General features: G+C 59.3%; 107 protein-coding genes and 9 pseudogenes (1 of these 116 cut by a window edge). 55 read left to right on the top strand and 61 right to left on the bottom strand.

Annotated elements, in window-relative coordinates; all coding sequences use genetic code 11:
- Positions 1 to 423: the final stretch of a COG1361 S-layer family protein gene (locus DWB23_RS12605; RefSeq protein ID WP_238717418.1), read on the top strand. 735 nt of this gene lie to the left of the window's left edge; 423 of the gene's 1,158 nt are visible here — the last part of the coding sequence; its start codon lies beyond the left edge, outside the window; it ends in the stop codon at positions 421 to 423.
- Positions 424 to 529: 106 nt separating this feature from the next.
- On the opposite strand, the gene DWB23_RS12600 is transcribed toward DWB23_RS12605, so the two are convergent.
- Complete coding sequence (locus DWB23_RS12600) at positions 530 to 1,468, bottom strand: ABC transporter ATP-binding protein (RefSeq protein ID WP_121743195.1); 939 nt, start codon at positions 1,466 to 1,468, stop codon at positions 530 to 532.
- A 117-nt stretch (positions 1,469 to 1,585) separates the two neighbouring features.
- Between DWB23_RS12600 and DWB23_RS12595 the strand changes: the two genes are divergently transcribed.
- Positions 1,586 to 2,230, top strand: coding sequence for an SOUL family heme-binding protein (locus DWB23_RS12595; protein WP_121743194.1), 645 nt, complete (start codon positions 1,586 to 1,588; stop codon positions 2,228 to 2,230).
- 27 nt (positions 2,231 to 2,257) lie between these two features.
- Here the strand turns inward: DWB23_RS12595 and DWB23_RS23025 are convergent, their stop codons facing one another.
- Positions 2,258 to 2,491 (bottom strand): CBS domain-containing protein, encoded by a 234-nt coding sequence (locus DWB23_RS23025; protein WP_162989809.1) that lies wholly within the window; start codon positions 2,489 to 2,491, stop codon positions 2,258 to 2,260.
- Positions 2,492 to 2,588: 97 nt separating this feature from the next.
- Here DWB23_RS23025 and DWB23_RS23455 point away from each other — a divergent pair, with 97 nt between their 5' ends.
- Positions 2,589 to 2,951, top strand: coding sequence for a hypothetical protein (locus tag DWB23_RS23455; RefSeq protein WP_238717417.1), 363 nt, complete (start codon positions 2,589 to 2,591; stop codon positions 2,949 to 2,951).
- 141 nt (positions 2,952 to 3,092) lie between these two features.
- On the opposite strand, the gene DWB23_RS12585 is transcribed toward DWB23_RS23455, so the two are convergent.
- Together DWB23_RS12585 and DWB23_RS12580 are read right to left on the bottom strand one after the other, a co-directional pair.
- Positions 3,093 to 3,980 carry a universal stress protein gene (locus DWB23_RS12585; protein WP_121743193.1) on the bottom strand — a complete coding sequence of 296 codons (888 nt, stop codon included), beginning with the start codon at positions 3,978 to 3,980 and terminating at the stop codon, positions 3,093 to 3,095.
- A 96-nt stretch (positions 3,981 to 4,076) separates the two neighbouring features.
- Entirely contained in the window at positions 4,077 to 4,670 is a 594-nt protein-coding gene (locus DWB23_RS12580; RefSeq protein WP_121743192.1) for a GNAT family N-acetyltransferase, read from the bottom strand.
- A 910-nt stretch (positions 4,671 to 5,580) separates the two neighbouring features.
- On the opposite strand from DWB23_RS12580, the gene DWB23_RS12575 reads away from it, so the two are divergent.
- The 4 genes and pseudogenes from DWB23_RS12575 to DWB23_RS23450 all read left to right on the top strand — a co-directional run bounded on the left by DWB23_RS12575 (position 5,581) and on the right by DWB23_RS23450 (position 9,127).
- Positions 5,581 to 6,006, top strand: coding sequence for a universal stress protein (locus DWB23_RS12575; RefSeq protein WP_121743191.1), 426 nt, complete (start codon positions 5,581 to 5,583; stop codon positions 6,004 to 6,006).
- Between the two features lie 91 nt (positions 6,007 to 6,097).
- Positions 6,098 to 6,546: pseudogene (locus DWB23_RS12570) on the top strand (universal stress protein).
- A gap of 222 nt (positions 6,547 to 6,768) precedes the next feature.
- On the top strand, positions 6,769 to 7,362 hold the full coding sequence (locus DWB23_RS12565) for a flavodoxin domain-containing protein (protein ID WP_121743190.1): 594 nt from the start codon (positions 6,769 to 6,771) through the stop codon (positions 7,360 to 7,362).
- A gap of 397 nt (positions 7,363 to 7,759) precedes the next feature.
- The gene (locus tag DWB23_RS23450; protein WP_238717416.1) at positions 7,760 to 9,127 is read left to right on the top strand and encodes a hypothetical protein; all 1,368 of its coding nucleotides are present in this window, start codon (positions 7,760 to 7,762) and stop codon (positions 9,125 to 9,127) included.
- A gap of 64 nt (positions 9,128 to 9,191) precedes the next feature.
- On the opposite strand, the gene DWB23_RS12550 is transcribed toward DWB23_RS23450, so the two are convergent.
- The 8 genes and pseudogenes from DWB23_RS12550 to DWB23_RS23020 all read right to left on the bottom strand — a co-directional run bounded on the left by DWB23_RS12550 (position 9,192) and on the right by DWB23_RS23020 (position 14,283).
- On the bottom strand, positions 9,192 to 9,758 hold the full coding sequence (locus tag DWB23_RS12550) for a VIT1/CCC1 transporter family protein (protein WP_121743189.1): 567 nt from the start codon (positions 9,756 to 9,758) through the stop codon (positions 9,192 to 9,194).
- 4 nt (positions 9,759 to 9,762) lie between these two features.
- Positions 9,763 to 10,056 carry a DUF211 domain-containing protein gene (locus tag DWB23_RS12545; protein WP_121743664.1) on the bottom strand — a complete coding sequence of 98 codons (294 nt, stop codon included), beginning with the start codon at positions 10,054 to 10,056 and terminating at the stop codon, positions 9,763 to 9,765.
- Between the two features lie 72 nt (positions 10,057 to 10,128).
- Positions 10,129 to 10,321 (bottom strand): annotated as a pseudogene (locus tag DWB23_RS12540) (dihydrolipoamide dehydrogenase); the annotation flags it as partial.
- A gap of 79 nt (positions 10,322 to 10,400) precedes the next feature.
- Positions 10,401 to 11,333 (bottom strand): ZIP family metal transporter, encoded by a 933-nt coding sequence (locus DWB23_RS12535; protein WP_121743188.1) that lies wholly within the window; start codon positions 11,331 to 11,333, stop codon positions 10,401 to 10,403.
- A 369-nt stretch (positions 11,334 to 11,702) separates the two neighbouring features.
- Positions 11,703 to 11,924, bottom strand: a pseudogene (locus DWB23_RS12530) (MBL fold metallo-hydrolase); the annotation flags it as partial.
- Positions 11,925 to 12,535: 611 nt separating this feature from the next.
- Complete coding sequence (locus DWB23_RS12525; RefSeq protein ID WP_121743187.1) at positions 12,536 to 12,943, bottom strand: helix-turn-helix domain-containing protein; 408 nt, start codon at positions 12,941 to 12,943, stop codon at positions 12,536 to 12,538.
- A gap of 155 nt (positions 12,944 to 13,098) precedes the next feature.
- Positions 13,099 to 14,136, bottom strand: a complete 1,038-nt coding sequence (locus DWB23_RS12520) for a sulfite exporter TauE/SafE family protein (protein ID WP_121743186.1) — start codon at positions 14,134 to 14,136, stop codon at positions 13,099 to 13,101.
- Positions 14,137 to 14,283 (bottom strand): DUF7512 family protein, encoded by a 147-nt coding sequence (locus DWB23_RS23020; protein ID WP_162989808.1) that lies wholly within the window; start codon positions 14,281 to 14,283, stop codon positions 14,137 to 14,139.
- Between the two features lie 362 nt (positions 14,284 to 14,645).
- Here DWB23_RS23020 and DWB23_RS12515 point away from each other — a divergent pair, with 362 nt between their 5' ends.
- From DWB23_RS12515 to DWB23_RS23440, 4 genes are all read left to right on the top strand, one after another.
- On the top strand, positions 14,646 to 15,491 hold the full coding sequence (locus DWB23_RS12515; RefSeq protein WP_121743185.1) for a universal stress protein: 846 nt from the start codon (positions 14,646 to 14,648) through the stop codon (positions 15,489 to 15,491).
- Positions 15,492 to 15,540: 49 nt separating this feature from the next.
- Positions 15,541 to 15,813: a hypothetical protein gene (locus DWB23_RS23445; RefSeq protein WP_238717415.1), complete on the top strand. Its 273-nt coding sequence runs from the start codon at positions 15,541 to 15,543 to the stop codon at positions 15,811 to 15,813.
- 92 nt (positions 15,814 to 15,905) lie between these two features.
- On the top strand, positions 15,906 to 16,037 hold the full coding sequence (locus DWB23_RS23755) for a hypothetical protein (RefSeq protein ID WP_275086306.1): 132 nt from the start codon (positions 15,906 to 15,908) through the stop codon (positions 16,035 to 16,037).
- Positions 16,038 to 16,085: 48 nt separating this feature from the next.
- Entirely contained in the window at positions 16,086 to 16,352 is a 267-nt protein-coding gene (locus DWB23_RS23440) for a hypothetical protein (RefSeq protein ID WP_238717414.1), read from the top strand.
- 214 nt (positions 16,353 to 16,566) lie between these two features.
- On the opposite strand, the gene DWB23_RS12505 is transcribed toward DWB23_RS23440, so the two are convergent.
- The gene (locus tag DWB23_RS12505; RefSeq protein WP_121743184.1) at positions 16,567 to 16,890 is read right to left on the bottom strand and encodes a hypothetical protein; all 324 of its coding nucleotides are present in this window, start codon (positions 16,888 to 16,890) and stop codon (positions 16,567 to 16,569) included.
- 439 nt (positions 16,891 to 17,329) lie between these two features.
- Here DWB23_RS12505 and DWB23_RS12500 point away from each other — a divergent pair, with 439 nt between their 5' ends.
- Both DWB23_RS12500 and DWB23_RS12495 read left to right on the top strand, forming a co-directional pair.
- On the top strand, positions 17,330 to 18,331 hold the full coding sequence (locus tag DWB23_RS12500; RefSeq protein WP_121743183.1) for a potassium channel family protein: 1,002 nt from the start codon (positions 17,330 to 17,332) through the stop codon (positions 18,329 to 18,331).
- 84 nt (positions 18,332 to 18,415) lie between these two features.
- Positions 18,416 to 18,772 carry an SHOCT domain-containing protein gene (locus DWB23_RS12495; protein WP_121743182.1) on the top strand — a complete coding sequence of 119 codons (357 nt, stop codon included), beginning with the start codon at positions 18,416 to 18,418 and terminating at the stop codon, positions 18,770 to 18,772.
- A gap of 727 nt (positions 18,773 to 19,499) precedes the next feature.
- On the opposite strand, the gene DWB23_RS12485 is transcribed toward DWB23_RS12495, so the two are convergent.
- The 5 genes and pseudogenes from DWB23_RS12485 to DWB23_RS12465 form a co-directional block, all read right to left on the bottom strand.
- Positions 19,500 to 20,273, bottom strand: a complete 774-nt coding sequence (locus tag DWB23_RS12485; RefSeq protein WP_121743181.1) for a 2-oxo acid dehydrogenase subunit E2 — start codon at positions 20,271 to 20,273, stop codon at positions 19,500 to 19,502.
- Between the two features lie 22 nt (positions 20,274 to 20,295).
- A pseudogene (locus DWB23_RS12480) lies at positions 20,296 to 20,765 on the bottom strand (inorganic phosphate transporter); the annotation flags it as partial.
- Between the two features lie 290 nt (positions 20,766 to 21,055).
- Entirely contained in the window at positions 21,056 to 21,517 is a 462-nt protein-coding gene (locus tag DWB23_RS12475) for a DUF6691 family protein (RefSeq protein WP_121743180.1), read from the bottom strand.
- A 1-nt stretch (position 21,518) separates the two neighbouring features.
- Complete coding sequence (locus DWB23_RS12470; RefSeq protein WP_121743179.1) at positions 21,519 to 22,016, bottom strand: YeeE/YedE family protein; 498 nt, start codon at positions 22,014 to 22,016, stop codon at positions 21,519 to 21,521.
- A 20-nt stretch (positions 22,017 to 22,036) separates the two neighbouring features.
- Positions 22,037 to 23,230 (bottom strand): MBL fold metallo-hydrolase, encoded by a 1,194-nt coding sequence (locus DWB23_RS12465; protein WP_121743178.1) that lies wholly within the window; start codon positions 23,228 to 23,230, stop codon positions 22,037 to 22,039.
- Between the two features lie 240 nt (positions 23,231 to 23,470).
- Here DWB23_RS12465 and DWB23_RS12460 point away from each other — a divergent pair, with 240 nt between their 5' ends.
- Together DWB23_RS12460 and DWB23_RS12455 are read left to right on the top strand one after the other, a co-directional pair.
- Complete coding sequence (locus tag DWB23_RS12460) at positions 23,471 to 23,716, top strand: sulfurtransferase TusA family protein (protein ID WP_121743177.1); 246 nt, start codon at positions 23,471 to 23,473, stop codon at positions 23,714 to 23,716.
- On the top strand, positions 23,716 to 24,306 hold the full coding sequence (locus DWB23_RS12455; protein WP_121743176.1) for a DsrE/DsrF/DrsH-like family protein: 591 nt from the start codon (positions 23,716 to 23,718) through the stop codon (positions 24,304 to 24,306). Before DWB23_RS12460 ends, DWB23_RS12455 begins: the two co-directional genes overlap by 1 nt.
- 154 nt (positions 24,307 to 24,460) lie before the next feature.
- Here DWB23_RS12455 and DWB23_RS12450 read toward each other — a convergent pair whose 3' ends face one another.
- Complete coding sequence (locus DWB23_RS12450; protein WP_238717413.1) at positions 24,461 to 25,177, bottom strand: PhoU domain-containing protein; 717 nt, start codon at positions 25,175 to 25,177, stop codon at positions 24,461 to 24,463.
- A gap of 359 nt (positions 25,178 to 25,536) precedes the next feature.
- Between DWB23_RS12450 and DWB23_RS12440 the strand changes: the two genes are divergently transcribed.
- On the top strand, positions 25,537 to 26,337 hold the full coding sequence (locus DWB23_RS12440; RefSeq protein ID WP_121743174.1) for a hypothetical protein: 801 nt from the start codon (positions 25,537 to 25,539) through the stop codon (positions 26,335 to 26,337).
- Between the two features lie 109 nt (positions 26,338 to 26,446).
- Here DWB23_RS12440 and DWB23_RS23980 read toward each other — a convergent pair whose 3' ends face one another.
- A complete protein-coding gene (locus tag DWB23_RS23980) occupies positions 26,447 to 26,752 on the bottom strand; it encodes a zinc ribbon domain-containing protein (protein WP_394341749.1) in 306 nt (101 codons plus the stop codon).
- Positions 26,753 to 27,005: 253 nt separating this feature from the next.
- Between DWB23_RS23980 and DWB23_RS12425 the strand changes: the two are divergent.
- Positions 27,006 to 27,776: pseudogene (locus DWB23_RS12425) on the top strand (RNA-guided endonuclease InsQ/TnpB family protein); the annotation flags it as partial.
- A gap of 11 nt (positions 27,777 to 27,787) precedes the next feature.
- On the opposite strand, the gene DWB23_RS12420 reads toward DWB23_RS12425, so the two are convergent.
- Complete coding sequence (locus tag DWB23_RS12420; RefSeq protein WP_121743663.1) at positions 27,788 to 28,597, bottom strand: hypothetical protein; 810 nt, start codon at positions 28,595 to 28,597, stop codon at positions 27,788 to 27,790.
- A gap of 114 nt (positions 28,598 to 28,711) precedes the next feature.
- Here DWB23_RS12420 and DWB23_RS12415 point away from each other — a divergent pair, with 114 nt between their 5' ends.
- The 3 genes from DWB23_RS12415 (at position 28,712) to DWB23_RS12405 (ending at position 30,264) form a co-directional block, all read left to right on the top strand.
- Positions 28,712 to 29,200, top strand: a complete 489-nt coding sequence (locus DWB23_RS12415; protein WP_121743172.1) for an ArsR family transcriptional regulator — start codon at positions 28,712 to 28,714, stop codon at positions 29,198 to 29,200.
- Positions 29,201 to 29,542: 342 nt separating this feature from the next.
- On the top strand, positions 29,543 to 29,854 hold the full coding sequence (locus DWB23_RS12410) for an AbrB/MazE/SpoVT family DNA-binding domain-containing protein (RefSeq protein ID WP_121743171.1): 312 nt from the start codon (positions 29,543 to 29,545) through the stop codon (positions 29,852 to 29,854).
- A complete protein-coding gene (locus DWB23_RS12405; protein WP_121743170.1) occupies positions 29,851 to 30,264 on the top strand; it encodes a type II toxin-antitoxin system VapC family toxin in 414 nt (137 codons plus the stop codon). Before DWB23_RS12410 ends, DWB23_RS12405 begins: the two co-directional genes overlap by 4 nt.
- Positions 30,265 to 30,464: 200 nt before the next feature.
- Here DWB23_RS12405 and DWB23_RS12400 read toward each other — a convergent pair whose 3' ends face one another.
- Positions 30,465 to 31,241, bottom strand: coding sequence for an SDR family oxidoreductase (locus DWB23_RS12400; protein ID WP_121743169.1), 777 nt, complete (start codon positions 31,239 to 31,241; stop codon positions 30,465 to 30,467).
- A gap of 372 nt (positions 31,242 to 31,613) precedes the next feature.
- Between DWB23_RS12400 and DWB23_RS12395 the strand changes: the two genes are divergently transcribed.
- Positions 31,614 to 32,186, top strand: a complete 573-nt coding sequence (locus DWB23_RS12395) for a metal-dependent hydrolase (protein ID WP_121743168.1) — start codon at positions 31,614 to 31,616, stop codon at positions 32,184 to 32,186.
- 87 nt (positions 32,187 to 32,273) lie between these two features.
- Here the strand turns inward: DWB23_RS12395 and DWB23_RS12390 are convergent, their stop codons facing one another.
- From DWB23_RS12390 to DWB23_RS12370, 3 genes are all read right to left on the bottom strand, one after another.
- Positions 32,274 to 32,564 (bottom strand): PadR family transcriptional regulator, encoded by a 291-nt coding sequence (locus DWB23_RS12390; RefSeq protein ID WP_121743167.1) that lies wholly within the window; start codon positions 32,562 to 32,564, stop codon positions 32,274 to 32,276.
- 628 nt (positions 32,565 to 33,192) lie between these two features.
- Entirely contained in the window at positions 33,193 to 34,350 is a 1,158-nt protein-coding gene (locus DWB23_RS12385) for an inositol monophosphatase family protein (protein ID WP_121743166.1), read from the bottom strand.
- Positions 34,351 to 34,953: 603 nt separating this feature from the next.
- Positions 34,954 to 35,718 carry a class I SAM-dependent methyltransferase gene (locus DWB23_RS12370; RefSeq protein ID WP_121743163.1) on the bottom strand — a complete coding sequence of 255 codons (765 nt, stop codon included), beginning with the start codon at positions 35,716 to 35,718 and terminating at the stop codon, positions 34,954 to 34,956.
- A gap of 199 nt (positions 35,719 to 35,917) precedes the next feature.
- On the opposite strand from DWB23_RS12370, the gene DWB23_RS12365 reads away from it, so the two are divergent.
- Positions 35,918 to 36,559 (top strand): helix-turn-helix domain-containing protein, encoded by a 642-nt coding sequence (locus tag DWB23_RS12365; protein ID WP_121743162.1) that lies wholly within the window; start codon positions 35,918 to 35,920, stop codon positions 36,557 to 36,559.
- Positions 36,560 to 36,779: 220 nt separating this feature from the next.
- Here the strand turns inward: DWB23_RS12365 and DWB23_RS12360 are convergent, their stop codons facing one another.
- Both DWB23_RS12360 and DWB23_RS12355 read right to left on the bottom strand, forming a co-directional pair.
- Complete coding sequence (locus DWB23_RS12360; protein WP_121743161.1) at positions 36,780 to 37,433, bottom strand: class I SAM-dependent methyltransferase; 654 nt, start codon at positions 37,431 to 37,433, stop codon at positions 36,780 to 36,782.
- Between the two features lie 70 nt (positions 37,434 to 37,503).
- Entirely contained in the window at positions 37,504 to 38,178 is a 675-nt protein-coding gene (locus DWB23_RS12355) for an IS6 family transposase (RefSeq protein WP_121743160.1), read from the bottom strand.
- 129 nt (positions 38,179 to 38,307) lie between these two features.
- Between DWB23_RS12355 and DWB23_RS12350 the strand changes: the two genes are divergently transcribed.
- From DWB23_RS12350 to DWB23_RS23745, 3 genes are all read left to right on the top strand, one after another.
- Positions 38,308 to 39,222, top strand: a complete 915-nt coding sequence (locus DWB23_RS12350; protein ID WP_121743159.1) for a CPBP family intramembrane glutamic endopeptidase — start codon at positions 38,308 to 38,310, stop codon at positions 39,220 to 39,222.
- 250 nt (positions 39,223 to 39,472) lie between these two features.
- Entirely contained in the window at positions 39,473 to 39,733 is a 261-nt protein-coding gene (locus DWB23_RS23750; protein WP_275086305.1) for a mechanosensitive ion channel domain-containing protein, read from the top strand.
- A 13-nt stretch (positions 39,734 to 39,746) separates the two neighbouring features.
- On the top strand, positions 39,747 to 40,076 hold the full coding sequence (locus tag DWB23_RS23745) for a mechanosensitive ion channel (protein WP_275086304.1): 330 nt from the start codon (positions 39,747 to 39,749) through the stop codon (positions 40,074 to 40,076).
- Between the two features lie 529 nt (positions 40,077 to 40,605).
- On the opposite strand, the gene DWB23_RS12340 is transcribed toward DWB23_RS23745, so the two are convergent.
- Positions 40,606 to 40,947: a hypothetical protein gene (locus DWB23_RS12340; protein ID WP_121743158.1), complete on the bottom strand. Its 342-nt coding sequence runs from the start codon at positions 40,945 to 40,947 to the stop codon at positions 40,606 to 40,608.
- Positions 40,948 to 41,463: 516 nt separating this feature from the next.
- Between DWB23_RS12340 and DWB23_RS12335 the strand changes: the two genes are divergently transcribed.
- Positions 41,464 to 42,513 (top strand): hypothetical protein, encoded by a 1,050-nt coding sequence (locus DWB23_RS12335; RefSeq protein WP_238717411.1) that lies wholly within the window; start codon positions 41,464 to 41,466, stop codon positions 42,511 to 42,513.
- 36 nt (positions 42,514 to 42,549) lie between these two features.
- Here DWB23_RS12335 and DWB23_RS12325 read toward each other — a convergent pair whose 3' ends face one another.
- Entirely contained in the window at positions 42,550 to 43,824 is a 1,275-nt protein-coding gene (locus DWB23_RS12325) for an RNA-guided endonuclease TnpB family protein (protein ID WP_121743156.1), read from the bottom strand.
- The gene (locus tag DWB23_RS12320) at positions 43,821 to 43,976 is read right to left on the bottom strand and encodes a DUF2080 family transposase-associated protein (protein WP_121743155.1); all 156 of its coding nucleotides are present in this window, start codon (positions 43,974 to 43,976) and stop codon (positions 43,821 to 43,823) included. Before DWB23_RS12320 ends, DWB23_RS12325 begins: the two co-directional genes overlap by 4 nt.
- A 53-nt stretch (positions 43,977 to 44,029) precedes the next feature.
- On the opposite strand from DWB23_RS12320, the gene tnpA reads away from it, so the two are divergent.
- On the top strand, positions 44,030 to 44,428 hold the full coding sequence (tnpA, locus tag DWB23_RS12315; protein WP_121743154.1) for an IS200/IS605 family transposase: 399 nt from the start codon (positions 44,030 to 44,032) through the stop codon (positions 44,426 to 44,428).
- A 925-nt stretch (positions 44,429 to 45,353) separates the two neighbouring features.
- On the opposite strand, the gene DWB23_RS12310 is transcribed toward tnpA, so the two are convergent.
- Complete coding sequence (locus DWB23_RS12310) at positions 45,354 to 45,554, bottom strand: hypothetical protein (RefSeq protein ID WP_121743153.1); 201 nt, start codon at positions 45,552 to 45,554, stop codon at positions 45,354 to 45,356.
- 553 nt (positions 45,555 to 46,107) lie between these two features.
- Between DWB23_RS12310 and DWB23_RS12305 the strand changes: the two genes are divergently transcribed.
- Entirely contained in the window at positions 46,108 to 47,751 is a 1,644-nt protein-coding gene (locus DWB23_RS12305) for an acyltransferase (RefSeq protein ID WP_121743152.1), read from the top strand.
- A gap of 314 nt (positions 47,752 to 48,065) precedes the next feature.
- Here DWB23_RS12305 and DWB23_RS12300 read toward each other — a convergent pair whose 3' ends face one another.
- The 4 genes from DWB23_RS12300 to DWB23_RS12285 all read right to left on the bottom strand — a co-directional run bounded on the left by DWB23_RS12300 (position 48,066) and on the right by DWB23_RS12285 (position 52,257).
- Complete coding sequence (locus DWB23_RS12300) at positions 48,066 to 49,172, bottom strand: ABC transporter ATP-binding protein (RefSeq protein WP_121743151.1); 1,107 nt, start codon at positions 49,170 to 49,172, stop codon at positions 48,066 to 48,068.
- Between the two features lie 6 nt (positions 49,173 to 49,178).
- The gene (locus DWB23_RS12295) at positions 49,179 to 50,027 is read right to left on the bottom strand and encodes a carbohydrate ABC transporter permease (protein WP_121743150.1); all 849 of its coding nucleotides are present in this window, start codon (positions 50,025 to 50,027) and stop codon (positions 49,179 to 49,181) included.
- Between the two features lies 1 nt (position 50,028).
- The gene (locus tag DWB23_RS12290; RefSeq protein WP_238717470.1) at positions 50,029 to 50,943 is read right to left on the bottom strand and encodes a carbohydrate ABC transporter permease; all 915 of its coding nucleotides are present in this window, start codon (positions 50,941 to 50,943) and stop codon (positions 50,029 to 50,031) included.
- A 78-nt stretch (positions 50,944 to 51,021) separates the two neighbouring features.
- On the bottom strand, positions 51,022 to 52,257 hold the full coding sequence (locus DWB23_RS12285; protein ID WP_394341752.1) for an ABC transporter substrate-binding protein: 1,236 nt from the start codon (positions 52,255 to 52,257) through the stop codon (positions 51,022 to 51,024).
- A gap of 336 nt (positions 52,258 to 52,593) precedes the next feature.
- Between DWB23_RS12285 and DWB23_RS12280 the strand changes: the two genes are divergently transcribed.
- Positions 52,594 to 53,400 carry an aldo/keto reductase gene (locus tag DWB23_RS12280; RefSeq protein WP_121743147.1) on the top strand — a complete coding sequence of 269 codons (807 nt, stop codon included), beginning with the start codon at positions 52,594 to 52,596 and terminating at the stop codon, positions 53,398 to 53,400.
- 145 nt (positions 53,401 to 53,545) lie between these two features.
- Here DWB23_RS12280 and DWB23_RS12275 read toward each other — a convergent pair whose 3' ends face one another.
- The 3 genes from DWB23_RS12275 to DWB23_RS12265 all read right to left on the bottom strand — a co-directional run bounded on the left by DWB23_RS12275 (position 53,546) and on the right by DWB23_RS12265 (position 58,058).
- Complete coding sequence (locus tag DWB23_RS12275) at positions 53,546 to 54,643, bottom strand: Gfo/Idh/MocA family protein (RefSeq protein ID WP_121743146.1); 1,098 nt, start codon at positions 54,641 to 54,643, stop codon at positions 53,546 to 53,548.
- Positions 54,644 to 54,910: 267 nt separating this feature from the next.
- Positions 54,911 to 56,737, bottom strand: coding sequence for a DUF2264 domain-containing protein (locus DWB23_RS12270; protein WP_121743145.1), 1,827 nt, complete (start codon positions 56,735 to 56,737; stop codon positions 54,911 to 54,913).
- Positions 56,738 to 56,849: 112 nt separating this feature from the next.
- Positions 56,850 to 58,058, bottom strand: coding sequence for a glycoside hydrolase family 88 protein (locus DWB23_RS12265; protein ID WP_121743144.1), 1,209 nt, complete (start codon positions 58,056 to 58,058; stop codon positions 56,850 to 56,852).
- A gap of 211 nt (positions 58,059 to 58,269) precedes the next feature.
- Here DWB23_RS12265 and DWB23_RS12260 point away from each other — a divergent pair, with 211 nt between their 5' ends.
- From DWB23_RS12260 to DWB23_RS24120, 3 genes and pseudogenes are all read left to right on the top strand, one after another.
- Positions 58,270 to 59,037, top strand: a complete 768-nt coding sequence (locus DWB23_RS12260; RefSeq protein ID WP_121743143.1) for an IclR family transcriptional regulator domain-containing protein — start codon at positions 58,270 to 58,272, stop codon at positions 59,035 to 59,037.
- Positions 59,038 to 60,043: 1,006 nt separating this feature from the next.
- Positions 60,044 to 60,163: pseudogene (locus DWB23_RS12255) on the top strand (IS6 family transposase); the annotation flags it as partial.
- Between the two features lie 189 nt (positions 60,164 to 60,352).
- Positions 60,353 to 60,659, top strand: a pseudogene (locus DWB23_RS24120) (IS6 family transposase); the annotation flags it as partial.
- A 146-nt stretch (positions 60,660 to 60,805) separates the two neighbouring features.
- Here DWB23_RS24120 and DWB23_RS12245 read toward each other — a convergent pair.
- A complete protein-coding gene (locus DWB23_RS12245; protein ID WP_121743141.1) occupies positions 60,806 to 62,245 on the bottom strand; it encodes a pyridoxal phosphate-dependent decarboxylase family protein in 1,440 nt (479 codons plus the stop codon).
- Between the two features lie 148 nt (positions 62,246 to 62,393).
- On the opposite strand from DWB23_RS12245, the pseudogene DWB23_RS24115 reads away from it, so the two are divergent.
- Positions 62,394 to 63,022 (top strand): annotated as a pseudogene (locus DWB23_RS24115) (IS6 family transposase); the annotation flags it as partial.
- Between the two features lie 270 nt (positions 63,023 to 63,292).
- Here DWB23_RS24115 and DWB23_RS12235 read toward each other — a convergent pair.
- From DWB23_RS12235 to DWB23_RS12200, 8 genes are all read right to left on the bottom strand, one after another.
- Positions 63,293 to 64,054, bottom strand: a complete 762-nt coding sequence (locus DWB23_RS12235) for an IclR family transcriptional regulator (RefSeq protein WP_121743140.1) — start codon at positions 64,052 to 64,054, stop codon at positions 63,293 to 63,295.
- Between the two features lie 387 nt (positions 64,055 to 64,441).
- Positions 64,442 to 66,067 carry a long-chain fatty acid--CoA ligase gene (locus DWB23_RS12230; protein ID WP_121743139.1) on the bottom strand — a complete coding sequence of 542 codons (1,626 nt, stop codon included), beginning with the start codon at positions 66,065 to 66,067 and terminating at the stop codon, positions 64,442 to 64,444.
- Positions 66,064 to 66,570 carry a Zn-ribbon domain-containing OB-fold protein gene (locus tag DWB23_RS12225; protein WP_121743138.1) on the bottom strand — a complete coding sequence of 169 codons (507 nt, stop codon included), beginning with the start codon at positions 66,568 to 66,570 and terminating at the stop codon, positions 66,064 to 66,066. The genes DWB23_RS12230 and DWB23_RS12225 overlap by 4 nt, the downstream gene beginning before the upstream one ends.
- Positions 66,567 to 67,757, bottom strand: coding sequence for a thiolase C-terminal domain-containing protein (locus DWB23_RS12220; RefSeq protein ID WP_121743137.1), 1,191 nt, complete (start codon positions 67,755 to 67,757; stop codon positions 66,567 to 66,569). Before DWB23_RS12220 ends, DWB23_RS12225 begins: the two co-directional genes overlap by 4 nt.
- A 2-nt stretch (positions 67,758 to 67,759) precedes the next feature.
- Positions 67,760 to 69,730 (bottom strand): 3-hydroxyacyl-CoA dehydrogenase/enoyl-CoA hydratase family protein, encoded by a 1,971-nt coding sequence (locus DWB23_RS12215; RefSeq protein ID WP_121743136.1) that lies wholly within the window; start codon positions 69,728 to 69,730, stop codon positions 67,760 to 67,762.
- Between the two features lie 102 nt (positions 69,731 to 69,832).
- Positions 69,833 to 71,230: an SLC13 family permease gene (locus DWB23_RS12210; protein ID WP_121743135.1), complete on the bottom strand. Its 1,398-nt coding sequence runs from the start codon at positions 71,228 to 71,230 to the stop codon at positions 69,833 to 69,835.
- Between the two features lie 57 nt (positions 71,231 to 71,287).
- A complete protein-coding gene (locus DWB23_RS12205) occupies positions 71,288 to 72,622 on the bottom strand; it encodes a CoA-binding protein (RefSeq protein WP_121743134.1) in 1,335 nt (444 codons plus the stop codon).
- Positions 72,623 to 72,725: 103 nt separating this feature from the next.
- Positions 72,726 to 75,887, bottom strand: a complete 3,162-nt coding sequence (locus DWB23_RS12200) for an FAD-binding and (Fe-S)-binding domain-containing protein (protein ID WP_121743133.1) — start codon at positions 75,885 to 75,887, stop codon at positions 72,726 to 72,728.
- Positions 75,888 to 76,096: 209 nt separating this feature from the next.
- Here DWB23_RS12200 and DWB23_RS12195 point away from each other — a divergent pair, with 209 nt between their 5' ends.
- On the top strand, positions 76,097 to 76,498 hold the full coding sequence (locus tag DWB23_RS12195) for an acyl-CoA thioesterase (protein WP_121743132.1): 402 nt from the start codon (positions 76,097 to 76,099) through the stop codon (positions 76,496 to 76,498).
- A 50-nt stretch (positions 76,499 to 76,548) separates the two neighbouring features.
- Here DWB23_RS12195 and DWB23_RS12190 read toward each other — a convergent pair whose 3' ends face one another.
- Positions 76,549 to 77,304, bottom strand: a complete 756-nt coding sequence (locus DWB23_RS12190; protein ID WP_121743131.1) for an ABC transporter ATP-binding protein — start codon at positions 77,302 to 77,304, stop codon at positions 76,549 to 76,551.
- 108 nt (positions 77,305 to 77,412) lie between these two features.
- On the bottom strand, positions 77,413 to 77,631 hold the full coding sequence (locus DWB23_RS12185) for a universal stress protein (protein ID WP_121743130.1): 219 nt from the start codon (positions 77,629 to 77,631) through the stop codon (positions 77,413 to 77,415).
- A 69-nt stretch (positions 77,632 to 77,700) separates the two neighbouring features.
- Between DWB23_RS12185 and DWB23_RS12180 the strand changes: the two genes are divergently transcribed.
- A complete protein-coding gene (locus tag DWB23_RS12180) occupies positions 77,701 to 78,024 on the top strand; it encodes a hypothetical protein (protein WP_121743129.1) in 324 nt (107 codons plus the stop codon).
- A gap of 207 nt (positions 78,025 to 78,231) precedes the next feature.
- Here the strand turns inward: DWB23_RS12180 and DWB23_RS12175 are convergent, their stop codons facing one another.
- Complete coding sequence (locus DWB23_RS12175) at positions 78,232 to 79,467, bottom strand: FAD-dependent monooxygenase (protein WP_121743128.1); 1,236 nt, start codon at positions 79,465 to 79,467, stop codon at positions 78,232 to 78,234.
- A 214-nt stretch (positions 79,468 to 79,681) separates the two neighbouring features.
- On the opposite strand from DWB23_RS12175, the gene DWB23_RS12170 reads away from it, so the two are divergent.
- Complete coding sequence (locus tag DWB23_RS12170; RefSeq protein ID WP_343192938.1) at positions 79,682 to 80,380, top strand: ABC transporter ATP-binding protein; 699 nt, start codon at positions 79,682 to 79,684, stop codon at positions 80,378 to 80,380.
- 143 nt (positions 80,381 to 80,523) lie between these two features.
- Here the strand turns inward: DWB23_RS12170 and DWB23_RS12165 are convergent, their stop codons facing one another.
- The 3 genes from DWB23_RS12165 to DWB23_RS12155 are packed head-to-tail and all read right to left on the bottom strand — an operon-like array spanning position 80,524 to position 83,627.
- Positions 80,524 to 81,567 (bottom strand): branched-chain amino acid ABC transporter permease, encoded by a 1,044-nt coding sequence (locus tag DWB23_RS12165; RefSeq protein WP_121743126.1) that lies wholly within the window; start codon positions 81,565 to 81,567, stop codon positions 80,524 to 80,526.
- Complete coding sequence (locus DWB23_RS12160; RefSeq protein ID WP_121743125.1) at positions 81,567 to 82,448, bottom strand: branched-chain amino acid ABC transporter permease; 882 nt, start codon at positions 82,446 to 82,448, stop codon at positions 81,567 to 81,569. The genes DWB23_RS12165 and DWB23_RS12160 overlap by 1 nt, the downstream gene beginning before the upstream one ends.
- Before the next feature lie 33 nt (positions 82,449 to 82,481).
- Complete coding sequence (locus DWB23_RS12155) at positions 82,482 to 83,627, bottom strand: ABC transporter substrate-binding protein (protein WP_162989806.1); 1,146 nt, start codon at positions 83,625 to 83,627, stop codon at positions 82,482 to 82,484.
- Between the two features lie 485 nt (positions 83,628 to 84,112).
- On the opposite strand from DWB23_RS12155, the gene DWB23_RS12150 reads away from it, so the two are divergent.
- Positions 84,113 to 85,654 carry an aldehyde dehydrogenase family protein gene (locus DWB23_RS12150; RefSeq protein ID WP_121743123.1) on the top strand — a complete coding sequence of 514 codons (1,542 nt, stop codon included), beginning with the start codon at positions 84,113 to 84,115 and terminating at the stop codon, positions 85,652 to 85,654.
- Between the two features lie 290 nt (positions 85,655 to 85,944).
- Here DWB23_RS12150 and DWB23_RS12145 read toward each other — a convergent pair whose 3' ends face one another.
- Together DWB23_RS12145 and DWB23_RS12140 are read right to left on the bottom strand one after the other, a co-directional pair.
- Positions 85,945 to 86,130 carry a hypothetical protein gene (locus DWB23_RS12145; protein WP_121743122.1) on the bottom strand — a complete coding sequence of 62 codons (186 nt, stop codon included), beginning with the start codon at positions 86,128 to 86,130 and terminating at the stop codon, positions 85,945 to 85,947.
- A gap of 117 nt (positions 86,131 to 86,247) precedes the next feature.
- The gene (locus tag DWB23_RS12140; protein WP_121743662.1) at positions 86,248 to 87,327 is read right to left on the bottom strand and encodes a cupin domain-containing protein; all 1,080 of its coding nucleotides are present in this window, start codon (positions 87,325 to 87,327) and stop codon (positions 86,248 to 86,250) included.
- A gap of 172 nt (positions 87,328 to 87,499) precedes the next feature.
- Between DWB23_RS12140 and DWB23_RS12135 the strand changes: the two genes are divergently transcribed.
- Positions 87,500 to 88,378: a fumarylacetoacetate hydrolase family protein gene (locus DWB23_RS12135; protein ID WP_121743121.1), complete on the top strand. Its 879-nt coding sequence runs from the start codon at positions 87,500 to 87,502 to the stop codon at positions 88,376 to 88,378.
- A gap of 68 nt (positions 88,379 to 88,446) precedes the next feature.
- Here the strand turns inward: DWB23_RS12135 and DWB23_RS12130 are convergent, their stop codons facing one another.
- From DWB23_RS12130 to DWB23_RS12120, 3 genes are all read right to left on the bottom strand, one after another.
- Complete coding sequence (locus tag DWB23_RS12130) at positions 88,447 to 89,178, bottom strand: acetate--CoA ligase family protein (RefSeq protein WP_121743120.1); 732 nt, start codon at positions 89,176 to 89,178, stop codon at positions 88,447 to 88,449.
- A complete protein-coding gene (locus DWB23_RS12125) occupies positions 89,175 to 90,560 on the bottom strand; it encodes a CoA-binding protein (protein WP_121743119.1) in 1,386 nt (461 codons plus the stop codon). The genes DWB23_RS12130 and DWB23_RS12125 overlap by 4 nt, the downstream gene beginning before the upstream one ends.
- Before the next feature lie 213 nt (positions 90,561 to 90,773).
- Positions 90,774 to 92,321 carry a class I adenylate-forming enzyme family protein gene (locus DWB23_RS12120; RefSeq protein ID WP_121743118.1) on the bottom strand — a complete coding sequence of 516 codons (1,548 nt, stop codon included), beginning with the start codon at positions 92,319 to 92,321 and terminating at the stop codon, positions 90,774 to 90,776.
- 163 nt (positions 92,322 to 92,484) lie between these two features.
- Here DWB23_RS12120 and DWB23_RS12115 point away from each other — a divergent pair, with 163 nt between their 5' ends.
- Positions 92,485 to 93,342 carry a UbiA family prenyltransferase gene (locus DWB23_RS12115; RefSeq protein ID WP_121743661.1) on the top strand — a complete coding sequence of 286 codons (858 nt, stop codon included), beginning with the start codon at positions 92,485 to 92,487 and terminating at the stop codon, positions 93,340 to 93,342.
- A 30-nt stretch (positions 93,343 to 93,372) separates the two neighbouring features.
- Here the strand turns inward: DWB23_RS12115 and DWB23_RS12110 are convergent, their stop codons facing one another.
- Complete coding sequence (locus tag DWB23_RS12110) at positions 93,373 to 94,140, bottom strand: IclR family transcriptional regulator (RefSeq protein WP_121743117.1); 768 nt, start codon at positions 94,138 to 94,140, stop codon at positions 93,373 to 93,375.
- An 869-nt stretch (positions 94,141 to 95,009) separates the two neighbouring features.
- Here DWB23_RS12110 and DWB23_RS12105 point away from each other — a divergent pair.
- The 13 genes from DWB23_RS12105 (at position 95,010) to DWB23_RS12045 (ending at position 108,851) form a co-directional block, all read left to right on the top strand.
- The gene (locus DWB23_RS12105) at positions 95,010 to 95,765 is read left to right on the top strand and encodes an IclR family transcriptional regulator (RefSeq protein ID WP_121743116.1); all 756 of its coding nucleotides are present in this window, start codon (positions 95,010 to 95,012) and stop codon (positions 95,763 to 95,765) included.
- A gap of 102 nt (positions 95,766 to 95,867) precedes the next feature.
- Positions 95,868 to 96,986, top strand: coding sequence for a mandelate racemase/muconate lactonizing enzyme family protein (locus DWB23_RS12100; protein WP_162989805.1), 1,119 nt, complete (start codon positions 95,868 to 95,870; stop codon positions 96,984 to 96,986).
- Between the two features lie 52 nt (positions 96,987 to 97,038).
- Positions 97,039 to 98,199, top strand: coding sequence for a glycoside hydrolase family 10 protein (locus DWB23_RS12095; protein ID WP_121743115.1), 1,161 nt, complete (start codon positions 97,039 to 97,041; stop codon positions 98,197 to 98,199).
- Between the two features lie 45 nt (positions 98,200 to 98,244).
- Entirely contained in the window at positions 98,245 to 99,417 is a 1,173-nt protein-coding gene (locus DWB23_RS12090; protein WP_121743114.1) for an exo-beta-N-acetylmuramidase NamZ family protein, read from the top strand.
- A 94-nt stretch (positions 99,418 to 99,511) separates the two neighbouring features.
- A complete protein-coding gene (locus tag DWB23_RS12085) occupies positions 99,512 to 101,098 on the top strand; it encodes an ABC transporter substrate-binding protein (RefSeq protein WP_121743113.1) in 1,587 nt (528 codons plus the stop codon).
- A gap of 11 nt (positions 101,099 to 101,109) precedes the next feature.
- Positions 101,110 to 102,054 carry an ABC transporter permease gene (locus DWB23_RS12080; protein WP_121743112.1) on the top strand — a complete coding sequence of 315 codons (945 nt, stop codon included), beginning with the start codon at positions 101,110 to 101,112 and terminating at the stop codon, positions 102,052 to 102,054.
- The gene (locus DWB23_RS12075; protein WP_238717408.1) at positions 102,047 to 102,964 is read left to right on the top strand and encodes an ABC transporter permease; all 918 of its coding nucleotides are present in this window, start codon (positions 102,047 to 102,049) and stop codon (positions 102,962 to 102,964) included. The genes DWB23_RS12080 and DWB23_RS12075 overlap by 8 nt, the downstream gene beginning before the upstream one ends.
- Complete coding sequence (locus DWB23_RS12070; RefSeq protein ID WP_121743111.1) at positions 102,961 to 104,199, top strand: ABC transporter ATP-binding protein; 1,239 nt, start codon at positions 102,961 to 102,963, stop codon at positions 104,197 to 104,199. The genes DWB23_RS12075 and DWB23_RS12070 overlap by 4 nt, the downstream gene beginning before the upstream one ends.
- Positions 104,196 to 105,308 carry an ABC transporter ATP-binding protein gene (locus tag DWB23_RS12065; RefSeq protein WP_121743110.1) on the top strand — a complete coding sequence of 371 codons (1,113 nt, stop codon included), beginning with the start codon at positions 104,196 to 104,198 and terminating at the stop codon, positions 105,306 to 105,308. The genes DWB23_RS12070 and DWB23_RS12065 overlap by 4 nt, the downstream gene beginning before the upstream one ends.
- Positions 105,301 to 106,383, top strand: a complete 1,083-nt coding sequence (locus tag DWB23_RS12060) for a serine hydrolase domain-containing protein (protein WP_121743109.1) — start codon at positions 105,301 to 105,303, stop codon at positions 106,381 to 106,383. The genes DWB23_RS12065 and DWB23_RS12060 overlap by 8 nt, the downstream gene beginning before the upstream one ends.
- Complete coding sequence (locus DWB23_RS12055; protein ID WP_121743108.1) at positions 106,380 to 106,844, top strand: GNAT family N-acetyltransferase; 465 nt, start codon at positions 106,380 to 106,382, stop codon at positions 106,842 to 106,844. Before DWB23_RS12060 ends, DWB23_RS12055 begins: the two co-directional genes overlap by 4 nt.
- A gap of 55 nt (positions 106,845 to 106,899) precedes the next feature.
- Positions 106,900 to 108,129: an anhydro-N-acetylmuramic acid kinase gene (locus tag DWB23_RS12050; protein WP_238717407.1), complete on the top strand. Its 1,230-nt coding sequence runs from the start codon at positions 106,900 to 106,902 to the stop codon at positions 108,127 to 108,129.
- Complete coding sequence (locus DWB23_RS12045; RefSeq protein WP_121743106.1) at positions 108,126 to 108,851, top strand: HAD family hydrolase; 726 nt, start codon at positions 108,126 to 108,128, stop codon at positions 108,849 to 108,851. The genes DWB23_RS12050 and DWB23_RS12045 overlap by 4 nt, the downstream gene beginning before the upstream one ends.
- 9 nt (positions 108,852 to 108,860) lie before the next feature.
- On the opposite strand, the gene DWB23_RS12040 is transcribed toward DWB23_RS12045, so the two are convergent.
- Positions 108,861 to 109,664, bottom strand: a complete 804-nt coding sequence (locus DWB23_RS12040; protein WP_121743105.1) for a creatininase family protein — start codon at positions 109,662 to 109,664, stop codon at positions 108,861 to 108,863.
- A 94-nt stretch (positions 109,665 to 109,758) separates the two neighbouring features.
- Between DWB23_RS12040 and DWB23_RS12035 the strand changes: the two genes are divergently transcribed.
- Both DWB23_RS12035 and DWB23_RS12030 read left to right on the top strand, forming a co-directional pair.
- Positions 109,759 to 110,574, top strand: a complete 816-nt coding sequence (locus DWB23_RS12035) for an SDR family NAD(P)-dependent oxidoreductase (RefSeq protein ID WP_121743104.1) — start codon at positions 109,759 to 109,761, stop codon at positions 110,572 to 110,574.
- A gap of 128 nt (positions 110,575 to 110,702) precedes the next feature.
- On the top strand, positions 110,703 to 111,188 hold the full coding sequence (locus DWB23_RS12030; RefSeq protein ID WP_121743103.1) for a DoxX family protein: 486 nt from the start codon (positions 110,703 to 110,705) through the stop codon (positions 111,186 to 111,188).
- Here DWB23_RS12030 and DWB23_RS12025 read toward each other — a convergent pair.
- Positions 111,185 to 112,138, bottom strand: a complete 954-nt coding sequence (locus DWB23_RS12025) for a hypothetical protein (protein ID WP_121743102.1) — start codon at positions 112,136 to 112,138, stop codon at positions 111,185 to 111,187. The two genes, DWB23_RS12030 and DWB23_RS12025, sit on opposite strands and share 4 nt — an antisense overlap.
- A 275-nt stretch (positions 112,139 to 112,413) precedes the next feature.
- Here DWB23_RS12025 and DWB23_RS12020 point away from each other — a divergent pair.
- Positions 112,414 to 112,504, top strand: a pseudogene (locus DWB23_RS12020) (IS6 family transposase); the annotation flags it as partial.

Genomic DNA, 112,504 nt, shown 5'->3' with positions numbered 1-112,504 from the left:
CGATCGTTCGAAGTGACACCCGTAACCGAGGACGTACCCGTCGACGACGAGGGGATGTACGAGGTCCGGATCACAAATGAAGACGACGAGCCGGCAACCGGCGTCGTCGCGACGATCGAGGTTGGGCCACCCTTGACGAGCGACTCGCCGACGGCGTACGTCGGAACGCTCGAGCCAGGCGAGTCCAAAACGGCATGGTTCGCCGTCGAGTCGTCGCCGGATTCGATCGAGACGACTACCAGCGTCGCGCTCACGCTCACCTACGAGACCGATGCGGGCGACCGGATGATCGAGCAGCCGGAGTCGATTCCGCTCTCGATCGTCGAGGCCGAGGAAGACACAGACGCCGACTCCATAGCGCCATTCGTCGCAGTCGGGATCGTTTTACTCCTCGCTGCGATCTGGTGGCTACGAAGGCGATGACGCCGAGGTGTACAGCCTCTCCCTTCATACGATCGCTGTCACCGTGTATCGGAGCAACCGGATGACGGGACACCGTCGACCCGGTAGTGACTGACAGCAGACCGTATCAGAGACCGTCGTCTACCGTCGTGGAATCGGTCTCCATCGCGTTGTCCGCGCCGTCGTAAAAGTGCATGAATACGTCTTCGATAGAGGCCTCACGGACCTCCAGATCGATAACGGTGTACTCGTCTAATCGATCGATTAGAGCGTCAAACTCTTTGGAGAGAACTAGTCGATACTCGCCGTTCCGCCGGTCGACGTGCGCGACACCAGGGAACTCGAGAGATGCGGCCGGCGGCTCCTCGGCCAATCGGACCCTGGCGACGGTGCCGCCTTCCGCGAGGATGTTGCTGACGGTATCGAGTTCGATTAGCCGCCCGTCTCTGATGATCCCGACGCGATCGCAGACGCGGCGAACCTCGCTCAGGACATGTGAGGAGAAGAAACTCGTTTGTCCTTCCTCCTGTCGCTCCTCGAGCAGTTCGTAGAATTCGTGTTGGACGAGTGGATCCAAGCCAGCGGTCGGCTCGTCCATGATCGCCACCTCGGGATCGTGCATGAACGTCGCGACGATGGCGAGTTTTTGCTTGTTACCGCTCGAATACGTTTTCACGTGCCGCTCGAGAGGCACCGGAAACCGCTTGAGGAGTTCAGATCGACGCTCGTCACCGCGAAGCCGACCAAAGTGGTCGAGGACGTCCACACCGGTCACACGATCGTAGAAGGTAACATCACTCGGAAGGTAGCCAACGTGTCGTTTCACGTCGCGCAGTTCGACCCGGTTCGTGACGTCTCGTCCCAGCAACGACACCGAACCGTCGGTGGGTTTCAACAGACCGAGGAGGAGCCGAATCGCCGTCGACTTTCCCGCTCCGTTCGGACCCAAAAAACCGAAGATTTCGCCCTCGTCGACGGTGAACGTGAGTTCCTCGACCCCTCGAACGTCGCCGTAATACTTGGTCAGAGACTCGAATTCGATCGGTTGTGCCGCTGTAGCGTTCACGCATCGAACGACGACGTTCCTGAACTTATACGTTCCAGACGAACCGTAACGGTTCTGATCGTTGCGGGGCAGTGAATTGCCCCCCAGATCTATTGGGATTTGAGTCGTGCGACGCCTATGCGATTCGTACGAAAGCTACTACTCGGAACCGCCGCGCTGGTCGGACTGTGGATCGGGTGGGGTGTGTACGTCACCCGAACGACCGAACGCGTCCCGTTGGAGACGCTGGATCGCTTCGACGGTATCGAGATCCGCCGCTACCCGCGGACGATCCGTGCCGAGACAACGGCTCCTGACGCAGCGACGGCGTTCAGACGGCTCTTTCGCTACATCTCGGGTGAAAACACGCGTCGCGAAGACGTAGCGATGACCACACCGGTTACAGTCCGCGGGACGTCGATCCCGATGACCGCTCCCGTGCGAACAGAGTCAGACGGCGACGAGGTGATGATGGCATTCTACCTACCGCGAACGTACACCGACGAGACCGCACCGGTGCCGACCGATCCGGCTGTTCGGCTCGTCGTCGACCCACCGCGTACGGTGGCGGTTCGACGGTTCTCGTGGTACGCGACCAATGAACGCGTCGATCGAGAGCGAGCCCATCTGCTCGAGGAGCTCTCACGGCAAGATATCGAGCGGCGCGGCGAGCCGACGCTCCTCCAGTACAACGATCCATGGACGCCGCCGTTCATGCGAACGAACGAGGTCGAAGTCGAACTCGAGGCCCCGCCGGAGCAAATCCGCCGCGAGGACCCGTAATCGCCACCAGACTCACACGATCCCCGCCTATTTCCGAAGATCTGCAACCTCGATGATGCCGGACCCGGTCACAGCACCGATCACGTGGCCGTCCGTTTCGACGAGCAACTGATCGGCGTGGTTCGACCAGAGTTGCACCAACGCGTCCATCGCAGCCGTCTCTGCCGAAACTGATACCGTCTCTCGAGCCACCACGTCGCCAACGGTGACAGTTGTCGCATCCCCTGTCCGAGTGATGCTATCGAGCGTAGCGATTCCCACAACGTCGCCGTCCTTACCGACACGTTCTGGTTCGACGCTCAGCGAGAGCCTGTTGGGCGAAGCGATTGCACCCAAATCGACGCCGGCCGCAGACGGAATGGGACAGTATCGAGTCTTCCTTCCCGTTGCGAACCCCGAGACGGAACGCGATTTCCTTCGCATGGCAGCGGCCAGTGCACACGAACACGATGCGGAAAACGCCGAAGTGATCGCCGTAAACGTCATCGAAGTCCCACAGCAGACATCACTCACACATACGGTGGAAGACGACCGTATCGACTTCGACCGGTTGGGAGCCACGTTGTCCGACGAAGACGCCCGCGCGAGCGCCGAGACCTGGGAAATCGAACTCCGCCACGTTCACTTACCGGCGCTCGAGATCCGGGGGTGTGGTCGAGTACGACGCCCACGCCGGGACGATCAAATATTATCGCTGCGAACTGGTAGCGGACGTCCTTGAGCTAGCGTACCTGACGGGCGGGCTCGCGATCTACAAATTTCGAATCGACGACTGCAGAGGGACCACACACCGAGGACTGCCGCCCACCCTCCGGGGGACGAGTAGCGGCCACCGAACGTCCGCTCGCCGATGGGGCCGTAATCACCTGACGATCGTTACCGGCGTGGACGATCGTCGAACGATCCGCTCGGCGACGCTCCCGAGCAAAATATGCGTTCCGCCGTCGTGGCTGTGGCTACCGATGAGAACGTGGTCGGCCCCGATTCGATCGGCGTACTCGAGGATGACACGCGGCGGGACCCCAGACTCGATTGCCGATTGGAGATTCGCATCGGTATCGTCCACAATCGAGTCTGCGATCCCCAGAACGCGGTCCGCGTCCCGATCCGCTCGCTCGTGCCAGGTTCGGACTGCATCGTACCACTCCTTGAAATCGGTGCAGTCGCCGCTGCGTATGCCGAGGTGGTCGAGATCGTCCACGAACGGATACCGCACGTAGAGCACGTGCACCGTCGCGTCCGGAAACGTGTCGATCGCGTGTTTCAACGCGTTACACGACGGAGACGATCCGTCGAAGGGAACCAGCACCGTATCCGGAGACGCGATTCGTCCATCGTTGAACGTCGATCGAAGGACGGTGACCGGAACCCGCGCCCGGCGGACGATCGCTTCGGGTACGTTCCCGATTGAATCGGCTGCGGTATCCGAACGATGGGTTCCGTGGATCACGATCCGATCGAACGTATACAGGTCGGCGTATCGCAGGATCGTGTGAATCGCGTGCCCGTAGACGAATTCGGACGAGATCGTTGTCGAACGAACGTCTGCGACGGCGCGTACGGTTCCGAGGACGTCCTCCGCCCGTTCGTATCGTTCTCGTGCCTGTTCTTCCGAATCCGGAATCGTCGCGAACGGGTCGAGCGTGTGGAGTGCGGTAATCGTCTCGCCGCCAAAGATATCGGCTGCGTACTGCAATGCTGACTGCGAGCGCTGGGATCCGTCGTAGGGAACGAGAATCGAGTGGACCATACTGAAGATCCAACGAGCAGCGCAAAAATAACGGGGGTTGAGTACGACCGCGTAACCTCGATTGACCATCTCAGCGAGTGGTCATAGAACAGCTAATTAGCGGTCGGATGCCTCGAAATACTCCTCTCGTGAAATCGTGTATCTGTGAACGTCGGCTACGGTATCGGCCTGCGGATGCCAATTCCGCAAAAGCCCCTCGTATTGACCGTCATACCGTTCAACATACTTTTCGATTGCACGTCGAGACTTCTCGTTCCCGTCACCATGGGCGGCAACAACGAGTTCGAGGTCGAGTCGGTCAAACGCGACGGAGAGGATGGCATCGGCTCGTTCACCTGAATAGCCGCGCCCCCAAAATCGCTTGTCGAGGATGATACCGAGGCTGGCAGACCGTTTCTCCCAGTCGGGGTACAGGCCCGTCGTTCCAGCGATGGCACCTGCATCGTCTTCGCCTTCCTTTGGCCGTATCACGTATTTTGCAGCCTCCCCATCGTTCCACAGTTGTTCTGCTTTGTACACGTAGTCGTACGTCTCTTTCACCGTGTCGTGGGGGTTCGAATCCCAGTACTCGAACATCTCCGCAGTTTCGTCGCCCGTGCTGTAGAACTCATGGAGGGCAAACACATCCACAGTGTCGTGTGTAAACCGTTCGAGATGGAGGCGTTCCGTCTCGATGTGTTCAGGAAACATAGTGTACTATTCGTAGTCATCAATGATAATTGTTGAGTACACAGGCTTGTTCTATCAGTTCAATCAATGATCTCGAAGTGAAATCAACACCGCGTAATCGTTTTATGACGCAACAATCGTGATTTCGGGACCGATCTCGTCGGCGTACGCGAGGATTATCGCGATGACAGCGACGAACGAGCGATCTGTGAAAATGCTCGAACCATCGACTTTCAAGCCTTCTGGCGGCGAGGCCGTGTAGCATGGCCAGGACATCAACTATACATCATAATGGAAAATTGTCGCGAGGCTTGATCGTATCGAATCTCAGATCAAGATACTGTTTGAATTACTCCATGTTGGGCCGCATCTGTTTCGAAAATAGCCTATTTCCAGTAGCCGCTATTACGACCGTATGTGTGTAAATTTTGGCAGTTCTACCGACGTATCGCGGGAAATCGGTGCATCCTTCGCTGAGCCGGTGGTAGCGATCAGTAAGACGACGTGAAAAATGAAAGATATGCGTCATACGGTCCCAAATCAGGTTTCACTCGGCTTCGCGGTAGAAACCTGACAGTTTCACGAGACAAGACGGTACTGGACCGTTCGGATTTGATCTCGATGCATTTTCCCTCCCATTGACAGCTACTCCGTGAGCGGGTAGAACGACCCCATCTGAGAGGCTGTCGAGAACGAACGTTGTCACGCCGAGCCGACGGCTTGTCGTAGATCTGTGAGAATCCTACAGGAGACGTGACAATATCTGCAGGTGTTCTGACGCTCATACGAGTCTGTCGAGTACATAGCCAGGGAATACGGAGTTGAGCCGTGCAGGTTGCCCCACGGAACACGTCAAATCGGTGTTCGATAGTCGTACTGGCGGCTCAAACACGGTCACCGTATTATATCGGTGGATCACGTGTAGACTCACATGAGTAACCGACTCCTCGTTCCGTACGACGGTTCGGAACCGGCGAAAGACGCACTCGAGTACGCGCTCGAGAAGTTTCCGGATGCGGACGTAGTCGCCCTATACGTCGTCCCGGTTCCGGAAGGCTACTCGGCGGTATTCCAAGATCCCGAAGAGCGGATTCCCGCCGTCGATCGGGCCCGCGATCACGGACACGATATCCTCGACGATGCGACCGAACTCGCCGCGGACCGCGGCCGCGATCTCGATACCGAAACTGTTACCGGGAAACCCGATCACGAGATCGTCGATCTGGCGGAGAAGGAGGCGTACGATACGATTGTCATCGGAAGCCATAGCCGTGAGGGGATTTCGCGTATCCTACTCGGAAGCGTCGCGGAAAACGTCGTCCGTCGATCGCCGGTCCCCGTCATCGTCGTCCGGTAGCGTCGACTTCGGATCGAGACGGAAGCCAGTGCGCGTCTGGACCGAGGTTCGCCGGATAGTACCTTGGGACTCCGCGAGGGACGCCAGTTCGGTGTCTCGGCAACTACTGGTTCCTGTCGGTGGATCACCGCCATCTAAACGAGCGCTGGAGCACGCGTTCGAGGAGTACAACGACGCGTCCGTCATCGCGCTTCACGTACTCGATCCCACGGATCTCGCCTACAGTTCACCGACCGACGTCGGCGTCAGAAACGAACCGCCCCACGGATTCGACGAGTGGTATGGGCGGGCGAACGGAGCGGAGAAAAAATTTTCGACGACGCATGTGAACTGGCGAGTAAATACGACGTGGCGCTCGATATCGAAACCGAGATCGGCGAACCCACACGCGAAATCGTCGACTACGCCGAGGAGAACGAGATCGATCACATCGTCATAGGCAGCCACGGACGAACCGGAGAGACGCGACTGTTGCTCGGCAGCGTCGCCGATATGGTTGTCCACCGGTCGCCGGTCTCTGTCACCGTTATCCGCGACTAGGCTGATCGATAGTCGTTTCCCATCCCCTTCGGAACCGATTCGGGCCGCAGACGGGATCGATACTGGTCGCTGTAGAAATCTGCAGAACGATGTCGTGGTCGTCACCAACGCCCTCGAGATCAATCGCATTCTCTGTAGAGAGCGGTCCGTCAATCGAGCGTCGGTGGGGATTCGACCAGGTGATCGTTTTATACTTGCACTCGAGGTAGGGGTACTAATCCAATGATATCCTTTCTCGTGCTCTACGGCACCGGTGAGGGACAGACAGAATCCGTGGCTGCTCGTATCGCCGATGTGCTCGGCAAACGCGGACACGACGCGCCGACGATCGACGTCGACGACCGTCCGGCTGCGTTCGACCTCGGCGAGTTCGACGCGGCTCTCGTCGGCGCGTCGATCCACGCCGGCAAACACCAGTCGTCGGTCCTCGAGTTCATTCGATCGAATCAAGCGGAGCTGAACGCGATGCCGACGGCGTTCTTTCAGGTGTCGCTGTCGTCCGCGACCGAGGAGGGTCGAGCGCAGGCGGCGGGCTACTTCGAGGAGTTCGCCGCGGAGACGGAGTGGCACCCCGATCGGGTCGGCTTCTTCGGCGGTGCGCTGCGCTACTCGGAGTATGGCTTCCTCAAGCGGCTGCTGATGAAGCAGATCGCCAAGCGAACTATTTCCGAGATGCCCGAGGCCGACGCGTCGGGGGACGTCGAGTTCACGGACTGGGCCGAAGTCGAGGCGTTCGCCGGTGACGTGGCCGCGTTCGTCGAAGGTCGCCTCGGCGTCACGCCGCCTGTCTCGGGCGACGAGGCGGAACTCGAGTGAACGCCGACAGACTATCGGCGCGACGACGACCGTCTCGAGCGGTACGTTCGCCAGCGCCAGACTGGCCGAAAATCCGTGACCGATATCGGAGCACTACACCTCGTAGCCAGTGTCCGTGAAAACCGATTCGAGTGGCGACCGGTCGTAGGCGGTTGCGATTCCGAGTCGATAGACGATGTATCGCGGCCAGACGTCGTACGATTACGAATGGCTCATCAATCTCGGTGGGGACCGATCCGAGTCGCTGCAACCGCGGGTGACGTTGTAGAGCGGACTGAGCGTCGCCATCGACGTCTTTGGCGCGGGTGTCTGCAGTGATGCCAACGGATCGACGCGACAGCGACGCCGAGGCTACCGATTTACGTTCGCTGTCGTCGCAGTGAGCGGTGAGAAAGCAATGATACGAAACGCCTTCGCGAGCGATCCGTCAGATAGCGCCGACTCATCGATGCTGATCGACCGTTATCTCCCCGAGTACGACGTCGCGACGATCCGACACGCGGTCGTCGACGCCGATCCCGAGACGACCTACGAGGTGATGCTCACCGCCGACCTACTGGACACCGGGCCGATCGTCCGCGCCCTCGGTGCGTTGCGAAACGTGCCGATGGTAATCGCGAGCCGGATTCGAGGAGGTTCCGGAGCACCGCCGCCCGAACGGATGCGGTTCGCCGACGTTTCGGAGACCGACGAGTGGACGCTGCTCGACGAAGCCCGGGATGAGGAGTTCGTCTTCGGCGCGGTCGGGAAGTTCTGGCGACCGTCGATCGAGTGGCGACGGATCGACGCAGCGGAGTTCGCGACGTTCGACGAGCCGGGCTACGCGAAACTCGCGATCGGACTGTCCGTCCGACCGTACGGCCAGGGGCGGACGCTGCTGTCCTACGAGGCGCGCACCGCGACGACCGACGACCGCGCTCGCCGAAACTTCCGGCGGTACTGGCGCGTCATTGGTCCGTTCGCGGGCTACCTGATGTCGCGTGCACTCGAGCGCATCGAGTCCGATGCGGAGGCCAAGGCGAGCGAGGAATTGGTGGAATCCAATACCAGAGACGAAAAACGAGGCCGGGTGAACGGGGCCAGCAGGCGAGTCGTCGCGACGGCCGTGCTCCTCCTCGCGGGCGCGTACCACGTCGCGATCCGTCCCTGGCACCGCCGCTGGGGCGTGACCGAGGACGAAGCACTGGGCTCGCTCCCGGGCGACGACCTTCTCCCGGACGCGACGGAGCAGGTCACCCACGCGACCGAGATCGACGCTCCCACCGAGGCGGTCTGGCCGTGGATCGTCCAGATCGGACAGGGTCGCGGCGGCTTTTACAGCTACGACTGGCTCGAGCGGACCGTCGGAGCGGACATCCACAACGTCGACCGGATCGTCCCGGAGTATCAGGACCTCGAGGAGGGCGACGTCGTCAGGTTAGCGCCCGAAGACTATCCCGTCTCGTCGCCCGAATCCGCTCCGGAGGTCGCACGTCTCGATCCCGAGCGAGCGGTCGTGCTCAGGCCGCCCGGCGAATCACCGGCGTGGACGTGGGCGTTCGTCCTCGAACCGGTCGACGAGGGTACGACGAGACTGATCGCTCGCACGCGGTCGGACCCGAGTCGGTCGTCGATCGGACCGCTGTCGGAGCATCCGATACTCGGCGAGGCGGTCGACTACCTCTTCTGGGAACCCGCGCACTTTCTCATGGAGCGCAAGATGCTCCGGGGAATCAAGCGCTGCGCCGAGCGAGAAGAACAACGGATACTGTCCGCGACGATGTGACAAAACCGCTGGCCGTCGAGCCGGGTGACCGGTCCTCCTGCTCGAGCGCCTCGGTCTTGGGACGTCACCCGGGCAAGAACAGGTTCAGAATCGCGACGACGATCCAGTTCTGTTTCGAAATCGCACCCAGATACGCGCCGAACGTGAACAACACGCAGACACCGACGGCGATGGCGAGCAGCGTCGCCTCGAGCATGGAGACGACGACGCCCTGTCCGAGAAACGGTATCAGTGGCAGGAGAACGCCGATGAGTGGTCCGATTCCGCTCGCGACCGCATTGATCTTGCGAGCGCCTGCTCGCCGTTGCTGGATCGCCGTGTCATCGAGGTCGGTCAGCATCGCTCGCTCGAGTGCCAGTAGTTCGGCCTGTTTCTCGGCGCGTTCGATCTCCCAGACGCTCCAGACGCCGGACGTTCCCAGGCCGACAGCGGCGCCGAGACCGATCGTGATCACGGTGGGGCCGTCGGCAACCCCCGAAAGGTAGGCACCGACGACGACGCCGATGCTCGTCAGCGTGCCATCGAACCCGTTGGAGATGAAGTACCGCCGCGAGATAGATCGGACCTCCTCGTCCTCGAGGAGACCGCGAACGGTATCGAGGCGGTCGCGAAGCGAAGGCACGTCGCTCACCGGGTCACCGATCTTGGGGCGTTCCGATCTGTTCGACGAGGCGCTCGCCGCAGACGACCTGATCGATCGAGTGAACCGTTCCGCCGAGATCGCTGATGGCCTCCTCGAGGGCACTCACGTCGATGCCTTCGCCTTCGATCGTGAGCTTGAGGTTCTGAACCTCGCGATCGGTCTCGACCAGCACTGCGTTTACGCCGGCGACGCCTGCACAGTCAGCCGCAGTGCCGGCGAACTCGAGGATATCCGGCTCCTGCGGCTTCATGACGTCGAGGATGAGTCGTCTGATTGCGGCAGTCATGATGTGTACGGTCGTTTTCGACGACCTTAGTGCCGGGGGACGGATCACGGATCGGGTAACGAGGCCTGTGATGACCGTTTCCATCACCTCCGCGTGGTACAGCAGTTTCTTCGAGGGGATACAACTCTGTTAAGACGGGTGCCGCGAGCGGGCCTCTTTCGACGACCGCGACCGACTGGCTGCGATTCGCGACGGCGCTCGCCACGTCGAGTCCGGACCCCGGGCCGATAACGAGAAAGTCGAACTCCGCAGTGTCCGCGTCCATGCGTCGACCGACGACGGCAAGACCGATTAAACTCACACCGACGAACCGATTCGTGGCCGACATGACCGGAAAATACGGTTCAGACGAACAGGACGGGCAACATCGCTACGACTCCTGCGCCGAATCCGACGAGGAGTTCGTGGCGACCGCGGTTCGGCAAGTCCGCGCCGGTTTCCAGCGCTTCGGGGATGAACTCCGTCACGACCAGGTAGACCATCGCGCCGGCGGCGAATCCGAAGCCGAAGGGCAAGAACGCCTCGGCCCACGAGACGAACACGAACGCGATGACCGCGCCAATGGGCTGGGGTAGACTCGAGAAGATCGCCGCTCCGACCATCCGCCACTTGGACAGTCCCATCGTCCGCATCGGAATGGCGATGGCGGTCCCTTCCGGAATGTTGTGGATCGAGATGGCGACCGTTATGAACACTGCGAGTAGCGGGATCGAAAGCCCGAGTATCGACATGCCCCCGTCCAGCCCCAGCTCGGCGAACGAGACGCCGATCGCCACACCCTCGGGGAAGCTGTGGATCGTGAGGATGCCGAGAATGAGGACGAGTTTCCTCAGGTCTCCCTCGGCGAATACCGTCGCCTCGATCGGCGGACCATTGCGCCCGTAACCAGCGCCGTTTGCTCGTGTCTCGTTGGGTTCGGCCCCCTCGTGATCGTATTCGTACTCGCGGTCGTGTTCGTCTTCGCCTTGACGATCCGCGCTGGTGCCGACATCGACGCTGCCGAGTATCCGGTCGGAGACTTCGACCAGCACGACACCCGTGAGCAGCCCACCGACCATCAGCGTCGGAAACCCGCTCGAGGCGTACGCGAGCCCCTCGTCGACGAGGCCGAACACGGACACCGTCACCATGATCCCCGATGCGATTCCCCACAACCCAACGTTCCATCGGTCGCTGAAGTCATCGACGAAGAAGAACGGCAACGCACCGATTCCCGTCGCTAGCGCGGTGATCAATCCCGCGACGAACACGATGACGAGGTTTTCCGCGAGTGCCATACGTACCATACGAACAGGGAAACAAAGATACTTTCCTAAACGGGAAAATTATTTGGTTGGCCTAAAGAATGTGCGACCGGGACATCCAGCAGTCGTCTTCCACATACCTCTTTGCTAGGCTCTGTCGAAATTCGATTTTCCAGCAATACCTCAATCGACGTAGCTGGTGACTAGATTCGTCCTGCCATCGTGACAATGGCGAATCGCCACGTCCCCCCAAACCGATTCGTTCGCTCGTAAACTCACTCATCCCTCGCATGATTCCGTGCCGCGGTTCACTATCCAGCCACTGCGGCACAGCGTGGACCACTGTACGCCGGGTGGCCAAACCGGAGTGGTATTCACCAAAGCCGTCCGCGACTGACGACGTTAGTTCGCGGCGCAGTTATTCGATCCGAGTTCGAGCGCCTCGATGTCGCCGCCCGGCTGCTCCTTGCCCCAGTTGATCCGCTTGATCTCGTTGTAGCTCGCCGGTTCGTCCGCGATGGCCTCGACGAACGCCGCTTCGTCGCCGTCTTCAACGTAGCTCAGGAGTTCGTTGGTCGTCTCCGCGCGGAGATCGCCGAGTTCGGTCGCGAGCGGGCGGATCGACGACGACGGCCTCGTTACCGTCGTGGGCGAGATACGAGACGCAGCCCGTCCCGGGACGGACGACGGCCCCCCCGACGCCCGCACTCTCCGTGTCTTTCAGGAGCTCGTCCAATCGCTCCTCGAGCGTGGAGTAGTCCGTATTGCCCATAACTCACAACTCTATGCGATATCGATCTTAAATTCGTTGGTCAGCCACGGATCTCTCGGTCCGAGCTGGCGTGCCGGCGTCGGTCGACTTCACCGCGTACACGGGGAGAGTGCTGCGTTTCCACGTACTGGCACGACAGCCAGTCGGAGACGACGATCCGTTCGAGGATGACGGAGGGCCGGCTATACTCGAGGCACCCAAGCCGTACGAACTGGAACGGTATCGTTACCGTCGATCCCGCCGAAGTCGTCCACGCACTCGTCCACTTCGGGGAGTCGAAGGCTGTTCGACGATCTACCGAACGGGAACTGTGACACTTCTACACGAACGAGCACGAAAATTGCGACGTGATGCGCTCGTTCACCGTCCTGCCGCGCTCGGGCGAGAATCGCGATACCGACCGAGACGACGACGGCGAGTGAGAGCTACTCGAGGATCCGAGAAGAATCGATCGACGGCCCAGCTAGCTCTGTGCGGGGATTTCGGTGTCGACGTCGGCGTGTTCGTACTTGTCCTCGAACTCCTGAATGAGTTGCCCCATCTTCGCGTACCAGTCGTTCAGCTTTCGCTGCATGTCGTTTGCGATCTGGGTCGGGTCCGTTGGGTAGTAGACGTGATAATAGCCGCCCTGCTCGTAATTGATCTGCTCTTTCTGGATGAATCCGCTCTTGAGCAATCGCTGGATCGATCGGTACGCGGTCGAGCGCTCGCGGTCAACCCGGTCGGCGACCTCGTCGATCGTCAGTGCTTCCTCGCTCTCGACCATCACGCGGAAACAATCCCTGTCGAGTTGCTTGAGGCCGTGGATGCACTCCAGCAGCCCTTCGCACTCCATGTCCTGCTGTAGTTGCTCTGCCATCGAATTAGCCATTGTACTACTACCCAGTAGATACTGCGCCGGTATAAGGGTTGTGTGAATATTGTGCAATCTCGATGAGCTAATATCGCAACGGGACGAGTGGTGGTGAGGGTGCCACGCTCCCATCCTCACCGAGCGAGCAACGCGAGCGAGTAGGGTGGGATAGTTTACTCCGTAGGCGTCTTGGACGCGTTCGACTGCGCTCGCATCGTCGTGATCGTGCTGATGATCACGGCCCCGCTGACCATGAACGCCGAGAGCAGGATCAGTACGAAACTGACCGTATTCAGTACGTCCATCCCGAGGTAGTCGCCAGCCTGCCGGAACGCGACAGCGATCGAACCGCCGACCAGCATCAGCCCGAAGTAGATCTTGATGTCATCTTCGTCGACAATGCTGGTCGCGGCCGAGCCGATCCGAGCTCCCAGTGCACTCCCCGCAAGCAGCGGTGCGACGATTGAGAGATCGACACCGCCGTTGAGCCCGTAGGTGAACGCGCCGAACCCGCCCGAGAAGATGATCTCGAAGAGGTCGGTTCCGACTGCGATGGGAACTGGGACGCCGATGAGGTAGACCATCGCAGGCATCTTGATGAAACCGCCACCAACACCCAAAAAGCCCGACAGTAGACCCGTGGCGAACGCGACGGCCAGAATCAACCAGAGTGAGACCTGAATCCCGCCAGCAACCGTCATCATCGGTGGAATGCGGTAGGACTGGATTCGCTTCGCGACGTCCGGAATCGCGTCTGGATCGATCTCCTCGTCGGATCCGGGGTGGCTGTCATCCGAATCGTCCCCACCGTCGTTTGCAAGCGCATTTTGGGTGACGAACAGCCCGACCGCACCCAACAGGACAACGTACGTGATGCCGATGGCACCGCTAGCGAGTCCCAGCTCCTCGAGATAGTACACTATTCGACTACCCACCTCGATGCCGCTTGTCGTCCCGACGATCATCAACCCACCGAGTTTGTAGTCGACCTGACCGAGATCGCGGTGTTTCAGCGTCGCGATCATGGCCGTCCCGAAGACGAATGCCATGCCGCTCCCGACAGCGACTCTGGCGGGATACCCCATCACGAGTAACGCCGGCGTGACGAGGAACGATCCGCCCATGCCGAAGAAGCCGAACAGCACCCCGACCATGAAGCCGAAGCTCACGAACAGTGCGAGCGTCATCAGGGCGATTCCGAATAGCTCCATCTACGCGTGTGTAATTTTCTCGATGACTGGTCTTGCGACTCGCTCGAGCGCCCCGTATCCCACGTAGAGGACGATCGCTTCGAGGAGGACGGCGCCGACGAGCGCGCCTGCCTGTACTGCTGATGAATACGCTACGAGGTCGATCATCGGGATCGTCCCCCGTTGTCTGGTTGTGTGCGGAGCATAGATTTCTACTCGGTATCGTCTATCCGGAGGATGGTTATAACACTTTTGGGTATACCATACAATATTACTGCAGTCTATCTCACGGCTATCCAACCAGAATATTCTAGTAAGTTATGCAAATATGAGGAACGGACCGACATCGACTCCTACCACTGGTGCGCGGTCGGATCGCAACGATACCACATTTGTGGCGAGACACTACGCTGCACCACGAGTGACTGGAGTCACTGTCAGGATCGCAGAACGGATCGTCTACGACTGATATTTCGGATTTAGTATTGGTTTACGCAAACAATATTATGCGTCCGAAACCTACGATCGGTATGATTGCGATCTGTGCGACCGATCTCTCGGCTGCCAGCGAGGCAACGATCGAGAGCGAGACCTGTCTCGAGTGCCTCGGCCGAATCGGTGTCGATGAGATCCACCTCGTGACAGTGATCCCGTCGAACGTCCACGCGGGGATGCCCGGTATCGACTTCGCAGAACGACGCGAGCGAGCGCTCGATCGCTATCGCAGCGTCATCGAAGACGCCGGCTTCGACGTCGAGGCACACGTCGTTCGCGGGACGCCCCATCGACGCATCAACGGGATCGCGGAGGCGGTCGGGGCGAGCCTGACGGTCGTCGGCTCGCGGGGGCAGAGTCCGCTCGAGAACCGCATCATCGGATCGACCGCGCGCAATCTCGCGCGGACGACGGTCGTGCCGCTGCTGGTCAACCGAATCGAACGCGGGGCGGATGAGCCGGCCGTCGTCCGCGAACACCTGTTCCGGCGGATGCTGTACGCGACGGACTTCTCGGAGAACGCCGAGCGGGCGTTCGAGGCGTTCTCGTACCTCCGTCACGCGACGTGGGAGGCCACGCTGATCCACGTCGAAACGCCGAAGGATCCGGAACTTCCGGAAGACGCCGACTCCGAAGCCCGACTGGCGGAACTGGCGACGCAACTCGAGGAGTGGGGAATCGAGACACAAACCGAAATTCGGCAAGGCGATCCCGCCGACGAGATCCTCGTCGCTGAGGACGAGTACGAACCGACGACGATCCTCGTCGGCTCGCGCGGTCACAGCAGGCTCCGCAGGCTCTTGCTCGGGAGCGTCTCCGAAGATATCGTCGCGCGGGCGGACGGCAACGTTATGCTCGTTCCGCCGGATCGAACGGCGTAATACAAGGGCGAACCGTCGGCTCACTCGAGCGTGAACCGGTTTACTGTTCGTGAGAGATGGAGTCGACGCGTTCGTCGGATGGAACGGCGCTCTGGTGCTCGTCTGGTACGGTCGTACTTTTGGCGAGCCGTTGTGGTTCGACGTCGCTCTCGGGACGATCTGGCTGCTCGCGGCCTGGCTGTTCGCCGTCGTCCTCGCGATGGTCCTCCGGAGCGTCGGCGGGCAAGCGCGCGACCCAACCATTGGCTTCTACCTCCTCTCACCGTTCGTCTACCTGATCGGGCTCGCGTTCGCGTTCGGACTGTACAGCCGCGGCTCGTAGACGCGGAGCTGTACAGCGACCGACTGGAACAATACTCGTTCCCGCTGTTTGCACTCGGTATCGTCTCGCTCGTCCTCGGACCGGTTCTCGGCATGGGGAAGACGGTGACTGCGATCGGACTAGTGCTGTACGCCGCCGGCTACGTTCTCTACATTTATACGCTCGCTCAAACCTACCGGGCCGGTACGCCGAGCGGGACAGCGCTCTCGGTGCTCGTCGCATAGTTGTGGAACCTCGGCCCGGCGAGCTTCGCCCCGTTCATCTTGTTCGGCATGCCACTCGGTATCCCCGACCCGTGGATCGAGACCGGCGCATTGCACTTCCTTTTCATCGGCTGGGCGCTTCCAATCGCGCTCGCGGGCTCGCTGCTCGTCGCCCGCTCCCTCGAGTGGCCCCACGGAACCGCTCGAAGTGACGGCGGCGACAGCCGCGTCGACGGACTCGTCCCCGCGAAGCGTCTCCCGTCGGCCGTCAGACCGAAGTCCGTCCTCGCCTGGAACCTCGCGGTCCTCGCCGTCGGGATCGGCTTCTTCTATTAGGACCAATCGTGGTCGGCGCTACTGCACGGCTCGGGATTCACTGTCCTCCTCTCACTTTGGGGGTACTATCTGCTGAAGATAGTCGAACAGCGGTGGTCAGTCCGCACGCAGACGTCGTCAACTCGAGTGTGATTTCCGGACTCGACGAGAAAAGCGTTGTATACACCGTCGTCGGGATATCGCGTTCAAAGCCGCTCACAGTCAACGGCCTGCGCTATTCTGAGTTCTCGCCGGGTGACTGTGTTTCATCAACATCGCTCGGCTGTAGTTGGCGAACGAGATTCAGGTGCATGAGATGTAGGTGCATCCCGATACCGTACAATATTAGTCCCAATCCGACGAAAATGAGCGGAAGGAGTATCGATTCAATTGCCTGAGAGACGCTCTCAAGATTCGCCGGTAGAACGCCTATGATCGCCAAGAGAAATGCGCTCACGATCACAAGGTAGCCGACACGGACTGCGCGGGAGTAGTTTCCTACCTGCTGAATCCGATTCTCGATATCGTCATTAGTGGGAGTCGATTTCTCGGAAGTCATAGCCACGTGCGAGCGACTAGTGGGTTACGGTGGAATAATTGTTCAACTTGCAGCCTATCGATCGACCGTTTCACACGATAAGCGATCAGAGGGGCAGGTTGCGTACTGAAACGCTGTATTGCGATCATCTCAGCAATCACCGTCTGCCCAGCTCTGTCGCAGCATCCGCTAAACCTCTGTCTTCGAGAGTGGCGATTGTCATACAGCGATGGTCTCGTCTCAAACACCGGACCTCGGGTCACTGCAGGAGACTTCTGATCGTTCCGGTTTTCTCGTGACGGACAGCATGCAATGCTAGTCCGCCGTGAACGTTTGCGTTCTCGTCTCTTCACTAGCCGGGTACACTTTCTATATCTCGGCCCGACTACGCTATGGCGATCGCCTCTCGAGTCGGATACGAATCACTCGTAACGCGAATCACAGCAACGATTAGTCAGAAATGAACGTCGTTTATCTCGCGCTCGGTGTCGCCCTTCTCGCTACCACTGTCATCGATATCGTCTGGACGACGCTCTGGGTCGAAGGGGGGGCCGGTCCGCTCACGTCTCGGCTGATGGCGTGGACGTGGCGCACGCTACGACGAATAGGCGGTCAGAACCCCAGACTGCTCAGCCTGTCCGGACCGTTACTCTTTGTGCTGACCCTCACGATATGGATCGTGCTGCTCTGGGGTGGTTGGACGCTCGTCTTCGCTAGTGCCGAGAACGTCCTCATTGATACGCTCAACCGAGAGTCCGTCTCGTGGTCCGACCGATTCTATTTCACCGGCTATACGGTATTCACGTTAGGTATCGGAGATTTCGTTCCCAAAACAGGACGCTGGCAGGTCGTCACGATACTCGCGACTGGGAGCGGATTGCTCTTTGTCACCCTGATCGTCACCTACGCGCTTTCTGTCCTCGAGGCGGTCACCCAGAAACGCGCGTTCGCCAGCACCGTGAGCGCGTTCGGGACCCACAGTGAGGAACTCGTTCGAACGAGTTGGACCGGCGAGGAATTTCGAGGACTCGAGGTACCGCTGAATACCGTCGCGACGCAGCTCGCGACCCTCACCGAGAATCACAAGGCCTACCCGATCCTTCACTACTTTCACAGCGCCCGGCCGGATCGATCGCCGATCGTCGAAACCGTCGTCCTCGACGAGGCGTTGACGCTGCTCCGGTTCGGCGTTCCGAAACGACAGCGGCCGAACGAGATCACGGTTCGAAACGCCCGCACGAGCATCGAGAACTATCTCGAGACGCTCCACGAAGGGTTCGTCGAACCCGCGGACAGCCAACCACCCCCGCCGAATCTTCGCCACCTCCGTGAGGTGGGTATCCCGACCATGTCGGACGACGAATTCGAGACTGAACTCGACGAACTGGACACACGACGGCGAATACTGTACGGGTTAGTCGAATCCGATGCTCGAGAATGGCCGTCGAGGGAAACCGACTGATTTCCCTGACGCAGACAGATGACCAGTTCCCGGTAATCGGTATCCACCATACCGTTCAAGACTCTGGAAACCAAAGCAGGACATATGGCAACCGACGATTCTCTGGTTCGGACGCTGCTAATCATTATCGCCGCGATCCTTCTCCTACCGTTTCTCATGATGGCTCTCGCGATGCCCATGATGGGAGTCTGGGGTGGGGACCACATGTGGAACGGCGGGATGTGGGACGGCACCGGAGCCACGTGGGTGTGGCTTCTCATGTTGATTATTCCGTTGTTGGTGCTCCTCGGTCTCGGATATCTCCTGTACAGTGCGGTTCGGCACTCGGGCGAGCAACGGACGGACCCTGCACTCGAGGAACTGAGAACCGCCTACGCTCGCGGTGACCTCACCGACGAGGAGTTCGAAGAGCGCCGCGAACGCTTGCGACGGGAGAAGTAGTACGCGGGTGGACGCATTCTAAGCCGGACGCCGCCCCTTCTGGCCGACAGTGTCCTCGTTTGCGGTCGGGCTCCAATGGTCGGCACGCCCCTTCTCGAGCGGCCATCGCGGCGTTTGATCCGCCGGTTCATCTGTATAACAAAACCGGAACAGATGCTGCGGAACACCATCGCTGATCTCTGCCAGCGCCCCGAGTACGTCTCGTTTTTCGGGACGTACCAGAATCTGACTCATTAGGTGCGTAGCAACAGAGTTAGCGCTGGCAGCGGGCGTCAACCGTTCGTATACTTGCCCGGTTTTGATCCGTGCTGCTGGAGCATCGGTTCCGTGACGAGGTGTCCGAGGGCGGGAGCACTGTGAATCGGCTTCGAATTATTCGGTTTTCGCAATCCCCGTGGTCGAATGTGGTCACGACCACCTGTGCAATACGAGCCATGAGCCATGACTGGCCCCAGGGCGCCAATCTCGAGTCAGTAGCCGAGTTCTTTCCGGTACTCTCGGTTGTCCATCTGACGCAGATCTGCCGCAGCTTGTAACTCCTCGTTCGATCGCTTCTCTCGTCGGGGCGGTTGCGAACTGTGTGACGGCCGTCTCGCCGGTATGGCTATTCGGAGCCGAGCGTGGTGGCGCTGGAAGCGGATCTACTATGCGTTGATCGCCCTCTGCAATCGCGTTCACGATATCGCTCTGGAACTGGAATCTCCTCTGGTACCAGATGTGAGGCAACTCAAAGACCGTGAGCGTCCTCGAGAAGTTCCGTCAACCGCTGGACGAACCGCGCGGCGGGCGCCCCGTCGACTACATCGTGGTCGATCGTCACTGTGAGGCTCAGGTACTCTCGCGGTTCGATCTCCTCGTCGACGACACCCGGCTTGGTGGCGATTCCGCCGACCGTTAGCTGGAGCGTGTAGTTCGTCGGACTGATTCCCCAGCCGCCGCCCTCGCCGAACATTCCCACGGACGTTACGGCGACTGTGCCCGCGATTCGTTTCCAGCGTCGCGGAAACAACTGCGGAAGTCGCCAGAACTGCCGCCGGACGATTCCGGGAAGCCGCATAGCCAGGGAGGCCCACGGCGGCTGCGTTCCCTCGTCCGGGTTCCGCTGTCTCGCCCGAATCTCCTCGTGAATCGACCGTAGTGACCGGCGATTCGCCGCCCTGACGACGTGGGGCACGCCGATTCGCTCGCCGTCGATTGTCGTCTCGATTATCACATTGACATCGATATCGTCGAACGAAACGATCCGTCCCCGCCAGTCGCAGTACGCCTGAACGTGCGGATGGTCTTTGATCGCTCGCGCTAGACAGTAGACGAGAAACGCGGTGAACGAAAGGGTCTCTCCCGTTTCCGCCTTTCGCTCGCGGATGCATTGTCTGGCTTCAGTTACGTCGATTTCGACGAGTCCGTGAACGACGCTGCGCCGGCCGGCCACCCGCATGTAGTCGATCGTCCCTCGCCGCTGGAAGGGGAGTGGCTCGACTGTCTCGCCCCGCTCGTTCATGAGGCCTCTAGGGAAGCAAGGACTATACCTCTTGGTTCACGCTGACTTGTCCCGATTCGCGCACCGTCGATCCATAATCGAGCATGAACGCGAGCACAAACGACCCGACTCGGGAGGCGACCGTTAACCCCAGCTTTCGGGGGCTGACGCCGTCTCCACCGGCGACCGCGAGCTCACTGCCGATGATGGCGCTCACGGGAATCTCGTTGAACGAGACCGGCACCCCAGTAGGACCGCGCTCTGTGCGATGAGAAATGATGGGACGAGCATCGTGATCGATCGGCGCGGTCCCAGCGACGCGTACTTCTGGGAGATCGACTTGATCATCCGTGGTGCGCTCGTCCACGAGCCGACCAGGATGCCGATCCCGCCGCCGAGCAGGACCGCGATCGGCGACACCGTCGGCAGGTCCTCGAGCAGCGGGAACAGCGGCCCGACGGCCAGGCCGACCTGACTCGCGCCTGCCGAGAACGCCACGAGCGCGCCCAGCGCCGATTAACAGCACGACGATGACGCCGTTGACCGGGAGGTTGACTCCGTCCACGAGGCCGGTACCGACGGCTTCGGAGACGCTCGTGTCCTGTGTTACAGCGCCAGCGAAACCCAAAACGTCGGCGAAAAACGCCGCACACATCGTCGAAATCGCGTTCGCGCCGACCGCCGATGCCGATGACCCACGCCATGAAGAGGCTCGTGACCGCGGCAGCTACGAACAGGAGTATCGTTGCGGGTTCCATCAGTGTACGAAAATCTTCAGTTGCAGCTCACGAAACTCGGACAGGTTAGTCGGCACCCGTCGGAGCGGCGTCAGCCGCGGCGCGCTTGCTGCGCCAAACGCCCTGGAGGTACGCGCCGGCGAACATACCGACGAGCGCCCACAGGATCGTGACGTTGCCGATCCCGAGGCTGGCGTAGGCCGCGCCGGGACAGATCCCCGAGAGGCCCCAGCCGACGCCGAAGATCCCGCCGCCGATCAGGACGTTCCGATCGAACGACTTCAGTCGTCGACCGTAGATGTCGCCCGTCAGCGGTGCGCTGTCGCGTATCCGGGGCATAACCGCGAAGGCAATCCCGGAGACGATCGCGGCGCCGAACATGACGAACAGCAGGCCGAAGTCGTCGAATTGGAGGAAGTCCAGCACGACTTCGGGCCGGGCCATGTGACTATATGCCAGTCCGAACCCGAAGATCAGGCCGCCGACGAGAATCAGCGGCATGAACAGCGGATGACGGTTACTGCTCATCTTACGGACTCACCCCCATCGCCTGGACGATCTGGGCGGTCACGATCGCGACCGTCAGGAACGTGATCACGCCGACGATCGACGTCCGCGAGGCCGAGCCGACACCGCAGACGCCGTGTCCCGACGTACACCCCTTGCCGATGCGCGTGCCGATCCCGACGAGGACGCCGCCGATCAGCAGCCGCCAGGGCTGGACGTCCGTCGTCCACGTACCGCCTTGCCAGAAGACGGCGTAGACCGCCGCCCCCAGGATGATCCCGAGTGTGAAGACGACGCGCCAGTCCCGAGAGGCGCGGTACCGCTTGAACCGCGACTGATCCGAGACGTACGACAGCGTCGACTCGAGGAACGTGCTCGCTCCCGCGGCGATCCCCGTCCCGAGGTAGATGACGACCGCACCGAGGCCGACGAGCAGTCCCCCGATGGCGTATCTGGAGATGCCGTTGGGAAACGGCTCGGCGGGCACCCCCTGAGCCGGGACGGCGAGTTCGGCGAGCATTCCGATTTCGATCACGGTGGTTAGTCACCCGCCAGTGATTCCTGGCTGGCCGCGCAGTTGTTCGGGCCGAGCTCGAGTTCGAACGCCTCCTCGTCGTCGACCGCCTGCTGTCCGAGATTGGTGGGAATGATATCCCCGTAGTTGGCCGGACGGGGCGGCATGTCCGAGAGGGTCAGCTCGACGAACTCGTCCTCGTCCATCGCTAGGGCATCCATCTCCTCCTCGAGTTGGCCGATCGGGGCCGTGTAAGTACCATCGTCGGCGGGCTCGGCGGAGTCGCTGAAGTGAGCGCCGCCGACGAGCGTATCGTCGGGTAGGATCAGCACGCGCTCCTGCAGCGTCTCGTAGAGCTGCCGCGCGGCGTCTTCCGCGCCCTCATCGCCCTCCTCTAAGTCGGGGCGGGCGACGCTCTCAACGAACAGGCCGTCGCCAGTTGCAAGCAGCGAGCCGTCGATTAGGTACGAGGTCATCCCAGAGGTGTGACCGGGCGTGTAGACGGTTTCGATCGTGGCAGCACCGACTTCGAACTCGTCGCCGTCTGCTGCGAGAGTAATCTCGTCGGCGTAGGTGATACCACGGTCGACCGCCGCCTTGGGGATGACGCCCTCGACGCCCTCATCGGCGAGGTCGCGGATCCCCGAGATGTGATCCGCGTGGATGTGCGTGTCGATCGCGTACGTCAGGTCGGCGCCGAGTTCGTTGACGTCTTCGAGGTACCGATCCGTGAACGCGCGTAGTGGATCGATCACGGCCGCCTCGTCGCTATCGACGAGGAGATAGCCCAGACAACCGCTCGAGGGACGTTGGTACTGGTAGAGCGTCCCGGCGCCGTCGTAGCGCTCGACCTCGACGCGCTCGTAGATGCGCGCCCAGCCGTTCATCCCGTCCTCGAGGTGGTCGACGTCGTAGCCGCGCTCCTTCAGCGTCGCAGCGACGTACTCGCTCGAGCCCCCTTTCGCACAGAGGACCGTAATTTCGCGGGCATCGGGAATCTGAGCAAGGACGTCGTCATTGATCTCGTCGTCCAGGAACTCGAAGTACGGAACATTGATCGACTCGACGTTCTCACCGTCGATTCGCCACTCATCGTACTCTGACTCCATGCGGGTGTCGAGGAGCGTAACCGCTTCGCCTGCATCGATTCGCTCCTTCAGCCCGTCGGGGCTGACCGATTCGACATCGACGTTCGGCATCGACAGATCCATGTCGTCCATGTACAGTCACCTGTACCGGCTGCTGGCTCTTAAGAGTTCGTATGATATTCCCCATTATACACAATACGGTCCTCGGGAAAATGCAGCTATATGCCCGATATGTGCGCACACAGGCAATTGAGCCCAGTTATTCGCCCTCGAAGGAGTATAAGGTGTTTGAGTCTTGCGCAATAACCGAAGGACTTTTATGGAAACGACCAATATTGTATGATGGCTCCAATACGGGGCACAGAACTAACCATGAGTTCGGAATACCAGACCACGGAGACGCTAGACGTGAAAGGACAGTCCTGCCCGATGCCCATCGTGAAGACCAAGCAGTCGATCGACGATCTCGAAGCCGGCGACGTCCTCGAGGTCGTCGCGACGGACTCGGGCAGCATGAGTGACATCCGAGGGTGGGCCGATGGTACCGACGGCGTCGAACTCCTCGAGCAGGTCGAGGACGACGACCTCTACACCCACTACGTAAAGAAAACGGAATAATGAGTACGGACAACCCAACGTCGTCGGTTGACGACGCCGATCCGGACGTCGACGCCGCCGAGCTGCAGGCGTTGCGCGAGCGTGTCGAGGAACTGGAAGCGTCGATGGCTGCGGTGGACACTGGCGACGATCAGAAGAAGATGACCATCGTCGCTACGCAGGGGAGTTTCGACATGGCGTATCCGCCGTTGATCCTCGCGAGCACGGCGGCCGCCTTCGGCTGGGAGGTCGTCGTTTTCCACACGTTCTGGGGGCTCGATATCCTCCACGAGGAGAAGTCGAAGGACCTCAAGCTGAGCGCCGTCGGTAATCCGAACGTGCCGGTCCCGAACGCCGTCGCTGCACTTCCCGGCATGGACACGATGGCCACGAAGATGATGCAGAAGAAGATCGACGAGAACGGAACCGCCACCATCGAGGAGTTGATCGACCTCTCGCTCGAGAGCGGCGTCGACCTGCAGGCGTGTCAGATGACGATCGAACTGATGGACTACGACGAGGACGACTTCTACGACGGCGTGACGACCGGCGTCGGCGCGGCCACTGCCCTGCAACACATGGCCGAATCCGACATTCAGCTCCTCGTCTAATACAGAACTCTTCGTCGATGCCGAGTACGACATCGTGTTCTCGAGTCTGCTGAATCTTGAAAATCGTGACTGTGCCTCCGTGATCTCGAGTCGGACCTGATCCTGGTGAGAAATGGCGCATGCCGACGAGCAGTATACCGTAGACGTTGGCTTTTCACTCGAGACGCTCACACTCACGGGCGCATTGCTGGATAGCGATGCCAGCGATATTCGCGCCGTACTCGCCGGTTCGGCGGATACTCTCGAGCAAGAGACCGACTACGTAGGCCTCGGCGGGATCGTCGTGGGCGTAGAGATTTCGATCGAGCGCCTTGAGGTCTGCCGTCAGTTCGTCCCGTTCGGTGAGCGCCGTTTGCGCTCCCTTGACTCCGGCGTCGGCGAGGATCACGTCCGCGGCGGTATTGATGATCTGTCTGGAACTCGAGGCCAGCGAATCGATCCGGTGCTCGAAAGTCGTCGGTATCGTGACCTCGGGATCAAAAGTGAAGCGAGCGATCTTCTCGGCGTGATCGGCGATGCGCTCGAACTGCCGGCTGACGTAGTAGTATTCGAACAGTTCGTCCCGGGTGTACTCGAGTTTCTCGACCTCGTGGAGGTTCGTCAGCGCCCGCCGGAAGTGGCGGGTCACCATCGCGAACAACTTGTTGGCCTCGTTGTCGCGGTCGATGACGCGCTGTGCCAGCGTCTCGTCGTCGGTCAGGACGGCACTCACCGCGTCACGGTGCATCCCGAGCATCACGAGGCGAAGGCGTAGCGTCGATTTGCGTATATCAACGTTCTCGGCGTCGATAAGGTTCGTCAGCCGAATCTCGGTGTCACCGGCCTCCAGCAACTCGAATCCGGAGAGGTTTGCGACCGTGTCCTCTATCACCTCGCGGACGTCACTCCCCGAACGATCAGACGATACGTGGACCGCCACGACATCGACACGCGGGACATCAATGGAAAGAACCGTCCACTCTACGGAGAAGAGCGATTCGAGACCGTCTGGGCGGCGATCTCCGAGACGCTCGACGGCCGGGAGTTCTCTGCGGCGTCGAGAGCGGCGATGGCCGAGGCTCATCGGGGAAAGACAGTGCCAGAAACCGTCAAGGCGAAACAGACCCACCTGGAATCTATCGATACCCCTATTAACAGATATAGTTGTATAGTATTGTATTATAAAATTATAAATCAGATTTTATTTTTTGCTAAGACGCAACGTCCCCTCGAAAGACACGGCGAGCGTTGTTGAAAGGAGTCGGAACCGCCGCAGTCGGCGTCCCCGCTGGCGTCTTCGCTACCGGTATGGCCAGTGCAGGCTACTGTGACGAACCGTACTCGGACACCTCCAGTGTGACCGAGACCTATTGGAGCGGAAGAGACGGCTCTACCGATTGGGTCGAAAAAGAGTTCGCAGAGGTAGTTCGGGTCGAAGTCGATGGGCCGAAACTCCAAAGCGAAAACAACAACAGGGCGAAGTATTACGTAGCTGTCCACCAGTTGTCTCAGACGTACGTGAAATCGGACGGCGAGCCACAGATCGACATCATGGATCAGAGTGTCAAAGTAGAGTATCCGGACGAAGGGAACACAGCGGCGGAGTGGGATTTCGCGGATCCGGACAGCGAACCGACTTGGATCAGTCGTGCAAGTGCAGATGCAGCGTACGACGGTTACTCCCTGGAGGACTTCGCACAGGACTTCGCCGTCGAGTCGTTCAAAACCGGGATGGACGTGTTCGAGGAAACCATTGCGACGCCTGTGAAAGTCACGGTCGACCTCTACGACTACACGAAGAAGGCAGCAGAACTCGCCGACAAATTCAATGACGCGACCGGTTCCACCCGTACGCAGGAATATTCGTGGTTCTACTCCGGTGATGAAGCGTCCTCGACATCGTTCACCTCGATGATATTCAAAGTAGAAGACATCCCGTGGGGCGCGACTGAGAGCCACACGATCGAAGTCGAAAGCCAAACTGGTCAGCAGGGAACGATGCACACCCACGAGTTCAATTTCGACCTCCACGGTCCGGAGCTTTGTCGGTAACTGACAGGGCCGTTTTCCTGCACTCCTTTTTTGTATCGCAGTGTCGGAGATCGACCTCCTTCCACGGTAACGTACTGCTGGATTGGGGTATTGTGGTTCAAGATACCACCTATTCTTGAGGGGCGACTCGCTCCGTGGATGTATCGAACAGACGTACCGATGGCTGGGCCAAACAGCCGCTACTCCTATCATGTGACGGATTCGGAGTTACCGTCGCACGCATATTTTCTGCCGCATTCAGGTCGCTATTGGCGACCAGTTCGCACACTGAACAGACGTACAACCCACGCTCAACACGGTTCGACTCAGCTTTCGCCCCACACTCACAGCACATTATCGACGTTGCCAACCCGTACTCATCAACCCGCTCAACCTCAATCCAACGTTCCTCAGCCTTGTACTTGAAGTGACTCAACAGCGTTTCAAACGCCCAATCGTGCAGGCGCTTGTTTCCATGCCGTCCCTAGTCGGCTTGGCGAGCGACTACGATGCCGTCGTCTTCGACAACGACGGCGTGCTGGTCGCGCCGACTGAGCACGAGGTACTCGTCGATACCGTCACGGACTCGTTTCGAGCTTTCGGCGCCGTGATCGACCGTTCGTTCGCACGACGGATGGTCGTCGGAATACCGTTCCGATCGAGGCGGCCTTCGAACACGGACTCGATCCGGAAGCGTTCTGCCATCACCGAGAGTCGATCGAGAGCCACCGCAAAAGCCCGACCCGCCGAAGAACGTCGTCGGCATCGACGTGGGCATCCTGAAATACGCACACGACACCGACGGACACGCGATCGAATCGGTCGACCTCTCGGACGAACGCGGCCGGCTCGAGCGTGAGCAACGAAAACTCTCGCGCAAAGAGCACGGGTCGAACAACTACGAGAAACAACGCTGTCGAGTGGCCGAGTGTCACGCCGACCTGAAGAACAAGCGCCGAGACTTTTTGCACAAACTCTCGAACTACTACGCTCGAGAGTACGATCTCGTCGCAGTCGAAGACCTCGACGCGAAAGGACTGGTCGAACTTGACGGCAACTCTCGGAACCGTGCCGGAGCAGCGTGGGGAACATTTCTCCAGATACTCGAGTACAAGTGTGAGCGTGAGGGAACGCACTTCGTTGCCATCGATCCAGCAGGGACGACCAAAGAGTGTGCGGCGTGCGGTGTCTCGACCGACAAACCGCTATGGGTTCGCAAACACTCCTGTCCTTCTTGTGGCTTCACCGCCGACAGGGACTGGAACGCGGCCTGGAACATTCTTTCTCGCGGTATCAAGCAGTTAGGAGCGGGACGCTCCGAATCAACGTCCTCAGAATCGCGGAGCGATTCTGATGGGCTGCGAAAATCGCTGTGCGATTTTCGAACGCCTGTAGAGACTGCGCTCCCTACGGGAACCCATTCGGTTCCTGCAAAGCGCGAGCCGTCAGGCGAGCGGTAGGGTGTGGTAGTTCACGGCTCATCACGCGCTTCCCACTCCGGGCGTGTTGTCGGAGATGGGAGCTCGGCAACTGCAGTTCGGAGTTCCTCCGTCGTAGTCCATGGAAAGCACTGGTCGTGTAATTCGAATTTGCGGAACTTGTTGAGATGGACCCAACTGTACGTCGCTGGATCCTCTCCTTCGTCCGTCCGGTCGTCGATAACATCCCAGACCTCTTCTTCAGCACCGTCGATCCCATCGAGGATGGACTCTTGTGCGCGGTCAACGAGCGAGTCGATCTTCGAACGGGCCTCATCTTCCGTCAGATCGTCCGTGAACGCAATTTCAAGGGCGGCCTGGATGACATGGTGTTTCGATTCGAGATTCGCGTCAGTCACCCACGCGTAGTCGCGTGGGAACACGTACGATTTGTCGAAATACGGCGAGTCATCGATCTCCCCCAATTCCGGCGCTTCACCGCCATTCTCTTTCTCGAAAACCCCAACGATGTAGTCGCTGTACGTCGCTAACAAGGAGAACATGATATCGAACGTATTGAGCCGCTCAGTTGGCAGTTCGAGAAGATCTCCCATGGTGAACGGATACGCGCCGAGTTGCTTCGTGAGTTCGTTCTGCACGGCGCGAAGACGTCGGATGTAGGGATCACGATAGCTTCCCAGGATGAAATATGACGTCCGCTGACTCCAGAGATACGGCAATTCACGTCGGGTGAAGCGCCAGATCTCTCGCTTCTCCGCTGGTTCGAGTTCGATGCCTCCGACCGCTTTGTGAACCACCGTCATAATGTCCGCAGCGTCTGGCGGTGGACTAGGATCAGTCATTAGCTGCCGTTCAAACCATAACACCATATCTCTTCTGAACCACTTTGGTATTTTCCCGATTAACCAACTTGGATCGCCCTAACTGTTATACCGTTGCTCCTCGTGCTATCGCATATGAGCGAAACCCACACTGGCGTGGCCGATTCGGGGCCGTTCGCGGAACAGCAGCGGCTATTCAAGTTGCTGTCTCAGGATACGCGCCACCTCATCATTCAGGAACTCCTCGGCCACCCCGCACACCTGATGTCGCTCGCTGAACTCGAGTATATGACTGGAAAGAGCCAAGCGGCCATCAAAGACCAACTGGAGACGCTGATCGACGCCGGACTCCTCGCACGCTACACGTACGAACCGAGCGAGGAGAAACGCGATCTTCCCTCGCAGTTCTACGGGTTCACGGAGCGGGGCGTCAAAATCCTCCACGACTACAAGTATCTACGTGGGCTCCCGGTCGCCCGCGCCCTCTACGAAAACACACGTAAAACCGAGAAAATCGAACGCCACGAATCGGCCCCGCGGCCGGAACTTCCCGAAGCTGTTGCGGAGGCACTCGAGTTTGATGAACCCGATCTCGACGCCGTTGATGCCGGCACAACCCGGTAGTTCATCGTTGAACAGCACCGTTCTCAACGACGGAAACTGAACATATACAGATTAGTTGATATCCTTACCGTCCTGAATGGAGAGGCTTTCGCCTCGATTTTCCGTAACCCCATTAACCATTAAGACTTCGTCAGTTCCAGCGTGACTGGCTCGACGTTGATCCGGAGGCGATACATGCTGTTAGTTGATCCCGTTTCTGGCTGTGTGAGGCCGAAATGCCTACTCGTGAATCAAGTGGTTCGAAAATCGAAAATTCGAACCCTTCGAGCAACGACGATGCTTCGCGTTGTACCGTTATGATCGAGGAACAGAGCTAAGTATTTCGATGAGAAAGTAATACCTATGTCGAGTAATACAAAACTGAACGGTGAGGAACGCATCGTCTCAGTTACTGAAAAAGGGCAGGCGACGATCCCAAAGCGCCTCCGAGAAAAACACGGCATCCCTGCTCCAGGCCGTGTCAAATTCGTCGAGAACGATGATGGGGAAATCGTTGTCCGTCCAGTTGGCTCGATGCGAGAGTTTCGCGGCCTCGAACGAGAAAGTGATGATGAGCGTCCTGCGACGGCCCTCCTCCGTGAGGAGCGAGAGCGCGACAAACAACGAGCCGATGAGCTAATCGAACGCTTTTCCGATAAAACTGAGGAAGAATGACGGACAAGATCGTTTTCGACACAGAACCAATCATTGCCTATCTGGACGACGAACCTGGGAGTGACGTCGTCGAAGCGTGGATCGATCGGGTGGCATCTGGAGAGGTTGATGGGTACATTAGTCCGGTCACAAAAACAGAGGTGCTGTATGTTGGCTCTCGAGTCGGGTTCCGCCTCGACGATGTTCGGGCGAGTCTTGATCGGCTTGAGGAACTAGGCGTTGCAGTGTTTGACCCTCGAGAGTGCTGGGAAACTGCCGCTGCGCTCAAAGAGGCGTATACTATGGCGCTTGGAGATGCATACGCGCTTGCGACGGCCGACGCGGTTGATGGGACACTACTTGTTGGAGCAGATACTGATTTCGACGAACTAGAAGACGATGTAGAACGGTTTCGGGACGAGTCTGCCTAATTCGGATTCTTTCCGGTTGAATAAGGATCTAGAACTGAACGCCGATCAATCCCGGGGCTTTGCAACCGATTCGCCGACTTCTCGAACGTGTTCACTTCGCTCAAGATCCATTTCTTCGGCGAGGTAGTCTCTACTCGAGATCCATACCCTGAGGAAAACACATGTCCTAATATGTTCAATAGTCCACATAACGGAAACGCTCAATTTGCGTACTGCTCTGCGAGCCACTCTTTCCAAGTAACCGTTCCAACCATATAATCGGGGCAAGTTGCATGGCCGGCCCGAAATCCCGCTACAGTTTTACCGGGGATGGGGAACCTGATGATTGGACGTTGAGAACCACGCGCATCGCGGTATGTCTGTGCGAGTTCGCCTACTGAGTGAATTTTGGGACCACCAACTGGGTCAGTCCGACCGCTCGGCGTCAGTGTTGCGTGATCCACGACGCCATCTGCGACCTCGCCGACGTCAACGGGTTGGAGTTGTATTTTTGTCGGGAGGGGCCACACCGGAAGCTTCGCCACGTAGCCGAGCATTTCCGCGACGAACGAGTGAAACTGCGTTGCACGGACGATAGTCGCTGGGATGTCGCTGTCCTCGATCGACGTCTCGGCGGCAACCTTGTGTTCGTAGTAGGAGAAGGGAATGTCGTCGATACCGACGATAGAGGGATAAAGAAAATTCTCCACGCCAGCCGCTTCAGCCGCTTCGAGAAGTCGTTTTGTCCCCTGTACGTCAACCGCGGCTGTGTCGCCCTGTGGAGCCGTCGCTGCGTGAATAATGACGTCGATGTTTTCGAGCGATGGTTCGATACCTGTGCCTTCAATCAAGTCGAGTGCCACCCATTCGAGATCTTCTTCGGTCTCTTCGGGGGGCGAGCGGCTCGCTGCCCGGACAGTGTGTCCCGCCGCTATAAGTCGTGGCCGGAGGGCCGTCCCGAGCGTGCCTGTTGCGCCGGTTACCAGTGTTCGGGTCACAGGAGATGATTTGTCCTATTGGTCTAAGTGGTTATTGCCGAGTGTACTCCGTGGTTTTCACTTTCACATCACGTATCATCGCTCATGAAACACGTTCGGATACGCATTACGGCACACGGACAGGAAGGTGACATCCACCCGATGTACGGCGTAATTTCACTTCTCTCGGCAGTACCAACGGGCGGATGCCATCATCACGGAGTTCGTCGCGGAACGGCTTCCCGTCGTAGATGTGTATCTCGATATTACGTGCTTTTAAGGCTCGAGTTACTACCCGTTCACAATGAGACCATCGGGCGATAGTGGTTCTGTAGCTATCTCTACCGCTACTCGATTTCTGCGGTACCGTACTCTTCGATTGGTGATGCGAGTATGATGCCATGGGGGCATCTCGCCTTCGGCTATGTTCTGTATTCACTTGGCCATCGCTTTGTGACACGTAAGCCGCCAGCCGGACTGGGAGTCGTTCTCGCGATAGTGGTCGGCACGCAGTTGCCGGATGTCGTCGATAAAACGCTCTCATGGGGACTCCATCTCTTTCCCCAGGGCTATTCGATCGCCCACTCCATACTCGTTGCTGTCCCCGTTGGGCTGCTTATTCTCGGTGCAACAGCTTTCAGAAGCCGGGATATCGGTATCGCATTTGTTCTGGGGTACTGGTCGCACCTTCTTGGTGATGCGATACTCGCCGTTCCAAAACGTGGTGTTTCGCCGGGTGATCGACTTCTCTGGCCAATCGTTACGCTTCCGCCGTACCGAAACGAACCAACATTGTTTGGGCGAGTCGAGGGAATCCTCAGTACACTCTTCAGCGAGATGCTGACTCCCGAACATTTCGTCTTTCTCGCTATTTACGCGGTGCCGTACCTACTGGTATTCTTGCTCTGGATAATTGATGGCTCGCCTGGCATCGCGTTTCTTTGGCGAAAAGAGAACCACCAGTGAGGGTGTCAGCCCACTATCGTGCTGATTGTGAGAACGCTGGAAAATCCATCTGATCACGCTTTGGGAATCTACTTGACGATATTCGAGCTATGAGTCTGCGAGCAGCTCACTAACATACTGGTGTTCCCATTTACGGCGTGCTTCAATCTCGCGTCGACCACGACGCGTTAGTGAGTAGTAGTTCGTTCGCCGATCGACCGTCCCTTTTTCGACAAGTCCTTTGTCGACGAGTGCGTCGAGGTTTGGATACAGTCGTCCGGCGTGAATATCCTTCTCGTAGTAGTTCTCGAGTTCATCTTTGATCGCGAGTCCGTGTGGCTCGTCGTGGCCGGCGATTGCATAGAGCAAGTCACGTTGGAAGGCAGTCAAGTCATACATACTCTGGCCTATGGCAGCAGCGGGTTAATTATATGGAACATAGACAGTCTTGATCGAAAATGTCATTGGTGAAAACCCAGCAGTAAACGACTACTGGCAGTGAGTAGCCCGGACCGTGCGGTGGTATGAGCGTGCCATAGAAACGGTAACACGCCTATTTAACTTCGTAATGAGCGTTCGATACAGGTACATATCGAACAGTATTGGGAAGTGAATAGAAGATCTGTGTGAGATAGCCCTTAAGCGATGGCATAGTTTCACGTGATACGACCATTCATATTGTCGTCGTACTGCTGGGGATCGTCGCCCTATTTCTGATTGATTGCTACACTATCGGTCCAGAACTGGCTCAACACCAGTAGCTGGATTTTGCTGTTTTACGGGCTTGTCCGTGGTGGTGCGCATTTCTATTTCGCTGTCCGAGTTGAATCTGGAATGATTCCGGTCGAAGCACGGTGTCGGTACATAACGATGATCGCTATCCTCCTCGGCACAGGTACGGCGATATACAAATTAAATTGCAGGAAAATTGCGCCAATTTCACTCGACACCATCGGACTCGTTGTGATCGTTGTGTAACCTTCTGTAGGCGTGGACAACTACTCAAGTCTCTTTACAGGGAGATCGGTCATTCACACTTGAAGCTACACTCAGATTTGTTCAGGATTCCATCAACCTCTCCGATTAATGCGTCAACGGGCGTGGTGAGCCAGTCTTTCCCAGCTGCATCGTAGAGGTTCAGATAGTTTTCATGGAGTACACTGTTTGTAGCGACGAGATCACCAGAGAGGATCGAATCAAGGTCATCGTTACCCTCAAAGTCGGTTACTGTTCCGCCCGCCTCTCTGACGATCAGTGCTCCAGGTGCGACGTCTACTTCCTTAAGATCAGCAACGGAGCACGTGTCAAACTGGCCATCGGCAACAAACGCGATATCCGGTGCGGCCGCTCCGCTCAGTCGCGTCCCTATCGAATCTGCAAAGAGGTACCTCCAGAGACCCATATAACCGAAATCGTCGGCAGTGTCTTTGCTATAGAACCCGACCCCGTGAAGCGCATCTGAGAAGGTGTCTGTCTCAGTGACTGTGAGTTCTTCTGGCTCAGAATCCTCGTCTACAAGATCAAAGCCATCACTCTCAAATTTGTATGCACCTTTGTCTTTGACAGCCACCCAGACCTCGTCTCGAAGCGAGTAGTACGTTACACCAGCGTACAGTTCTCCGGGATACTCCGCGTCGGTCTCATCTTTCTCGCCATCGTTTTTTATGACAGCGATGTTGACGCCGAAATGTGGAATCTCCTGAATGAAGTTCGTCGTCCCGTCGAGGGGGTCGAGCATCCAGAGGTAATTATACTCTCCCTCACCACCGCCTTGCTCTTCGCCGTATATGGCGTGGCCTTCCTCTTCGAAGTCATCACCGAGTTCGCCTTCAATGGTCTCGCGAAGGAGTGTCTCCGCTTCCGTATCAACCTCTGTAAGAAGATTTTGTGGGTCTTTCTCCTCTGACTGTTCGATGGAACCAAAGTAATTTTGGTGGAGTTGTGCCGCCTGGCCCGCTGCTTTGACGGCAATCCGAAGATATTGGTCATCAATCGGTAGCTGCCCCTCAAGGTCTTTGATGACCCCTTCCTCGTCATCGCCGTCGTGTGAATCACCGAAGGCGGTATTAGTTCCTGCTCCGGCACCAAGGGCCGCTCCCGCCACTCCAGCCGTCTTGAGAAACCGACGACGAGCATTGTTTATAAAGCTGCGCTCTGTTTCGGAGTCGCTTTCGGGTCGTGACATGATCCATCACGAGCGATCCACACACCCATTTATATTTATTATTAAACAACTCTTGTAAATACAGATATGTCTGGAAAATTACTACTCTATATATTTAATCTTTTTCAATATATCGTTCACCTACAGAAAGAGGTACTGAGCATAGGTCGTCGTTCGCTTGTCGATCTCTTCGACCGTTTTGACGTCGGTTGCTCGAGCAGGTCTTCGTTCTCGAGCGTCGACTGGTGGCTATCTGTGGCTGCACTCTCATCACTGCCAGAAGCGTACTCCGTATCCAGCGTCTGCTGGCCCGGCTCAGCGGACGCCTCCGTCTCCGCGATATACTCGCTGTACACTGTCTCGGGTGCATTGGACCGCTCGACAACTCGAAGAGGACCCATCACCAATTTATGCGCCTCAGTCCCGTCCTGACAATGACGATTCCCACAAGCAGGGCTATCACGCCAATGACTGTCCACTGCACTGATCTTCCAGTGATCGGTTCGCAGTCTGCGACGCACAAAATAGGACCTAACTGGATGATTCCGAGACCTTGCACCATCCATAACGTCCCGAGAAGCGCCAGGATGACGCCGAAGATCGTCAATATCGTCGCTTTCGTGTTCATGTTTCAGTACGTCTCCTGACACCATCATCACTCGAGGATGTCACCGTAGCCGAAGGGGTACACTCCCTCCTCTCGGTTCGGCTGTCTGTCTCGGTGGGGCTCACTGGCGTGGCAGTTCCGCGCACGAAGGGTCTAGACGGGCTAACACCGGTACTCAGCGTTTCAACCTCGTCGAGATCGAAGCGACCTGCTGCGATCCAGTCGTCCGTTCGGCGGTTGAGATGGCAGCCGTCGTCGATCCGCTTCCAGAGCGGTGTTAGCGCGTCCTGGATGAAGCCGTGTAGACCGCCCGACCGAACGTGTTCGAGAAATCGAAATTCGCCATTCGGCTTCACGACGCGGTGGACTTCCTCGAGGGTCCGAGACGGGTCCTGTACCGTACAGAACACCGCGGAGGCGATGACCACGTCGAACGTATCGTCCGCATAGGGCAGTGATTCGGCTCGTCCCGATCGCAGGTGGATGTCCAGATCGTGTGCGCTGGCGATTCGCTTTGCCTGCCGTCGCCTGTCGGGATCCGGTTCGATTGCATGCAGGTGGAGTGCTGGCTCACGCCGGACTGCTGTTTGCAGGTACGGAACCATTGCACCGCTCCCCGCGCCGAGATCCAGTACCGTCCCCTCGAGATCGCGTGCGAGATATCGCCGGTGCTCTGCGATAGTGAAGCGCTTAGAGAGCGCAGTGACGATCGGCGGACCGGGAGTTGATGATTTCGTCTCCGTTCGTTTCGTGGTGTTGCTTTCAGTTTTGCTGCTCGACATACATTGGTGATACGGACGGCCCGGCTACGCATGCGAATAGCGCCTTACATCTGAGGCGGGTTTAAATATTCACACTGCGTACTTTCCCATCGATGCGCCACTGTCCGCGACAGAGTCAACCCGAGCAACTCGTAGTTAAACGGAGCGACCGAATACAGTCGTCCTCGGACTCGATGGACAGAAAGAGCAGATCGAACGTATGAGGTATGTCACGTTCGTCATTTCGCAAATGGACGATGAACGCTGTCCGAACGGTGAGTCCGCTACCGATCGAGCAGTGAACGGTGAGGCGATTCACTACATCAATCTCTTGGATGACGGAACCGGCGTAGCACTGTATCAACTCCGTGGTGACCTCAAACAGAGTACGGAAGTACTAGAGGCGGATCCAGAGGTGCTATCGGTCGAGCGATCTGAGGCATCGGACGGGCTTGTCTACCTCCATTTTCGAGCAAATGCCCTCATGACCGACCTCCTCAGTATATTCCGACGATATGAGATCGTCGTGGACTGGCCGATGGAGTACACCGATCAGGGTGGGCTTCGGGTAACAACGATCGGAGAGGACAAGAAGATCCGAGAGGCGATCGCGGAAATTCCAGACGGGATTCAGATTGTGCTCGAGGGTATCGGCGAGTATCACCCAGATATGCGTCAGCTCGCGTCGCTGCTGACTGATCGTCAGCAAGAACTGTTGGAGCTAGCGATCGATGAGGGCTATTACGAGATGCCGCGGCGCGCGACCCTCCGCGACCTTGCGGATCAAGTGAATATCTCTGCGGGAACGATCGGTGAACACTTACGGAAAATCGAAACGAAGGTCATTACGGAACTCGTCTGATACCAGCATTCTCCAACGAGATGGCCATCTCAACTTCTATGCCTTGATGCGAGAGAATATGTCAAAAATTCCCCATCTCGAATTTGTTGGCACTGTCTAGATGAGGGAAACCGTAAGACTGGGAATCGTCCCGATACCCGGTGCCCAGGCGTACGCCCCGATCATCCGCGACTGCGCCGAGCAGTTGCACGATGAGGTGCACGAATCGGAACGACGAACTTTAGAACGGAACGCGAAAGCGGGCGATATAGCCACCAGTCCAGCCAAATCGGCAATCATATTCGAACCCAGCATTTGCGGCACGATCGCGAAGCGAGTCAACTGGCACCATGTGTGGATCCGGGAGCGTTTCGCCAACAACCACGCGCCCACCAGATTTCACCACTCGAGAGAGTTCGCGCAGCGCTGCGTCTTGATCTGGAACCTCGCCGAGCACGGTCACCAAATACGCAGCATCGAATGCGTCATCGTCGTATGGAAGGTGTTGTGCGTCACCCTGTTGAGAGGTGATATTTGTGATCTCTTGTTCGGTTGCTCGCTGTTCGAGACGACCGATCATTTTCTGTTGGGTGTCGATCACGTCGAGCGTTCCACCAGGAGTGATCCATTCTGCGGCAGCAAGAGTGTAATACCCGGTCCCTGGTCCGATCTCGAGGATCCGTTCACCGGACTGTGGTTCGAGCGCTCGACGAAGTCGCCGTCGCTTTACGAACGGACGCGGTAATGAGAGCGCGAACCGGGAGTGATACGGACACGCCGATGGATCGCGACGGGAGCGAACTATTCCGAGACCAACGATAACAATTACCAGGCCCACGGCCGCAGCGATCAGACGTGAGATTCGACGATTCGTTGATCGGTTTCGCTGCTCCATGACCGGATATTCAGTCGGATCACATTGTGAGCTTTATGGTCTATTGACTCGATGGAAACGCTGGCACTGTCTAGTTTAGCACCTCCGCTGGCGTCTGTCCGTTGAGTGACTGGTGAGGTCGTTGTGTGTTATAGTAGTGTACGAACTGCTCAAGCCACCCTCTGACGCTCGCCCGACTGCTCACCCACGAGTTATGGAAGCGGTCGACTCGCATTTTGAAGGTGTGAAACCACTTTTCGAGCAGGTTTCTCTCGGCGTAGTCGAGCTGGCCGCCCAACCATAATCGAGAAAGGGCAGTCAGGTAGCCGTAGCCATCGACGAGAAACACCGTGTCGGAGAGATCGTGTTTCTCGGTGAGTCGATGCAGGAATGCAGCGGCTAGATCGGTGCCTCGTTGTCCGAATACTGCGACATCAAGAATCAGCTTCGTTTCGGTGTCTATTGCAGCGTACACCCAAGACCACTCGCCATTGATCTTGACAGCGGTCTCGTCAACCGCGACCCGCTTCGGCTGCGCCTCAGGCGGGTCGCGCCCGCTGTCAGCCAGCCGATGTACCCAGTTCCAAACTGCCCCATGAGAGCGTTCAACGCCTAATTCAGCAAGAATGATTGTTGTCTCCCGAAGCGAACAACCGGTGGCGTGGAGACGGACGGCGAACGCCCTGACGGGCGTCGCCGTCCGCTCGTTCTCCCAAGTTTCTTCTAGATCCGCGTCGTAGGACTCGCTGAGCAGGTCTGCGAGCATTTGGTCCAACAAACTCAATGACCTGCTCGTTCCTCAAACTAGCTCAACTAGACAGTGCCAATTTGTTTATGACTAGAGATTACATACATATTCCACTATCTTATGTGTCCACGGGATGAAAAGCCAACGATGGAAAAAACGTTGGGGCGTACGGTTGGTAACACTAATATTCAATTGTCGAATCCCTGGATATTCTTCGCAATTACGTTCGCTTTCACATGGGCGTTCTGGATACCGGCGATTATCTTTGACCTCGCGTTCGATAACGCTCTCGGTCTCCTGTTACTCCTGCTGGGGCTCCTCGGGCCAGGCATCACCGGTGTTGCACTCATGGAACTGCTGTATACCGAAAGCGCCCAGCAGGACTTCTGGGACCGTGTCACGAATATTCGCCGGATCGGCATTCAGTGGTATCTTGCGGTCTTCTTATACGCGCCGATACTGTTCGCTATCGCAGCAGGTATCGATATACTGCTGGGCGGTACCGGCTATTTTGTGGCCGATTGGGTATCACAGCTCACATCTAATCCAGCTGCATTTCTCCCAACATTGCTCTTTTCGACGCTACCACCGGTTCTCGAAGAATTAGGCTGGCGTGGCTATGCATTGGACCAACTTCAACGAACACGGACCGCGTTAGCTGCCGGGTTGGTTCTGGGAGTTTTCTGGGCAGTTTGGCATCTCCCACTCTTCCTTATTGAAGGGACAAACCAGCACGACGCTGTTGGATTCTTGACGATAGAATTCTGGCTGTTCATGGTCGGTGTCGTCGCACTCTCCGTCGCATTCACCTGGATCCACAACGGCACTGGAGGGAGTATCCTTGCAAGCATCCTGCTACACTCTTGGACTAATTTCACCCTGCAGACCTTTGAGGGAACACTCCGAACGGATATTCTATTCTACGCCGGCACCCTGTGGGCTTTCGTCGTGCTTGTCGCAATAATCTATGGTGTAAAAACCCTGGCGAAAGGGAAAGATCTCCCACACCCGACCCTCAAAACGCAGCCGACCGCCATTTCAGGCGGTAGTCAGGACTCATAGGTGTATTCACCCACCGTGATAGACACCCAAATCGTCATTAATCTCAGCTGAACGATGTTAGCTGTTTGCCCGCTATTTAAAATATCTATCAGTCCTGATAGACCGTTCAGCGTTTACTAAGCAAGTGTAGTGTGCAGTAGCTTCACGAGAATGAGTATCCAAAGAAGAGGATTTCAACAGAGCCGAATATTCCCGTATTGTCCTCGTTTCTCGTTTCGGCGGGAATTATTGGCATCATTCTTGGTTGGCCGTGCAGGAAGCCATCGGCAATTTGATCGGCGGCGTATCGCTGCATTTCGACGATACGTACAAAACAGGGGACGTCGTCTTCTTAGAAGTCGGACAGCGAGGGAGCGTGACTGATATCGGCATTCGGAGTACGACCGCTCTCACACGGGACAATATCTTAATTACTGTTCCGAACGCTGTGTTGAACTCGCCTCTGTCGTTAACGAGTCCGCTCCAAAGCGTCGCAAGCGAATTCGAGTGCCAATTACCGTTGCATAGGTGAGAACTATCAAAAAGTGGATAATATTCTATTGGGCGTTTGTGACGAGATTCCGCTCCTCCTCGATTCGCCCTCGCCTCGGGTGATGTTCCGGGAATTCGGTGATTCTTCGCTCGTCTTCGAACTCTGGGCCTACGTTGCTCATCCATTTAGCGAACTCCGGGCAATCGACCAGATCAACCGTCTCGTCTATGACGAATTCGACGACGCAGATATCGTAATCCCCTTCCCGCGCCGGGAAATTAGCTTCCTCGATTCGGAACAAGACGTTCTCCACAACGGCCTGTGGAACGAACATACGATGAGGAGACAGAACCGCTCACAGATGAGTCAAGCAATTAAGTAGATCACCTCCCTCAGCGTTCGCCCCGAGATTCTCCGAACTCATCAATATCGATCACTTCGCATCTCCCATATGGTGTGTAATCGCTGTGAATCAGACGAAGGAGCGCGTATGGAGGACCGGTTTCAGAGTGAGGCGATCATCACGCATCTGTATCAGAGTTGTGCCCGCTCGATGACTGACGATCCGGATATCATCGAAGTCAACCTTTCTCCCGGCCCATAGACGTCTCTAAAGTTCTACTGTTCTTCTCGAATAGAAGTACGTATCATTCCGCTCCAAAATCCAATGTGAGCGGAGAGTCTCGATCACTGCCATTCTTGAATGATCTCATCACGAGGTCTCGTGGAGTACTCCCCAGTACGATTCCCGTTCGAGTGACTCATCGCTATCCTCGGAATCGCGGATCCAGACGCGTTCGCGTCGCTGTATCACTGAATACGACGCCGCTGCGTACGTCGTGCCGCTGAGCGCGTTGCTCCTGTTGATCCGGCGAGTCGGCACCGCGAGGGAGCGGCGGGCCGAAGCGCTCTCAGTCGAGCACGACGAGCGTATAGAGGTCGATCACGCTGAGGATGATGACGGTGAACGGAAAGGCTACGTCGCCGAAGGCGGGCCCCTCGAGTCGGAGGGCGGTAACGACGAGCGGTTCGGTGAGCGAACCCTCGGCGAGGAGCGCGCCCGGACTGAGAAATACGAGCGTGATACCGCACAGCGCGGCCCAGCTAACCGCGCGCGCCCACTGGCCGACGACGAGATGGCCCGCGCCCGGACAGAGCACGGCTAGAAGGTACGCCGGCCACGTCTTGACGCGTGTCAGAAGGGACGTCCGGTGACTGTCGCGAGGCGTCTCGAACCCGGATTTGATTGCCATACACTCCCGTCAACACTGTTCCTCAAAAGGCTCAGTCAGACGCCTGTACGACAGGCCCTGACCACGTGCGCTCGAGGTCGATACCCGAGACGCTTAGCCCGCGTTATCCGCCTATTATTCCGCCCGTACACGCTCGAGTAACTGGATGAAAGACCCGCCCAGCGCCGTCGTTAAGACGGGTGTGGATGACGACTTCGTACATCGCACGCGCCAGTCAACCGTACCGGTTGCTGTACCAGTCTTCGCTGCTCCGCACCACTCGAAAACGGATGCCACGCAGGGTTTACTACGGATCCGACGGGCGATCCAATCGAGCAGTTCTCGGATTGACTCGAATACGTGCACATTTCGCAGTCAGTTGTAAGAGAGACAACTGTTCAGAGTTAAAAAATCATGAGTAACCGCATTAACATCGAGAATACATTCAGTTATTTATAATAGAGTGTTAATAACCTACGATCTAATTCCGTTCAGTACCTATATACCATTATTTGATACTGAAAACCATCGATTTGCATGGAAGAGAATCGTGCTGATCGCGCGACCACGGACGACCGCAAAGGAAGCGAAGCAACCGAGAAGGTAACCAGTGCCGGCATGACTCGACGTCGAACACTCCGTCTGAGTGGCCTCTTGGGCATGGGTGGATTGGTTGGCGTAACCGGGGCGGGAGTGGACGGCGTGGCAGCGGCACCGAGGAACGATAACAGGACGGAAGAACAGATCCATCTGGACTACGATGATTACGATAGCTGGGACGACGTGTACCGAAGGACGAGCGGCGATAGCGATAATATCTCGTTCGTTTCCGATCCGACGTACTCGGGAGATACCGCCACCGAGATCCGAATCCGTGAAGGCAGCAACTGGGGCGTGAGCACGCACTATGACTTCGAGGACGGACTGCTCGAGCTCAACGGCCGCGTCCGCTTCGCACTCGACGACGATTGGGCGATGGGCGGACGAGAGATAGCGAACTGTCGGCTCTGGAACTGTGCCATGGGCCTGGGTCCGGGCAGTGCCGGCGGCGGAATCCCTGATGGCACCAACGGCTGGAGTAATCGGATGTACGTCACCAACAAAGGAACCGACCCGGACGGTCCGTTCCATCTTCTCTCGAACTCCTATAATATGGACAGAATCCACGACTCCGACTACATCATCGCTGGCGAAGACCACACCGTTCAGGAGGTCGAAATCAGCCCCGGTGAGTGGTACGAATTCGAGTACTACGTGTGCATGAATACGGTCGATAACGGTGTGGCGAATTCCGACGGCGTCGTCCGGTACTGGCTCGACGGAGATCTCATCTACGACCGCCAGAACTTCCGGTTCACGGAAGATCTCGAAAACAACATCATCGACACGAGCGGCCCCGTCGGGCACTACGGCGGTCGGTACGAAGCGCCCCAAGACCTCTCTGTCTACTACGATGACCACTCGATGGTACTTGACGGGACGTTCGACGATGAACCGGAAGAACCGGAGCAACCAGAAGAGACAGATCCGATAACGAGGATAGTGCTTCCCGATTGGATAGAACTCCCGGACGGAGTCACTCTGTGAACCGCCTCGGGGTCAAGCCCCGAGGCTTCCCGTGGTTTAGTCGGATACTCCCACACGACCATCGGCCTGATAGCCTCGAACGGTTGCGTGGGTCACGGTCGGGGCGTCCACGGCCCCCGATGCCTGCCGTCGCAGTTTCCGAACAACGGGAAGGCTGTTGAGAGCAGGCACATTCCAATCGAGTTTATTCACGCCTTTCACGGCGATGTTGACACTTGCACTTCGGTCGCTGTGGTCTTGATGCCCACAGTCCCGACACTTGAACCGCTTTTTGTTACGGTTCGCACGCTCCGTGTGTCCGCACATCGGACACCGTTGGCTCGTGTACGCAGGGTCAATCCACGCAGTCGGGATGCCCTCGAATGACGCCTTGTACGACGTATAGAACTGAAGGGCGCGGAACGGGAGGTGGTGCAAGCGTCGATTCATCCGAGTGCCGTAGTCGATACTGTCGCGCATCTCTTTGAGGTCTTCAAAGACGATACACGGCTTCTCGAACTGCTGGCTCCACTCCACGATGTGCCGAGATACCTTGTGGAGTCGGTCGCGGACGAACCGTTCTTCGCGCCCTTCGAGTGTGTCGTGGATGCTGTCTTTCCCCGCATTCTGCACGCGCTTTCGCATCGTGAAGTAGCGGTGGCGCTCGAACTTGATTTCGGGGAAGTCGATAACCAACGTATCCTCAACGCCATCTTCTGAAAGTGCAGTGAGAGCCACGTTGTCCTCGTTCACGTCCACACCAACTACAGTTCGTGAGTCGTGCTTGTCCCGAACGGTCTGCTCGGTGTTGGTGACGTTGACGTGCAACTCGGGGTTCTCGTTGTGGAACAGGGCTTCTGCCGTCCCAACTTTCCACTCGTCGCTCGTGAGTGTGGTCTTGAGAATGTCGAGGTGGGCGTCACTCCCTTCGAGGACACCCTTGACGTGTTTGTATGGCTTCGCGCTGATGCGGAACGTCACGTCACCATCGTCGGTGAGCGACAGGTTGTACCCCTCCTCGTAGTTCGCTCTAAGTGGGTACGCGCCGTCCTTGGTGTGACTTGGCTGGCCGAAGTCGTCGTACTCGAAGTAGTTCTCCATCGCACCGAGCGCCTTCGCAACGACGCGCTGGGTCGTGTTCTTCACGAGGTCGGCATCGTCGGCCACACGGTCGGGAATCGCGTCCCAGTCCACGCCTTCTTTGGCGAGCCTGATGGTTTCGTTGTAGACCGAGCGGGCTTCGAGGGTGGCGTCGTACAGCAGGCTCTCGTTGTCACTCTGGATGTTCAGTTGGAAATCCAGCGTCTTGACGAGAGCCTGTGAATCTGTCATTCTTCGTCTTGTTCAGTGGGTTCGGAGGTTCGGACGACCTTCACGTCGGCTCCCCGCCAGCGTTTGGGGACGGTGACGTGGGAGCTGTTCCCGAACGGTTTGACCTCACCGTCGAGAACCTCCTCGCCGTCGATTTCAAAGCGGTTCGCCATACAAGAGTATATCCTTTGGATATACTTAACTGTGTTGGTGGAATGGGTTCGATATGAGGGAGAAGCGGTCGAATCACACAGTGTACAACGTGAACTACCACTTCGTGTGGTGCCCGAAGTACCGACACGCGATTCTCGAACCAATCGAAGAATCACTAAAATCGAGTTTTCATGACGTGTGCGACGAGTATGGCTACAAGATACTGTCGTTGCACATCTCACCCGACCACGTACATCTGTTCCTCTCGGCTCACCCGAAACACGCGCCAAGTGAGATTGTACGGACGGTCAAGAGTATCACGGCACGAGAGATGTGGGAACAGCACGAGTCGTTCTTGGAGGAGTACCTGTGGGGTGGTGGATTCTCGGAGCAGTCGTACTACATTGGAACAGCGGGAACAGTCTCAACGGAGACGATTGAACAGTATATCGAGCGAACAGAACACGTCTAAGTATCGGCTTCACCCTCGGGGTCAAGCCCCGAGGCACTCGCCTTGTTTCCTCTGTAGAATCGCAAAACGGTGGTCTGATTCCGGTTTTGTGAGCAGGGATATTTTTCAATCGCTCGACGGCCCGGAGTCACGTCAAGACTCACAGCGATGTGTTTGTGCGAGTTCCGAAACTGGACGTCAAATACTGTCGCGTTTGGAGTCCCCGTGTAAAACCGCTGTACGATCTCCGACTGATTCCCGGACAGGCCACGGCCACCCTTTCCTGGGACATGGGTGGGGGTGGATTGTACGGTGCGAGGCGACAGCGGGAACGAGAGATACCGCCGGCCGGACGATGATGCAGAGACCGGCAGCGTCTTCGGATGTTAATCCGCAGATCGAGATGAACTGCTCGAGGTGGTCGTCACAGCCGATAGCGGAACCGTGAGTTGATTCGAGGCGATATCCGTCGGGGCATTCGCCGCCCGCTTTCACGAAACCAGTTAGTCATTTCGAGAGACAACAACGATTCTCGCTAAAGTAAGCGTTGAACGCTCTCACGGAGCGGTCTGTAACTATTTTCACCTACTGTCTTCCATTATTTCAAACCCGGCGACGTTCAGGAGAGCGCTGCACGAGAGCAGCGCATCAGAAACCAACGGTTTCTGAGAACCGCTTCGTCGACGCGGGTCGCAGTTAGCGAGACTACTGTCCAGATTAATACCGGTCGATTTTGTTGATTCTTTGCAATATCAATTGAAACAAAGTGGGTACTCGATGTTACTTGTTTGGTCGTCATGGAATTGACGGCGGGTGCGTTTCTTCACTGATTGACCGAGAAACACGATCCCTCGGCTCTGTTGAAATCCTATTCTTCATGTATCCTTTAGCGTGAAACACACGCACACTACAGATGCGTACTTATCGCATGTTATTACGATAGTGCTTAATCTCTATTACTCTGTCTAACATAGAGCATACCCACTCCAAACGCGATACTACCTGCACCTCCCGTGATGACTGCTTTGGCTAACTCACCGTTGAAGAATGCCATTTTGATAAAAACTGAGATAGCTACCCAGATAACAGCATTCGTGAAGACGAACAACCACGGATTCTCCAAGTCGAAATTAAGCACCATGTTCATACGTTAGTTTCTGAACCCTTCAGTAAATATGTTCCCACACTGAACGATGTGTGCTTCACCTGTACTTACCGACCTCTCTCAAAATTTGTTAACCGCTGATAATTTCAACAGAGCCGATCCTCTGAGACGACGTTTCTCGTCGATCAAGTCGGCTATCGGACTTCTCTCGAGGAGGATTGAGCAATTGCGTCGAGTATACTAACCGATACGCCATCAAAACGCGGTTTCACGTCCTCAGGATGCGCGTTGATACGTTCACAACTCACGGATAAGCAGTCGGGCAAACGCACGCTAATGTATTGCAATATCCATGCACTATTACAACCACCAGAGACCGCGTCAATCGCTCGGCGGAAACACGCCAGACGAGAAGGTGCTGAGTTAGATAATGCCCCGGGTACCTTGATGACGTCTTCGTCGAATTTCAGTGGTTCGACACTTCACGCCGACATCGACTGAGGGGAGGGGTTTTGGACAGTGCCGTCTCCAGGAACCACTACACAAGCATCCAAACGTATAATACTGTCATTGAGAAAGTGTGGAATGAGATCTCATGACATCGTATGACATCCACCGGGACAGAGTGATCTCCCACCTTCCGTGGCGAGAGATACCGGAGTCGATGGAAGCGGTACAGACTGAATGGCAGACGTTTCTACGTGACGAGTATGATCTGTCCATCGGTGACAACGTGTTCATCTCCGAGGAGGCAGTCGTCGACCTCCCGAACGGACGTATCGGTGATGGCACCATCATCGCCAGCGGCGCGATCGTTCGAGGGGACGTCACCATCGGAGCAAATTGTTCGGTGAACCCATACGTGAACATCGCAGGCAAGGTTACGGTCGGCGATGGCGTCCGCATCGCCTCCACGGCCAGCCTCTGGGGAGAAAATCACGTGTTTGCAGATCCCGACACCCCGATACACCAACAAGGGAACCGATACGAGGGTATCGAGGTCGGAGACGACGTGTGGATTGGTGCGGGCGCGGTCGTCCTCGACGGGACGGCGATGGGGTCACACAGTGTCATTGGTGCAGGAGCCGTCGTCACCTCCGACGTCCCCGAGTATGCGATCGTCGTCGGCAATCCGGGCACGATTGTCGGTTATCGGGGCGAGAGCAACGGACCCGACTCCGATTCTGATCTCCGTGATCGCCTGTCCCAGTTCGGCGAGATGGTAGCCGAACAGGTTTCTAACGTAATATCCACCCACCAACGCAGTGCTCCAGACGGAAACCTCCCCGATCACCCCGATTCGACGCCCGTTCGCGCCCTGTGCGATGCCGTGGAAATCGCAGGCATGTTCGACGAAACTCCACCAGGATGGAACCGCACAGAATTGATAGAAGAATTACAGGACCTTCAAGACCCGGATACCGGGCTGTTACCGAATTCAGGTGAGAACCCCTCGAAAGACCACGACCCGACTACACTCCCACCGGAGTGGAGACCGTATCACATCCTCTCGGTGGGGTACGCACTCGAAGTCCTCGGTGAGACGTTTGAACACCGAATATTTGCCGTCGACAACCTCTCGCCCGAGGACCTGTACGAGCACCTCGAAGAACTCCCGTGGGAAACCAACGCGTGGGGCTGTGGGGCTTGGATAGATCATTACGCAACTGGACTCTACTTCAACCACCGATACTTCGCCAGTGATCGTTCGCCTGCATCGGTGTTCGGCTGGCTCGAAACCTCGATAGACCCGGATACCGGCCTCTGGGGCAAACCCACCGCAGATGAAGGATGGCTTCAACCAGTGAACGGCTTCTATCGAGCGACAAGGGGCACGTACGCTCAGTACGGCCTAGAGGTACCTTTCCCGGAGGCTACGATCGACACCGTGCTGCGTCACGGACGCGATTCGACCCACTTTCGGGAGGGTCCAAGGAACGCGTGTAATACCCTAGACGTCGTTCACCCGTTGTGGCTGTGCGGACAACAGACGGACTACCGACGCGACGAAATCGAGAAGTGGGCTCGGATCCAGCTTGATCAGGTACTAGATCACTGGCGCAATGGCCAGGGGTTCGCGTTCGAACTCACCGACGAACCGGCCACGTTGCAGGGGACAGAAATGTGGCTCAGTGTGGTTTATCTTCTTGCAGAACTCTGTGGAATGAGCGGCGAACTCGGATACAAACCCAGGGGAGTCCATAGGACGGACGTCGGGTTCGATCTCTATCGGCAGTAACGGAGACGAATTGGTGGGTTTCGATGACACGGTTCTCGGCGCAAGCGTTGAGATACTGGTTGGCCGGGACGACGAATAGACGAGCTAACATCCGGTTTCTGGAAACCAGAGATGTGACGTTTTCCATCTTGTTTGCAGGACAAGGTTAGCAAGGGCGCACAACCCATCCGCTAATACGCGGGCCGAAGAGACGTTGAACTCTGAAGTGCCTATTCCCCGTCCCTCAGATCATCATGATGAGAATGACAAGAACGCTCTTGATGAACGCGTGTTCCTCGTTCTACTGCCGATATTTCAACAGGGATAGCGCCGATCTATATCTGAGCCTGAGTGGGGCTAATCTCGTCGGTTTTCGTTTTTATTGACTCCCCAGTCTGATCGTCGAAGAGATATACCGACTCCTCCTCGAAGTGGATCCCAACCCGATCATCAGGTTCAGGTCGAATAGATGCGTCTGTACGAGCGACGACCTCTTTCTCTCCGATTTGCCCATAGATGAAGTTCTCATTCCCCATTTTTTCTACGACGCTCACAGCCAGTTCACTCCCTGCGTCATTAATTTCGACATCCTCAGGTCGGATACCCATGCGAAGTCGTTGATGATCACCCACTCCAGAGGTGGACATCTTGTAGGTGAACTCTCCAGGCCCGATAAGGTTTTGTCCCTCGATTTCCACATCGAAGAGGTTTATGCTAGGGCTCCCAATGAAGTCCGCAACGAACTCGTTGATTGGGTTTCTATAGAGCTCCTCCGGGACATCGATCTGTTGTAGAATCCCGTCGCTAAGTACAGCGATTCGATCACCCATTGCCATCGCTTCGGTTTGATCGTGCGTGACGTATATCGTCGTAACATCCAGATCGTTCTGAAGTTCCTGAATTTCGGTTCGCATCCCCGCCCGAAGCTTGGCGTCCAGATTCGACAATGGTTCGTCCATGAGGAACACTCCCGGTTCACGAACGATCGAGCGACCCAGGGCTACGCGCTGTTGCTGGCCGCCAGACAACTCCCCCGGCTTTTTCGACAACAGGTCATCGATTCCCATCATCTCCGCAGTGTCGGTCACACGTGAATTGATCTCTTCACTCGATAGTTTTGAAGAAAGTTTGAGACCGAAACTCATGTTCTGTTCGACGGTCATGTGCGGATACAGAGCGTAGTTCTGGAAAACCATCGCGACGTCCCGGTCACGGGAGCGAAGGTTGTTGACTACCTGACCGTCGAATTGCACCTTTCCTTCGGTAATACTCTCCAAGCCAGCGATACACCGGAGTGTGGTTGACTTCCCACATCCGGAGGGGCCGACGAATACGATGAACTCTCCGTCCTTTATTTCCAGATCAAGGTCGTCGACTGCAACGATCTCGTTGTTTTTGGTGTCGTACGTCTTCTTCAGTCCGTCAATTTTTATTTCTGTCATTGATCATCACTCCTTGACTGCTCCTGCGAGGATACCATTTACAAAGTGACGCTGCAGAGCGATAAAGACGATGAGCATCGGTACGATAGCGATAAGTGCCGCAACCATCAGCTGATCGTACGCAGGCGTCTGTTGGCTCATGATCTTTGTTAGTGCGACGGGGATCGTGAACTTGTCCTCTTGGAGAACCACTAACGGCCAGAGGAAGAGGTTCCACTGGAATAAGAAGAGGATCACCGCCAGGGCCGCCATTCCGGATTTCACCGCTGGGAGAGCGACCCGGTAGTAGAGCTGAAATTCCGTGGCCCCGTCCATTCGGGCGGCTTCCAACAGCGAATCCGGTATAGACTGCATCGTTTGGCGCATGAAGAAGATTCCGACCGGATACGCTGCCCACGGAAGGATAATCGCGGCAAACGAGTTCGAGATTCCCATGTTCGAGACCAGCAAGAACAGTGGAATCACAAGCAGATTGATCGGGATGATGAGAGTACCGAGGATCGCCAAGAAGATCAGCTCTTTGAATCTGAAATCGTATTTAGCGAAGGCGAATCCGCTCATCGAGCAGAGGATCAACGAGAGCACAGTGTACAGACTCGCCACGATGATGCTGTTCAGTACGCTCTGATAGTAGTTGACAGTCTGGCGCTCCGCCAGCGCTTGAGCGTTGTCGAAGAAATGCGATCCTGGAAGCAGTCGTGGGAAACTCCCGGTGTTTCCGAGAATTTCGGTCTGTGGGAGCGTCGAAGCGATGAGGAGCCAGTAGATCGGAATCATTACGAACAGGACTGCGCCGATAACGAATCCGTAGCCACCGAACTTCCACAGCGCCTCGTTCAGGTCTTTTTCGTGCATCTTAATCAGCCACCCGGAATTGGATCAGGGACACAGTCGTAACAATCGCGACGAGTAGAACGGTCAGGGCAGAGCCGTACCCCAGCTCAAGGTTCTGGAACGCAACCTGATAGATGTAGTAGACGATCGTTCGAGTCTCTTTAAGGGGTGCACCGGAGGTGATCAGCAGCTGTGGCTCTGCGAACTTCTTGAAGATGGAGATCGTGCTCGTGATGACGATGAACAGCAGTACCGGCTTCAGCTGTGGCACCGTCACGTAGCGAAATTTCTGGAGCCGCGTCGCTCCGTCGATCTCCGCCGCTTCATAGAGCGATTCGGGAATCGTCTGCAGTCCAGCGAGGAAGATAATCATATTGTATCCGGTCCATCTCCAGACAGACATGAACGCTATTAGATTTCTGGACCAGAACCCGTTCCGGAGCCACGCGATCGGATCGATTCCGATGAGTACAAAGAGGCTGTCCGCCAGCCCTCCTTCGGCGACGATTGCGATGAAAACGACAGCGTAGGCGATCGTGTTCGCGGCTGTCGGGATGAGCAGGAGACTCCGAAACGTGTTCCTAAACCGTATCAGCGACGAGTTCAACGCGATCGCTAAGGTGAGCGGAATGATCACCATCGTCGGAATCAGCACTGCGAACAAATACACCGTGTTAAACAGTGCTTGGTGTAGGACGTTGTCAGTCAGCATTCGCTCGAAATTCTGCAGTCCGACGTACTCCAGATTCACCACTTCAGGAACGGTGAAGTAGACAATACCCAGGTCTACCACCAGTAACGAATCCGTAGAGATACCTTGGAATTCAAAAAATGCTAGAAATATAGTGAATATGACGGGAAATGCCAAGAATAAAGCGAAAAGCACGAGCATCGGGCTCAACAGCACCAGTGGCGTGTTCGAAATCGATGGGAACACTTCGCTCAATCGCTGGCGCTTGAATCGCAGTTCATCGTAGAGATTGTTGAGTTGTGCCCTACGGTCAATCGAGCTCAATCAGGCAACACCTCGATTCGTCTGTTTCTTAGCATCCTTCACCGCATTCTCGAGTCCATCTTTCGGACTGGTGTCGCCATAAACCACCTTTCGTAGTTCCGAATTGATGATGTCCATAACCGTCGGGGTATCCACAGTGAAGCGGTGAGGTGGGATATTTTCGATCTGTTCGATCCACAACTGACCGAGCTTCTGTCCACCGAAGAACTCGAATTCTTGGTCGAACACGTCTTCCTCGTAGGCGGGTTTGTACGCGCTAAAATTCCCGACGTTCTCGAAGAGCCACGCCATTTCCTCCGCATTGGCGTTCGTCTTCAAAGCAAAATCGAACGTTCGACGAGCGACGTCGTCGTCGACTTGCTCGGGGATACAAAGTCCGGACCCGCCGCGGTTGCTCGCTCGAGGCCCACCTTTCTCGAAGGCGGGAAGCTTCATGGCCCTCCACTTTCCGGAGGTGTCACTCACGGACTCTTGGAGCGTCGAGTTGAACCACGCTCCCGAGCAGTACCCTGTAATTGACCCGCTGTTGAATCCGCTAAACCACTGTTGACTCCAATTAGTAACGTCGCTCGTGAGTCCTTCTTCCCCCAGACGATTTAGCAACTCGAAAACTCTGAGGGATTTTTCGTTATCGAACGCGAGATTACCGTCGCCGTCGAACGTTTGGCCCCCCAACTGCCAGTAAAGCATTCGCCAGTACAGGTCCAGTGCAGCGGACGGGACCGAAAGCAGCGCAACGTCGTCCGGGAGCTTCTTTCCCTCCTCGATCAGCTGATCCCACGTCTCGATGTCGTCGCTGACGCCATGTTCCTCCCAGACGTCGTTCCGGTAGAACAGACTCGTCGGATTGATATCGTACGGTATCTCGTACGTCTCTTCGCCGCTACTGACGCTCTCCCAGATCGAGGATGCGAACTCCTTTTCGATCTCAGCCTCTTGGATCCATGGGGTGAGGTCTCGAAGTCCGCCCGTGTCAGCAACCTGCTTGAGTGACGAATACTCAATCATGGCGACGCCGGGCGCGTCGGTCCCCGCCAGAAGTCGCGTCTGAAGGCGGTCGATGATTTCATCATAGCCCATGTTCGTGTGATTGATCGAGACGCCGGTTTCCTCCTTGTACTGGGTCATGTGATGGTCCCAGCTACCGCTCATCTCCCAAAACGCGAAGGAATCTGCCATCTCTCCGGAACTGCTCGGGGAATCCGTCGGCGATTCCGTACTAATACACCCTGCCATGCTTGCGGCACCGAGCCCGCCAAGCGTCGTCAGGATATTACGTCGGCTACAGACGCCGTTCTGACCTTTCATAGCTAACACGGCTACGATAACGATGGATGATCATAAACGTTACGGTGAACGTCAACGTGGGACATGATTTTACCCGGGTACGCAGCTCTGTCTACTGGGGTATCCCGTGTAATCTCGGCGAGCGTGGCTCTCGAAGAGTTATCTTCGTGACCAATAGATAGGCGAGCGACAGCACACTCTGTCGCGTGAGCGATAGACGCGATCCGGAAGACGCGGTATCGATATCCCCAAAATTATAACTTAGGTTAGGTTGAAGGTCCTCGTATGAGTTTACCTGCAATAGGACTTGGAACTTGGCAGAACACAGACTATGACACGTGCGTCGAAACCGTGCGAACAGCTCTGGAGGAGGGATATCGTCACATCGACACCGCACAGTACTACGGCAACGAAGAAGCAGTCGGCGAAGGCGTTGTTGCGGCGGACGTTCCCCGCGAGGAGGTGTTCGTCGGTTCGAAGGTACACGCCGAGATGTTCGGTCTCGCGTACGACGAGGTCATCGAAGGGTTGGAAGTGACCCTCGACAGGCTCGGATTAGAATATCTGGACCTACTGTACGTTCACTGGCCGGTCGGGAACTACGACGCATCGGAGACGATGCCAGCGTTCGACGAACTCGTCGACCGGGGACTGATCAAACACGTGGGGGTCTGTAATTTCAGCACCGAACTACTCGAGGAGGCCATCGATTATCTCGAATCCCCCTTGTTCGCTCATCAAGTGGAAACCCATCCCCTACTTCAACAGGACGACCTCGTCGCTCACGCCCAGGAACGGGGGTACAACCACGTCGCCTACTCCCCTCTTGCGCGCGGAAACGTCTTCGACCTCCCCGAGGTAGTAGCCATCGCAGACAAACACGATGCCAGCCCGCCCCAGGTCAGTCTCGCATGGTTACTCGCGCGCGACAACGTCAGCGTCATACCGAAAGCGACGAGTGAAGCGCATATCAGAGACAATCTCGAAGCCGTCGATCTGGAACTCGATAGCAAGGACATCGAACGAATCCAGAACATCGAACGAACTGAGCGGTACATCGAGAGGGACGGCGCTCCGTGGCTAGATGAGTAAGTGAATCCATAGTACACACCGTTCACACTGCTTTTCGCTATCGGGCCGAGTGGTGCGAAATCCCTCCTCCCGGAGCGACACAGCGACGACATGACCGTTCTCTCGTTCCTCGCACTCTCACAAGCCGCTTATTCCGTACCTTCCCTCACCAAGACGTAATTGGGATCTCGCGAAGGGGTTGGGGGAGTGGAATGTCGACTGACGAGTCGGTGTAGTGGGAGAGATAGAACCCGACGATGATCTCCAGGGATCGGACGGCTTTGATTCCCGGTGAATAGTTCACCTCCTCACCGTTCAATATGTCCTGCACGTGGGCCGCTGCGTTGGCGAACGATCTCCTGTAATCGTCCTCCCACGTCCATGAACCTTCAATGCCGGGCAGCGGTTGTTCCACGTGTTCTCCGTTCTCGAGCGACCAGTACTGCCACACCCCGTCATCGTTATTCATGTACAGTTTTCCGTTAGTTCCGATGAAATTAAATGTCATTGAGGACATCTCCCGCGGAATGGTACAGTCGACGGTCACGAACGAGCCGTCATCCATCACGACGTGTCCTCCACCACCGGCATCGACAACTTCCTTTGCCGCGTCGAGAGAGTCGATTGCTTCGTTCTCGCCGGTAATGTGGCCATTTACCTGTTCGGCCCGCGCATCGAGGAGGTACACGAGTGTATCTAGTACGTGAGTCGAGTTTCGCATCAACTCCATCCTGTACTGCGTGCTCACGGACTTCACGTCGCCTAAGATGTTTTCCTCATGGATGAGGTCATACAGCCGCTGGAGCTTGTCTGTGAAACGGAAAGAATGGTTGATGAGTAGCTCTGTGTCGGTCTGCTCGCAAACCTCGACCATCTCCTCTGCTTCGCTCACCTGTGAGGCGATGGGTTTCTCACACCAGATGATCTCTGGATTCGCCGCCGAGAGTGCCGCGTCGACCGTGTGTTCGTAGTGGAGATAAGAAGGCGTACAGACCGAAACCACGTCCAGATCCTCGTTCGCGAGCATCGCGTCGTGACCGACATACTGTTGACTCGGCGGTATATCCCATGCATCCCCGAACGTGGCGAGTTTCTCTTCGTCGACGTCCGCGACAGCGACGAGTTCTATCTCTTCGGTACTGTCGTAGCCCCCGGCATGGCTCGCGTCGATCTTTTTGTTCCCGATGTCCTCCACGTCGTGCATTCCGAGGATTCCCATTCCGGCGATGCCTCCTGTTCCGATGATGCCTGCTTTGTACCTCATTCTACGTTCCCTCCACTGGTATGTGCTGAGTGCATATGCTTCGAGTTCATCGTTACTCCATCAAGGTGACATGCGCTATGCCCTTGTGATCACGATATACGTACTATCTGCACCGTTCATAATAAAGCTAGGAGTAAATCCAGGTCGGCTAACCATTTTCGGAGAACGGACGGTCCTATTTTCTGCTCGCGTTTAGTAGTCTTCGTGGAGTGAAAAAGCCAGAGATCCACCCGAAAGCCGCGTCGTCGAAGATTCCCTACGGGTCTCTTACGGGCGATTCGACGAGCATTGGACAACCATCTTACCGGCCGAGTTCCAGATTTCGACACTGTCCCCGTCGGTTCTCGTCTCGAATCCCTCGTTCCAGGCTTTCTCGCTGTTGGGAGACGCCATCACACCTGATGCGAGCCAGTGCTCTCCAGACTGGTGGGAACCTCGCAACGTGGGAACGACGGTTCGTGGATGGTTGAGGTTCGTGTTCGGTTCTTCATCGACAACGACCGGAGTGCGGTCCCCGAACAGATCAACGATGCCGCTCAGGCCGTTGGGGTACCTGGCAACGACGGTCGCATCTCGAGTGTCGTGGTCGAACGCCGAGTTGTCGTCACCCAACTGGTTGAGCGCGAATCCACCCTCCTCGCTGTAGACCGGTCGGTCGGTCTGCAATCTGTGTACGCGCACATGCCAGGGGAGTGCTGGAGCGAGCCAGGTATCGACAGTGACGCCATCCCAGGGCTTCCATCGTGATCGTAACGTAGTCCCATCACAATCCATACTGGTCGCCGTAGCCGGGATCTTATACAAGTCCCCATCGAGGCTTAGCGCAAGGGCACTGTCGTGACCTGCGTTCCCTTTACCCGGCATTCGCCCGGCGACTGAAAACCCGAACTCCGTCGAGTAGGCGAATTTCGTATATTTTTCTCGGCCGTGAACGCTGTCCTGAGCCGACGAAAGAGCGAACAGGTGGCCGTCGTCGCGAAGAATGACCTTTCCAGCCTCCTCTTGAACGATCTCGTCCGGAAGTTCCGGGAGTGGCTCCTCTGCCGATTCCCAGAACGGGTGGTTCGGTTCGAGTGCGAGCGGGAAGAACGCCTTCATCGCCCAGTACGGGGAGTTCGGGGAGTTGTACGTCTCCGAGACCTTTATTGTCGGGTATCGGTACCCGACAGAGAGGAGCCCACCGTCAGTGAATATCGGTTGCCTGAGCCACCACCGAATATTACGCGCCCAGATTCCCCGGACGACACCCCACGGAAGTGGGTTCACCCCGGCGAAGGCAAGTCCGCCCCAGAACGAGGCTTGCGCGAAGCGGTAAGTCAGACTTCGACCGAACGGGATCGCGCGACCGCTCTCGTCGAACCAATGTATGTGGTGGGTAGCGAACTTCTCAGCTCGAGTACGGAACGCTTCCGCTCTCTCCGGGTCTTCATCACCGACCAATGTGGCGTAGATCAATCCGTAGAAGTGCATCGCCCACGGGAGGTAGTAGTCGATCGGACTCTGGTCGTCTCTCGGCCCGTCAGTGTACCACCCGTCGGAGAGATAAAACGAATCGAGTCGATCGAGTGAACGTTGGGTGAACTCCCAGTCGTGCCGTGCACCGACCGAGCGAAGCCCTAGGTTCACCATCACCCGAAAGAAGAGCCAGTTGCAGTCGTAGAGTTCGGCCTCGTTTATCTGGTTCAACCACGTGACTAACTGTTCCCGTTCGTTTCGGGATAACGGCTTCCACACGTTCTCCGGCGTGAGTGCGAGTCCGAGTCCGATCGCAGCCATTTCGACGTGTTTCTGCGAGTAGTCATCTGCCGTTCCCCAGTACTCTTCGTGGGTCGGGTCCGTTCCGTTGACCAATCCGGTCCGGAGAATCGACCAGTGATCGAAATCACTGTGGACACTCAGCGGAACAATTCCCCACAGCGGCCTGGCGAATCCTTCCAACTCAGCCGATACGGGGGGAAAACGAGCGCCGGTAGCCGTCGGCCTGACCCTCGCTTTTCCGTCACTGAAATGAGGGACGAGAGGTTCGTACAGTTGTTCTACTGCCCGTTCGAAGTCGCTTCGAGATCGAAGCGGGTTCTCTTTCAATGGATTCACGTATCACTATTATCGATAAATCCTATAAACGTACCGTCCCGTGTTGTTTTCGCGGTGTCTGAACGCCCGATTCGTTCAAATAGGTCCGCTCGTCGCCTACACGAAGGCGATCTCACCAGTACTGAGGCCACTGTTGAGTTGCCCGAACGAGACCCTCCACGTAAAAGTAATCCCCCCAGATACAACACTCGTCGTAATCGCCGTCAGAGGGGTCGTATGCACCATCGGTGAGTAACCCAGTCGATTCTGTGTCTTTGGTTGAGTAGTCTGTTGCGAGGCTCTCGAGCGTGCTCAGCGCCGCGTTCCGGTAGCAACGCGTTCGATCGTCGGCGAACGGGAGTTGGCGAGCAAGTTCATCGAGACCGCAAACGGAGATCGCAGCGGCCGAGCTGTCGCGGATGTCCTGGTCAGGGGGTGCATCGAAATCCCAACGGGGGACGTGGTCGTTCTCCAGCTTTGAGAGGTAGTAGTTCGCTAGTTTGGCAGCGATCTCGACGTACTCGTCCTCGTCGGTATAGTCGCCCGCGAGAGCGTACCCGTAGATCGCCCATGTCTGTCCACGTGACCAGCAGGAATTCGCTTCGTATCCTTGCGCTGTTTCTCCCCCGATCGGCGCACCGGTGACAACATCACATTTAAACGTATGAAATGTGGATCCGTCCGGTCGGATGATGTGCTGTCCATTCGTTCGTGCATGTGTCTCGGCGATCGAGGCGTATGTTGGGTCACCAGTGGCTTCACTCGCCCAAAACAGTAGGGGAAGGTTCATCATCGAATCGACAATCATCCGGCCCCGTTCCCAGGAATCTTCCGACGCTTCGTGATCGCCCCAGGCTTGGATGAGACCGGGTGCCTCCCAGAAACGATCGGTTAGGTAGTCCGCTGCGGTAATAGCGGCGGACCGATATCGATCATTTCCCGTGAGTCGATGGCCGGCGACCGCGGACAACGTGTAGAGAAACCCGAGATCGTGCGTTTTGACTTCGCCCGATTCCAGTCGCCGTTCGAAGGTTTCGAGCTGCGTTTCGGCGGCTCTCCGGTACCGCGCGTCCCCCGTTACTTCGTAGGCGAGCCAGCAGAGGCCAGTCCAAAACGACGTTGTCCATCCATCGGTGTTATCCGTCGGTGAATAGACGAGATTCTCGCTGGATGGCTCGGGAAAGCGGTCGTAATACTCGTCGAGATTGCGGTCGATCTGGTCGATCGCGGTCGACAGTGCGCGCTTGAGCTCCGTACGATCGACGTCCGGAGGCTGCGTGTACTCGCCGGGTATCCCTTGATCTGAAATGCTTGCCTGTATCGCGGCTGGTCTTCGTGGCATCTACAGCCTGTTCCGATGGAAATCTAATAAACTTATCGCGGTCTCCGGACACGCTATCGACTGGTACCGACCTCATATTCGGTCTATTCCGAGCGTTTGACTGGGAGACTTCGATACGAGGTTCAGTGGTGGCACCACTATCAGAAATACTGATTCTATATTCGATTTTCTCACACACACATTTATGTGCGCCGAACAGTAGTCACCAATGATGGAAGATACCCAATCACCGAACCGGGTGAAAACGGCACAAACTACCTTCCGAATCTTGGACGCACTGAAATCCAAGAACAAATCCACCGTGACCGAACTGACCAAGGAGTTCGAACTCTCGAAGAGCAGCCTCCACAACTACCTTAGCACTCTCGAAGAGGACGGCTACGTCGTCAAAGAGGGGAACTCCTATCGAATCGGTCTCAAGTTGCTCGATTTGGGCGGCCACGCACAGCACAGACAACGGCTCTATGCTATTGCGAAGGACGAAGTAACTGCGTTAGCCGACGAATCCAGCGAACTGGCGAACCTGCTCGTTGAAGAGAACGGAAAAGGGTTCTATTTGCACCGTGCTCACGGCGAAGACGCGGTCATGACGGACTCGTACATCGGCCAGGAGGTACACCTACACAACACTGGTCTCGGGAAAGCGATACTGGCACACCTCCCAAGAGATCGCGTCGTCGAGATCCTCGATCAACACGGAATGCCGGCAGCGACAGAGAACACGGTAACTGACCGTGAGACTTTGTTCGAGGAACTCGAGCAGGTTCGCGAGACGGGTTACGCGTTAGATGACGAAGCACGCGTTAAAGGTCTTCGCTGCGTCGCGGTCCCTATTATCAACAACTCTGAAGAGGTCGAAGGTGCGATCAGTGTCTCAGGACCGACCAGCCGGTTCCAGAACGAACGCTTTCGCGAAGAACTCCCTGATATGCTTCAGAGCGTCGCTAACATAATCGAACTCAATATCACCTACACGTGAGCATTCCTGAATTGGTGATGTGTAAATCACTCTTTAGGGATCGATATTCAGCTATGCTGGATTTTTGCACACACATAGTAGGCCAAGGTGAGAAGCTACCACGTAGTAGCGTAATAGTGGCGGGTATTAGTATTTGAGTTGGCTAATTTAGAGTATAGCTGGATATAGTTCGGTAATAGTGACCTCCGCTCATATTTGGCCATCCGTCACGGCTTGAAACGTCGATAGTAGTCCAGCTCATCCGACTGTCTGTAAATCGTCCACCTGAATCGGATTTGAGGATTGTTCGTCAACAGTTTTCCTCGAACGGTGGTTGATATCAAAATTCACATGGCCGTCCGTATGAGTAGATACTCCTGTCTTTGACAGAGTCACCGGCAGGCAGCTATTCTCCGTCATGTTATGGTTGGCAAACCTCTGGAGGCTACTGCAGATATTCTATAGGCTAGTTTAGCTATTGTGGAGCATGGTATGTTAATCGGGAAACGCACGTTCACGTTTTCGAGCGCGTTCACGCACCTCTTCACCCGATTGCGATGATATCCGCTCTACTTACGCCCTACTCTTCGAATTACTACCATCTCGCGAAAGGTACGAATTGCCCGCTCGCTAATCTGCGCTCACAGAATAATAGTCCGGCTCAGCACCGGAAGAATCCGGCTCAATAGACTTGTCGCCGTCTTCACGACGAAGTGCTTCTCGTTACCAGAGCCAAGCACGGACGCGAGATCATGATCCTGCTGGAGTGATACTGTAGACGTCGGATCGGAAGATGAGATCTCTACTTTGCACCCTCAAACGGAACTCCATTATTATCATAGATCATGGATGATGTGCAGGGATTTACACCGGTACAACTGTAATCTCATCCGGAGCTATTAAATTAGAAGTGCGTTTGTGAGACCGACGGAGTTGCGTTCACGGGACTTGCCGTACACCTCGAGACGACCGCGCCGAAGATTGACACCGTCCCAAATAAAACTGTCGCGTTGTTCGCCGTCTGCCTCACGCGACCGGCTTTTCTCTCCGAGGGACACAAGCGATTTTTCGCTTGATTGGCGGAGAACGCTCTCATCAAGCAACCTGGAACGGTGTACACCGGTTGGCTGACAGCGTCCCAGACCCATTGACGTCTACAAGAACGCTGCTCTCGTGCGGCCTCTTGGAGCGCAAGGCACTCCAATGGTCGACGAATCTTTGATTCGCCTCGACAGCAGAGCGCAGTGTTCTGCGGACGACTTCGCCGTCACAGGTCGCTATGAATAAAATTTCTGCCAATTTTGCCGTCATATAGTATTGGGTATAAGATACAACAAATCTGGGCTCACGTCTCATTCTCGGTGTCACAATACTCGGATGGCAAGGCATCGGTCAAGCCGCTGCGTTCCTGTATCGATTGACCGAGAAACGCGATCTCGACGACACGGTGTCCCTCGTCGATAGTTGCGAATATCTGACTTCCCTTCCCCGATTGGAATTGAATGATCAGCTCGACTACGTCGAGAGGAATCTGATCGAAAAATGGTTTCAGGCCCTCAAGGTGCGGGTTGACCGTTTCCATAACCCGTGGATGTGCAGTCGGGCGAATACCCGTGTGTCTTGAACAGAGAATACATTATTAGAACGTATAACGACTGTATTAGTCACTCAGCGGATAGACACCAGCGGAGGTGCTAAACTAGATAGTGCCAATTGACCTCCTTCCGCGTCTAAAGTCGCGGGAGGAGATCAAGCGTGCTTTCTATTCCGGTTCTGAAGTTCGGACCTCTTACGTCTCTTCTGCGTTTAGGACTACGTCAATGCCGCTGAACAGCCGTCGAATGGTGTCCTCTCCGGTAAATGGATTCAGAAGGACGACCCGAAGCCACCTGCTGTCGCGATAGGTCGGTAGCGACACGAAGATATCGTGTTTGGAGAGTAACTCTTCTTGGAGCCGATTATTCAGGTTATCCCGCTCCTCCGGGGGGCACCACTCGGGCACTGCTCGGAAGCAAATGATGTTCATCTCCGGCTCACTCGCCAGCTCTAATGAGTCGTGTTCGACTACGCGATCGCGAAGAGAAGCTGTTAACCGATAGCTCTCATCGAGTAGTTGTTCGAGGCCGTCATGACCGAGATGCTGAAAGGTGAGCCACAACTTCAAGATACCCGCCCGTCGGGTCCCCTGAATGCTCAGTTCGCCGAGATTCGGGAGCGCTTCATCACCACGCATGTACGGCGCTCCAATCCGGAAGTCCTCCTGAAGTACGCCGGCGTCGGCGAACAGTGCCATCGCACACGTCTTGGCGACATAACACCACTTCTGAGGATTGAACGTCACCGAGTCCGCGGCCTCTATCCCATCGAGCCGGTCGCGTTCGGCTTCAGAGAACACGAGCGCGCCGCCATAGGCTGCGTCGACGTGGAACCAGAGGTCGTAATCGTCGGCGATGTCACGGACCGCTGGAAGTGGATCGATATTCCCGGTCGTGGTCGTACCGGCCGTCACGACGACACAAAATGGCGCTCGCCCATTCCGTTTCTCCCGGTCGATCACCTGCTCCAACGAAGCTGGGTCCATTCGTGAATCGTCGTCCGTCCCGACGGCGACAACGGCGTCGGTCCCGAGTCCGAGCAGCATCGCAGCCTTCTGCAGCGAGGTGTGTGCTACCTCCGAGGCGAACAGCACTGGTTCGCGGTCCATCCCTGCGAGACCCCCTTCGTGAACGTCGAATGCCTGGTTTCGGGCGACCGACAGGGCGTGGAGATTCGCGAGACTGCCGCCGCTGGCGAGCACCCCGCCGGCGTTGGGTCCGAGGCCGAACTCTATAGCGATGGCCTCGGTCAACTGGACTTCGAGTTCGGAGAACACCGGTGACATCTCCACGCTCAGCATGTTGTTATTGACCGCCGACGCGATGAAGTCGCCGAGCGCGGAGATCGTTGTCGGTGTCGTGTCCATGTGGCCGATGTATCCGGTGTGGGCGGGATTCATCGATCCGTCGACGATCTTTTCAAGCGCCTCGAGCAGGTCGTCCGAAGACCGCGGCGACTCCGGAATCGTAGCGGAGAGAACGGGCGGCTCCTCAGGTAACGGCGAGCGGTCGTTGGCGGTTTCGAGTTGTGTGACGAGTTGGTTGAGGAACTCCTCCGTAAGGTCACGCACGGCCTCGGCGTTCGCTCCACTTGGGTCGACAAACGCTGAATCAGGTAGATTGGAGCGATTCATGAGGGCACTATCGGATGCAGCGACTTTGAGTATTGGGTCTCATCGATCTGACAGCACCGTTTGACGTTCGGCCCGGGAAGGTTCCTGCCGGTAACTGGGATCGCCACCGAGCCATCCACGATCTATTCGTGGAGTTCGTCCAGGATAGCGGATGGCGGCGCCTGTCAGGGCGTTCACCGTCCGATTCCACGAAGCCGGCTGTTCGCTTCGAGAGATAACAACGATCCTCGCTGAATTAGACGTTGAACGCTCTCATGGAGCGGTCTGAAATTGTATATGTTGGTTATATGATGGAGAACGAGATCAGTCGGCGGCGTCGCCGTCGCGGGTCGCTGTTCGAAACCGCTGTCAAGATTAACGGCGATTGGTCTTGGTCGTTCACTGCAATAGACTCCGAGACAAACCTGATCCTCGACGTCGCGTTGTTTGGTCGGAACGGCACTGATTCGGCGGCTGTATCTCTCCAGAAAATCTACGAGAAACACGATCTTTCCGGAGCTGAGTTTCTCGTCGGCCAATTCGTTATCGGACTTGAACCTCTCGGTTAGAACCGAGTAGCTGGTTAACTGTACGAACGAAATCTCCTCGAAAAGTGGTATCAGACACTCAAAATGAGTGTCGTTCGATTCCATAACGTATCGGTTGACAGTCGGGCGGGGCGTCAGAAACTGACTTGAAGAGTTCGAACACTACTATATCACGCAACGGCCGTACCAATCACTCAAGGGACAGATGCCAGCGGAGGTGCTAAACTATACCGTTTCACCTATGGCATGAGATTCACATTGATTTAATTATGCGGTTCGAGGCGACCGGCGCTCGAGACGGATGTCGGAGTTCAACCGTGCTTCGAGACGTCACACGTCGAGACGGATCGAGAAATGGTCGCGGTCGAGAAGCGGACGCGGGAACGAGTGTGACGAGTGAGAATCGGCGTTCGGCCCCTGACTTCCGTCGGTCGCGCGCGCGAACGAGTCGCTCGAACCCGAGCAGGACAGCAGGGGCTCGATCGCTCGAGAGTGCGGTCGAACCAACCGTTTCGGACGCTCACGTCCCGTACCGATACTTGATCGAGATCGAATCGATCGTCTCCTGTAATTTCTGGAGGAGCGTCCGCTGGTAGCGGTCGTTCCTGATCCGCCCCGTCGGACTGACGATGCCGACGGCCCCGTCAAGCCGGCCCTCGACGAGGATGGGTGCGGCGATGATCCCCATTCCGATGACCTGCTGGTTCCAGTCCACGGCGTACCCTCGCTTTCGAATCTCGTCCAGCTCCGACCGCAACACGGCCTCGTCGGTGATCGTCTCGTCGGTCACCCGCGCCAATCCCTGCGTTTCGATGATCTCGTCGGTTCGCTCGTCCGGGAGGTACGCGAGAATTACCTTCCCCGTTGCGTTCGTGTGCAGTGGCGTCGTCATTCCCGAGTATATGCCTAATTCGAGCGAGCGGTCGCCGAACGTCTTGTGCAGGATCACTGCCTGTCCCGATTGCTCGACCACCAGCGACACGAGCTCGCCGGTCCGGTCAGCGAGGTCCTTCAGGAACTCCTCGGCTACTTGAAAGAGACTGTTTCGGTGCTTGAGCCGGGAGCCGGTCGTGAGGAACCGATAGCTGAGCCGATACTCACCACCGTCGTTGATGACGTACCCCGTCTCCGCGAGCGTGCGGAGGTACACGTGTGCGGTGCTCTTCGGGATGTCAAGCCGAGCGGCGATCTCGGACGGTCCCGCGCTGTTGACCTCCCACAGGGTCTCGAGGACGGTGAACGCCCTGAGGACCGACGACATCGCGGACGTTCTCTCGGTCATACGCGTACGTTCGGTCGCTCGTCGATAAATCGTTCGATTATATTGGACGACGTTGCCTCGCTCGCTCCCCCTTCTCGATCAGAAGCGCGATTCGGAACGGACGTGCAGAGGGGATCTCGTCGGTAGGCGTCTATCAATGTTGGACGGAGTCGTCGATGTACTGATAGCTCCGTCAGTACAATTACATAGGTATGGACGTAAATTCGTTCACCTCGAGCGGCGCTCCGCGGTTGTTTTGACTCGAGGGATGGGGAGACAAAGTCGCTCGTCCATGGATAATGGACAGTCCGAGAACAGAGATCACTCGAGGCGGCATCGTCGAACGAGTGTGAAAGCACATCAAGAAACGCGCGGCAGACGAGAGGCAGTCAAAATCGGGCTCTCGAGCTACTCCTCGAGCGGCAACGAGTCGTACTCGTCGATGAATTCGTCGCGAAGGACCTTCTTGTCGAACTTCCCGGTCGTCGTCTTTGGGATCGACTCGCAGAAGAAGATCTCGTTGGGGAGCCACCATTTCGGGAACCGTTCGAGGAGGTGTTCGCGGAGTTCGGCGGCGGAGATTTCGTCCGTCGAGGCCACGACGTAAGCGACCGGGCGCTCCTCCCACTTCGGGTGTTCGACGCTGATCACCGTCGCCTCCGCGACGGCGTCGTGGGCCATGAATTCGTTCTCGAGTTCGAGCGAGGAGATCCACTCCCCGCCGCTCTTGATGACGTCGTCGAGGCGGTCGACGACCTCGAGGTAGCCGTACTCGTCGATCACGCCGACGTCGCCTGACTTGAACCAGCCGTCCTCCGTGAACGACGCCTCGGTCTCCTCGGGGCGAGCGTAGTACTCGTCGATGAGCCACGGCGACCGAGCCTGGATCTCGCCGGTCGACTCCCCGTCGTGGGGGACCGGGTCGCCGCTCGTGTCCCGCAGCCGAATCTGGACGCCGGGCGCGGGGATGCCGGGTTTCATCTGCTGCTGGTAGCGCTCGCTCTCGGGGAGGTCGGCGACCTCGGTCGTCGTCATCGTATTGACCAGGTGGGGCGCCGCCTCGGTCATCCCGTACCCCTGGTGGATCGGCGCGTCGATCTCCTTGTCGAACTTCTCCATGAGCCACTCCGGCGGCGACGTGCCGCCGATGAGCACTCGATCCAGGCTCTCGAGTTCGACGTCGTCGCGCTCGTCGTAGAACTCCGCCATCTCGAGCCAGACCGTCGTCACCGCCGCCGTGACGGTCACCTCCTCGCGGTCGATGAGTTCGGCGATCGCCTCGGCGTCGGTCTTGGGGCCCGGCAGGACCAGTTTCGAACCGGACATAGTCGCGGAGTAGGGAAGTCCCCAGCCGTTGACGTGGTACATCGGGACCACGGGCATCACGGCGTCGTTCTCGCCGATCTCGAAGACGTCGACGTGGCCGTGCGTGAGCGTGTGGAGGTAGAGGTCCCGGTGGGAGTAAGCCGCCCCCTTCGGCAGCCCCGTCGTCCCGGAAGTGTAGCAGATGCCCGCCTCGTCGTCCTCGTCGATCTCCGGCCAGTCGTACTCCGGATCCTGCCCCTCGAGAAGTTCCTCGTAGGCGTACACCGGCTCGAGGTCGGTTTCGGGCACCTCGTCGTCGAGAATCACGTAGTGTTCGACGGTCTCGAACTGATCCGCCACTCGCTCGACGGTCTCGACGAACTCGGAATCGACGAAGACGACCTCGTCTTCGGCCTCGTTAATGATCTCGACGAGGTGCTCGTCGGGGAGCATGTGGTTCGTCATGTGGATGCTCCGGCCGCTGCACGGGAGCGCGAAGTACAGTTCGTAGTGGCGGTAGTGGTTGATCGCCATCACCGACAGGCGCGTCCCGGGGTCGACCCCGAGGTCGTCGAGCGCGTTCGCGAGTCGCCCCATCCGCTCGTACGCGTCGGCGTACGTGTAGCGGTGGGTCGTTCCGTCGGCGAGTTCGGAGACGATCTCCTTGTGACCGAACAGATCCGTGGCCCGTTCGATCATGACCTGTAACGTGAGTTCGTAGTCGTTCATTCCGAATCACCGCCGTTCTCGTTGACCGGTTCGAATCGGTAGAACACGCGTTCCTCCTCCGTGGGACCGTCGATCTCGACGATATTCAGTTCGACCGGATCGCCGATCTCGAGGTCGTCGTAGGCCGCGCCGTCGACCCTGGCGGACAGCCGCACCGGCCCGAGGTCGACGACGGCGACGACGTATGGGACGTCGTGTTCGGCCAGCCCGATCGGCAGGCCGCCGCGGACCTCCGAGAAGGCGAACAGTTCGCCCTCGTGGGGGAGGTCGACGTATGCGAGGTTGTCGCCCATGCACTCGGGACAGACGATCCGCGGCGGGTAGTGGATCTCCTCGCAGTCCTGACACCGGGTGGTCGTCAGCTGCCCGTCCCGGAGGTTCTCGTAGAACTCGTGGATTCGGGTGTGGTCGTCGGTCTGGAGTTCGTAGAAGTCGAGCAGTCGCGGCAGCTCGATCTCCTCGGGCACCGAGACGCGCTTTCTGTCGGGTGTGTCGTCACTCATTGTGGATCACGGTCTAAAACCATCACGCTGTGGACGGAGGCGCTGCCACTCAGGTTGTGGATCAGGCCCGTCGTGGGGTCGTCTACCTGCCTGTCGCTCGATACTGTTCCCTGGAACTGGTGGGTGATCTCCAGGGCCTGGGAGATGCCGGTCGCCCCTAGCGGGTGGCCACAGCCGAGAAGACCGCCGCGGGGATTCACGGCGACGTCGCCGTCGATGTGGCTGCGCCCGTCCTCGATGAACTGGCCGCCCTCGCCGCGCTCGGCGAAGCCCAGTTCTTCGTACTCGATGATCTCGCTGATCGAGAAGCAGTCGTGAACCTCCGCGACGTCGATGTCTGCGAGCGGATCCTCGATCCCCGCTTGTTCGTAGGCGTTCTGGGAGGCCTTGCGCGCCTGGGGCCACGTCGAGAGCGACGGGAGGTTGTTGATCGAGTTGCCCGCCATCGACGACTGGCCGCTGCCCGTGATGAAGGCCGGCGTGTCGGTGACTTCGCGGGCTTTCTCCTCGCTCATGAGGATCGCCCCGGCGGCGCCGTCGGTGATCCCGCTGCAGTCGAACAGGTGCAGCGGAGCGGCGATCTCCGGCGACTCCTCGACGTCTTCGATAGCGCACGAGGACTGGAACTGCGCGAAGTCGGTCTTCGAGGCGTTGGTCTTGTTCTTGGCGGCGACCTGCGAGAGTTGCTCGCGGGTGGTGCCGTACTCGTGCATGTGGCGCTGGGCGTACCACGCGAAAAACGGCGGCGCGGCGAGGCCGTTGGCGCCGTCGAACTCGCGGTCGAGCACGTTCGCCATCGACGCCTGCATCTCGGGCATGTACTTCCGGCCGAGGTTCATCTTTTCGACGCCGAGCACGAGCGCGACGTCCAGTTGTCCGGCGGCGATGGCGAGCCACGCGTATCGCAACGCGGCCTGCCCGCTGGCACACGCCAGTTCCGTCCGGGCAATCATCTCGGTCACTTCGATGCCGAGCAACTCGGCGACGAGCGGAGCAACGTGGGTCTGGTTGGCGAACCGCTCGGGCTGGACCGCGCCGACGAACAGCCCTTCGATATCTTCGGGGCCGACCTCGGGGACGGCGTCGAAGGCCGCCTTGCCGCCCTCCTGGGCGAGGTCCTTCCAGGTTGCGGCGCGCTCACCCCAGTCGGAGTGACCGCCGCCGACGATCGCGACGTTTCGGACCATGATTATTCACCTTCGAACCGTGGTTCGCGGTTCCGACGGAAAGCGGTAACGCCCTCGTACATGTCGTCGGTGGTCGCCAGCAGGCCGAAGGACTTCTTCTCCATCGCCAGGGCTGCCTCGAGGCCGGCCTCCTGGCCGTCGTGGATGACCTCCTTGGCGACCTTGAGCGCGAGCGGCGCGTTGGCGGTGAGGTCGGAGACGACGTCGTCGACGAGGTCGTCGAACTCCTCGTCGGGGACGGCGTGGTTGACGATGCCCCACTCCTCGGCCTGTGCGGCGTCGAACTGCATGCCGCGGAAGATCATCTCCTTGGTGCGGGCCTCACCGACGAGGCGGACGAGGCGCTGGGTGGCGCCGCCGCCGGGGATCACGCCCAGCGTCGTCTCGGGGGTACCGACGAGCGAGTCCTCGGTGGCGATGCGGATGTCGCAGGCCAGCGCGAGTTCGATGCCGGCGCCGAGACAGAAGCCGTCGATCTTGGCGACCGTCGGCCGGTCGAAGTGGTAGACGGTCTGGAACATCTCGTCGACCTCCATGATCTCGGTCGGCTCGGCGGCGGTGAAGCCGGTGATGTCCGCTCCGGAGGAGAAGGCGCGGTCGCCGGCGCCCTCGAAGACGACGCAGGAGATCTCGTCCGTATCGACGCTCTTGAGGAGGCGGTCGATCTCCATGAACATGTCCTCGGACATGGAGTTCATCCGCTCTTCACGCGAGAGGACGACGTTCAGGACGCCCGCGTCGTCGATCTCCCACTCGAGATAGTGATACGGCGGGTCGGTTCGGTAGTCGTAGAAGCCCTTGCCGGCGTCCTCGCCGGTCCAGCCGTCCTCGACGAGTTCGACCAAGTAGTCACAGGGCTCGAAGCGCTCGGCGCCGTACTCCGCGTGGAGGTCCTCGAGCTTTTCGAGGACGCGGTCGAGGCCGAGGCGGTCGCCGCGGCGGCACATGCCCTCGGGGAAGCTGCCGCCGAGGCGACAGCCGGTGTCGATCGCTTCGGGGGTGGCGACGTCGTTGCCGACGAGCCAGGCGGCCTTGTTGATCATCACCGCTTCGGTGCGCAGCCAGTCGAAGTCGCCGGCGTCCTCGGGGAGGTAGTCGACGCCGTCGCCGTCTGCTTGAGACGTCTCTCCGTCCTCGTAGTCGTAGAAGCCCGTGCCGGTCTTCTTCCCGAGGTTCTCGTTGTCGACTTTCTCTTCGACGACCGGCGGGACGGGCTGGTCGGACTCGGCGCGGAAGTGGTAGCCGATGTCGATGCCACCGAAGTCGTTGAGTTCGAACGGCCCCATCGGGTAACCCCGCTCGTAGACCATCGTTGCGTCGGCTTGCTGGACGGTGGTCTCGTCCTCGGAGAGCATCCAGGCGGCCTCCTCCATGAACGGAACGAGCACGGTGTTGACGACGAAGCCGTGGACGTCCTTGCGGACGTAGATGGGCGTCTTGTCGATCGACTCGGCCCAGGCGTAGGCGGTTTCGGCGGTCTCGTCGGTGGTGGCCTCGCCGTAGGTGACCTCGACCAAATCCATCTTCACCGGCGGGTTGAAGAAGTGGAGGCCGACGACCCGATCGGGACGATCCGTCGCCTCGGCGATCTCCGAGATGGAGAGGCTCGAGGTGTTCGACGCCAGGATCGCGTGCTCCGGCGCGTGCTCGTCGACCGACGAGAACGTGTCGCGCTTGATATCCATCCGCTCGGGAACCGCCTCGATCACGAGGTCGGCGTCGTCGACGGCCTCGGCGAGGTCGGTCGTCCTGTTAATGCGTGAGAGCACGACATCGCTCGGCTCGTCGATTCGTCCCTTCTCCTCGAGTTTCTCGAGGCTCCACTCGATGTTCTCGTAGCCCTCGGTCACGATCTCCTCGTCGATGTCCCGGATGGTCACGTCGTACCCGCCGAGCGCGGCGAGTTCCGCGATACCGTGTCCCATGCTACCGGCACCCAGCACTGCTACGCGCTCTACAGTGTCATTTGCCATCAAGAATCTGTGCGTGACTGAATACTATATATCTTTGGAGAAACGTCGATCGCGACTCGAGACACAATCGCGGGTCCACTCGAGGACGGGTCCCCTCGGGGATCAGTAGAGGAGGTCGAACAGGCCGAGCTGGAGGGGGAGCAACAGGAGGATCGTGGCGACGGAGCAGGCGACCGTCGTCCGGATCACCTCCCAGGTCTCGACTTCGCCCTCCGCAAGGATGACGATGAGCACCGCCGACTGGTACGGGAAGAAGTACGAACTCAGGGCCATCGCCTCGGCCATCAGGACCGGCGTGAACGGGAGGCCCGCCGCCTCCGCGTACGGGATCAGGATCGGCGTGAGGACGCTCGCGACGGCCAGCCCCTCCATCAGGAACGCCAGCGCGAACGTGACGAAGAAGACGCACGCGAGGATCACCGCGAGCGGCGCGTCGGTCGGAATGAGGTCGAGGAGGTGCGTGGACGCCTCGTCCGTAAACCCGGTCTCGGTGAGCCCGTCGCCGATCGCGAACACGGCCGCGATGAAAAAGAGGATGGAGAAGTCGACCTCGCCCCCGATCCCGTCGAAGTCGACGACGCCGATTCCCGGCAGGAACGCGAGGACGACCACGGCGACGGCGCCGATCACCGGGTGGAAGCCGTGGGCGAAGTCGGTCGCCCAGATCAACGCGCCGACGAGCAGGAAGCCCAGCATTCGTCGCTCGACGCTGCCGATCCCGGCGCCGTCCGTCTCGGGCATGTCGACGCTCGAGTCAGGCGACGGCCGAAAGAGGAGATAGACGACGGTTACGACGAGCAGGACGCGAGTGATGCCCATGATCGGGTACATGTGGACCCACCAGTCGGACCACGAGATGGTGTGCCCGGCCAGCGACTCCCCGAACCCGGTGATGATGATGTTCGGGAGGTCGGCGGTCAGGATGCCCGCAGAGCCGTAGAAGGTCGCGAACAGCGGTCCGAGGTAGATCCCGGTTCGGGCTTCCCGAGAGTCGAAGAGTGATCCGGTCTCCCGGAGGATCGGCGCCACCACGAGGATGCGCACGAGCGCGGAGGGGACGAACAGCGCGAGGACGTGGGCGCCGAGCGAGAGCGCGAGGAGCAGCCGACGGTACGTCCGGACGGGATCGGACCGGACCGACTCCGAGACGCTCCTGACCGCTATCCACCGACCCGACGCAGTCGCGAGTCCGCTGCGTCGGGTCGCCTCGCCCATCAGCAACCCGAAGCCGATGAGCCACGTCGCCGGCTTTTGGAAGCCCGAGAGCGCAAGGTCCGTCGAGGTCGTGACGGCGATCAGTCCGATACCGATCAGTCCCGTATACGAGGGCGGGACGGGCGTCAGGATCCAGAGGACGATACAGAAGAGCGTGATCGAAAGGATCGTCGCCGCCGCGGTCGATCCCGAGCCGAGCGCCCACGTCGCGAGGCCGACGATCGCCGCCACGGAGAACGCAAACGGGGGCGATCTGAGTGTCTCGATCACGTCCGAACGAGTCATTGATCCATACCTCTCAGTACAACGGCAAAACTGTCTCGGGTGTCGAGCCTGCGGCGACTACTCCCCAGAGATCGACTCGATCAGCGCCGCCACGGCTTGTGCCCCGCGCTCGGGCGTGTCGAACGTCGGAACGCCGAGGGCCTCCATCTGCTCGCGCTCCTCCCGCAGGGCCTCGTGCGGCCCGGCCACCGTAAAGAGGATCGGCTTGTCTACCTCCTCGGAGAGCGCCTCGAGTTCGTCGACCGGGTAGCCGAGCGAGTCCTCGTAAATCTCGTAGACCAGCACGATGTCGACGTTCTCGTCGCGCGCGACGGCGTCGACGACTCGCCCGAACTCGGGCATCGGTCGACCCGTGTCCACGGGGTTCTCCGTGTACGTGATCCCCTCGAGGAGGTCGTCGACTCGTTCTCGCGTCCCCTCGGTGAGGTCCGGGAAGGTGGCACCCGCGTCCTCGAGGTAGTCGTTGACGATGATCCCCGGTCCCGCCTGCGCGGTGACGACGCCGACGTTCGGGCCGTCGGGCGTCGGCGCATTCGCGAGCACCCGGCCGGCGTCGAGCAGTTCGGTCGTCGAGGAGACCATCGCCAGGCCCGGTCGGTCAAACGCCTCCTCGTACATCGCGTCGTCCTGCGAGGGAGCCGCGGTGTGGGCCTGCGCGAAGTCCGGATCGGCCCGTTCGCCCACCTTGTACGCGACGATCGGGGTGTCGGCCTCCTCGCAGACCTCGAGGAGCCTGTCGACGTCCTCCGTGCCCTCGACGTGGAGGACGATCGCCTCGGTGCGAGGATCCTCGTCGAGGACGGGGATCACGTCCGCGAACTCCGTGTTCACCCGGTTTCCGAGGCCGAACATCGACGAGACGCCGTACCCCTCCCGCGTCAGGTGAAACGAGAGGGTGATCGCGACGCCGGCGCTCTGAGCGACGATGCCGACGTTGCCGGTCCCGACTTCGCGGATCCGGGGGACGAACGACCCGTAGAGGTCCGAGTGTGGGATCGCGTACCCGGCCGTGTTCGGACCGAGGACGGTAGTGTCGTACTCGTCGGCGATTCGCTCGATATCGTCCTGGAGTTCCCGGCCCTCGCCGCCCATCTCGGCGAAGCCGCCGGCGAAGATAACCGCGGCGCCGACGCCCGCCTCGCCGCATTCCTCGAGGACCGTCGGCTGCAGGTGGCGGGGGACGCAACACAGCGCCAGGTCGGCGTCGGTCTCGGCGACCGAGTCGACGAACTCGTAGCCGTGGACGGTCCCCGAACTCGAGGGGTTTACGGGGTAGATCTCGCCGTCGTAGGCCTCGACGTTCGACATCGCGTCGTTTCCGAGTTTGCCCGGCGTCGCCGACGCACCGATGACGGCGATCCCGTCCGGATCGAAGAGATCGGATAGGCTCATACCGTGGTACACCGAGCGTCGTACCATAAATTCCGTGGATCTCTCGGGCTCGGCCGACGCGCTCTAGGCGCGATCCCGCACGGACACGTCGACGGGTCCGACGTCACCGCGACGTACCGCCGGGGAGTCCGTGAGCGAGCAGTTCGATCGGCGTCGGCGGCTCCTCGCGGTCGAGCGCCGTGCCGGAAAGCGAACTATTCGCGGGAACCGGCTCGATCCGCCCGTCGGCCAGCTGGGTTCGACAGGACGTCCCGGGCGCGGACACGACCGTCGCGTCGCTCTCATCGATCTGCTCGAAGAGGATGTCGCCGATGGCGCGGCTCAGCGAGTAGTGCTCGGCCTCGTATCCGAACGTCCCCGCCATCCCGCAACAGCCCGAGTCGAGCGGATCCACCTCGTAGCCCGCCCGCCGGAGGACGCCGACGGCGTGGTGGTCCTTCTTTTCGGCCTTCTGGTGGCAGTGGCCGTGATAGACCACCGATTCCGCCGGCGGCGACCAGTCGACGGCCTCGTCGATCCGAAACGCGTCGAGGTACTCGCAGACGCCGTAGGTGTTCGCCGCCACGTTCTCGACCCTCGGACCCGTGATCAGGTCGAGCGCGTCCGCCTGGAACATCACGGCGTCCGAGGGTTCGACGAGGACGACGTCCCACCCCTCTCGGACGCGGGGGTGGAGCTCCGCGACGTTCGCCGCCATTGCGTCTCGAGCGCGACCGACGAACCCCTTCGACAGGGCCGGTCGACCGCTGTCGGTGCGCTCTGCCACGTCCACGCGGACGCCGGCGGCCTCGAGGACGCGAACCGCCGCCTTCCCGACCTCGGGGTGGCTGTAGTTGGTGTAGGTGTCGGCGAAGAGGATGGCCTTCCGCTCGGCCTCTGCCTCCGGGACCCGGGATCCTCGCTCTGCTCGCGCCCCCACCGCTCGCTTTTCCGAGGCGGCCGTGCCGCCTCGCTTCTCGAACCAGTCCCGTAGCGTCTCCCGCTGGAACGTGGGTAGCGACCGCTCGTTCGCGATCCCGACCGTCTTTTCGGCGAGCACGTCCGATCCGGGCAGCGACTGCGCGAGGTTCGAAACCGGGGCGAGCGCGCTCCCGAGCGCCGCGAGCGTGTCGAAGTCGGCGAAGAGCCTGTCACGCAGGCTCGCGCCGTGTTCTTGGTGGCGCTCGTGCATGACTTCGGTTTTGAGCTTCGCCATGTCGACGCCACTCGGACAGTCCCGCGCACAGCCCTTGCAGCCGATACAGAGGTCGAGAACCTCTTCTGCGAACTCGTCGTCGGTGGGGTCGTCGGGCAGGTCGCCGCTCATCGACTGCCGGAGCAGGTTCGCCCGCCCGCGCGTGGTCGTGACCTCCTCGTCCGCGGCCCGGTAGGTCGGGCACATGACGCCGCCGGTGGTCTCTTGGCCGCCACGACAGCCGCCGCAGCCGTGACAGAGTTCGACCATCCCCTGCATCCCGTTCTCGTTGTCCCAGTTCAGCGCTGGCTCGAAGCCGGCGTCGTACTTGTAGTCGTCGTCATACCGGAGGTGCTCGGTCATGTCGTGGTCGCCACAGACGGTGCCCGGATTGAGCAGCCAGTCGGGATCGAACGCGGTCTTCAGATCTCGGAAGGCCTGCCAGAGGTCGTCCCCGTAGAGCTTGTGATTCCACTGGGTTCGGGCCCGGCCGTCGCCGTGCTCGCCGGAGACGCTGCCACCGAACTCGACGACCATATCCGTCACTGCGTCGGCGATGGCGGCCATGTCTTCGCGGTCCCGATCGGCCTTCGTATCGACGAGCGGGCGGACGTGGAGCACCCCCGGTCCGGCGTGGGCGTAGAACGCCGCGTCGTCGTCACGGTCCGTCTCGGTGAGCAGCGACTGGAACCGCTCGACGAACTCCGGAAGGTGTTCGGGCGGGATCGCGCAGTCCTCGATGAAGCTGATGTGTTTCTCGTCGGACGTCCGCGAGAGGAGGATCGGCAAGCCGGCCTTTCGGAGCGTCCAGAACATCTCGCGCTCGGCCTCGTCGTGGGCCTCCAGCCCGGCGAACGCGCTCGTCTCGTCGATTACCGGCCGATTCGTGGGCGGTTCCGTCACGGTGTCGGTTCCCGATACCCTGTCCCCGAGGAGCCCAGCCGTCTGATCGCGGCCGTGATCGTCGTCCTCGGCGTAGAACTCGACCAGCAGCGCCGCGTCGGCCGCGTCGGGGACGAGTGACGCCGCCTCCTCGAACTCCGTCGTCTCCCGAGCCAGTCCGAGGAGTACGTCATCGATCAGTTCGACCGCCGCGGGCTCGTGCTCGAGGACGTGCTGGACGTCGGTCACGGCCTCGAGCACGCCCTCGTAGAACAGCAGCGAGACCGCCTTCGTCTCCGGGACGGGCTCGAGCGACACCTCGGCCTCGGTGACGACGGCGAGCGTCCCCTCGCTACCGGCGAGCAGGCGTGCGAGGTTGATACTCCCCGTCTCGGCCTCTTCGACGAGCGCGTCGAGGTTGTATCCGGAAACGTTTCGCTTCAGATCGGGGAAGCGCTCGTGTACTTCGTCGCTCTCCTCGTCGACGATCCGCACGGCTTCGGCGGCCACCCGATCCAGGATCGACCCGTCGGGGTCGGCGCGGTCGCGAAGGTCCTCGAGGGGGACCTCGCCGAGGGTGGCGACCGTTCCGTCGGCGAGGACGACTTCGCACTCCTCGACGTAGGCGTCCGTCTTGCCGTAGACCAGCGAGTGGGCGCCGGTCGAGTTGTTACCGATCGCGCCGCCGATCGCGCTCCGATTCCCGGCGGCGGGATCCGGCGCGAATTTCAGCCCGTGCGGGGCGAGCGACTCGTTGAGGTCGGCGAGAACCGTCCCCGGCTGAACCCGGGCTCGCCGGGCGTCGGGGTCGATCGAAACGATATCGTCCATATACCTGGTGAAATCGAGGACGACGGCTTCGTTGACGGCCTGTCCGGCGAGGCTCGTTCCGCCGCCACGCGGGAGGACCGGGAGCTCGCGCTCGGCGCAGTAGGCGACGGTCGCCGCCACGTCGTCGGTCGACTCCGGAAAGACGACGCCGATCGGCGTCACCTCGTACGCGCTCGCGTCGGTTGCGTACAGCTGACGCGTGTAGGCGTCGAACCGAACGTCGCCCTCGACGCGCGCCCGGAGGTCGCACACCAGAGCCGGCCGTTCGGCGTCGTCCGCGACGTACTCGTACGGCGCCCGAGGATCGGCCTCGGGCGGCGAGGGTGCTTCGCCGTTCCGTTCGGCGCGCTCGACTCTGCCGTCAGAATCTGCGGTCATACCGCCTTCGTTTCGCTCGAAGGAACTAAACGGTTCGATCGGTCGCGCTCGGCGGCCGTACCGGGCGTCGGCCTGTTCGCGTCCGCGCGGTTGGAGGATCGCTGCATCGTACCGGCACCGATCAGCGTCGCCTCGGTCGTATCCAGGAGACCGTCCAGTCGTTCGCCGCGGTTTTTATAATCCCTGGCCGGGTCTCTACGGGACGAAGCATGAGTTTCACGCACGTATGGACCGTCCGCTTTTCGGACACGGACCCGTTCGGCATCGCACACTACCCCCGCATGATCGACGCGATCCACGAGACGTCGGACGTGTTCATGGAAGACGTCGGCGTCCCCTACTGGGAGTTGACCGAGGAACGCGGTCTGGGTCTGCCACTCGTTTCGATGGACTTCGACTTCACGGGACAGGTTCGCGGCGGCGACCAGGTCGAGATCGAACTGAGACCGGAGGTCGGGGAGTCGAGCGTCCGGTTCGACTACGTTGCGACCCACGACGGGGAGATCGTCTTCGAGGGCACGGAGTATCGAGTCTGCGTCCCCGTCGACGGCGACGGCAGCGTTCCTGTTCCCGACGACTTACGAACGGTCCTCGAGAGCACCGCCGAGTGAGGAACGTCGCGGCGCGCGGCGAACCGGGCCGTGACGCGGGAGCGAGCCCGTTAGTCGCCCGCGACGGGGTCGGTCGCGTCGTGGTCACGACCGGCTGACGTCCCGAGGTAGGACTCGATGACGCGCTGGTTGTTTTGGATCTCCTCGGGCGTCCCCCGCGCGATGAGCTGCCCGTTGTCGAGCACGAACACCCGCTCGCTCACGGACATCAGCGCTCGCATCACGTGGTCGATGAGGAAGATCGTCTTGCCGCTCTCCTTGATGTCGCCGATGAGGTCGACGATCGCCTCCGTTTCGTCGGTATCCAGGCCGCCCGCGACCTCGTCGAACAGCATCACGTCCGGATCCGTCGCGAGCACGCGCGCGATCTCGAGTCGCTTGAGCGCGCCGACGCTCAGTTCGCCGGGCTTCGTGTGCGTCAGGTGGTCGAGGCCGACGAACTCGAGGGATTCGTAGGCCTTCTCCCGCGGATCGTCGACGTCGCGACCGCCGAACTCGGCGCCGACGGTCGCGTTCTCGAGCAGGGTCATGTGTTCGAACGGCCGAACGATCTGGTGGGTCTTGACGAGCCCCTGGTGACAGATCTCGTGGGAATCCTTTCCCGTGATCTCGTCGCCGTCGAGGAAGACGCGGCCCTCCGTGGGTTCGTGGACGCCGGTGATCAGGCGAAACAGCGTGGACTTGCCGGCCCCGTTCGGACCGATGAGACCGACCGATTCCCCCCGGTCGATCGAGAACGAGACGTCGTCAACGGCGAGGACTCCCCCGAAACTCTTCGTCAGATTCTCTCCTTCGAGTAGCGTCATTTTGCGATGAGTTGACTATCCACTCGCATAAACCTACCCCCTCGCACGTCGGCCCTAGGCTCCGTTCGTCCGAACGCAGATCCGACCGTTGATCGTCACCTCCGCGCGTCATGCCTCCGGGGGGTCGTCGGGGCCGTCACCGCAGACGAGCACCGGCCGATCCTCCGAGAGTCTCACGTCCTGCGTGACGCTCTCGAAGAGGGCCTTGCCGGCCCGCGAACGCTTCTGCCCGGCGAGGAAGATCTGATCGAAGTCGTGCTCCGCCGCGTGGTGGCAGATATCTCTCACCGGATCGCCGCTGCGCGCTTCCGGCTGGAACTCGCGCATCCGCTCGTCGACGCGGCAACCGGCGCGCGGATGAGATGGATTTACATGGTATCGACGACGAATGCTGGCATGGCACTGGAAACGGACTACGAAGCGGTCGCAACGCAGCGCGAGGACTTCCCGGACGCGGGGGACGTCTACGACGTGAACGAGGAGATTCCGATCACCGACGTGTTCGACGACGCCTTCGTGCGCGAACGCACCGAGTTCGACTCTTTCGACGAGATGGTCGCAGCGAGTCCCGGCGACGCCGACTCCGCCGCCGACCTCGAGACGGTTCTCCACGGCGAGTGGGACGAGTTCGTCGCCGAGACGACGGACTTCGCCGACGAGGAGGAGCTGGTGATGGCCGCTCGAGACCACTGGGTCGCAAAGCGGCTGGGCCTGCACTGACGGATCGGTCGCCCTTTTTTGGCTCGAATTTCGATTTCGAACCCCACTCTTCGCACGCCGCGTACCGATACGGTTCCGTTCACGATCGGTCGGCGCGGCCGGCCCCGCCGCTCGTCGAACGTAACCCTCGACAACGGGAGAGCCACACCGGTTTGGTCGACGAAAAACGACGGAAAGGAGGGTAACCGCCGACGCGCTCCGCTCGAGTCAGTAGTTCCCGGTCGAGATGATCGGCGGGGTACCGTGGGGACCGTACGGCGCGTCGTCGAGCCACTCGCCCGCCGTCTCGAAGGAGTCGGCCATCTCGGCGGCGACCTCCTTTCGCAACACCGTCACCGGATCGTCGCCCTGGAGGTACTCGAGGGCCTGTCCGGCCGCGCCGATGTTGTACTCGGCGGCTATCTCGCGGCGCGCGGCGAACAGTTCGACCTCGTCGCGGGCGACGGCCTCCGTCTTCGCATTGATCGCGACCGCGATCGCCGAGGCGGCCTCGTCGGCGTCGGCGATGCCGGAGTTCATGCCGCGGGCGCCGAACGGCGCGAGCAGGTGGGCCGCCTCACCAGCCAGCAGGACGCGGCGGTGTTCGTCGACGAACGAGTCCGCCTTCACCTGAAGGAACCGATAGGACGATGCCCACGTCACGTTGTCCTCGTAGCGCTCTCCCATGACGTTGCGGACGAACTCGCGCATCCGCTCGTCGCCGATGAGCTCCTCGGGATCGTCGTCCTCGTAACACTGGATGTCGAGGCGCCAGCCGCCGGTGAACGGGACGAGCAGCACGTTCCGCCCGTCTGCCTCGGGCGCGTCGTAGTGGAACATCCGCTCGAGGCCGGGGTAGTCGTCGTCGATCTCCTCGTCCTCGACGTCCGCGATGATGAAGTGGTTCGCCGACTGGTCGCCCTCGAAGTCGACGCCGATCTCGCTGCGGACGGTCGACCCGCCGCCGTCGGCGCCGACGAGATACTCGCAGTTCCACTCGCGACCGTCAGCGGTCTCGACGCGGACGCCCTCCGGCGAGGGGTCGACGGTTTCGACCGCCGACTCCCAGCGGACCTCGATCCCGGCCTCGTCGAGCGCGTCGAGCATGTACTGCTCCGTGACGACCTGGGGAACGCTCGTGAAGTGCGGGATATCGCCCCTGCCGCCGGGCGAGTCGTACGTCCGGTTGAAGACCTCCTTCCCCCGGTAGAGGGTGCGTCGGGTCGGCCAGATGAGCCCCTCGTCGACGAGGCCGGTCCCCAGTCCCGGGTGGATTCGCTCGAGCGTGCGCAGCGTCGATCCGTGGATGTAGATGGCGCGACTCCCCGACCGGTCCCTGTCCTCGGGTTCGGCCTCGAGGATGGTGGTCTCCACCCCGCGGGCGTTCAGTGCCAGTGCTGCCGTCATGCCGACTGGGCCGGCGCCGGCTATCAATACCGGTGTCTCCGTCGTTTCACCGCTCATGGACGTGACAATGCAGCACGTTCTCATAGTAGTTGTGATCCGCCGGGGGGCCGATTTTGGTTCGGACATGTTTGCTCACCGGCTGTGATCGCCCGATTGACCCGGCGGAGACCGTCGGGTCGAGGTTCAGCGTTGCCCCTCCAGCGAACCCGACGCCGCGGGCCAGGGGCATCTTTTTATTCCTGTACTGAGAGCGTCACGGCATACAATGACACTGCTCGAAATCGACTCGATCGACGTCGCGTACGGCAACGTTCAGGTGATCTGGGACGTGAGCTTCGACGTAGCGGAGGGGGAAACGGTCGCGCTGCTCGGCGCGAACGGAGCGGGAAAGACCACGATCCTCAAGACGATCTGTGGTCCGCTAACGCCCCGGAAGGGCGAGGTACGCTACGGCGGCGAGTCGATCGGCGACCTGGACCAGGACGAGGTCGTCCCGAAGGGGATCGTCCACGTTCCCGAGGGTCGCGAGATATTCACAGAGAGCACCGTCGAGGAGAACCTTCGTCTCGGCGCGTACACGAATCCCGAGGGGACGGACGAGCGGTTTTCGTTCGTCTACGACGTCTTCCCCCGACTCGAGGAACGAACGGACCAGCCGGCGGGGACCCTCTCGGGCGGCGAGCAACAGATGCTGGCGATCGGTCGAGGTCTGATGAGCGATCCGGACCTGATCCTGCTCGACGAAGCGAGTCTCGGCCTCGCGCCCGTGCTCGTCGACGACGTGTTCGAGGCGATCGAGGAGGTTACGGACCGGGGTACGACCGTCCTCATCGTCGAGCAGGACGTCAACAACGCGCTCCGAATCGCCGACAGAGGGTACGTCCTCGAGTCGGGCCGGATCTCGATGTCGGGTGACAGCGACGAACTCGCGTCGAACGACGAGGTCACGGCGACGTACCTCGGCGGGTAATCACCGGACCGACGTCGACTCGTTTTCGCGCTCTCACACCGATCTCGAACGCCGCTCCGAAAGCGTCCCGCTCGTCGTGTGAGGCGCGCCTCGAGGCGGATCGATCGGAGAAGGAACGAGTGAACGGTTCGAAGGGGCGGACGTCAGTCGGTTGCCGATTCGTCGGGAGTCGGGACGGTCTCGCTCGGCGGGTCTTCCTCCGACGTATCGCCGGTTCGGCTAGTGATGAGCCCGTAGATCCCCTTCGGCATGTAGATCATGAAGAGGATGATGAGGAGCCCCTCGATCGCCGTCGAGTAGCCGCTCGCCACCTCGCCGAGGATCCAGTCGAGCCCGACGAACAGTCCGGCCCCCAGGATCGGTCCGGTGATCGTTCCCATCCCACCGAGGACGACGACCACGAGCGCTTCGACCATCCAGTGGAGGCCGAGCACGTCCGCGGGATTGAGGTATCCCGTGTACTGGGCGTAGAGCCCGCCCGCCATCCCAGCCATGCTCGACCCGATGCCGAACGCGATCAGCTTGTACTTGAGCGGATTGATCCCGAGACTGCTGGCCGCCGTCTCGTCGTCGTGGATCGCTCGCATCGCCAGACCCCACCGACTCGTGACGACGTAGTAGGAGACGATCACTGTAACGACCGTCACGGCCAGGGTCAGGAGGAACAGCTGTTGGTACTCGGCGGAGCCCGAGTCGACGAAGTAGCCGCTCGAGCCCCCGGAGACGCTGCGCTCGTTCGACAGGATCAGCTCGATGATCGCGGCGAGTGCGAGCGTCCCGATCGCGAAGTAGTGGCCCGTCAGGCGGAAGATGACCGGTCCGATGACGAGCGCGAGGAGGCCCGCGACGATCGCGCCGCCGAGGACGGCGACGATCACCGGTGACTGGATCGACTCGGGGAAGCCGGCTCGCGTCGGCGTCGTCAACCAGGCGGAGACGTACGCGCCGAACCCGAAGAACGCGACGTGTCCCAGCGAGATCTGGCCGGCGTAGCCGCCGATGATGTCCCAGGAGACGCCGAGGATCACGAAGACGAGCACGGTAAAGAAGACCTGGGTGAGCCACCGCTCGGTGACGAACGGTATCGTCGCGAACGCCAGCACGGTGACGATCGCGATCGCCACTCGGCGGCGGTTACCGAGCATCGTCCGGATGAAGCTCCCGCGTTCGTGTTCGGAGCCCGCCATCACTCCCCACCTCCCGAGCTACCGAACAGCCCCTGGGGTCGCACCAGGAGAACGAGGAGGAAGATGCTGAAGCTGATCAGGTCACGGTAGCCGCCGCCGATGAAGAGCACGCCGACGTTCTCCGAGACGCCGAGGAGTAACCCGCCGACGAGCGTCCCGATGACGCTCCCCACGCCGCCGAGGACGACCACGGCGAACGCCTTCAGCAGGTACGACCAGCCCGCGTACGGCGTGAAGGGGAAGAGAATCGACAGCAGCGCGCCGGCCGCGCCCGCCAGCGCCGTCCCGAGGCCGAGCGTGATGATGTAGATTCTTCCGGTGTCGATGCCCATGTACTGGGCCGCGTCGGTGTTCTGTGCGGTCGCCCGGATCGCGAGGCCCGTCGTCGTGTACTTGAGGAACGCCCAGACCGCGACGATCAGGGCGACCGAGACGACGAACGTGACGACCCGCGGGAACGACAGTACGGCGGGTCCGACGGGGATGCTCGAGCCCGGAATGCCGAGGCTGGCTCGCTGTGGCTCGCTGCCGAGGACGATCCGGCCGCCGCTCTCGAGGACGAGCGCGAGCCCGAAGAGGACGATGATCGGCTGTTCCATCCCCTTGTCGACGACGCGCTCTAACAGTACGCGCTGGAGGAACACTCCGAACCCGAACAGCAGGGCGGCCGCGAGCAGCATGCCCAGGAGCGGGGTGATCCCGGTGGCGGCAAACAGGAGAATGCCGACGTACGCGCCGACCATGAGCATGTGTCCATGGGCGAGGTTGACGACGTCCATGATGCCGAACACGAGCGAGAGGCCGAGCGCGGCGACGGCGTAGGTCCCTCCGATGAGGAGCCCGTTTAACAGCGATTCGAACGCGAGTTCTGGTGAAACCATATATAGTGGTGAGCGTGGGTTGGAGATCGAGTGTTATCGCTCGCTCCAGGCCGGAATCGGGTACTGGAGGTCGGAGGCACGATCGTCGTCGGTCTCCGGGTAGACGGTGTACTGGTTGCCGTCCAGCCACTGGCCGGTCGGGGCCGTCAATTCGCCTTCGGTAGGCAGCCCGTTCTCCTCGAAGCTGAACGAGCCGATGACCGTCTCGAAGGTCTCCGACTGGAGCGCCCCCTGGACGTCCGACGGGTCGGTAGAGCCTGCGGCGTCGATCGCTTGGGCGGTCACCTGCGCGACGTTGTACCCGCCGCCGACCGCCGTGCGGATGAACGCGTCATCCTCGAGTCCGTACTCGTCCACGTACGCGTTCCACATCTCTTCGTTCCCGTTGCCCGTCATGCCGGGCACCCAGCCCGGACACATGCAGACGTACTCGCCGCTCTCGCCGAGCGCGTTCCACCAGTCCTGGGGGTCGGCGGCGCGAACGAACTTTGTGAGGTCCGGCGAGAAGTCGCGTTCCTCTATCTGCTCGATCATCGTGATTCCGTCCGGCGGTGTCGGCACCGACAGGAGGACCTCGACGTTCTGGTTGGCCGACTGGGAGATCATCGTCGAGAAGTCGCTCGAGCCGTACTCGTACTGCTCCCTGAGGACGATGTCGTAGCCCGCGTCGCCGAGGGTCTCCTCCCAGGAGTCCGACTGCTCTTCGCCCCAGTCGGAGTTGGGCTCCCAGATGCCGACGTTGGTCGGCCGCTCGCCCTCGGGAATGGTCTCTAAGAGGCCCTGCGTCGACCGCGCGACGTCCCTCGACTTCGGGAACGCCGCGTAGGTCCACTCGTAGTCCTCGTTTCGGTGCGGCGCCTCCTGTGCGAAGTAGGCGGCGACGAACGGGATCCCTTCGGACTCCGCGACGCTGCTGCCCGCGGTCACGAGTTCGCTCGAGAAGCTCCCCCAGATCATGTCGGCGTCACCGGCCATCTTCCGGAGGCTCTCGATGACGACGCTCGGGTCGCTCTCGTCGTTCTCGACCAGCAGCTCCACCTCCTGGTCGAGCGTCTCTTCGATGTGTGCGACGCCGAGGTCGTACCCCTGTTCCATCTCCTCGGCCATCGAAGAGAACGCGCCCTCCTGCGGGATCGTCGTCGCGATCGTGATGTCAGCGCTGCTCTCGTCGCTACTCAACAATGAACAGCCGGCCAACGTGGCCGCCCCTGTAATCGCGCCAGTCGTTTTTAAATACGAACGCCTAGTTCGGCTGCTGTGAAGATTCCCCATGGCGTGGTTTGTCAAATGAAACACGAACATATTAAATGGTATGGTTCATATCTGACACCTGTCGGCGGAGTGTCGGATTCGGCGGATGCGTATAGTAGCCACTGAACGTCGATGCACACCCCATCGGACGAGTGCAGCGCGGTTCGGAGCGAACGGAGTGAGCGAGAACCGCGGGGATGCGATGGGTGTGTAGATCGTTTCAGTCGTTACTATAGACCAAGCGGGAACCGCACTGACTCGGCTCGGAACTCGACGATCCGTCGGAAGCGCACTTGAACCGGCGTTTTCGGGCCGAATTCGGTCGGCTCCTGCCGACCGCTCGTTCTCAACGCGATGGTGACATACATGTTACCACGAAACTTTGTGCGCGGAACGTGAACGGTCAAGCGATCATGCCGGACGCGATATCGCCGAGGGCGGACTGGAACGCACTGTACATCGGTGGCGAGTGGGTCGACGGAGACGGCGACACCATCCCGATCGCGGACCCGTCGACGCGGGAGGTGTTCGCCGAGGTTCCCGCGGCCACCGAGTCGGACGTCGACGACGCCTACGAGGCGGCGGCTGTTGCTCAGACCGAGTGGAGGGACCAACCCCCCGCAGCCCGTCAGGAGGTTATCCAGCAGTTCACCGAGGCGCTGCACGAGTTTGAGGAGGAGATTATCGAACTACTCACGCACGAGGCCGGCGGAACCGCCGGCTACGGCCACACGTCCCACCACCTCACCGCCGACCAGGCGGGCGAGGCGGCGACGCTGCCGCGGCGGATGAAGGGCGAACATGCCCCGTCGAACATTCCCGGGAAGGAACACCTCATAAAGCGCGAACCGAAAGGCGTCGTCACGGTCATCTCGCCGTGGAACTTCCCGTTGAACCTCTCGGCGCGGGCGGTGCTTCCCGCCATCGCCGCCGGCAACGCCGTCGTGCTCAAGCCGGCGACGAACACGCCGATTAGCGGCGGCCTGCTGTTCGCGACGCTGTTCGAGGAGACGGACCTCCCCGACGGCGTCCTCAACGTCGTCACCGGCCGCGGCTCCGAGATCGGCGACCGCGTGGCCGGCCACCCCGAGAGCGACGTGGTGGCGTTCACCGGCTCGACGGAGGTCGGTCGACGGGTCGCCGCCGCGGCGGCCGAGAACCTGGCGACGCCCGCGATGGAACTGGGCGGCAACAACGCCCACGTCGTCACCGCGGACGCCGACCTCGAGCGCGCCGTCGACGGGGCAGTTTTCGGTTCGTTCATCCACCAGGGACAGGTCTGCATCTCGATCAACCGCCACGTCGTCCACGAAGACGTCTACGACGACTACGTCACCCATCTCGTCGACCGGGCGGAGTCGCTCGTCGCGGGCAGCGCCCACGACGAGGTTCACCTCGGTCCCGTGATCGACGAACACCAGCGCGACGAGATGCTCGAATACGTCGCGGAGACGATCGACGCGGGTGCGACGCTCGAGACCGGCGGCGGGATCGTCGACCTCGAGGGCGTTCACGAATCGCAAAGCGATTCGTTAGCCAGCCAGAAGTCTTCGACTTCTGGTGACGTCGAGGACTCGCTCGTCATTGAGCCGACGGTGCTCTCCGACGTGACGAACGACATGGCCGCGGCGTGCAACGAGCACTTCGGTCCCATCGCACCGGTGATCCCCTTCTCCGATATCGACGAGGCGATCGAGATCGTCAACGACACGGAGTTCGGCCTCTCCGGGTCCGTGCACGCAGGCGACCGCGAGACCGCGCGGTCGATCGCCGACCGCATGGAGACGGGGATGGTCCACATCGGCGACCAGCCCATCAACGACGAGGCTCACGTCCCGTTTAGCGGCACCGGCGCCTCCGGTATGGGCGGCTACAACACCGAGGAGTTCCTCCGCGAGGTGACCGAGACGAAGTGGATCTCGATCCAGCGCGAGCCGCGCGAGTACCCGTTCTGACCGCGCCGACTGGGTATCCGCGTCGAATCCGTTTTTCGGGGGCGCACTCGAGGCGTCCTCGAGCTTCCCGAAGCCTGATTCTTCGCGCCCGCGAACCCGGGCGTATGCGCTTCGAACAAGATGGAGTCCGACGGAGAGAGGTGTCCGCCGTCTCCGTCGGGCACCGACGACCTCGAGCGGACGGAGCAGTTCCCGTGACCGTTCCGCGGAAAACGCGTCGGTACCGCGGTGGCGATAGCGCGGAAACGGCACTGCGGTGACGACTGACGAAGGCGGAGGTGCTCGGCGGCTCAGTTGGCGGCCGATTCGACGCTGGCTTCGAAGACCTCCTCCGAGGGAAAGACGTCGAGACAGTCCTCGCAGACCATCTGGCGCTGGATCGCGTACTCCCAGAGCTTCCCGCCACAGTTCAGACAGTCGAAGTGCGCCCGGACAAACGGATCCTCGTCGACGTACGGGTTTTCGAACTCGGCCATACGAGAACGTTATGGCGACGATCTATAAGAGCATTACCCAGTCGGCCGGTCCTCGAGGGAGCGGACACGCCGATACCGCCGCCGTCGGTGCTCCAAGTCGAGGCGAACCGAACACCCTCACTCCGAGACTTCGGCCTCGGCGTAGAAATTCATCGACTCGAGGATCGGCCGGTCGGTCATACCCAGCAGGATCGCTTCGTCGTCCGGTTCGTGGTGGTGCGGGCTGTCCGGCGGTACGGCGAAGAGGTCCCACTGCCCCCACTCCAAGGCCTCGCCGTCGACGTGGGTCGCGCCATCGCCCTCGATGACGAAGTAGACTTCCGTCGAGTTATGGAAGTGGGCGTCCGTCGGGCCCTCGTTGAGCAGTTGGGCGCGGAAGGACATGGTCGGAAACAGCGGCGCCTCCGCGGTGGCCGGATTGACGTACTCGAGGCTGTACCCGTCGTAGGGGTCCGGGTCGTCGTTGTCGGCGTACTGCCGGAGCGACTCGAGCATCTCGTCCCAGCCGAAGCGGTACGGCGGCGTCGGCTCCTTGTTCCCCTGAAACGGGCCGGGGATGGAACCGTCCGTTTGCTCGTGCGCGGGGCGGCCGCGGCCGTACTGGGAGTCCCAGTAGCCCTGTGTCTTCGTGACCGGCTGACGCTCGAGTTCGTGGTTCTCGAAGACGTGGGTGTTGTTCAGCGTGTCGAGGAACAGGGGGAGGTCGAGGACGTCGAGCCAGGCGGCGGTCTCGTCGGAGTCGTTGACGTGGTCGTGCCACTCCCACTGTGGCGTCGTGACGAGGTCGTTGTCCCGCATCGGGAACTCCTCACCCGCGACGACCGTCTTCATGTCCTCGTTCCCGTCGATGGTGAACCGCAGGGCGCTGGCAGCGTGGCGGTGGGAGGGAGCGGTCTCCCCGGGAGAGACCGTCTGGACGCCGACGTAGATCGTATTCGAGATGGCGTGCTTCGCGTTGATCGGGACCGCGACCCGCCGCTGGAAGCCCGGCGGGAGGTCGGCGATCGGGACGTCCTCCTCGATGCCGTCGATGGCGGCTTTGATGTCCTCCCACTTCCAGATGTTCGGTTCGAGGTCGTCGAGGAGGCTCCCCATATCGTCTTCCACTTCCCAGAGCGGGCGGAGGCCGTTCTTCTCGAGGGTACTCCGCGTGTCAGAACTCAATTCTAGGAGCTCCTCTGGATCCTGCTGTGCCATGTTCGCATTTTTGTCAAACGAGACCATAAGTGTGTTGGAGCCCTCAAGCGCCCTCACGAGCGAACGACGACGGCTCGGTCGTTCCCGTTCGGGTCGACGGACGCCCGCCGATCCGAACGCATCGTCGATCGAGAAGGGATTATTTATGTGGGCGTGCGACAGTGGACCTACCATGCGATTCGTCAGGTTCAACGACGACCGACTGGGCTTGCTCACAGACGACGACCGCGTCATCGACGTCACCGACCGACTCGGCCTCGAGACGAACGATCCCCTCAAAGAGTACGCGCGCAAGGGCGTAGACGCCAGCGAGTACGAGGACGAAGATCCCGACCACGACCTCGAGGAGGTCACCGTCGAGTCTCCCGTCCGCCGCCCCGGCAAAGTGATCGCGGCACCACTGAACTACGAGAACCACGTCGAGGAAGCCCTCGCCGACAAGGACATCGTCACCGAGGAGTGGTTCACCATCGAGGACAAGGGCTACTTCCTCAAGGCGCCCTCGAGCGTCGCCGGGCCGGAGGACGGCATCGAACTCCCGTTTCACGATCGGCGGGTCGACCACGAGATCGAACTCGCGTTCGTCATGGGTGAGGAGGTCAAGGACATCGACGCCGACGACGTCTGGGACGCGATCCTCGGCTACACGATCCTACTCGATGTCTCCGTCCGGGGCGACCAGGACCGCTCGAACCGCAAGTCCTACGACACGTTCACCATCATCGGCCCGTGCGTTGCGACGCCCGACGAAGTCGGCGACCCGCACGACCTCGAGATGGAACTGCAGCTCAACGGCGAGACGCGCCAGCAGGAGAACACCGGCGACATGATCTACAGCTGCGCCGACGTCGTCGAGTACGCCTCGATCGGAATGACCATCGAAGCGGGCGACGTGATCACAACCGGGACGCCCGAGGGTGTCAGCGCGATCACCGGCGGCGACACGATCGACGCCGAGATCGAGAACGTGGGCTCGATGACGGTCGAGGTGACCGATCGCGACCTCGCGTTCGAGGACATCCACGTCGAGAAGAGCCAGCAGGACGACTGACCGCGTTCGAACGCGCCGCAGTTTTCGCGTCTTCCACACCGTCGACGAGGAGCGTCCGCGTCGAGGTCCTACGCGTCCTCGAGCGCGTCGAGCGTCACCAGCGCGTCGAGGGCGACCGCCCCGTCGGGCCGCGCCAGCAGCGGATTGACCTCGAGTTCGCGGATCTCCTCGCGCTCGACCAGCAGGTCTCCGACGGTGACGATCGCCTCCGCGATCGCGGTTCGGTCGACCGCGGGGGATCCGCGGTAGCCGTCGAACAGCGGCGACGCCTCGAGCTCCCGGGTCATCTCGACGGCCTCGGCGGTCGATACCGGCGCGATCCGGTGGCTAACATCCTGCAAAACTTCGACGGCGATTCCGCCGAGGCCGACGAGGACGGTCGGACCGAACGACGGGTCGCGCGTGCCGCCGACGATCACCTCGAGTCCCGCCTCGAGGTCGACTCCTTCCTCGACGAGGGCCGCGGCGTCGAGTTCGCGGTCGGCAGCCGCGTCGAAGATCTGCTCTGCGGCCGTTCGAACCGCGTCGGCGTCCTCGAGGCCGACGGCCACGCCGGCGCCGTCGGCCCACTCGCTCTTGTGCTGGACCGCCGGCGAGGCGACCTTCGCGACGACCGGGTGGCCGATTCGCTCGGCAGTCTCGACCGCCTCGTCCGGCGAGTCGACGGTCTCGCCGTCGGGAACCGAGAGGCCGCGGTCGGCCACCAGCCCCTTCGCCTCGGACTCGGTCAGCGCGGACCGGTCCTCCGCGAGCGCCGATTCGATCGCATCAGTCGTCTCGGCCGCGTCGGAATCGGTCATCGACTCACCCCCTCGACCGCGGCGGTCGCGTCCGGATCGGCGTTTCGCAGCGCGTGCTGCACGAGGGCTGCGGCGGCATCGGCACCCCGCTCGGGCGTCCGGAAGGTCGGGATCTCGAGCGACTCGAGCCCGGCGAGTTCGTCGGCCAGCACGGCTTCGGGGCCGCCGGTTGCGAAGACGATCGGCTTGTCGACCTCGTCCACGAGCTCCTCGAGGGTCTCGGTCGGGTATCCCAGCGCTCGCTCGTACAGTTCGTAGACCAGGACGATATCCACGTTCTTGTCGCGCGCGACGGCCGCGACGACGTCGCCGAACTCGGGCATCGGCCGCCCGGTGTCGACGGGGTTCGCAGAGTAGGTCATCCCGGGGAGGATCTCCTCGACGGCCTCCTGCGTCTCGTCGGTGAGCGCCGGGAACTCCGCTCCGGCGGCTTTCAGGCGGTCGGTGATAGCGATCCCCGGTCCCGCTTGCGCGGTGACGACGCCGACGTTCGGGCCGTCGGGGAGCGGGCAGGTGGAGAAGGCTTTCCCCGCGTCGAGCAGTTCCTGGCTCGAGCGGATCGTCGGGACGCCGTACTGGGCGAAGCCGGCTTCGTACAGCTCGTATCGCCCGGTCAGCGCGCCCGTGTGGGATTCGGCGAAGTCGCCGACGTCCTGCTCGCCGACGTTGTAGGCGACAACCGGTGTTTCGACCGCGCGACAGGTCTCGAGGAGGCCGCGCGCGTCGTCGGTCCCCTCGACGTGCAGCAGGATGGCGTCCGTTCGGTCGTCCGCGTCGAAGTGCTCGATCGCCTCCTGGAAGCCGACGTTGGCGCGGTTGCCGAGGCCGACCATCGCGGAGACGCCGAGCCCCTCGTTCTCCGCGCGGAAGGCGAGGGCGTAGGCGAGGCCGCCGCTCTGGGCGACGATTGCAACGTTCCCCGCGGGGATTGTCTCGACGTCGGTCGCGAACGTCGCGTACAGGTTCTCCGAGGGAAGCAGGAAACCGCTCGTGTTCGGCCCGAGCAGGTGGACGTCGCCGTCGGTCGCGGCTTCGATCAGTCGCCGCTGCAACCGCTCGCCCTCCGCGCCCGCCTCGGCGAAGCCGCCGGCGAAGATGACGGCGCCGCCGATCCCCGCCTCGCCGCACTCCTCGACGACGTCCGGGACGACCGTCGCCGGCACGCACAGCAGTGCGAGGTCTACGACGTCGTCCTCGATATCGGTCACGGAAGATACGAACTCCCGGTCGAACACGGTCCCCTCCGCCGACGGGTTGACCGGGTACACCGGTCCGTCGAACTCGACGGCGTTGCGCATCGCTTCGTAACCGATCTTTCCGGGCGTTGCTGAGGCCCCTACGACGGCGATTCCGCTAGGATCGAATAGGCTCGTCACGACCATACAGTGGTAGTCGAATCAGCGTGTGAAAACGTTTTCCCACAGATACGGTCTCGAGACGGCGGACGGTGCGTTCCATCTCGGTAGCGGGTCGATCCGCCGTCCTACAGGGTGACGGCGTAGACGTCGGACAGTGGTTTTTCCGACGGTAGCGCCCTCGTCTACTGGGACAGCATATAACGAGGGACGGGCTGTGGCCGGGGTTTTATCGATCGCTTACGCGTCGAAGAAATTCTCGTAGACCGTCGCCCGCTCGATCGTTCCCGTGTCAGTTCGCGGGAGCGGTTCGTCCGTTACCGCGTACTCGCGCGGTCGCTTGAAGTTGGCCAATTCGTCGTTGTCCTCACAGAATCGGTCGAGAGCCTCGATGTCGATGTCGTCGGACCCGTTCGCGTGGACGACGCACGCGACGCGGTGACCCCATTGTTCGTCCTCGAGGCCGACAACGACAGCCTTCTCGATCGCTTCGTGGGACTCGAGGACGTCCTCGACCTCCTCGGGGTAGACGTTCTCTCCGCCGCTGACGATCATGTTGTCGACGCGGCCGACGATGTAGAGGTAGCCGTCCTCGTCGAGTTCCGCGCAGTCGCCCGTCCGGAGCCAACCATCGACGTACGTTCGCTCGTTCTCCTCGGGATGGTCCAGGTAGCCGTCGCTCATGCCCGGCCCGCGGGCGATGATCTCGCCGATCTCGCCCGGCTCGACGGTCGTCGTCGGGTCGGGATCCTCGTCCGGATCTGCAGCCTCGACGACCCGAAGCTCCCACGTGAACGACTCCTTTCCGATCGTCCCGGTGTGGTCGTCCTGCAGCGACGGGTGGGCGAAGGTGAGGTTCGGGCCGCCCTCGGTCAGCCCGTAGGTGTTGTACACGCCCTCGGTCAGGTGCTCTGAGGCCTTCTCCACGAGCCGCTCGGTCACGATCGAGCCGCCCGTCCGGATGTACGAGAGGGTGTCGACGTCGTACCCCTCGGCCGCCTGCGTGTCGGCCAGCACGTGGAGCTGCGTCGGGACGGCGAGCATCCCCGTCACGTCGTAGTCCCGGATGAGGCGAAGCGCCTCGTCCGGTTCGAAGTCGGACTGTACGACCATCGTCGCACCGGCCATAACGTGCGGGAGGATCCACGCGTCGGTCGTCACCATGTGGTACCAGGGCGTCGTGACGAGCGCGGTGTCCGTCTCTACGATGGACATCTCCATGACGACCTGCATCGCACCGTACCACATCTGCTCCTGGTCGAACAGCACCCCCTTCGGCGTGCTCGTGGTTCCACTCGTGTAGAAGATGCCGTGTTCATACGCTGAATCGGGCTTGACTGGGTCCGTCGACGCGTTCGCGATCACGTCCTCGTAGTCCTCGACGCTCGCGCGATCGATCGCCTTCTCGCCCGCGTGGATCCCCGTCTGGATCGCCGTGCGGTCGAGCACCTCGAGGGCCTTCTCGGCGTTCGCGTCGTCGAACAGCAGAATCGCCGCCCCCGTCGGCTCGAGCATCGACGCGAGGGCGCCGGGGCTGTCGCGGAACGGAAGCTGCACGTTCGCGATCCCTCGCTTCTGGCTCGCGAACATCGTCTCGATTGCGAGCGGTCCTGTGAGGGCGAGCGTTGCGATGCGTCGATCCGGGACGCGTTCGTTCAGCGCGTTCGCAAGTCGGGTCGTTCGCTCGTCTAGTTCGCCGTACGTCATCGACCGCCCGTCGTCGGTCACGAGCGCCGTCTTCGCCGAGTGACACCGGACGGTTCGCTCGAACATATTGATGTACTTCATCGGTCTGGTCGCGTATGTGTGAGACGGGCTACCGAGGGTATTAATTATTATGATAAGCTACGGTTTGACGGACGGTACTGGACAGCGATTCCCCGTGTCGAACATTCCCTCGAGGTGCCGCCGAACGGGACCAATTATGACCCTCGGCAGCTCACGGGTAAGCGTGCACGAACGCTCGCGTCGAACGCGGCTTCGCCGGACGACTCGAGGGCTCGTCGCGCACGTCCAGCCGGTGTTCCTCCTGCCGGGGGTCGCGATGTCGCTGTTCGGCGCGTCCCTCGCCGGCGACGCGGCGGTCCCGACGGCGGCCGTCCACGCACTCGCGATCGGGCTGGCCGTCTACGTCGCTCACCTCAAGGACGGCTACGTCGATTACTACGTCAGGGGAGAGGACGCCGACAATCCTCTCGCGCCGACCGAGATCCGAGTCGCGATCGTCGCCGCGAGCGCCGCCTTCGCCTGCTGCGTCGCGTTCCTCTGGGCGGCCGTCGGTCCCGACCCAGCCGCGCTCACCGCGCCGCTCGTCGCCCTCGGCCTGCTGCACGCGCCTCACCTCGACGCCGCCCCCGCCACCGGGACCCTCGACTACCCGATCGGAATCGCCCTCGCTACGGCTGGCGGCTACGCGACCCAGACCGGTTCGGTATCGGCGTCGATCGTCGCGATTGCGGCCGTCTTCCTGGTGTTGCTCGCGGGGATCAACGTCCTGCTCGACCTGCTCGACTACGACCACGACCGGCGCGTTCCGAAGCGGACGATCCCCGTCGTCGTCGGTCCGGACGCCGCCCGCCCCGTCGCCTGGGTCTTCGTCGTCGCCGCGGTCGCACTGCTCGCCTGCTCGAGCGTCGTGGGTGTGCTCCCTCCTCGAGCGGCCCTCGCGGGCGTCTTCCCCCTCGGCGCCGTGATCGCCTGCGTCGTCGTCGGGCTCGCGGCCGACCGCGCCGTCCCGCTGTTCATCGGCTCGACGTACCTCTTCGCCGCCGCGCTGTTCCTGGCGGTTCGCCCCGAACTGCTCCCCTGATCCAACGGCGATTCGCGTTCGAGCCGCGGGCTACCCGTACACCAGGCGGAGTTCGATGTCGTCGACCGCCTCGAGCAGCGGTTCGGAGAGTTCCCCTTCGATGCGTTCCTCCGTGAGCCGGTTCGCGGCGCCGGCGATCGCGACCGCCGCGATCGGCCGCCCGTCGCGGATCACCGGCGTTGCCAGGGCGTGCAGCCCGCGCAGGTCTTCCTGATAGTTTACCGCGTACCCGCGCTCGCGGACGCGCTCGAGTTCCTCGAACAGCGCGTCCCGGTCGGTTATCGTGTTCTCGGTCCTGGTAGGCAGCCCGTGTCGATCGATGGTCTCCAGAACCTCGCGTTCCGGCAGGTGTGCCAGGATCGCTTTGCCCGCCGAGTTGGCGTGGAGCGGAACCCAGTTCCCGATCGTCGAATCGAACGAGAACGACTCGCTCCGCGGGACCCCGTAGAGGAACATTCCCATGCCGTTCTCGGGAACGATGAGCCACACCGTCTCGTCGACGTCGAAGGCCAACTGATCGATCCGCTCTTTGGCCGCGTGGTAGACCTCGAACTGGTTCCGAACGGAGACGCCGACGTTGAAAAACTGCAGTCCGAGGCGGTAACGACCGTCCTCGTTGACGACGTACCCGTGTCGCTCGAGGCCCACGAGGTGTTTGTGCACCGTACTCTTGGCCAGGTCGAGCCTGTCCGCCAGTTCCGTCACTCCGGCGCCCTCGCTCTCCCGAAGTGATTCGACGATAGCGAACAGGGTTTCGTCCGATTTAATCGATCGTCCATCGCTTTCGTCTCCTTTCATACGCATCCGCTACGGACACCGGGTATATAATGGATTCGCTATATTTTCCCGTCGATAAGGGGCGAAGAAAGACCGCCGTTCGCTGAGACGAAACGACTCTCCGACCGACGGAGATGTATCCGATGCAATCGTTAGACTCGAAGTATACACTCGTACGTCTGTAAACAACTGTCGGTATATGCGATTCCCTACCACGTTCCTATCAGCCGTTGTGAACGACACCGTTTCGTAACAGCGAACGCATCGTGGGTACGGATCCCAAGCACATCGCGATTCGTATCGTCGTGGGCACGAATGCCGCGAGACGTTCGCGCGCATCGATCCGACGGCACGTCGCTTCAACGGACCGTGCTATTTTTGCCCCTCTGAGTCATTCCCACGTATGGTATCTACTCTGAGATTGAACGCCGAAGCGGAACTCCGGCCGCTCGTCGACAATTGTCTGCGAAAAGGGTTCAATACTAGCCGGTGCAGCATCAGTTTCTATTTTTCATCCGACGTTACGAGAGTACCTTTCCCTTAGAATAATATCTCCGGTTAGATCGGACAAGCGAAATCAGACGTGGTGGCAAGGTGTTCCTTGGCTCGGGATATTTCAAAAGAGTGGTAATTCTGTCGAGTCTCCAAGCAAGCTATCTAAGACCGTTCGGACGACTAAACAGGTGTTTCAACCGCTATCAGGTACATTTGGAACCTTCGAACGAGCTACCTGAAATCCAATCCATCGTATTTCTCCGTTGAGAAATTACAGACGTACCGATGTAATCTTCTGGATGCGATTTCAGACATGCTGAAAAGTACGTTCGTCGAAGGGTCATTCTAGGGAAACAGTTATTACGAACTAGTATAGAGTGTTGATAACGAAAAACATGCCCCAGAACGAAGGAAATACCGTCAAAACGACGGCCCGATCCCTGGACATTATCGAAACGTTGCGGCAACTCAACGGGGCGCGACTCACTGAAATCGCCGATGCCGTCGGGTTACCAGCCAGTACGGTCCACAATCATATTTCGACGCTTCAGAAACGTGGTTACGTCATCAAGCAGGGGCATCAGTATCACGTCGGACTGCGATTCCTGGATATTGGAGATTACGCGCGTCGAACCCGTGAAGCGTACTTGCCAGCACAGGACGAACTGGACCAGCTCGCTTCGGAGACCGGTCAGACGGCATTTCTTCTTACTGAAGAGAATGGCGTGGGAGTCATGCTTTACGTTTCGTCCGACGATGGGGCGGTACCGGTCGACCTCCGTCCAGGAAAGCGGATTCCACTCCATACTTCCGGCGTTGGCCAGGCGTATATGGCGTATCTTTCTGACGAGGAGATTGACGAGATCATCGATCGTTTTGGTCTTCCTGAACGCACTGATTCCACTATTTCCGATCCGGGTGAGTTGCACACGGTTCTCGCTGAGGTTCGCGAACGCGGTCTCGCGATCGATGTCGGTGGCCGTTTACCCGGTGTCACGAGCATTGGAACAGCAGTCAAAAACGAGAGCGGGAAAGCCGTCGCCGCCATCGGAATCGCTGGTGCTAGCGGTAGTATCGACCAGATAGATACAGCCTCTCAACAGGTGAAAAGTACCGCGAATATCATTGATCTTCGAATCGCTCATTCCTGAGCTGCGTTTCAACTCTATCGAACAGAGTCTGGAGTGGCTTTCCGACGTTGTGTATCTGGTCCGACAAAAGGATTGATATAGAATGCCACGAGCATTGGCAGTATGACCATCACGGACCTAGAGGCGATCCCGGTACGAATGGGTGTCGCCCCCCTTGAAGCGGAACTCGGATTGGCACCGTACGTCAGCAACCACGACCAGGTCGAATCTGTGGATCGGGTTCTCGTTCGTCTGGAAACGGACGAGAGAATCCTCGGTTGGGGTGAGATGTTGGTCGCGCTCAAATCGGCCAGCGTCACGAAAACGGTACTCGAGGACGTTATTGCGCCGAAACTAATCGGGGAGTCGATCGAGAATGCGCACGCGGTCCTCGAGGAGTTCTATTATCCCTACGTTCGAATTGACCCCTTTTTGGGCGCGGTTGATACCGCTGTATGGGATGCTCTCGGGAAGAAAAACGACGCGCCGATATCGGAGCTACTCGGCGGGAGGGTAACTGACGAGGTCGACGTTGCGTTTTGTCTGGGGATCCTTTCTCCCGAGAAATCTGCAGTTCACGCCCAGCAAGCTGCTGACGCAGGGTTCACTTCCTTGAAAACGAAAGCGGGGCCGGACTGGAACGTGGATGTTGAGCGGTTGGCGGCGATGCACGACGCCGTTGACGGCGAACTCGATTTTCGTCTCGATCCGAATCAGGGGTGGACGATGACCGAGGCCGTCCGTGCGCTTACCAGACTAGAAAACCGCGGAATTCTCCTAGAGTACATCGAACAACCGATCCGAACGGAAACTTTCGGAAGTTACGCGTCGCTCCGTTCCCGGACGCGTACGCCGATTGGCGTAAACGAAGACACGTACTTCAACGGCAACCTTCGACAACTGTTAAAGGCGGATGCCATCGACGCTGCCGTCATCGATCTTGTTCCTGCTGGCGGTCTCTCAGCGGCACGAGGGCAAGCCGCAGAAGCTGAAGCAGCGGGCGTGTCGGTCTCGCATCACTGTGGGTTCGACCTCGGAATCAAGACCGCTGCGATGCTTCATCTCGTTGGTTCCACCGCTGCTATCGATATGGCACCTGATTCCGTGTATTACGGATGGGAGGATTACGTACTTGTGGATCCCTTCGAGGTTCAAAACGGGGCGTACCCGGTTCCCACTGGCCCCGGCTTGGGGATCACGGTCGATGAGTCCAAGGTCGAAGAGTATCGTCTTGACGCATGAACGGAGGAGAGAGTACGGGGAGGACGCGATCGCGTAACAATGGGGGTTTCAAATGAAGTGTGTCTGGGCGTACCCGTGGGCACTTCAGGAAAAAGGGTTAGAAAGAACCTGCCAGGAGCTAGTAGACACCGGCGTCGACCGTATCAACGTCGCCGCCCAGTATCACTCGATCAGGACGCTCAACCCACGATCGGGATCAAATCCTTTTACGGATACGCCCGGAGGGTGCTTCTTCCGACCGAAGAAAGACGATTTCTTCGACTCCAGCATCGACCCTCCGGTATGTGAGGTGGCCGGACTATCCGACCCGCTTCGTGAGGTAATTGCCGTCGCAACCGCTGTCGACTTGGACGTGTCCGCTTGGACCGTGTGCTTGCACAGCTCTCGATTGGCGAATGAAAACCCCGAGTACCGACCCGTCGGCCCCTTCGGAACGGTACATGAGCACGGCCTCTGCCCCAGCCATCCGGCTGTCCGGGCGTATCTAGCAGAGATCGTCCGGATGCTCGCCGACTACGGTGTGAGTCGGATCGACCTCGAATCGATAGGGTATCCAACAGCGTTTCATCCTCACGGCGAGTCGTTCGGTCACCTGAAGAACTTCGCTGCGAGTGACGATCTGAGTCAGGTATTGCTCTCACAGTGTTTCTGTGATGCGTGTCAAGAACGAGCCGACTTCGATCTCGAGCCGACAGCAGAGCTGGTTCGGGACCTCCTTTCACGGTCGTTGAATAGCGTGACCGGCCCTTCCGATACTTCTCTCGTGGATCTAATAGACGAACATCACTGTCTGAATGATTTGTTCGCGTTCAGGCAAGATACTGTCACTGAACTCGTTTCAGACCTCGCGGCGAGCAGCGGCCGAGTTCCACTGAACTACTACGTTGCGGACGGGTTGGGCAGAGGGGTTGACGACGGACGATGGGCCGGGGTTCACCTCGAGCGAATCGCACCCCACTTAGACTCGGTTACGGCGCTGTATTATTCGGATGATTCAGCGGTTACGGACGGGCGAGTTCGGCGGATCCGTGAGCGGACGGGGATACGAACCGAAGCGGGAATCACGGTGGACCCTGCCCTCTGGAACGATCAATCGAGGTGGATGAGTGCAATCGATTCAGTGCTCGACGAAAACCCGGCTGCCGTCCACGTGTACAATCATTCGCTGATGACCGATGAGCATGTCGAGTGGCTTCGGGGCGTAGAATTGTAATAGTAGAAGCGTTTATTTGCAATGCTCATAGACTAATTTAGTAGAATGGTTACCTTAGGGGTCGAAGTGTTTCTCGATGCGGATCGTGGTCGGGAGGAGCCAACAGTCGGGCTCGTCACCAATCCGTCCGGAGTTACGGCTGATCTTGAATCGACTATTGACTTGCTGAACGAGAGCGACGTCGTCCAACTCGAAGCGCTGTTCGGACCGACTCACGGTATCCGTGGCAACGAACACTCACAGGATGCGATAACCGAGCACATCGACGAGAAAACGGGATTTCCGGTGTACGATCTCACATCACAAGGAAACGGCCGAAATGGAGGGCCGAACGGAACGACAGTCGAGCAGATAGCGCAACTCGATCGATTAATTTACGACATACAGGAGGTCGGTACCTGTTTCTCGACGTTTGCGCGAACACTCGGGCACGTCCTCACTGAGGCGGCGAAGGCTGATACCCCTGTTACTGTGCTCGATCGACCCAATCCCATCGCCCCGCTCGGTCCTGCAGGCACGCTCACTCAGCAACCGACCGGAAGTCCCCTCCCGATACTCCACGGTATGACAGTCGGCGAACTCGGACGCTACTTCGCGAGTGAGATGGAGTTGGATGCGGATCTCACAGTAATCGAGATGGAAGGTTGGTCCCGCGAACGGTGGTTCGACGACCTCGAGTTGACCTGGGTCCCGCCGTCTCCGAACATGCCGTCTTTGATGACCGCGCTGGTTTATCCCGGAACGTGTCTCTTCGAGGCGACGACCCTCTCAGAAGGGCGCGGAACAACAAACCCCTTCGAATTAGTCGGTGCACCCTGGATCGGTGCAACGACCTTCGCAGCGATGCTAAACGACATGAATCCGCCTGGTGTGAAGTTTCGATCCGCACATTTCACCCCTCTGTTTTCGAAGCACGAGCGATCGGATGTGGAGGGTGTGCAAGTTCACGTTCTCGATCGCGAAGTGTTCGATCCGATCAGAGTTGGCGTCACTATGATTCTCACCGCATTTTACGAATACGCCGAGTGTGCCTGGGTTCAAATCAACGGCGGATACCTGATCGACGATCTTACTGGCGGACCCGAGTTACGGATCGCCACGCAGGATGTCAGAAACGGCGCCAACCTTCGCGTCGCAATCGATCGCATCGTAGAGGCATGGAACGACGAAGGAAACCGATTCTTCGAGTCTAATTCCGAATATCTCCTCTACAAATAAGGTGTTGGTTGCAATTTCGTTTAGAAGATAGCCGGTTTTGATCCCTCGTCCTCGATAGTTTTATAATGATCCAATCCAGTTCAGTATCCGAAGTATGCAAAGCGATAGCAATGACATCGGCCTCGATAGGCGTAGCACTTTGCGCGCTATCTCTGGGATTGCTCTCGGAGCGGCACTTGCAGGGTGTAGCGAGGGTGACGCGGAACCCCGGAAGGGTATTGGTGGGAGCGGGGATGGACAGGCCCTTTTCGTTACGTTCCCTGACGACCCCGAGAACTTCGATCCGCATCTGACCACCATCAACAGGGCCCAGCGCGTGCTAGAAAACATCGTCGAGGGCCTCTTTCGGCTCAACGCCGACCTCGAGCCGGAACCGCTGCTCGCCACAGACTACGAGATCAGCGATGACGAGACCGAATACACGATCTCGATCAAGGAGGACGTTCAGTTCCACGAGCCGATCGGTGGCGAAATGACGGCTACCGACGTGGTGTACACGTTCGAGCGCGTGATGGATCCGGACGTTGGCTCGCCACGTGCGGCGAACTTTACCCGAGTCGAGAACGTCGAGGCTGTCGACGAGTACACAGTTCGATTCGAACTCGACGAGCCGTTCGCACCGATGTTGACCGCCTTCGCGGAGTCCGTAGAAATCATTCCCGAAGGAGCAGCGGAAGAGGTGGACCTGCAGGAGCACCCGGTCGGAACGGGACCGTTCTCGTTCGTGGACTGGACGATCAATCAGGGTGTCGAGATTGAAGCATTCGACGACTACCATGTCGACGGCGTGCCAAACCTGGAAGACGTGGAATTCGGTATCGTCCCCGAGCCGGCAGCCCGACTGACGGCACTTGAGGTGGGCGACACGCATGTCTTGGAGAGCGTTCCGTACCAGGATATCGAAGGCCTCTCCGAAAACAGCGAAACGGAGGTAGCGACGGAGACTGGCCTTTTCAATCAGGGCTATTGGTTCAACGGCAACGAGGCGCCATTCGACGACGCGCGTGTCCGACGCGCCGTAAGCCATGCGATCAGCAGAGACGACATCGTTCGAGGCGTCCTCTTCGGACACGGCGAACCGGTTCATCATCCAATCCCGCCCGCGAGTGAATGGGTGAATAGGATCGATCCCGGTCCCGCTCCGACTCAGGATCTGGACCACGCTCACAAGTTACTCGATGAGGCGGGAGTCGATCCGAATGATGTCGAAACTTCGATCAAAGTTTCGCGAACTCCGGGGCCCGGTGCGGACGCTGCGACACTGATCCAGGGACACCTCTCCGACCTCGGGTTCGATGTCGAGGTCGTCGAACTCGACTTCTCGACCTGGCTCGACGAGGTCTGGGTCAACAATGACTACGAAATGGCGATCGGATCGTGGAGCGGTCGCGTGGATCCAGACGGATGGTACTACAGACAGTACCATTCTGAAGGGCCGTGGAACCACTGGGGTTTCGAAAACGACCGGGTCGACGAACTCCTCGAAGAGGGGCGTTCAGAGACGGATCTGGATGCCAGAGCGGATATTTACGGTGAAATTGAGGAGATCGTTCAAGAGGAGGTCCCGATGACGTACCTCTACTTCGACAACGAATCCGTCGCATACCGCACGGAGGTCGAAGGGTACGAATTGGAAATCGCGAACCTCACGAGTTTCCACGACACCTCTCTAAATAACTGACATTTTGGAAAATGAAACGCTACATCGTCAAGAGAATTGCCCAGTACGTCCCTGTCCTGTTCGGCGTAACGCTGATCGCATTTCTGCTGATCAATGTGGCTGGTGGTGACCCCGTCCGGACGATGCTCGGGACGGAAGCCACGGAAGAACAGGTTCAGATGGTCCGCGAGGATCTCGGTCTCGACCAGCCGTTGTATGTCCGATACTTCAACTGGCTGGGGGACGTTTTGACCGGGGACCTCGGGACGTCGATAATGTATGGACAACCCGTTAGCGATCTCATCGTCCAGACGCTTCCAGTGACTCTCTGGCTGGCTGGTGGCGCTCTCTTAGTGTCCATCCTCATCGGCATTCCGGCCGGCATCATCTCCGCCACCCGCCGAAACACGAAGTTCGATTCCGGGGCGACCGTCGTCGCGTATTCGGGGATCGCAATCCCGAATTTCTTCCTCGGAATTCTCCTAATTTTGGTGTTCGCGGAGTATCTTCGGGTACTGCCGGCCTCCGGTTTTGTTTCTCCCTTAGCGTACCCTATCGAGGGAATTCGATATCTGATCCTTCCCTGGATCGCGCTCGGGACGGCTCAGGCGGCGATCGTAATGCGGTATATGCGCTCGAGTTTGCTCGAGGTGATGGACCAACAGTACGTCGAGGTCGCAACTGCCAAGGGACTCGTCCCCGCACTAATCCACAACAAACATTCCATCATGAACGCGCTCATCCCCACGGTGACGATCATCGGGATCAACTTGGGCTACTTGCTCGGCGGCTCAATCGTCATCGAGGAGATCTTCGCGCTTCCTGGATTCGGACGTCTCGCCCTGAACGGTGTTCTAAATCGAGACTTCCTGATCTTACAGGGCGTCCTGCTAGTTACGGCGTTCCTGTTCACGACGGTCAACTTCATCGTAGACATCCTATACACCTATCTCGATCCGAGGATCCGCTATGAGTGATACACAATCAACCGCCGATGTTGACAGCGAAATGCACGAGGGATCGAACTATCAGTCGTTCCTTAAGGTATTCGTTCGAACGATTCGTAACGACCAACTTGCACTCCTCGGGACGGTGGGGCTCGGGATCACGTTCTTCTTCGCGGTACTCGGGCCATTCGTAATTCCACACGATCCGACGGCGACAAATCTGGATATCATGAACCAGGCACCGTCACTGGTTCATCCGTTCGGCACTGATCGATACGGTCGTGATATCCTCGCACGGGTAGCACTCGGTGCTCGCACGTCGCTCACCGTTGCGTTCGTCGGCGTCGCTGTGGCAGCCGGAATTGGCGTGACGCTCGGTGCGATCGCCGGGTACTACGAGGGCGTACTGGGGGAGGGGATTATGCGGTTCGCAGATACGATCTTCTCGTTCCCGGCGCTGCTACTCGCGCTGGCGATGGTCGCTATCCTAGGACAGAACTGGTACAACGTGATTATCGCAGTCGGAGTGGTCTACTGGCCGATCTTTGCCAGGGTCACTCGCGGGAGCGTTCTCTCGGTCAAAGACGAGGAGTTCGTTCAGGCCGCTCGATCGATCGGGGAGTCTGACTTCCGGATCATCGGATGGGAGATTCTCCCGAACGTCACAGCACCGATAATCGTGCAGGGAACGATTAGCATGGCCGTCGCAATCCTGTTGGAGAGTGCTCTCTCATTTCTCGGGCTTGGTGTTCCACCACCGGAACCGTCATGGGGACGCATGCTGGCGGATAGCCGTCAGTTCATGACGCATGCGCCGTGGTGGACGATAGCACCGGGTCTCGCAATCATGTTCACCGTTCTGAACCTCAATTTCATAGGTGATGCACTTCGTGACGCCCTTGACCCACACCAAGAGGAAGAAATGGAGGCTAGCCGATGACGCAAAATCAAAAATTCGAGACGACGGGAACCGGTACAGAGAGAAAGCGATCGGATGGCGCACAGGCGCTACTGGATGTCGTGGACCTCTCGGTAAATTTCCCGACACAAGAAGGACTTGTCGAAGCGGTAACCGACGTGTCATTGTCGATTGAACCGGGTGAGACCGTCGGTCTCGTGGGAGAAAGTGGCAGCGGCAAGTCGGTGACCGCGTCGTCGATTCTTGGGTTACTGGATGACTCGGCCCAGATCGATGGGACGATTGAGTTCGATGGTCAAGAGATGCTGGAAAAGACTGAGGACGAACTTCGTGAGATTCGTGGGAACAAAATCTCGATGATCTTCCAAGAGACTGGATCGTCGCTGAATCCCGTCCTCACGGTTGGCGATCAAATATCTGAGACGATTCGAACTCACCGGTCAATCCCGGGCGAGGGAATCAGTTGGCTTGAGAAATCCGTACTCGGAAACCTGATCCGACCGAAGTCGCATCCGACGAAGTACAAGAATTCGTGGGAGAAGACGGTCGAGTTGTTCGAGCGGGTCGGAATTCCTGCCCCGGAAAAGCGCGCGCTGGAATACCCCCACGAATACTCCGGCGGCATGAAGCAGCGAGCGATGATCGCGATGGCGATCGGTTGTCAGCCCGACTTGTTGATCGCAGACGAACCGACGACAGCGCTGGACGTAACCATCGAAGCGCAAATCCTGGACCTTATCACCGAGATTCAAAACGAGTTCGGCACTGCGGTTCTGTTCATTACGCACGATATGGGTGTCGTGAACGAAATCTGCGACCGCGTTACCGTGATGTACGCCGGCCGGATCGTCGAGCAAGCGCCGACGGACGAACTGTTCGACCATCCGAAACACCCCTACACGAAAGCACTACTCGATAGCATCCCCAGCCTCGAAGGAGGAGAGACCCTCGATCCGCTGGCTGGACAGGTACCTGATCCGACCGACAAACCGTCTGGTTGCCCATTCGCCCCGCGGTGTCCGTCAGTGACGGCCTGTTGTGATACAGAGTTTCCGCTCCTGTATCCGGTGACCGCGTCGGATGAACCGCTCCCCGTTCGTGACGGCGGGGCCGAGGGGACCGCGCCGTTACCGCGTCGAGATAAACTGACCGGACACGGCGTCCATTGCGTCCTCTACGGCAACGGTGACAGCTTGGCACCGCATCGATCGACGGCCGATCGAGGTCGGTCGGAAGCGACTGGAGGTGAGCCATGAACGTGAATCACGATCACGACTTGAGTGCCGCTGACGGAGCCGTTAGCGACGCGGAGCCGCTGCTGGAAATTTCCGAACTCGAGAAGTATTTCCCCGTAAACGAAGGGCTGCTCGCCTCGATCGTCGGGGAAACCAATCACGTCAAAGCAGTCGATGGCGTCTCGCTAACGCTCGCCGAGCGGGAGACCTTCGGTCTCGTGGGTGAAAGCGGATGTGGCAAATCGACGCTCGCGCGAACGTTACTTCGACTGGAAAAGCCGACTGGCGGGTCGATCACCTATCGGGGACGCGATCTGACCGAGTTGTCGAACCGCGCGTTGCGCCCCTTCCGTTCTGAGATCCAGTTCATCCATCAGGATCCCTCTTCCTCGTTGAATCCACGCAAGCAGATCGGGAAAATACTCCGACGGCCGCTCGAACTTCACCGCGATCTTGACAAGGAGGAACAAGACGCGGAGGTCCGATCGCTGCTTGATCGCGTCGGCCTCGACCCAGGGATGCGCCATCGGTACCCACACGAACTCTCGGGCGGGCAGAAGCAACGCGTGGAGATCGCACGCGCGGTTAGCGTCAATCCCACGTTTATCGTCGCTGACGAACCCACGAGCGCGCTGGATGTCACCGTCCAGGCGCAGATCCTGGAACTCATCACCGAGATTCAGGATGAGTACGACCTAACGCTCGTATTCATTTCGCACGACCTTCGAACCATTCGTTATCTCACGGATCGCGTGGGCGTAATGTATCTCGGTGAGATGGTCGAGGTCGCACCGACCGAGACGATATTCGAGAATCCGAAACACCCGTACACGCAGTCACTCCTGTCTGCGGTTCCGGAAATCGGCAAAGGCGGAAGCGAAAAAATCCGATTGGAGGGACAGCCACCGGACCCGATAAATCCTCCCTCTGGATGCCGGTTTCATACCCGATGCCCGCTCGCTCAGGAAGCATGTGCGGCGGTTAAGCCCGAGCCTGCCGTCGAATCATCCGAGCATCAATATCTGTGTCACTTCACCAATCCCAATACACGAACTGGGACGGTCGGCGGGCCGACGGGGGTGGCTCCGGATCAGCTCCGCGGCACCGTTCCTGAGGATCAGGATGACTGACACGACACCGTTTCATCGGACGACCGCCCTACGCTCTCGTCTCGAAAGCGGTATCGATCAGGGGCTGTTTGACGGAGCTGTCGTAGTCGTCGGATCGACCAACGGTGTCGATACACACCTCGCCACGGGTCAACGAAACCTTGCTGGCGACCCGGTTACCCCGGACACAAAATTCGATGTCGCATCACTTACGAAGGTGGTTGCAACGACGACAATCACTCTACGACTCGTTGAAGCGGGGGAACTGACACTCTCGTCGACGGTGGGTTCACACATCGACGAACTCCATGATACACAACGAGGTGCAATCCCACTACGGTCCCTGCTGACGCACACGTCCGGTCTCCCTCCATACAAGGCCTTTCCGTTCGGCTGGGAATCCAAATCGGCGGTACTCGAGTCGCTGTTCGACAGCCCGCTATCGGTACTCTCAGAACCGAACGAGTGGTACGTCTACAGCGACCTGAACTTCGTTTTCCTCGCAGAGGTCCTCCGCCGTGTTACCGGTGAGAGCCTTGCAACGCTCTTCGAGACGTACGTGACCGATCCGCTCGGACTTACGGATACGGCGATCGGGCCGATCCAGAGTGAGAACGTGGCAGCGACACGCGACCGTCGCTGGGCCGACCGAGTTCTCGAGGGAGAGATACACGACTACCTCGGGCGGGCGATGGACGGTGAATCTGGAAACGCCGGCATCTTCTCGACAGGCCGAAATCTCGCCACCGTCGCACGGATGCTATTGAGTCGAGGCGTCCACGGTGAAGGCCGATTCCTCTCCTCTGCTATGGTCGATCGGCTTCGCACGGATGCAATCGGTTCTATAGACGCGTCACAGGGACTCGGCTGGAAACTCGGACGAGGAGATACCCCGGGGACCGCGTGGTCACCGGACGCGTTTGGCCACACCGGGTTTACGGGTACTTCGATGTGGATTGATCCGGATCGCGACCAGTTCGTCGTTCTGCTCACGAACCACGCTCTGACAATGGACCCCGACGGATCGCTGGAGCCGTTTCGGCAGCAGGTTCACGACATCGCCGCCGCGACAACAAAGAGGGCAAATGATTCATGAGCGAGACCATTCGCCCGTACGAGGAGGACGATCTCGCAGTAATCAACGAAATCTTGTCGACGACAGTTCCGTGGACGGAGTACGAAGCGACCTATCGGGTCGATGATGCGGCCGTTGCAGACGAGGATCTGCTCGCTGTCGCGACCGTTGACGGTGGCGTAACGGGCTTCGTGTGGGTCGTTCCGAACGGCGCATTCGATAGATCCGGCTATATTAAACTCATCGGCGTTGTAGAACACGCTCAAGGGCAGGGAACCGGAACTGCATTAATGGACTGCGCCGAGCAGTACGTTTCGGCGGAGAGCACGAGCAACGACGTGTTCCTTCTCGTATCTGACTTCAACGAGGCGGTACAGGAGTTCTATCGCCAACACGGATACGATCGGATCTGTATTCTCGAAAACTACGTGGAGAACGGTATCAGCGAGTACATATTCAGAAAATCGATTCATGACCAGTAACCCAGAGCAGTCGACCCCGCAACGGAATTGCACGAAAGAATACCAACACAGCAGTGTGTCGTCGGACACGCTCTCGCGAACCGGCCAGTCACTCGTACGAACGGACGGCGGCAACGCGAGGTACGCCGTCGGCATCATGTCGGGAACCTCTCTCGACGGTATCGATGCTGCCTGCTGTTCAGTGACGGAGACGGGAACGAACGAGGAGTACCCCTATGAGGTCACTGTCGAATCCTTCGTTTCCGAGGAATACCCGATGGAACTCAGGACGCGGTTGGTCGAACTGTGCGATGAAGAGATAGGGACTGTCGACGAGGCGTGTCGGTTGAATATCGGCCTCGGAAGCCTCCTTGCGGATGTCGCGACGGCTGCGATGGACGAAGCGGGAGTCGACCCCGAAAACGTCGACGTAATCGGGAGTCACGGTCAGACGATCTGGCATATCGGAACCCAGGAGGAACTCCCCGGTGTCGGCTGTCCCCGACGATCGACGCTTCAGATCGCGGACGGGAGCGTCATTGCCCGCGAAACGGGGGTAAAGACGGTTTCTGACTTCCGGACGGCTGATATCGCGGCCGGCGGTCACGGTGCCCCGTTGGCACCGTACTTGGACGCGACAGTATTCAGCGATGAGGAAAGACATCGTTCGTTGCAGAACATCGGTGGCATTGGGAACTGCACGCTTCTGCCGCCGTCGCCGGGACGCAATGATGTGCGCGCGTTCGATACTGGACCCGGTAACATGGTTATCGACGCTGTCGTCGAAATCCTCACGGATGGCGAGCAAACGTACGACGTCGACGGGGAGATCGCGGCACGGGGGACGCCGGATGAATCCGTAATCGACCGGTTCATGAACGCACCCTACTTCGAAGCGTCGCCCCCGAAAACGACGGGACGAGAGGACTTCGGTCACGAATACGCACGCCGATTCATTGAGGCCGGACGCGAGCGTGGACTTGACGACGCCGACCTCGTAGCGACGGCGACGGCGTTCACGGCCGCGACGATAGCTGACGCGTACGATCGCTTTGCCGATCCGTATCCGGACGAAGTGTTTGTCTCCGGCGGCGGTGCGTACAATCCCACGCTCCTGACTATGCTGTCCGACCGCGTAGCGTGTGATGTCGATCGACTCTCGTCGCTTGGGTTCGATCCGGATTCGAAAGAGGCTGCGTTGTTCGCGCTTATGGGTATCGCCCGTCTGGACGGTCGACCGAACAACGTCCCCGGATCGACGGGGGCGGACGACCCGGTCGTAATGGGGAAGGTGAGCCTCCCATGACGCACCGTACGATCGACGCGCCCCCCGGTGTCACCGTCTCCGAGACATCGACGTGGAAGACTGCCTCTCGGCCAGAACTCGTGGCGTTTGACTTCGATGGTACACTTGTGGACCAGCGTGGCGGCTGGCTCCTCCTCCAGGAGCTATTCGGAACGCGTGACCAGGGGAAGGTATTGACCGAGCAATACCGCGAGGGCGAACGGACGTTCCCAGAATGGTGTGAGGAGAACGTGGCCCTACTGGCCGATCGCAGCGTCACTGAGGCCCACATTTGCCGTGCCGCGGCGGCTGTGAAACTCACCCGAGGTGCGGAGGCCTTGCTCGAGACGATCGCGAGCGCTAACGTTCCGTTCGGGACGGTCAGTGCCGGAGTAACCAACCTCCAGGACGTGCTAACAGAGTTCGGCCCCGAATTTACTTTCGGAAACGAGATCCGATTCGATGATTCGGGAACCATCACGGGTGTCGATGCCGGGGTTGGCCCGGATCACAAAGACGACGTACTCGAACGAGTCTGTCGGGATCGTGGGATTACCACGGACGACGTGTTTTACATCGGTGACTCGCATACGGATGAAGAGGCGTTCGAGGTCGCGGGAACGTCGGTGTTATTCGACCCAGATGACCGAATCGATGACGGAGTGTACGAGGTAGTCGATGCGGTAGTTGACACTCGTGATCTCCGCCTGGTCGAGAATCTGTTCGCCACCATCATCCACTAGCGAGTACGATTATCGGTTTCGCGCGTGGATCTCTCGGAAGAGATCCGCGATTTCGTCTGTAATGAACTCAAAGATGACATTTCCCTTTTTCGCGGAGGCTCGCTTCGGTGCACCGATCGCGCCCGACTCCGAGTATTCCTCGAACGGCCGGTAGACTCCGAGCGGTCCCGGCTCGAGGAGGTCTTCGTCACCGAGGTCGTACGGTTCGTCGAACGGTTCCGCGTCCATCGCGTCCCGGTCAACGAGAGCCGTATCCAAGTGAAGCATGAGCGACGTTTCGAACTCTCCGCCGTGGGCCATTCCGCCAAGATCACTGTCACGAATCTCCTCGATGACCTCGGTCGCGAGGTCGAAGTACGTAAATCCGAGTACCTGACTGTCCGGATATGCGTGGCCGACCTCGCTGACGACGGCACCGACGAGCGCCCGGTTCCCGCCATGGCCGTTGACGAGGACGACGGCGTCGAATCCGTTTGCGAGTCCGGCCTCCACGATGCTCCGGATGTGGGTGAGAAGGTGATCGAACGCGGCCGTGAGCGTCCCACCGAGCGATCGGTGATGTGGCGAGTAGCCACACCAAATCGACGGCGTCACGAGCACCGGGAGGTCTTCCTCAATGGCGTCAGCGCTTGCCATAGAGACAGCCGTTGCGAGCATCGTATCGGTCCCGACGGGTAGGTGGTACCCATGCTGTTCGACACTACCGACGGGAACAACAAGAACGGACCCTTCTTGGGATCCGATCGCACGAATTTTGTTTGCTGGAGTTGTAGCCCACGCTACAGACCGATAGCTGTCGTCGAAGCCAAGCATATCGTCCACTCACAGAGGATCCCCATAGTTCATTCGACCTGGCCGGTTAACAGGGAAACCTACTTGATGGAGTCGCGATAACGATTCGCAGTACATGGACAATCGGGTACTCGAGGGTCAAACAGCTATCGTTACCGGTGGGGCGAAGGGAATCGGGCGGGAGATCGCATCGACGCTCGCCGGAGAGGGAGCCAAAGTCGTAGTCGCCGATGTCGACGCTGAAAACGCGTTCGAAACCGTATCTCGAATCGAGGCCGTTGATGGAGAAGCGCTGTTCGTGAAGACTGACGTGACGGGGACGACATCTGTCCGTTCGATGGTTGACGAGGCGCTTGAAGAGTTCGGGACGGTAGACATCCTCGTGAACAACGCCGGCGGCGCGCTTGACGATGATATCGCTCACACCGTCGATCAGGACTCCTGGGAGACGATCATCGATCTGAACCTGACTGGGCCATACACCTGCACACGCGAAGTGTTGCCGGTGATGATCGAATCGGATGGCGGGTCCATCGTGTTCGTTTCCTCGGCAAACGCGCTCACTGGTCTCGGCCTCCCTGCATACTCTGCGGCAAAGAATGGGACACACGCCTTTTCTCGTCTGATTGCGACTCAGTACGGTCGGTACGGAGTTCGTTCGAACGCCGTCTGTCCAGGAACGATTATCACCGAATCCCGACGTGAACAACGCGCCGCAGACTGGGACGAGCGTTTCCGCGAACAACTGCTTGACCAGTATCCATTGCAAGAGTTTGGGACGCCCGATGACGTCGCGAACGCAGTCCTGTACCTGACCAGCGACCTCGGTCGGTTCGTGACCGGAACCGAGCTCGTAGTTGACGGCGGGTTAACGTGCGGACTAGATCAAACCTTTCAGCGGACGCTCTATGACATAGACCGTCTCGAGTGATGTTTAGCATGCGGAAAACGCAACCAGGGGTGTTGGCCAGGACCCGTTAGGATCTCGAGCGCGGATGCGCATCTAATTACGTCCATATGGGATAAATCATAAGTATAAAGAGGCTAAACTATTTCCTGATGGCATCTGGAACCACCTGCGACGGACGAGATTCAACTCTAAATAATCAGTCTAAAGACGAGATGTATTCTCTACTCGGCCGCCACGTGAAATCATATGAAGAACACATTTACTTCGTGTTTCGTGTTCTCGTCGGGCTGTTATTTATGCAACACGGCGCCCAGAAACTATTCGGCCTCTTTGGTGGCGTAAGCGGAAGTGGAAGCGCTGCGCCGTTGCTCGGTATGTACGGTGTCGCCGGCGTTATTGAGCTAATCGGAGGTCTCCTCCTCGTCATCGGCGTGCTGACTCGGCTCGTCGCACTCATCGCGGCTGGACAGATGGTCGTCGCTCAGTTTATCGCTCATCTTCCAGACGGAATCATCCCGATCCAGAACGGAGGGGAACTCGGATTACTATACATCGCAGCGTTCCTCGTCCTCGTTTTATACGGAAGTGGACAGTATAGTCTCGAGCACCTGTTTCTCGATCGCGAGATCGTTTAGGTAGATTCGATTGCGGCCTCTTCAGCACTTTTCGGGACACCTTCGGGAATCGAAAGATTCGGATCGGTAGCAACATTACCGGTTCGTACTGCCCCTCGGAACGTTCCACTATACGAGCCGGATTCGAAATCGATACTCCCACCTCCGTGAGTACGAAGCGTTTCAGGATACGCTCCGGCAGCGAAGTGGGAATTTTCGATCGTGACCGGACCTGAAGACCCGACCCAAACGGGATAACCGTTGCGTTCGGTGAATCCGTCGTATCCGGGACCGTAGTCGGTGTCGTCGTTATACCCGACACAATTACGGAGCGAGTCGTCGGGGCCAGCACAGTGAAAAGTGGCGACCCCGTTGTTCTTTCCGTAGCAGTTCTCGAATGTGACGGAGCCGGAATCCCCAGTATTGGAGCAGTAGAATCCGCTGTTCGGATAGCCTTGGACGTTACAATACCGGAAGGTAACGTCGCTGTCTCCCTCGTTGTTGCAGAAAATCGCGCCGGGTCCGTGTTCGTGGCCGCTACCTTCCTTCGTCGCGCCGTCGCCGAGATAGAGGTTTTCGACGATCACTTCTCCACTAGACGCCGTGACCAGTATTTGGAAGCCAGAACCCCGGCACAACCCTTTGAACCCAATATTTCGAATCACCGAACCCCCGCCGTTGACTACGAGCGTGAAAGACCGTCCCCTCGTGAGGTCGATAAGGGTATTTTCGAACGTCTCACCCTCCCCGATCCGGACCATCTGCCCGTCGGCCTTGAGGACCTCGTACTCCTCGGCCGTAAGAGCCCCTACTACAGTCATGCCGACTTTCGTCACGCCCCCTGCAGTAATACCCAGCCTGGTGGCCGCACCTGCTACGATCGACTGAACGTACGATCGCCGCGTTAATACCGTATTGCGCTCGGAGGTCGAGGACTCAGTGCGGTCGGCAGTGCTGGATTCCTGCGCCATACGTTCGGCCAGCGACGTACGTCACTTGTAAGCTTTTTCGAAAATTGATCAAGTATCGTGAACTACAAATAATATGCTCGAATTCGACGCAGATACTCTCTCATATCGGGCAGAAATGTTTACGATCATGGAGAGAAGAGCTCACAGAAAAGTATACTCCGTTCACGACGTAGACGGCAATACATACGCGCTTAAATCCCGACGATTACAGCGGAAAGGCACTGTCTAGTTGAGTCAATTTGAGAAGTGAGCAGGTCGTTGAGTGAATTGGTTAGATGCTCGCAGACCTGCTCAGCGAAAGCTATGAACCGGATTTTGAAGAATCTTGGGAGAACGAGCGGACGGCGAACGCCCGTCAGGGCGTTC

The sequence above is a fragment of the Natronorubrum halophilum genome, from assembly GCF_003670115.1.
Taxonomy (GTDB): Archaea; Halobacteriota; Halobacteria; order Halobacteriales; family Natrialbaceae; genus Natronorubrum; species Natronorubrum halophilum.
This window is presented reverse-complemented; position numbering and strand designations above follow the sequence as displayed.

Excerpts from the sequence above, each read along its gene's own strand:
- DWB23_RS12545 (WP_121743664.1), bottom strand. The coding sequence starts at position 10,056 with ATGACTGCCGCAATCAGACGACTCATCCTCGACGTCATGAAGCCGCAG.
- DWB23_RS12220 (WP_121743137.1), bottom strand. The coding sequence starts at position 67,757 with ATGGTCCGAAACGTCGCGATCGTCGGCGGCGGTCACTCCGACTGGGGT.
- DWB23_RS12120 (WP_121743118.1), bottom strand. The coding sequence starts at position 92,321 with ATGAAGTACATCAATATGTTCGAGCGAACCGTCCGGTGTCACTCGGCG.
- DWB23_RS12105 (WP_121743116.1), top strand. The coding sequence starts at position 95,010 with ATGCCCCAGAACGAAGGAAATACCGTCAAAACGACGGCCCGATCCCTG.
- DWB23_RS12145 (WP_121743122.1), bottom strand. The coding sequence starts at position 86,130 with ATGGCCGAGTTCGAAAACCCGTACGTCGACGAGGATCCGTTTGTCCGG.
- DWB23_RS12110 (WP_121743117.1), bottom strand. The coding sequence starts at position 94,140 with ATGAAAGGAGACGAAAGCGATGGACGATCGATTAAATCGGACGAAACC.
- DWB23_RS12325 (WP_121743156.1), bottom strand. The coding sequence starts at position 43,824 with ATGACAGATTCACAGGCTCTCGTCAAGACGCTGGATTTCCAACTGAAC.
- DWB23_RS12580 (WP_121743192.1), bottom strand. The coding sequence starts at position 4,670 with ATGTTTCCTGAACACATCGAGACGGAACGCCTCCATCTCGAACGGTTT.
- DWB23_RS12180 (WP_121743129.1), top strand. The coding sequence starts at position 77,701 with ATGGCACTGGAAACGGACTACGAAGCGGTCGCAACGCAGCGCGAGGAC.
- DWB23_RS12025 (WP_121743102.1), bottom strand. The coding sequence starts at position 112,138 with ATGGCGCAGGAATCCAGCACTGCCGACCGCACTGAGTCCTCGACCTCC.
- DWB23_RS12185 (WP_121743130.1), bottom strand. The coding sequence starts at position 77,631 with ATGCGCGAGTTCCAGCCGGAAGCGCGCAGCGGCGATCCGGTGAGAGAT.
- DWB23_RS12420 (WP_121743663.1), bottom strand. The coding sequence starts at position 28,597 with ATGACTGATCCTAGTCCACCGCCAGACGCTGCGGACATTATGACGGTG.
- DWB23_RS12045 (WP_121743106.1), top strand. The coding sequence starts at position 108,126 with ATGACGCACCGTACGATCGACGCGCCCCCCGGTGTCACCGTCTCCGAG.
- DWB23_RS12410 (WP_121743171.1), top strand. The coding sequence starts at position 29,543 with ATGTCGAGTAATACAAAACTGAACGGTGAGGAACGCATCGTCTCAGTT.
- DWB23_RS12485 (WP_121743181.1), bottom strand. The coding sequence starts at position 20,273 with ATGAACGAGCGGGGCGAGACAGTCGAGCCACTCCCCTTCCAGCGGCGA.
- DWB23_RS12070 (WP_121743111.1), top strand. The coding sequence starts at position 102,961 with ATGACGCAAAATCAAAAATTCGAGACGACGGGAACCGGTACAGAGAGA.
- DWB23_RS12320 (WP_121743155.1), bottom strand. The coding sequence starts at position 43,976 with ATGGCGAACCGCTTTGAAATCGACGGCGAGGAGGTTCTCGACGGTGAG.
- DWB23_RS23755 (WP_275086306.1), top strand. The coding sequence starts at position 15,906 with ATGGGGAAGACGGTGACTGCGATCGGACTAGTGCTGTACGCCGCCGGC.
- DWB23_RS12520 (WP_121743186.1), bottom strand. The coding sequence starts at position 14,136 with ATGGAGCTATTCGGAATCGCCCTGATGACGCTCGCACTGTTCGTGAGC.
- DWB23_RS12200 (WP_121743133.1), bottom strand. The coding sequence starts at position 75,887 with ATGACCGCAGATTCTGACGGCAGAGTCGAGCGCGCCGAACGGAACGGC.
- DWB23_RS12235 (WP_121743140.1), bottom strand. The coding sequence starts at position 64,054 with ATGACCGAGAGAACGTCCGCGATGTCGTCGGTCCTCAGGGCGTTCACC.
- DWB23_RS12390 (WP_121743167.1), bottom strand. The coding sequence starts at position 32,564 with ATGTATGACTTGACTGCCTTCCAACGTGACTTGCTCTATGCAATCGCC.
- DWB23_RS23455 (WP_238717417.1), top strand. The coding sequence starts at position 2,589 with ATGGGACAGTATCGAGTCTTCCTTCCCGTTGCGAACCCCGAGACGGAA.
- DWB23_RS12230 (WP_121743139.1), bottom strand. The coding sequence starts at position 66,067 with ATGAACGACTACGAACTCACGTTACAGGTCATGATCGAACGGGCCACG.
- DWB23_RS12350 (WP_121743159.1), top strand. The coding sequence starts at position 38,308 with ATGGAAAAAACGTTGGGGCGTACGGTTGGTAACACTAATATTCAATTG.
- DWB23_RS12215 (WP_121743136.1), bottom strand. The coding sequence starts at position 69,730 with ATGGCAAATGACACTGTAGAGCGCGTAGCAGTGCTGGGTGCCGGTAGC.
- DWB23_RS12415 (WP_121743172.1), top strand. The coding sequence starts at position 28,712 with ATGAGCGAAACCCACACTGGCGTGGCCGATTCGGGGCCGTTCGCGGAA.
- DWB23_RS12370 (WP_121743163.1), bottom strand. The coding sequence starts at position 35,718 with ATGTCGAGCAGCAAAACTGAAAGCAACACCACGAAACGAACGGAGACG.
- DWB23_RS12075 (WP_238717408.1), top strand. The coding sequence starts at position 102,047 with ATGAGTGATACACAATCAACCGCCGATGTTGACAGCGAAATGCACGAG.
- DWB23_RS12405 (WP_121743170.1), top strand. The coding sequence starts at position 29,851 with ATGACGGACAAGATCGTTTTCGACACAGAACCAATCATTGCCTATCTG.
- DWB23_RS12595 (WP_121743194.1), top strand. The coding sequence starts at position 1,586 with ATGCGATTCGTACGAAAGCTACTACTCGGAACCGCCGCGCTGGTCGGA.
- DWB23_RS12495 (WP_121743182.1), top strand. The coding sequence starts at position 18,416 with ATGGCAACCGACGATTCTCTGGTTCGGACGCTGCTAATCATTATCGCC.
- DWB23_RS12150 (WP_121743123.1), top strand. The coding sequence starts at position 84,113 with ATGCCGGACGCGATATCGCCGAGGGCGGACTGGAACGCACTGTACATC.
- DWB23_RS12195 (WP_121743132.1), top strand. The coding sequence starts at position 76,097 with ATGAGTTTCACGCACGTATGGACCGTCCGCTTTTCGGACACGGACCCG.
- DWB23_RS12575 (WP_121743191.1), top strand. The coding sequence starts at position 5,581 with ATGAGTAACCGACTCCTCGTTCCGTACGACGGTTCGGAACCGGCGAAA.
- DWB23_RS12190 (WP_121743131.1), bottom strand. The coding sequence starts at position 77,304 with ATGACGCTACTCGAAGGAGAGAATCTGACGAAGAGTTTCGGGGGAGTC.
- DWB23_RS12385 (WP_121743166.1), bottom strand. The coding sequence starts at position 34,350 with ATGTCACGACCCGAAAGCGACTCCGAAACAGAGCGCAGCTTTATAAAC.
- DWB23_RS12455 (WP_121743176.1), top strand. The coding sequence starts at position 23,716 with ATGAGTACGGACAACCCAACGTCGTCGGTTGACGACGCCGATCCGGAC.
- DWB23_RS12585 (WP_121743193.1), bottom strand. The coding sequence starts at position 3,980 with ATGGTCCACTCGATTCTCGTTCCCTACGACGGATCCCAGCGCTCGCAG.
- DWB23_RS12335 (WP_238717411.1), top strand. The coding sequence starts at position 41,464 with ATGGAAGAGAATCGTGCTGATCGCGCGACCACGGACGACCGCAAAGGA.
- DWB23_RS12205 (WP_121743134.1), bottom strand. The coding sequence starts at position 72,622 with ATGAGCCTATCCGATCTCTTCGATCCGGACGGGATCGCCGTCATCGGT.
- DWB23_RS12055 (WP_121743108.1), top strand. The coding sequence starts at position 106,380 with ATGAGCGAGACCATTCGCCCGTACGAGGAGGACGATCTCGCAGTAATC.
- DWB23_RS12280 (WP_121743147.1), top strand. The coding sequence starts at position 52,594 with ATGAGTTTACCTGCAATAGGACTTGGAACTTGGCAGAACACAGACTAT.
- DWB23_RS12460 (WP_121743177.1), top strand. The coding sequence starts at position 23,471 with ATGAGTTCGGAATACCAGACCACGGAGACGCTAGACGTGAAAGGACAG.
- DWB23_RS12265 (WP_121743144.1), bottom strand. The coding sequence starts at position 58,058 with ATGCCACGAAGACCAGCCGCGATACAGGCAAGCATTTCAGATCAAGGG.
- DWB23_RS12095 (WP_121743115.1), top strand. The coding sequence starts at position 97,039 with ATGAAGTGTGTCTGGGCGTACCCGTGGGCACTTCAGGAAAAAGGGTTA.
- DWB23_RS12525 (WP_121743187.1), bottom strand. The coding sequence starts at position 12,943 with ATGGCTAATTCGATGGCAGAGCAACTACAGCAGGACATGGAGTGCGAA.
- DWB23_RS12355 (WP_121743160.1), bottom strand. The coding sequence starts at position 38,178 with ATGCTCGCAGACCTGCTCAGCGAGTCCTACGACGCGGATCTAGAAGAA.
- DWB23_RS12175 (WP_121743128.1), bottom strand. The coding sequence starts at position 79,467 with ATGAGCGGTGAAACGACGGAGACACCGGTATTGATAGCCGGCGCCGGC.
- DWB23_RS12295 (WP_121743150.1), bottom strand. The coding sequence starts at position 50,027 with ATGCACGAAAAAGACCTGAACGAGGCGCTGTGGAAGTTCGGTGGCTAC.
- DWB23_RS23450 (WP_238717416.1), top strand. The coding sequence starts at position 7,760 with ATGATACGAAACGCCTTCGCGAGCGATCCGTCAGATAGCGCCGACTCA.
- DWB23_RS12245 (WP_121743141.1), bottom strand. The coding sequence starts at position 62,245 with ATGAATCGCTCCAATCTACCTGATTCAGCGTTTGTCGACCCAAGTGGA.
- DWB23_RS12505 (WP_121743184.1), bottom strand. The coding sequence starts at position 16,890 with ATGACTTCCGAGAAATCGACTCCCACTAATGACGATATCGAGAATCGG.
- DWB23_RS12340 (WP_121743158.1), bottom strand. The coding sequence starts at position 40,947 with ATGGCAATCAAATCCGGGTTCGAGACGCCTCGCGACAGTCACCGGACG.
- DWB23_RS12285 (WP_394341752.1), bottom strand. The coding sequence starts at position 52,257 with ATGGCAGGGTGTATTAGTACGGAATCGCCGACGGATTCCCCGAGCAGT.
- DWB23_RS12275 (WP_121743146.1), bottom strand. The coding sequence starts at position 54,643 with ATGAGGTACAAAGCAGGCATCATCGGAACAGGAGGCATCGCCGGAATG.
- DWB23_RS12260 (WP_121743143.1), top strand. The coding sequence starts at position 58,270 with ATGGAAGATACCCAATCACCGAACCGGGTGAAAACGGCACAAACTACC.
- DWB23_RS12535 (WP_121743188.1), bottom strand. The coding sequence starts at position 11,333 with ATGGCACTCGCGGAAAACCTCGTCATCGTGTTCGTCGCGGGATTGATC.
- DWB23_RS12100 (WP_162989805.1), top strand. The coding sequence starts at position 95,868 with ATGACCATCACGGACCTAGAGGCGATCCCGGTACGAATGGGTGTCGCC.
- tnpA (WP_121743154.1), top strand. The coding sequence starts at position 44,030 with ATGAGGGAGAAGCGGTCGAATCACACAGTGTACAACGTGAACTACCAC.
- DWB23_RS12140 (WP_121743662.1), bottom strand. The coding sequence starts at position 87,327 with ATGGCACAGCAGGATCCAGAGGAGCTCCTAGAATTGAGTTCTGACACG.
- DWB23_RS12165 (WP_121743126.1), bottom strand. The coding sequence starts at position 81,567 with ATGGCGGGCTCCGAACACGAACGCGGGAGCTTCATCCGGACGATGCTC.
- DWB23_RS12060 (WP_121743109.1), top strand. The coding sequence starts at position 105,301 with ATGACTGACACGACACCGTTTCATCGGACGACCGCCCTACGCTCTCGT.
- DWB23_RS12395 (WP_121743168.1), top strand. The coding sequence starts at position 31,614 with ATGATGCCATGGGGGCATCTCGCCTTCGGCTATGTTCTGTATTCACTT.
- DWB23_RS23440 (WP_238717414.1), top strand. The coding sequence starts at position 16,086 with ATGCCACTCGGTATCCCCGACCCGTGGATCGAGACCGGCGCATTGCAC.
- DWB23_RS12475 (WP_121743180.1), bottom strand. The coding sequence starts at position 21,517 with ATGAGCAGTAACCGTCATCCGCTGTTCATGCCGCTGATTCTCGTCGGC.
- DWB23_RS12500 (WP_121743183.1), top strand. The coding sequence starts at position 17,330 with ATGAACGTCGTTTATCTCGCGCTCGGTGTCGCCCTTCTCGCTACCACT.
- DWB23_RS12125 (WP_121743119.1), bottom strand. The coding sequence starts at position 90,560 with ATGGTCGTGACGAGCCTATTCGATCCTAGCGGAATCGCCGTCGTAGGG.
- DWB23_RS12135 (WP_121743121.1), top strand. The coding sequence starts at position 87,500 with ATGCGATTCGTCAGGTTCAACGACGACCGACTGGGCTTGCTCACAGAC.
- DWB23_RS12085 (WP_121743113.1), top strand. The coding sequence starts at position 99,512 with ATGCAAAGCGATAGCAATGACATCGGCCTCGATAGGCGTAGCACTTTG.
- DWB23_RS12305 (WP_121743152.1), top strand. The coding sequence starts at position 46,108 with ATGACATCGTATGACATCCACCGGGACAGAGTGATCTCCCACCTTCCG.
- DWB23_RS12030 (WP_121743103.1), top strand. The coding sequence starts at position 110,703 with ATGGCATCTGGAACCACCTGCGACGGACGAGATTCAACTCTAAATAAT.
- DWB23_RS12365 (WP_121743162.1), top strand. The coding sequence starts at position 35,918 with ATGAGGTATGTCACGTTCGTCATTTCGCAAATGGACGATGAACGCTGT.
- DWB23_RS12465 (WP_121743178.1), bottom strand. The coding sequence starts at position 23,230 with ATGGACGACATGGATCTGTCGATGCCGAACGTCGATGTCGAATCGGTC.
- DWB23_RS12300 (WP_121743151.1), bottom strand. The coding sequence starts at position 49,172 with ATGACAGAAATAAAAATTGACGGACTGAAGAAGACGTACGACACCAAA.
- DWB23_RS12040 (WP_121743105.1), bottom strand. The coding sequence starts at position 109,664 with ATGCTTGGCTTCGACGACAGCTATCGGTCTGTAGCGTGGGCTACAACT.
- DWB23_RS12080 (WP_121743112.1), top strand. The coding sequence starts at position 101,110 with ATGAAACGCTACATCGTCAAGAGAATTGCCCAGTACGTCCCTGTCCTG.
- DWB23_RS12515 (WP_121743185.1), top strand. The coding sequence starts at position 14,646 with ATGATTGCGATCTGTGCGACCGATCTCTCGGCTGCCAGCGAGGCAACG.
- DWB23_RS12470 (WP_121743179.1), bottom strand. The coding sequence starts at position 22,016 with ATGCTCGCCGAACTCGCCGTCCCGGCTCAGGGGGTGCCCGCCGAGCCG.
- DWB23_RS12160 (WP_121743125.1), bottom strand. The coding sequence starts at position 82,448 with ATGGTTTCACCAGAACTCGCGTTCGAATCGCTGTTAAACGGGCTCCTC.
- DWB23_RS12310 (WP_121743153.1), bottom strand. The coding sequence starts at position 45,554 with ATGAACATGGTGCTTAATTTCGACTTGGAGAATCCGTGGTTGTTCGTC.
- DWB23_RS12565 (WP_121743190.1), top strand. The coding sequence starts at position 6,769 with ATGATATCCTTTCTCGTGCTCTACGGCACCGGTGAGGGACAGACAGAA.
- DWB23_RS12065 (WP_121743110.1), top strand. The coding sequence starts at position 104,196 with ATGAACGTGAATCACGATCACGACTTGAGTGCCGCTGACGGAGCCGTT.
- DWB23_RS12225 (WP_121743138.1), bottom strand. The coding sequence starts at position 66,570 with ATGAGTGACGACACACCCGACAGAAAGCGCGTCTCGGTGCCCGAGGAG.
- DWB23_RS12090 (WP_121743114.1), top strand. The coding sequence starts at position 98,245 with ATGGTTACCTTAGGGGTCGAAGTGTTTCTCGATGCGGATCGTGGTCGG.
- DWB23_RS12035 (WP_121743104.1), top strand. The coding sequence starts at position 109,759 with ATGGACAATCGGGTACTCGAGGGTCAAACAGCTATCGTTACCGGTGGG.
- DWB23_RS12360 (WP_121743161.1), bottom strand. The coding sequence starts at position 37,433 with ATGGAGCAGCGAAACCGATCAACGAATCGTCGAATCTCACGTCTGATC.
- DWB23_RS23020 (WP_162989808.1), bottom strand. The coding sequence starts at position 14,283 with ATGATCGACCTCGTAGCGTATTCATCAGCAGTACAGGCAGGCGCGCTC.
- DWB23_RS12130 (WP_121743120.1), bottom strand. The coding sequence starts at position 89,178 with ATGACCGATTCCGACGCGGCCGAGACGACTGATGCGATCGAATCGGCG.
- DWB23_RS12210 (WP_121743135.1), bottom strand. The coding sequence starts at position 71,230 with ATGACTCGTTCGGACGTGATCGAGACACTCAGATCGCCCCCGTTTGCG.